A 94,570-nucleotide genomic window follows, 5' to 3' on the forward strand; every position below is an offset into this window, starting at 1 on the left:
CAATTGGGTAGTGAGCCAACAGAAGCTTTACCTTCAAGCACTTAAAGACATGGGAGTGAAAGGCTTTAGAATCGATGCCGTTAAACACATGAGCCAGTACCAGATTGACCAAATATTCACTCAAGAAATCACATCCGGCATGCATGTATTTGGAGAAGTCATCACCAGTGGTGGCAAAGGCGACTCGAGTTATGAATCATTCTTGGCGCCGTATCTGAATGCCACTAACCATTCCGCTTATGATTTCCCTCTGTTTGCTTCTATCCGTTCTGCATTTTCATACAGTGGGGGACTGAACCAATTACACGATCCGCTAGCGTACGGTCAGGCTTTGGACAACCATCGCGCGATCACTTTTACGATTACCCACGACATCCCAACCAATGATGGTTTTCGCTACCAAATCATGGATGAGAAGAGCGAAGAACTGGCCTACGCGTACATTCTAGGAAAAGACGGCGGAACACCACTCATATACAGTGATGAACTGCCTGATGATGAAGACAAAGACAATGGACGTTGGGCTAACGTTTGGAATGATTCCAAAATGGTAAACATGATCAAATTCCATAATCAGATGCAAGGGCAAGCCATGCAAGTCCTCTATAGCGATCAATGTATGTTGGTATTTAAACGAGGCAAACAAGGGTTAGTCGGAATCAACAAGTGTGGCGAAGAAAGAGCGTATACCATTGATACTTACCAGCATGAATTCAACTGGTATCAAGAATACAAAGACACGTTAAGCAACGCTTCTGTAGTAGTGAATTCTCGTTATCACACGCTTACTATTCCTGCTCAAACCGCTCGAATGTTCATGCTTTAAGCTTGTTAAGCGCAACCCATCCATACCTACAAAAATGCCCGCTTTATGCGGGCATTTCTTTATTGATTACATCATTATAGCAAGATAAAAATACCCGCCAAGCATGCACTCATTAGGTTTGCTAGCGTACCAGCCGCGACAGCTTTTAAGCCAAGGTTTGCGACTTCAGAACGGCGCTCTGGCGCAATCACACCGATAGAACCTAGCTGAATCGCGATCGAACCAATGTTCGCAAAGCCACATAATGCGAACGTGATGATCACTTGGCTATGTTCAGACAGTAACGCTTTATTTTCCACGAAGTCGATAAAGGCAACAAACTCGTTCATTACCACTTTCTGACCAATGTAAGAACCCGCCATCAGAACTTCATTACTTGGAATACCAATCAACCATGCCAATGGAGAAAACAAGTAACCAAAAATCGCTTGCAGCGTAATGCCTGTCATACCAAACATTTCGGCAACGTTTTCAAGGCCAGTATTGACCATCGCAATCACACTCACAAATGCAATCAGCATAGTACCTACCGCGACAGCGACTTTCATTCCGTTCATAGCGCCACTCGCGAGCGCATCGATCACATTGCTTTGATCTGCTTTGTCTAGTTCAATGTTGTCATAATCACTCGGAACACCACGTTCAGGAACAATGATCTTAGCCATCATCAAACTACCTGGCGCTGCCATAAAGCTTGCAGCAATAAGGTATTTCAATTCAACACCTAGCCCAGCGTAACCACCAAGCACACTCCCCGCAACAGAAGCCATACCACCAGCCATAACCGCAAACAGTTCAGAACGAGTCATGGTCGCAAGGAATGGGCGAATCAATAGTGGAGATTCACCTTGAGAGAGGAAGATGTTACCCGTTGCCACTAACGATTCCGCTTTACTCGTACCTAGGAGCTTCTGCACTGCGCCACCCAAGATTTGGATAACTTTCTGCATGATGCCTAAATAGTAAAGCGCTGAAATGAGTGCACTAAAGAAGATGATGATTGGTAGAACACGAATCGCAAAGATGAAACCTGTGCTCGCAAGATCACCAAATAAGAAAGCGATACCAGCATCAGCAAAACCAAGCAAGCTTGAAACGCCGTTACTTAGACTCGTTAACGCTAGCTGTCCCCAAGGGAAATAAAGCACAAGAGCAGCAAAGGAGACTTGAAGAAGTAAAGCTCTTAGTACCGTTTTCCACTTAATCGCAGAACGACTTTCAGATAGCAGGTACGCGCAAACGATCAGCGATACAACGCCGATTAAACCAAATAAAATATTCATGATATGTCCGTTAATCCCTTATAAAGAAAGCATCAGAAAAGCGAAAGACGCTAAAGGAACAGGACAAAGAACCGCGAGCAGAGCACTGCGCGATGTAGTCAATAACAACAAGTTGTTCATGTAAAATCACCTTATACAAGCATAGGAACGCAGCTGGTCCGGTCCGTGGGGTCATTCACATATCCATGTGACGGCTTGTATTGGCTAAGCACCGGCTTAAAACCGGAAGAGAAGTATAGATAAATAAATGAGAGTTTCATCACATTTATTTAAGCAAACGATCGCGCGGTCATTAATTCATCAAATCGTAGAATTTAAAGACGCTAATCACGATGTGAGTGATAAAAGGAAGTACCTAATCGGTAATAATAAAGACCAATTGATGGGCAATACCCGCTCATTTCTCCTTTATAAGTGCCTTTATTAGGAAGTTATCGATACTTAATGCCAGTTAAGAATGCCTCTATGGCCACCATTCAAGACTCATAAAGGCATTGAGTTTAAGTGCAATGTTTCTTTCAATGCACATTGCTGCGAATGCTGATGGCGTCAAAGACTCACTAGCAGACGCTTTAGCCATCACCAATTCAGCTTCCCAAAACCCATGATGTTACTTTCTAACACCAAGTATCGATTCAGATCGCTAAAAGTAAGTCGGCATCCAATGGGTGATACAATCATCTTCATCGACGACTCCAACATAACGCCACTTATCAAAGGTCAAACAAGGGTGTGAAGTCGACATCACCAGGATATCTCCGACCAATAACGGTTCATCAGTCATTTCGACAAACATGTGTTGGTCCATAACACTGGTTGCCGTCAGTCCTTTGGGTTGGATCTCTTCACCGTCTCGAATAATTCGTTCGATAATTGGCAACCCAGCATCAAACGCTACATCACGCTTTCCTAGCCCAACGACCGCTTTACCTTGCTCGGGCACAGAAATCACGTATGCCCAAACTTCCAATGAAGACAACAAATCACCAGATAGGTCGCACGCTACTCCACCGTTATTGCTGGCTCTATCTTGCACCTTTTGCTGCGCCTCTTGATAGATTCCCGTATCGTGAATAGCGTAACAGCCTGGTCTAATGATGGTCGTTAAGTCATCAAGTCTGTTGAATTCTTCAGCGACAACATCATACCAAGCCGAGCCCGCTCCCGAGATAATCGCCTGAGGCAACGAATATTCTTTCTTCAGCTCACGAAGAAGTGACGCCGCAAAGCCTAAGAATTTACGAATATCCTGCTCAGCATTATCACCGCCGATAACACCTTCGTACAACTCAATACCATGAAGCGCTAATTCCTTAGACTCATGAATCACTCTCGCAATTTGATGAACCTGATCACTCGTTCGACATCCACATCGTCCACGTTGCACGCCTAACTCGATAAACAAAGGAACGCTGACACCTTGATCTGCCGCTATCTTCTGCCAAGCCTGCACATTACTAATGCCATCGACGCATGAATAAACCTGCACATCGTTGTTCTTCAATAAATCGACGACTATCTGCATATTCACTTTGCCGACCACTTGGTTAGCAATGATTACTTGCTTCGCCCCCGCTAGCACCGCCACCTGAGCCTGAACCGTTGAAGCCACCGTCACTCCCCAAGCACCGGCGTCCAGTTGCTGCTTAAACAAGCTTGGCGTCATGGTAGTTTTACCGTGAGGGCATAGCTTCACATTGTTCTTACTCGCAAACGACTGCATCCACTCAATATTGTTTTTAATAGCAGACTGTCGCACTACAGCGCAGGGTAAGCTCACCTGTTCCTGCTTTAAAGAAAAATGACCGCTCGAAGATCGACAGTTCGACACGCCTTTGGTGCCAATAGGCAAGCGTTCAGAGTGACTTCCGTGAAAATTACTATCACAACTTTGCTTTTCTTGATACATCTTCAATTTCTCCTAACAAGGCACTAAACACCTGTAGTAACTGGGCTTACTGTAAGATAAGATATTCACTACGTTAGAAAGTATCAAACAAACAAATTCTAAATGTGCACTTTCTCACTTTTTTTATTCCGGTGTGTATTTAGTATTTGCTCTGCGAACAGGTAAGCCATATGACTATCGATATAGATATCATTTCATGTATTTCTGAGCGTTTTAACGCATTAAGAGATGCAGAGAAAAAAGTCGCTAAATTGATCATGGATGATTTAGCAATGTCCGCAAACGCCAGCATTACTCAGTTAGCTGAACAAGCAGGCGTCAGTGAAGCCACCATCACTCGCTTTGCAAAAGCAGTGGGCTGTAAGAACGTCCGAGATTTGAAAATTAAGTTGGCGCAATCACTGGCCGTTGGTCAGCGCTTTATTCACGAGCCAATGGACAACACGGGCGTACAAGGGATCTATGAATCCATTAAGCAATCTATGGACTTAAACCGAAAATTGCTAAATGAAGATGACATTAGAACTGCAGTTGAATGGCTTCATGGGGCACGCCAAATCATCAGTATCGGTATGGGTGGCGGCTCAACAATGGTCGCACAAGAATTTCAAAACCGGACATTTCGCTTGGGCTACGCCGTTGTGTCATACAGCGACGGCTTGCAAGCGAGAATGGTTGCCTCAACAGCCGATTCAAACGATGTACTTGTGGTGATGTCAGTCACTGGCTTTACCCCAACCATCATTGAAACCGCTGAAATAGCAAAGCAATACGGCGTAAAGATCATCTCAATCACTACCGCCGATTCGCCTCTTGCAAAAGTGAGTGACTTGGTTTTACCAATAGTAACGAAAGAAACAGATTTCATTTATAAACCGTCTGCTTCTCGATACGCCATGCTAGCCATGGTTGATGTTATCGCGATGGAGTTAGCTGTCAGCCACAAACGTCGTTCACGTGACCGACTACGTAGGCTAAAACTGGCGCTTGATTCACATCGAGGAGGAGTAGATAGACAACCGCTAGGTGACTAACGTCTTCAAAGGCTTAGTTCGTTAACAAGGAGCAGCACAGTTATGCAGTTTGATACCATCATTCGTAATGCGACAGTCATCGACGGAACGAACACGCCTTCATACTTAGCTGATGTCGGCGTTAAGCAAGACAGAATTACCGCGATTGGTGATTTAGCGTCGTACCAAGCCGCTAATGAAATCGACGCTCAAGGTAACGTTGTTGCCCCTGGTTTTATTGACGTTCATACCCACGACGATACAAACGTCATTCGTATGCCTGAATGTTTACCAAAAATCAGCCAAGGGATCACGACAACTATCGTCGGAAATTGCGGCATTAGTGCTTCTCCGGCAACGCTTAGCACTGCCCCACCCGATCCAATGAACTTGCTTGGCAAGCAGGAAGATTTTAAATACCCAACTTTTGCGGATTATGCGCAGGCGGTGACTAACGCTCAACCCGCGGTCAATGTAGCTGCATTAGTCGGACACACCACATTACGAAATAACGTCATGGACGATTTGTTCACTGGCGCAACCTCAGAGCAGATTCAAGCGATGCGTAAAACGTTGCGTGAAGCGATGGAGCAAGGAGCGTTAGGATTAAGCAGTGGCCTTGCCTATGCCAGTGCCAAATCTTCACCAGAAGAAGAGGTTCAGCAACTTGCGCTCGAGCTTGCTCAGTTTGGTGGTGTTTATACCACGCATATGCGTACTGAATTTGAAGGCATTTTAGACGCAATGGATGAGTCATTTCGAGTCGGACAGAAAGCCAAAGTGCCTGTGATCATTTCTCACCTGAAATGCGCCGGTGCGGGTAACTGGGGTAGAACCGTCGAGGTGTTAGACAAGCTCGATACCGCGCATCAGCATCAAGATGTCGCCTGTGACTGCTACCCATATTCGGCAAGCTCATCGACGCTCGACCTAAAACAAGTCACCGATGAGATAGATATCTTCATCACTTGGTCAGAAGCTTTACCTGAATATGCAGGCAAGATGTTGAAAGACATCGCCTCAGATTTACGCCTGCCACTGATGGACGCAGCTAAAGCACTGCAACCTGCAGGCGCCGTCTATCACTGTATGGACGAAGAAGACGTTGAGCGCGTACTCAAATACAAGCTAACGATGATTGGTTCAGACGGCTTACCGAACGATCCGCATCCGCACCCTCGTTTATGGGGTGCATTCCCAAGAGTGCTTGGGTACTACAGCCGAGAGCGTAAGATTTTTTCACTCGAAACGGCGGTTCACAAAATGACAGGGCTTTCCGCAAAACGATTCAAGCTCGGTGGTCGAGGCGAAATCAAGACGGGCAATTACGCGGACCTTGTCATATTCGATGCAAAGAACATTAGCGATGTCGCCGACTTTGATAACCCAATCGCAGCGGCAAAAGGCATCGATACCGTTATCGTCAACGGCAAAATTGCTTATCAAGAAACACAAGGCGTGACCGAGCGTGCAGGCAGATTCCTTGCTCGCCAGTCAAGCTAACCCTTATTTAACTCAAATTGGCTCGAAGACAAATTTCGAGCTCACGATTTTCAAGATAGAACGGAGAGAAGTTATGACAATTAAACGTTACGGTGTTGAAGGCGGTACAGGTACTGGTGGTCAACACCTTCCATTTGCACGAGCGACAGAAGCAGGTGGTTTCCTATACGTTTCGGGTCAAACTCCAATGACAGATGGCGAAGTGGTTGAAGGCGGTATCGTCGACCAATCTCGTCTTGCGATTCAAAACTGTGTCGACATCATGGAAGAAGCAGGTTACGGCTTAGAAGATGTTGTACACGTGAAAGTCGTCTTGACTGATTCTCGTTACTTCCAGTCATTCAACAAAGTATTCAAGGAATTCTTTGGCGCTCACCCACCAGCTCGTATCTGCATGGTATGTGACTTAGTGGTCGACGTGAAAGTCGAAGTAGACGTAACGTGTTTCCGCGCAGACCGCGCTTAATGGAACCACAGTTACCACGATAAGAATCAAATATCAGTAGTAGGAGTCGAGTTGATGGAAAATAAGAAAATCGCCTTTTTCGGCGAATGCATGATTGAATTAAGTGGCGCGCCACTCAATAGAACTTACGGTGGCGATACGCTCAATACCGCGTTATACCTAGCTCGACTCTTACAAGATCAACCTTTCGAGATCAGTTATGCAACAGGTCTTGGCCAAGACTCACTCAGCCAAGAAATGATGGATAACTGGCAAGCCGAAAGCATTGCATGTGACTTGGTTAAACGAATTGAAGGCAAAAACCCAGGGCTGTACATGGTCGAAACGGATCATTCTGGTGAGCGTTCATTTCATTACTGGCGCAGTGACAGTGCGGTAAAGCGCTACTTTGACCACGTTTCTCCACTAGAAGAAGCCATAGAAAAAGAAGACATTGATGCGCTCTACATCAGTGGCATCAGTTTAGCTATCTTAGATGACCAAGCGAAAGAAAGTTTGCTACTTTGCATCAAGCAGTTGAAAAGACAGAACAAACAAATCTTTTTCGACAACAACTACCGCCCTCAATTGTGGTCTACTGAAGAAGCGAAACACTGGTACAGCAAAGTATTAAGCTACACCGACGTTGCTTTAATTACTGAAGATGATGATGTACTTGTTTGGAGCAATGCGAATATCATTGACCGCTGCCAACACTTCGGCTGCCAACAAGTGGTCATCAAACGCGGTTGCGAGCCATGTATTGTGGTCGACAATCTACAAGGTCTACAAGGTAGTGCTGAACAAGTCGAAGTCTCAGCAACCAAAGTCGAGAAAGTTATCGATACTTGCGCGGCGGGAGATTCCTTTGCCGCAGGTTACCTAGCAGGTTACTTGAGTGGGAAAACACCGGCTCAAAGTGCAAAACTAGGTCATGCTTTAGCAGGTACCGTAATCCAATATTCTGGGGCAATTATCCCTAAATCAAAAACAGAACAATTCAAAATTTCAGGAGCCTAAGATGTCTCAAGAACTTATTTTTGCCCTACAAACGTTTAAAGTTATTCCTGTCATCCAAATTGATGATGCGGCTCAAGCTGTACCTTTAGCGAAAGCCCTAGTCGACAATGGTTTGCCTGTTGCTGAAGTTACCTTCCGAACTGAAGCCGCTGCAGAAGCAATTCGCCTAATGCGTGAAGCTTATCCGGAAATGTGTATCGGCGCTGGCACTGTATTAAACGCTGATCAAGTCGACAAAGCAAAAGCCGCAGGTGCAGAGTTTGTCGTTGCTCCGGGCCTAAACCCGACTACCGTTAAATACTGCCAACAGGTTGGCATGCCAATCGTACCGGGCGTAAACAATCCAAGCCAAATCGAGTTAGGTTTAGAGCTTGGCCTTACATTCATGAAGTTTTTTCCAGCGGAAGCGTCTGGCGGTATCGCAATGGTGAAATCACTACTCGCACCGTATGTCGATGTCTCGCTAATGCCAACTGGCGGTATTGGGAAAGGTAACGTATCTGATTACTTAGGTATTGATCGCGTAGTCTGCTGTGGTGGTACCTGGATGGTTGCGCCAAAACTGATTGCAGACGGGAATTGGGAAGAGATTGGTCGTTTAGTTCGCGAAGCCGTTGAACACGTCGCTTAATATTACTTTCACTCGCCCCCGTAAAGCTCCACAACAAATAAGCCTGTTCGAATCAACTCGAACAGGCTTATTTTTTACCACAATACTGGAGCCAACAATGGTACGGAAATGACGCTGACGGTTAACGTAAAAACAGACTCGATAACAGCGCTTTAATTGACTTTTTGTAGCGCAGTACCCACCTTGAACGCGGCATCCAAGCCGGGGTATCTAATACCGTTTTAGCATGAGAGAAAGTCTTAAACCCTTCCACTCCATGATACATCCCCATACCTGAGTCTCCTATCCCACCAAAAGGCGCATCTTCCGCGGCTATTTGTAAGAGCGTTTCATTGATGCCAATCGAGCCACTGTGCGTCTCATTAATGACTCTCTTTTTGGTCGCTTTGTCATTGGTCATCAAATATAGAGCCAGCGGGCGAGGCTTGCCATTAATGTACTCGATGACTTCGTCTAAGTTTTGATAGGACTTAATCGGTAAGATTGGGCCAAAGATCTCTTGTTGAAGGGCGGCTAACTCTTCTTTTGTTTCAGTGATTAAATGCGGCAGCATTTGCCTCTCAGAAAGTTCATAACCACTGATAGTATGAATCTTCGCGCCTTGTTGAGTGGCATCCTCAAGTAAGCGTTGCAACCTGTCGTATTGAGTTTGATTAATGATCTGGGTGATGTGCCCGTTCTTAGCGTTCTTTTTCTGACCTTTAAGATAAGCACGCTCGAAACGTTTCAAGTAAACCTCGACAAAAGCTTGCTCTTTCCCTTTTGGTAAATAAACATAATCTGGTGCTACACAGATTTGACCGGCATTGATCGATTTACCGAGCAGAATAGCGTCAGCCGCTGCCGTTAAGTCAGCGTCTGGTGCAATAATTGCTGGTGATTTACCGCCAAGTTCGAGAGTCACTGGTGTTAAGTTAGATGCCGCAGCTTGCGCCACTAGCTTACCCACAGGGGTAGAGCCCGTAAAAAGAATATGTTCAAACGGTAAAGCACTAAACCTCGATGCGATGTCAGCCTCTCCTTCAACACACACGACGTGATCGGAAAAACCAGAAAACACCTGCTTGAGTACTTGGTTTGTATTTGGAGTATGTTCGCTCAGTTTGATCATCGCACGATTCCCTGCAGCCAACGCGGTCACAACAGGGGCAATACTTAATACGATAGGAAAATTCCATGGCACAATCACACCGATGACGCCCAATGGTTGGTACTTCACCGAAACGCTAGATGGACTAAGCATCAATCCGGCATGACGTTTACTCGGTTTCACCCATTTAGGCAATTTCTTGATGGTGTAATTGATATGTTGCACCGCAGGCATTAAGTCACAAATAGCAGAGTCGAATTCGCTTCTAAAGCCATAGTCAGCAGACAAAGCTTCATTAAGCGTATCTTGCTTGGAGAGTAACTCCGACTTGATGTTACGTAACAGTTCCAAACGAGACTTCAATGGAAAATAAGGCTCAGTAGCATAAGCATTTTTTAAGACATGAAACTGTTCAGACAATTTCATTTCAGCTTGAGAGGCAATAAAACCGGTCACTGCATTCATAGAGGCACCATGGATAGAAAATGTTCACCTCATCTTACCAGTACTCGATAAACTGCCGCTACTTATTGCTAAAACATCAATCAAAATTTGCGGGCTTGCGAATTATTGGCCAAGGACTGAAGCCTTTAAATGCAGCGATACGGAATCAAAGTACGTTGGCTTACTCCCTTAGTTCAGCGCGGTTTAATAACTCCTCTGGGACATTAATGCGCCAGCGATCTAACTCATATTCGCTAAAGACCATCGCTCCTTTTTTGGGGGTACTGATCACCGGCATATTCCCGGATTCAACATATTGATTTACCAATACAGCGACTTCCGCCCCCTGCTCTAGTGCACTTATCGCAAGACCACCAATCGCTTTTCCTTTACCCACGGAATAGGTCCAAAAAGCGTAAAGTGGCACTCCTGTATATTGGCTTGTCCATCGACTCACATCCTCGAGTGGAATATGAGTACCTTGGTTATCTTTGAGCGCGGCATAGTTCGCTATGATCAGAGCGTCAAAGCCGTCGTCAGCGATGCTATGCACATGCTGATGCCACTCTTCGATCGTATTAACGAGGAAAGCAGTGACTTCAATACCATTGATAACCAATGACTTCTTATTGCCAAACGAGGTCAGTAAGATCGCATCAGACGTCGCGGCAGCATCCATCATCACCTTAATGCGTTTCACATCAGGCTGAAGCTTTTTGATCATATGAACGGAGCGTTTCAATAGAGGTCGCTCTAATACGCCAGAGATATTGCCAGTAATGTTGACATACTGACGAGGGTTAGCATTCACCCCAAGGAAGAAAGTGGGAATTCGGTGTTTCGTTAAACGCGGCCCTAAATACTTGAGAGCATTATCATCGGCGATTACGACTACGTCAGGTTTCTTTTCTTCAATGAACGCCCACGCTTGATCAGATATCCCTTCAAAGTCAGATTTAGGGCGACGTTTAGTGTCCATTTGAAAATCATGGATCACGAACTCCGTAATTTGAGAGTTAAAGCCTGAACGGTATTGTTGAACCCACGGATAACCGAAATGGTAACTATGAACAAACACCATTTCTCTCGGCTCATCTTGCGAGTAGGCAAACGGAGCTATCATCAACATTATCAAGGTATAAATTCGCTTCATCTTACCTCCTAAACCTTGCTTAAAGCTAAGTGTAGTCGGTAATCATCACCTCATTCCAGAAAGGGCTACAAATCATTATTCACGCCACCTCACTGGTTATCTGCGCCCCTAACAAGCTCAACATCACAAATTTAGGGTTATTTGATAATAATTAAATCAATAACTACCTTTAACACTAAATACGACTCTTTTAAATAAAGAGGCTCAAGTGAAAAGCATACGCGCAATATTTGTTATACAAGTAATTGTGATTGTCACTCTTGTGTTGATGGTCACCGCTTTCTTTCAGTATCAGTACTTTAGAGATAACCTTTATGCTGATTTAGAAACGAGTGTGCAAAATACTGCAAGTCGATTAGAAGTCAGTTTGCCAAGAGCAATCTGGGACTTTGATATTAATACCGCGACACTTGCGGCATCAGCAGAATTAAAATCACCGGAAATTTCGGCCATTAAAGTCGTGGATAACGAAAACAATAGCTTCTTATTCCTTGGCAAAAATCCGGACGCCACAAAATCGGAAGCCGTCGAAATTCAGATGGTAAGTAATAACCTTTTAGAAAACACCGTCGTTAAAAAACTCACGTTTGTCGAATACGAAGAAGAACATAATGTCGGGCAAGTGACGGTGTACTACGACACTCACGCCCTCAATTCAAAACTTACTGATTCCGTCGTACATACTTTCTATGAACTCGTCCTACTCGACATCGTAATTACCATTACCATCATTTCAGTATTAGCCTTTACTGTACTGAAGCCGCTTGAAAAACTCACATCAAGAATCAAAGATCTCGCGTCAGGTGAAGGTGACCTGACCAACAGAATACCTGAAGCCACATTAAAAGAATTCCATGAAATCACTGAAGGCATCAACGTATTTACGGGCTCACTAAGAAGTATTGTCCAAGACGTCTCCGCTTCTTCTGTCCACCTGCAAGAAATGGCCAGTGCCAATGGAGAAACCGCAAGAACCAACTCTGAAAAGCTTGAAACTCAAAAGCACCAACTGACGACTGTGGCTGCGGCGGCAACCCAACTTAATCAATCCGTCGTAACTGTCGCGGATACGGCTCAGAACACCGCTGAAGAAGCCAATCGCGCGACCACCTTAACCACGGATGTTCATCACACGATCGAAAGCTCAGCGAACGAAATCATTAACATGCGTGAAGAAATGAACCACGTGAACGCAGAAATGCACAAGCTCATTGAAGAAGGCGAAAAAATCACCGTGGTTTTGAATGTCATTAATGATATTTCAGGGCAAACCAACCTTCTCGCACTCAATGCCGCGATCGAAGCCGCCCGTGCCGGTGAACAAGGTCGGGGGTTCGCAGTAGTGGCTGATGAGGTACGAAATCTTGCGGTCAAAACCAGTCAATCCACTGAGCAAATTCAGACCAACATAACAGCGTTAGACAATGCCACTAAATCTGTGGAAGACGAAATTACCCGAATTTCCACCATGTTAGAGGTTACCGCTTCTAAAGTCGCCGAGTCTCAATCTTCGGTAAAAGAAGTGGAAGAACTCATCGCTCACATTTCAGACAAGAGCGGCCAGATATCTCAAGCCACTGAAGAACAAAGAATGGCGGTTGAAGAAATTAGCCAAGCCATTGTAGAAGCCTCAGAAGCGTCCAGTGATGTGTCGCATGGCGCAAGTACCAATGCAAAACGAACCGATGAAGTGCTGAGCCTAAGTAATAACATCGCTCAGCATATGACCAAGTTCCGCACGTAAGCCAATGCTCCTTATTCACACTTACGCAATCATGCTTAGCAAGGAAGAATTATGAAACGCTATCTATTATTACTCACTACTTTGATGTTCTCATTTTCAGCATTCAGTATGACGATTACCGCGGCGCAAGATCCGTGGCCGCCTTTTGTCAATAAAGGCAAAGGGGACGCTGGGATTTCTGTAGAAATTGTTACGGAAGCCTTGGCATCTCAAGGACATCAAGTCCAATTCAAAATCATGCCATGGACTCGCGCACTCAATGAAGTCAAAGGCGGTAAAGTCGATATATTGGTCGCGACTTGGTTTACAGAAGAACGCACTTCGTTCTTAAAATACAGCGACAGCTATTTAGAGAACTCCCTCAAATTCATTAAGCGATCAGGCGATGGTTTTGAATACAACGGTTTCGGTAGCTTGGACGGAAAGTCGGTCGGGATCATTAGAAACTACGGCTACGGTTCTGAATTTCTTGCCGCCACCAACTTCAAAAAGCCCGAGGCTAATGACTTGATCTCTAATGTTAAGAAGCTTAAAGCCAAAAGAATCGACCTAACCTTGGAAGATGAACTGGTAGCAAAAGCAACGATATCTGGAGCCGGAATGAACGTATCTGATTTTGCTTTCACCAATAGCGCGTTATCCGTAAACCCTATTCACGTCACGTCTGGGCTGGCGAACCCAAAACACGCCGAGATCATAGATGCCTTTAACAAAGGGCTTGCAGAGATCAAAGCCAACGGCACATTTGACAAAATCCTCGCCAAATACGGAATTAAGTAGTCCTATACCGCGTCGATTGGTTTTCTCCTAGCCATTCAGCGCACACAAAAAGCCCCTCTAATAACCTATTAGAGGGGCTTTATTCGGACTAGAGTTTGCTAATTTCTGCTTACAAAGAGCGGAATCGCGCAGTGAAATGACGCAGCACTTCTGGCTCGTACTCGAACTCTAAGCCAACGAGTTCATTTGCCCTGTCCCGTAACTCAATGATGGCGTCAGCGATGTAATCCATATGGTCGTTGGTGTACACGCGTCGAGGAATCGTTAAACGCATCAGCTCAAGTTCTGAGTCTTTTTGCTTACCCGTTTCAGGGTCTCGCCCAAGCAACAAAGAGCCAATTTCAACGGCTCGAATCCCGGCTTCTAGATACAGTGCGTTACACAATACTTGCGCAGGGAATTGCTCTGCTGGGATATGTGGCAGGATCTTAGCGGCATCGACAAAAACTGCGTGGCCTCCAGTTGGATATTGAATTGGAACCCCGGCTTCACGTAATCTTTCGCCTAAGTATTCCACTTGGCTAATACGGTAGTGTAAGAAATCCTCATCAGCGCCTTCGTATAAACCTCTCGCCAAGGCTTCCATATCACGCCCTGCCATACCACCGTATGTCACAAAGCCTTCCATCGGAACGCAACGCGTACGTACTGCTTGGAATAGCTCTTCGTGATCTCGAATACAACACAGACCGCCAATATTCACCATAGGATCTTTCTTCGCTGACATCGTCAGCATATCGCCGTATTGATACATCTCACGGATGATCTCTAGGATAGAGCTATCTTTATAAGCTTCTTCTCGCTGCTTAATGAAATACGCATTTTCACAGTAACGAGCGGAGTCAATCACAACCGGGATATCGTGTTTCGTGGCTATCTCATACACAGCACGCATGTTCGCCATGGAAACTGGCTGACCACCAGAGCTATTACAGGTCACTGTAGTAATGATTGCCGCAATATTATGAGAACCATGCTCTTCAATCGTCGCTTCCAGTTTGTTCAGGTCAAAATTACCTTTCCAATCATATGGCGTGGTCGTGTCGAATGCCTCTTGTGTCACGACATTGAGTGCTTTGCCTCCGTTGAGCTCGATATGGCCAGCCGTGGTGTCAAAGTGGTAGTTTGAAATGAAAACCGGCGTTTCACCGCCACGAACATTTCTCATTCGCTCAATCAAGCATGGGAAAAGGATCTGTTCAGCACCTCGTCCTTGGTGCGCAGGAACCGTTAAGTTGTAACCAAAGAAGTGCTTAACCGCATCACACAAGTTGTAGTAGTTACGACTGCCAGCATAAGACTCGTCACCCATCATGATACCGGCCCACTGATTATCACTCATCGCTCCTGTGCCCGAGTCGGTCAGCAAGTCAATATAGACATCATCACTTCTTAGCAAGAACGGGTTAAGCCCTGCTTCTGATAATGCCACTTCACGGTCTAGCAACGTGGTCATTTTAATGGGTTCTACCATTTTGATACGAAAAGGTTCTGGGATACGTTTCATGTTCTAATTTCCTAAAAATAGATTGATCCCGTCAGCAAAAAGATCGCAAGGATCTGCCTAGGGGAAAGTAAAAATTCAATGTATTGATTGAGTGCGCTTCGCATCGAAAAGAGCGAGCGAAATTGGCGTGAAACGCCTAGGAAATTAAAGAGAGGTTGCTTTACTTAACAGCGATAAGCAGTAATCAAGGTTATACCATGGCGACAACACTAACGTGCTGTCGAGCTGATGTAACTGGCTCATAGCGTTATCCTCCTTGATGATTGAGCGAAATGACACATTTCACATATAGTAAAAGTGTAGCCTATATCTCCACTATAAATGATTTAGTGAGTGGATGACTGTGAAAGGTGGCGCATTTTTGCGCAAAAGAAAAACCAACGTACTCTGTGTTAATTTTTGATTAATTTTCAGCATTTGTGCGGTATTACCATTGTCACTGCTTTGCAAAACAGGCAGTCTTGAAAGCCATTAAGTGTAAGCTGCTAGGATTTAAACCGTGAATATTATCAAGCCTTTGACATTCATTATGGCAATGAGCGCCTCTGCCATGTCATTCGCAGAAGTGACTCTTAACGTCCCGAGTGAAATTGAAGTTTTAGTGGCTAACGAAGCTAAAGCAAAACCAACAAGCTCTGGTTTCTTTTCGTCGGGCAAAACACTCACATTGCCCAACGGACAAAACCAAATTATTTTCCGCTATACGATTAATTTTGATCAGAGCACTGAACGCACCTCGATTGATAGCCAGCCTATTATCGCGACGTTCGACAGTAAAGATTCAACATTAGACTTTACTCTTCCCAACTACCGAAATGCGCGTGAAGCTCAGAAAAACGTGCGCTCGATTGAATGGACGCTAACAGACAGTAACGGAAATACAGTCCAACTTGCGCAAGAAGAGTTAATTAAAGATGGCATGCAAATCGGTCGTGACTTTGAACGCGAAAGTGTCGATTACAACCGCGCTGGTGGCATCGCAGCTCTTTCAAGCCGTCAAAACCTACCGGTAACGCTCCCAGCCATCTCGAAAAAAGACGCGCAGAACAACGCAGAAGAAATGCTGCATTTCTGGTATGAAAAAGCCGATGAGGAAACAAGAGAGCGCTTCAAGGCATTCTTAAATCAAAAGTAACCTCTAGCAATTCTCTATAAATAAAAAAAAGGCTTGTCGATGACAAGCCTTTTTTATTGGATTCCCTTTACGCTTCTAGCGCCATTTGTTCGGTAGATAGCTCATAACAATATTCGGCATGTTTGCTTAAACAGCTAAACACTTCCTTATCAAGTTTATGGGTATCCACCAACTCTTTCAAAATAGCGATGGTTTGCTCTAAGCTCATTCCAGCTCGATAAGGGCGAGACTGCGTCAAGGCTTGAAATACATCGACCACAGCAATAATTCGACTTGGCTGGTCTAGCTGCTCTGCCGTCTTCCCGAGCGGGTAACCCGAGCCATCCAGTCGCTCATGGTGGTTGGATGCCCATTCGCATATCTGATCCGACAAAAACAGCTCTTGCAGTGAAAAACGAGTATCGGTAGCGTGCCTTTTAATACAGCAGTATTCTTCTTCGGTCAGCGAGCCAGCTTTATGCAATACATCGCTAGGAGTTTGAAGCTTACCAATATCATGCACCAGCCCAGCTAAATACATCTTCCTTTGGGTTGGACTCGAATAGCCAAGTTGCTTCGCTAAATATTCAGAGAGTTGACCCACTTTAAGTGAATGCTGAAAAGTAAATGAGCTTTTGGCATCTACCACTTTCGCAATAAACTCTCCAAAAGAGATCGTTTCATCCAATGACATATGTTGAGAAAAGAACGGGATAGGGGCAAGTTTACTGCTCATGCTTTCAATGTAATTAATCTCCATTGAAAACCAGAAGTCGTCCGTATCAACAAGCTCACACATATGTTGAACCAAATTCGGTTCAAACAAGTCATCCATCGAAGCCGTTAAACACTGCACAATATACGACTTGCTATCCCTCGTCAGGTTGCCAAAACGGTCAGACGCAGTTTCACCGTATAAGTAGTCAACTCTGTCAGCCAACATCACAACTGCCGCCAGTTCTTTTTCGAGTAGGCTGATCGGCGTGTCCTTCAATTCACGCCATGGAGTATGGTGATACAATACTGGCTTGGAAAAAATAGATAGAGCCGGACATTCCTTTAAGATCTGGTAGCCCTTCTGGCAATGTTTATGAGTGCCATGAGGAACAAATTCGGACAGCAGCCCCATCAATTCGTCACCTTGAGTGACACCGCAGTCGTGGATCAAACCAAGGTAGAAAGCGAGTTGAGCTTGCTCTTCTTCCCAGCCAACACTTAACGCACATTTATACGCAATGTATCCAACTCGTTGGCCATGATTTTTTGTTTCAACACCAATATTATCCAGAGCTTTGGCAATGCCAAACAACGCGCGCCGCAAATCGACTGTCACGCCTTTGCTGTAAGACTTCATTAAATAACCTAGCTTTTATTGTTCTTATATATATTTGTGTCAATTCTAATTCAAAAGTAGTATCTATAGACACATAAAAATTATGGATTATGTTTTTTCGTGACCCTTATAACGTACTACAAAAATTTCGTGTCACAAAAGAAGCGACAAGTTTAAGGTATTGGGATAATCATCACATATGCATGTGATATAACATAAACAAATATCAATAATTCAAGGGTTTCAATGTTTAAAACGTCAATTGATTCAGAGCTTTCGTTAGCGCTTGTTCAAGAAAGCTTTGCGCCTATGTATGAAAAAATTGTGCAGAGCCAAACAGAATATCTCTCTCAATGGCTCGCTTGGCCACCACACTGCCAAAGCGAACAAGACTTCCGTATTTTTGTTCAACGCTGTCTGAATGAATACGCAGAAGGAAAAAGCATGACATGTGCCATTTGGTACCAAGAACGTTTAGTTGGTAACTGTAGTTTTAACTCTATTAATCACGATTTAGGGAAGGTCATTATAGGCTACTGGCTTTCACAGCCTGAACAGGGAAAAGGCATCATGTCGCGTGTTGTCACTAAATTAGCGGACATTGCATTTAATGAACTAGACATGCAAAAAATAGAAGCGCATGTTGCGGTCGATAACAAGCCGAGCCGTCAGCTCTGTGAACGTTTAGGATTCAAATATGAAGGAACGATCACTCGCGCAGAAAACCTTAATGGGCGCATCGTCGACCATGCGATTTATGGTTTGCAACGCTAGTTAGTTTGCCCGACTCATAACGATTTTACATAAGCCGCGATTTTATCGCTCTCCTCCTTGTCCATTTTAGGGAAAGTCGGCATCTTAGAGTCACTTTCTTTGTCCTGTGTAATCTTGTGCGATATCTGCTCTGAAGATAATGATGTCGCGCGGTTCGCAGGGATCCCTTTTAAGAACTTGCCCTGCCCACTACTTTGATGACAACTCGAACAATGGTATTCAAATAGCTCTTTCCCTGTGGTCAGCTCAGGGTGATCATGAACGTCCTTCTCACACCCAGAAAGCAGTGCAGCGACCGATAATGACGTGAACCATCGCATACCCTTTCTCCTTAGTTACATCCGCTTGCCCTTACATTCCACCTTAAACAGAAAAGGTGACTCTAACAACACAGACTGCATGCTCAAAATCACCTTTAGGACATTTCGTTCACTGAATCAATTCAGTCACTTAAAGAAACTTTTCTATAAGTACCTCATCGATATACTGCCCTTTTATTTTTGCGTGCTTTTTCGCAGTACCGACAACTTCAAACCCTTGGTTTATATACGTGGCTAAGGCTCTTTCGTTATCCGCTCTGACATAGGCAAATAGCTTTTCGTAGCCTTTCTCTTTTGCCCGCTCAAACGTGAGCTGGAATAGTTTTTTAGCCACCCCTTGTCTTCTAAACCTAGTATCCACAAAAGTGCCAATGATCCCTACATGATCAAAAGCTTTCGTATAACCCGCGAAAGGCTCTACGTTTTGAAAACCTGCGATCATCGAACTATCACTTTCTGCGACCGTAAAGACGCCATCCTTAGGAAACTGCTCGATAAATTCGGCTTCTTCTTCACAGGTAAAGGTTCTGTCTAAGATGGTATAAAGCCCCTCTTCGATAATTGGGTTTAATACCTCGGTGATGCCTTTCGCATCAGCCACCTGTACATCTCTAATTTTCATTAATCATTTGGCCTTAACAGTTAAGTACGTAGACAAAGCAGCCCGATACGCTTGCTTCGCCTGTATACTCAAAAACGAATCAATCGATTGAAACAACTCGGCTAATTCCTTGCCATACTTTCGCTTAAACGATTCACTTTCATACACGAGCTCTAATTCATTGGCGACGGTCAGATCGCAAAACAAACGACACCGCTCAGAGTCTAATTCAAAGGTTGAACCTGAAAAGCGGTCATGAAACCGTATTGGCTGATCACTTGGAAACTGGGCGAAAACCGCATCTCGATCGCAAGAGCAATATAAGTACACTAAGGCTTCTGCCTCTTCGCCAATGACTCGAGCAATCTCCTGCCTTTGCGCCAGCGATACCATAGTTTCATCAAAACCGGCGGTGCCATAAGCGGCATGGAATAATCCGGCAAGTCTAAGTACATCGCTCGCCCCCCAAGATTCCAAAATTGCTTCAGTCCCTTTTAGGTGAGATTCCAATGAACCGTTTAAGTGTTGAAAATCGCCCGCGCCCAATGCTTTAAGCTTTTCAAATTGTTCATACATGGTTATTCCTTTTCCAATCGTCGAGTTGCTCAATCACAAAATAATGCATCAAGTTGCAAACAGGGTATATGGATTAAATGAATAAAAGTCAAATAGTTAGATGATGAAGCAATCAATTATAGAGAGTTTGATGAAAATATCGCCGTTATTATGCCGGTGTGGTACGCATACAAAAAAGCCCCTCAAACTATTGAGGGGCTCATATAACGCAGTTTTCCATTGCTTATGGCGTGAGGTTTTCTTTCGGTATCACGATGGTGAACTTCGCACCACCATGCTTGCTATCGAAGATTGTGATACCCCAAGCTAATTTTTTTGCTGCTGCTTTGGCTATGGCTAACCCTAAACCAAAGCCAACGTGGTTTTGAATACTTCTACTCTCATCTAAGCGAGCGAAAGGCATCAACACTTCTTCACGTTTCTCAGCAGGAATACCCGGGCCATTGTCTTCAATAATCAATAGCCAGCTTTCTGCATTTTCATCCAACGTGACCCAGACTTTGCCATGAGAGTAATTGTTAGCGTTCTTCATGACATTATCGACAATCAGGCGCGCCATTGTGCAATCAAATTTACTTCTTACCCCAACGTCTAGCCGGTTATTAAACTCAACGTTTTCGAACTTCGCGTAACGAACTCTTTCTAGGCAATACTCGGCAACATCAACATTGATCTTCACCAGTTCAAAGAAGCTGTTATCCATCACATTCAGCTTCGACAACATCATAATTTGAGAAGTCAGTTCATTGATATCGTCAATATAAGTATCAATGTCTTCAAAAAGCATGTGTTGATCTTCCGGCGCTTTCCGCCTCAATAAATCCGCAGCCAGTTGAATCCGACTTAATGGAGTTCGCACTTCATGAGGGATCGCCTGAGAAAAGATGTGACTTTGTTTTACCTTACTTTCTATCTCCTCTGCCATTTCATTAAAGCTCTTAGCAAGCTCTGAAATCGGCTTAGGTAGGCTAGTGTTGGCGCGAGTATGCAGCTTACCAAGTCCAAACTTATTCTGCGTATCGATCAGATTCTGAATATGACGCTGTAAGCGGTAGACAGGTAAGTAAATACACAGCCCAATTGCGATAAATATTGCCAAAAGCAATGCGATTAAGAAGTTCTTTTCTGAATCTTCATACCACACGATTTCAGGGCTAAAGAAGTCTCGACTCTCGTTGAACACAAAACTATGGGAAGAGTTAGGCAGCGCAAAAACGGCGGTGTACAAGTCGTCACCACGCAGATAAACCGGTATGCCATTTAACGTATAGAGCAATTCACATGTATCGCATGGAGGAGAACCATCCCAATTATTTAGCAGTTCCAACTCAAAAATATAGAACTGCTGTCTGTGGTTCATGTCGAGATTTTTATAAAGGGACTGCGGGCTCCCACGCTGTTGAATATATTGATCGACAAAATAGGTCCCATCATTCAAAAAGGTTTCTATTTCGGTGCGGCGCATATAGCCATCACCAAGTGTCAAAAATATCCAAACCGTTGAGACCAAGCCAATAACGCTACCAATGTATAAGCGGACAAACATGGATGGTTTTAAGCGCCTAAGCAACAAGCATGTACCCCTTGTTTCGAATAGTTCGAATAAATTGTTTGTCTTTAGCATGCTCTCGCAGCTTACGTCTTAGGCCAGAAACTCGCATATCGATGGAGCGATCATTAAATGAGTAATCTATCCCTCGAAATAACTGACAACACTGTTCGCGAGTGACGACATCGCTTGTGTTAGCGACGAGTAAGTTGAGGATTTCAAATTCTGCAGAGGTTAAATTTAGACAGCGGCCATTAAGAGTCGCAGCTTGAGTTGCAGGGTCGATTTCGATGCCGTTACTTGTAGAAGTAATCGTAGGAGAAGGGGCAGCAGCGGCAGGTTTAGCACGTCTTAATAGCGCTTCAATTCTGGCAAGCAATACATGCCCACGAACTGGCTTAGTCACATAATCATCCGCGCCAAATTTAAATAAGCTGACTTCACTCATTTCATCATCGGTTGCGGTTTGCACCAAAATCATACCGTTATAAAACTCACGGGCCTGACGACAGATTTGAGATCCGCATAAGCCAGGAAGCATTAGGTCTAAAAGAATAAGATCTGGATTAAATGTTCGAATGGCGTCGATAGCTAAACTTCCATCATGAACCACTTCTAAATCGTACCCTTCAGCCTCTAGATACATTGTGGTTAATCGAGCAATTTCTGGGTCATCTTCAACAATTAGGACTTTTGCTTTATTCATCATCAAATACGCCTTATAGATTTGGGCGTAGTATATATATGCAAGTTATAGCTTCAACCTGAAATATTCAGCAGGATATTTACCGTACGTAAAACATTATTTTTACCAGTGTATATAAAACAATACAGATTTTACGAGTTGTTAAAATTAATATTTCATTAACAATTTATATTATGAATCTAGTTTTCTATTTATACACAAAAATAACCAGCAAATTTTCCCACCTTACATTGCATTTATAAACTTACACTGACTTACACGTATTTCATTTACTTTTAAATTACCACCAAATAAAAGAAAATATGAAAGATTATGAAATACATAGTCCGATTTTTAATTATGGTTTCAGCATAAAACACTAATTCCAACAGCGGAAGAACGCAATATAACCGATTACTTAAAGGATAAAGCAAACAAATACACCATAAAGTGACTGGTGCAAGTTTGGTAACGGTGATGTTGTCGATTAGCATAACTCCATAACTAATGTCTCGCTTTTTTATTTAATTATCAAAATTGAGAATTTCACATTGAAGGCATAATTAAGGAAAATTTATGTTCAGCCAAATTAAAAAAATGTTCACTTTATCTATTTTATTAACAACCCCTACATTAGTCATTGCTGATAATTCAAGTGACAGTGTAGAAAATAATATAAAAAGTCTAGTGTCATCCAGAATTAACATCGAGGTCGTTCCAAATAAAAGCATTATTCAAACGATGGTATTTAACTGTGAATTCTATACCGCCACCCCCTACTTCATGAGTGCTGACGGAGGGCAATCTAGCTCAGAGAGCTTCCTGTATTACCACCATAAAGACGCCCTTGGTTTAATGACGATTCCATACACCACGGAACCGCTTCCAGAACTAAGTTTTTGCTTAAAGCCAGACTTCCGTGTGAATAACAAAGAACAGGCACAACTCTTATTTGAAGCAATCGAAACCGTTTACCCAGCTGAATCCATGTTTGACGACAGATTCGAAAAACAGATCCTTAAAGTCGATAACGGTTGGATGTACATAAACGGTGAGTTCTTCGACGATAAAAAAGGCTACATCGCCGAAACCTCCGCTCAAGGCAAGGTCATCAAAATTACCCGTTCCTTAAATTTGTAATTGAAACCTCTAGAGTGGCTAACCATGAAAACATACGAAATACTCAACCACTTAACTAACCCAGTTTGGGTGTATGACATTGATAATAAGTGTATTTTTTGGGCAAACGATAGCTCCCTAGCACTGTGGGAAACCGAATCACTTTCGGAGCTTCAGCGACGCGATCTCAGTAAAGAGATGACCAAAGCCATTGAAGCCACTCTAGAAGACTACAAACGACGCTTTAACAACCAACAAACTATCCGCACATGGTGGCATTTCACTCCTAAAGATATCGCCAAAAAAGCATTGTGCTTATTCTCTGGGATCCCGTTACCAGATAATCGAATTGGCATGCTGGTACAGGTTCTGTCTGAAGAAAAAAAACTCAGATACGACCTTGCCTGCTCTGATGGCGCGAACCTATCTTTGCTATTTGATAAAGACGGACAGATCATCAGTTCGAACACCGCTTTTCAAATCAACTATGGAAAGCCGTTTCAATCTCTTGCTGATTTCCTATGTTGTGAAGAAACTGCGGCACAATGGCTATTACAAGCAAAAAAAGGGCATGAGGTTCTTGAAGAGATTGTTTGCCAAATATCCGGAGACACTCATTACTTTGATGTGCAAGGAAACTGGCGTTTTGATAAAGGGGAGCTTCTACTCAACCTTACCTGCATTACCAAACAAAAAGAGAAGCTACTTAAAGTCAAATACAACGCGGAGCATGACTACCTCACCAATCTCTATAACCGCCGAGGAATTACCAACCTATTAGCCAGCAGCTTAGAGCACCGCTCTGCTTTTGAGCTTCTCTTCATTGATTTAGATGGGTTTAAGCTCGTCAACGATACTTATGGACATTCCGTTGGTGATCAACTCTTGAAACAAGTGGGCGAACGTCTAACCAGTTTGGTCAATAACAAGTGCATGATAGGCCGCTTTGGTGGAGACGAATTTGTGGTGATCGCACACACTTGCCGTAATCCTAATATCCCTTTGCTTAGTTCTCGTATTATCGAACTGATGAACAAGAGTTTTCACATTGAAGGGATCGGTTCGATTTCAGTTGGCTGTAGTATAGGGACAACACATTATCCTGATAACTCGACCGACCAAGAAACGTTACTAAAGCAAGCTGGCGTCGCCATGCATCAAGCGAAAACCAATGGCCGTAATTGCACACAAACGTTCACCCCTGACCTTGCCAAAACCTTACATCGTAAATTAGAGATCCGCCAAAGGTTAGCCTACGCTCTCGAAAATGAAGGGCTATCTCTACATTATCAACCCATTATTGATAACAAAAACCCTCAAATCAGCCAGTTTGAAGTATTACTGCGTTGGAATGATCAAGAGCTTGGGTGCGTTAGGCCCGATGAAGTCATAAAACTTTCCGAAGAAACTGGGCAGATCGTTCCTCTCGGACTTTGGGTTCTCAACTCCGCATTACAGCAATTGTCTATTTGGCATCAAGAGTACCGCGGTAATATAAAACTCAACATCAATATTTCCGGCACTCAACTTAATACTTCATTTCCTGTCCAACTTGCGGCAATGCTGGATTACTATCAGATCCCAGCTCACTGCATTGCTCTAGAGATCACTGAGTCAGCAATGATCTTTAAACACGATGATGTAAAACAGACGCTGTCCTCGGTGTCGAAACTCGGGGTTGAGCTGTACTTAGACGATTTTGGTACGGGCTATTCTTCACTTTCAATGTTGCACGATTTACCGATCAGTACGGTAAAGCTCGACAAAAGCTTTGTCCAGCGTAGTCATTCCGGAGGCGAAGCGATCATTCAGGCAACTCTGGCCATTTGCGACACTCTAGGATTAAAGGTCGTGGCGGAAGGTGTAGAAACCGAAGAACAACATCAGCATCTTATCAAAAGTGGCTACCGCTACATGCAAGGCTTTCTGTTCAGCCGCCCAAAAGCACCGTCTGATATTGAAAAGGAATTTCTCTCCGATAGCCACGCATTGACCCAAACTTAATTATCAAAACCAACCATTAAACTTAATTATCAATCACGGATAGCTCACTCCTAGTCCAGTGAGCTACCGCGACCTCTTACATAGGCTTACAAAGCAGACTTAACAGCCTTAACACCTGTAAAGCCATGTTTTAAATAAGCTTATTGGTATATTTCTCACTTACATAGTGTCTACTGGCTCTATGGGTATTTTCACTCTCTATATTCATGTTTGAGTTTCAATTATTCTTCCCGAAAATTTGTTCCCCATTTATATTTACCAAGCGGATTCCAGCATGAAAAAACTACTTTCGGTTCTCATTCCTACTCTTGTATTAACAGCCTGTGGCAGCGTTGCCATTATGGAAAAATCGGATGCTGTTAGCGCCGAGCCAGAGCTTATCATCAAAACCGATGGTGACTTTTGGGGTTTAGGTGAGGAAGGTACGTTTGATTTAGCAGGACTGTATCAAGGACAATATAGCCGTGACTCATCAAACTCGACTTGGTTTAACACCGTTACCTTTAAAGATGGTGAACTTGCCGCTGAGATTACTCGTAACGACAACGGCGAAAAATGGCAACTCGTGTGTTCTGGTGGTGGCACATCCGTTAACTACATGGGTGTCGATTTTGGTGGTAACAAACCTTACCGTTGTGCGGTAAGCCAAGAAGAAAAAGAAATTGGTGAATTCATACTTGAACCACAAGCGGGAATGATCAAGCTAAGCCTAGAGAAAAAAGAAGCGGGCTTCATTCGTTTGGGCTCTACTCATTACAATGTTGAAACCGTTCATAGCAGCAAAGACTTAATGATGGCTGTAGAAAAACCATTAGGCTATAGCTTCAAACAAGGTTCACAAGAAGTCGCTGCAGCTCAAACTAATGGTATGTTGACCCTGCAAATGCTGCCTAACTTGTCTGACGCGCAACAAGACACACTGGTAATCGGTACGATTGCGAGCGCACTTAGCTGGCGTCCTGAAGACTAATGTCTAAAACAAAAGGTTTTACTTTACTTGAGCTTATCGCAAGTATTGTGATTATGGCGTTCGTCGCTTCGGGCGCCATGATGAAATTTTCACAAGTTCAAGCGGATGCAAGAGCAAGTAAAATTGGCGGTGTCGCAGGGAATCTACGTACTGGCATAGATATGGTGTTTGCCAAATCTGCGATTGCCGGAGTGGAAGACACCTGCACATCGGGGACAAAAGTAGAGGTGGAAGGGTACTTCGTTTGCTATGGCTATCCAATTGCCTTCATTAATGCAATTGAGCGGCTGATGAACATTGATACCAATGAAGAAACAGCCAAACTGTACGTTCGAAATAAAGCGGATGATGACGAACATCAAAACCCTGATGAACAAGAGCATTTAATTGCTGCGATCACGTTTTTTAAAGATCATTACACCTATAACACCGAAGGGAGTTTTTGCCAGGTTCTTTACCAACCACATAAAGAGCCACAAATAATCACTCTGCTCGACGGCTGCTAAGAAAGACGGTTGCTAAAAAAGGCTTTGCTAACTTATGGTTAGTAAAGCCTTTTCTTTTACACCCTGTTTTGAAGGTCATAAGCAGAAATGCTCTAAAACACTAGCTTTCCCAACTACTTATCCGGACAATACGCACGAGTTCACTTACTAGGATGCGTACATTGGAAATCTGCCGAATTTTTCAGATCAGTGACTGCCACTATAATACTTCTGACCCAAGCGCCAAAAAGCGCTTAATTTGGATCCTTGAACACATAGAGCAACAACGTGCCACTCATGCAAATACCAGTCAACAAGAGCACGATATTCTTTTGATCACGGGAGATTTAGTTTGCGCTCCAACTCAAACACTATACGTTGAGTTTAAGCAAATCATTGAATCATGCAGTACATTTTCAAAGATCTACGCCATTCCTGGTAACCATGACTGCCGAACGTTAATGACTCGCGCATTCACAGACAGTCGCCTTCACATCAAACCTAAAATAAGACTAAGTGAGCACTGCCAAGTCTTGTTATGTGATTCCAGTGACAAGCCTTTATCCGATATGGCCTTAGGCTCTAGCCGGCTATCAGAGCGGACGCTTCAATTTCTTAAAAAAGAAACTCGCAAGAAAAGCAGCCTAGTCGTTGTCCATCACCCTATCGACAATTTCGGTGCCGACTGGTTTCAAACCATCGGTATCGAGAATCATGCCAAAGTCAGGCAATCTATTCACCCCCAAACATTGGCGGTTATTAGCGGGCATGCACACCAATACTTCGATACAAACGTTCAAGTCGGTAGTCAGTTGAAAAGCATCCCTCAACTTGTATCACCCGCAACCTGCTACGGATTCAATCACCAAATTCCGGAATACCAACGTACTGCCACAATTGGCTACATGGTTTATGAAGTGAATCAGCTCAGAAGCTCCCCACAGTTCAGACATTGCTCTTTTGAGTTTGAAGCGGATGTGCCTAAACGTTAGGGATTCACTTTAAGGGGCACTTAGTTCATGCGCCCCTTAATGAATTACCCCTGTGCACGTCGCGTGGTGTTAGGCTTAATATAGCTTTGCATCAAGTCTTCAACATTTAAGGGCTTATCAAAGTAATAGCCTTGAAGAAGATCGCAGTGGTAGTTTTTTAAGGTTTGTCGCTGCTGATCGGTTTCCACGCCTTCTGCCACCACTTTCGTGCCACAAGATGCACCAATTTCAATAATGGCTTTAACTAAGGTTTCGCTATGTTGGCTAGTATTTAACTTACCAATAAAAGAACGGTCAATTTTGATTTCACTGATCGGCAGCGTGTTCAAATAGTTCAAGGAGGAAAAACCCGTTCCAAAATCATCCAACGACACGCCAAAGCCGTAGTCCCTTAACTTACGCAAAATCGGTTCTACTATATGAAGTTCTTTGATTAGAATGTTTTCTGTGATTTCGAGAGTAACACGGCTTGGGGCCAACCCAGTTTGCTCAACAAGCTCAATCGCTCGCTCCGCAAAGCCCGCATCAAGCACCTGCTTTGGCGACACGTTAACAGACACGCCCACGGCATTCGGCCCATTAGCCATCAGCTTTAAGGTATCTTCGCACGCCTTAGTCAGAACAAATTCACCGATAGATTGAATCTTCCCCGTACGTTCAGCCGCGGGAATAAAGTCGAGCGGAGATACAAACCCAAGTTCATCATTTTCCCAGCGACAAAGCGCCTCAATACCTTTTAGTTGCTGTGAATGTGAATCGACTTGAGGTTGATACATCACACTCAATTCACCTTTGGAAAGCGCACTGTTCAATTTTTCTTCAACCGCATAATCAAACTGAATTTGTTTGTTGATCACGTCATCATAAAAGACCACATCCCCTTTGCTACTTTCCTTTGCTTTGTACAGCACAATGTCCGCCTTCGCGATCAAGTCTTCGACCTCAGTACCATCGTATGGGTACATCGCGACACCGGCCGAGCAGCGTGTTTGTATCGATGTGCTTCCCAACTCAAACTCTTGCTGAAAGGTCGCTAATATCTGACGCACTTTTTGTTCGGCTTCATTCAAATCATTCAGCATTGGCAAACAAAATACGAACTCATCTCCACCAAAGCGAGACACAACATCACCACCACCTAGAATTTGGCGAAAGCGGAAGCTGATTTGCTTGAGCAACTCATCCCCCGAAGTATGGCCATACTGGTCGTTGATTCGTTTGAAATCATCAAGATCAACAAACACGATCGCGACTAAGCTACCGGATGCTTCAGCTCGTGTGATGTGTTGATTGATTTGTACTTCGAGTTGCGAACGATTTGGCAATGCCGTTAATGAGTCATGGCTAGCCATATGTGCAAGGCGACGACGACTCGTCTGCAACCGGCTAAAATCATCAGATATCCGACTCTCCATTTGTGTGAAGCGAGCAGAGACTCTACGACTGACTAATACACTAAAGAAAATACAAAGGAGGGTGACAATGACACTCACCAGCAGTACGAACTTAAACTCTTCACGAGATTCGGCTAAGAGTTCATCTTTACGTACCTCGATAGAAGCATTAACTTGGTCTAGGTACACGCCTGTCCCAACAATCCAATCCCAGTGATCTAACGCTTTCACGTAACTGCTTTTTGGTCCGATTAAGCCATGTTCATTATAAGTCTGATAATCAACGAAGCCGCCATCTTGGGAAGCTTCCAGAACGTCTTTCTTAAATTTGTCTCCAAGATCATTAAACACGTTCCGAGCATTCGCACCCATCACTTGATTAAAATAAAGCAGACTGGTTCCATCATTCTTAAACACAAACAAATAGCCATTTTCACCAAACTTAATCTTTGAAAGAATCGCTAAAATACGCTCCTGAGCGGTCAGTTCGATATCGACAACATATTCACCAGTACCCAAATACCAGTTAAACGGTTCAAAGCGTCGGTTATAGCTCAGCTTTTCGAATTCCTGACCATCCGAGCCAGGCTTGATAAACCAATAACGTGAATACGCACCGGTTCTGTTTTTTAAAGAATGAATCTGGCTTCGAATGATGGCGTTCCCTTTGGAGTCCATCATATTGATTTGATTGGTATTTTCGTTTTCAGGAAGGATTGGATGCATCAAACTGTTTCCCTCCATATCATAGAGGTAAATATAGCCTCGCCCTTCGTCGTATCTAAGTTTACGTAGCTCACTAATGATCAACGATTTAAGTTTATCTTCCGAAAGGTGCTGGTTTGAAGAGTAGATATTTTGCGCAACGGTGTACGCCCGGTCCATTCTCAACTTAAGCTTTTTCTTCACTTCTTGAGAAACTACTTCTTGAATGTGTTCGACCTGCTGAGAAACTTGTAATACCTGAGCTTCGACAATCGACTTTTGTGCGGAAATGTAATCAATTCTCACCAAATCAACCAAAGCTTTCACTTTATGATTGATGCCAACCATCATGACTGCATTGAGAAGAATTGCAGAGGCAACAATGATTGAGATTGGTAAATATTTTATAAACCAGACTAGTTTTCTGTCGTTGATATCCAGCATCTACTCAACTGCTAACAATTAATGGGACGAGATACCATATAGTCTCATCTTTTTTACTGAACAACCATCCCTATACTTAATAAATCCATAAATCTTTATAAAACCCTTGCATAATATCTGATTAAGTATAGTGTTATACATAAATATAACACCAAACATAATTGAGAATTCAGATGACAGATTGGAACGACAATCAGCCGATCTTTCGACAATTGGGTGAACAGATAAGCAGCCAAATATTGCAAGGTATTTGGCCAGAAGGTGAAGCGCTTCCTTCCATTCGGACAGTAGCTGCAGACTTGAAGATCAACCACTTAACCGTAATGAAAAGCTATCAGTTACTTGTAGACGACGGGCTAATTGAAAAGCGTCGCGGGCAAGGCATGTTTGTTGCGATAGGCGCTATTGCCAAACTCAAACAAGCGAAACGCACTCAATTTATTGATGAACAAGTCCCGCAAATTGCAGACACCTTACGTTATATAGATATGGACGTAGACGAGTTTATTGATCAACTTAGAATACAGATGAAAGGCGAATAATGACCACACTACTTTCCGCTCAGAATGTGACTAAAGCGTATTCGGACAAAATAGGCATTCAAAACCTGTCATTCGAACTAAAGGCAGGTCAAGTGCTAGGGCTTCTAGGGCACAACGGTGCAGGTAAATCGACATTGATTCAGTCGCTATTAGGGGCGCATCACTACCAAGGAGAAATCCGTGTAAATGGTTGCCACCCCATCCATGACCATACCGAAATGATGAACCACCTTTCATACATTTCAGACGTTAACGTGCTTCCTGACTGGATGACGGTGAAACAACTCCTGAAATACACGTCAGGGGTTCACCCGAGCTTCGATATTCACAAAGCTAATCAAACACTCGAAGCGACGGACATCAAGCCAAACACCAAAATAAAGCACTTATCGAAAGGCATGAAGGTTCAGCTCCACCTTGCGGTCATTATCGCGACAGACACGAAAGTGTTGATCTTAGACGAGCCAACGCTAGGCCTTGATCTGATTTACCGCGAAACCTTCTATCGCCATTTGCTTGAGTGGTTTCATGATGGAGAACGAGCACTGATCATCGCAAGTCATGAAGTGTCTGAAATCGAACACTTAATTACTGATGTGTTCATTCTCAAGCAAGGCCAATGCGTTCTTAATGAGTCAATGGAAAGTATTGAAGAAGGCTATTTTGTTATAGACGCGCCCAATACCTACCAAGCGCAAATTGAAGCGTTACAACCGCTATCGAAACAGGCTGGCCTTGGCAGCACAAAATGGCTACTGAAAAGCCATAATCGAGGCCAAATAGAATCCATGGGAACGATTTACCCAGTCAAACTTGCCGATCTATTTTTAGCCACTCAAATGGGGATGAACTAATGCACCCAAGTATTTTTATGCTAGAAAAAGAGCTACTAGAGCACAAAATTGTCACTCGCCTACCAGCCTTTATCGCACTGTGCGGGTTCATGCTATTCGTCGGGATATTCTTTAGTAGCAGCGCACAACATAATTTATTTTTCCAAATGGAATTTAGTGGCGATGTGAGTGATATACACATGGAGTTTGTTCGAGACCTCAACATGCTAATCACATTTGGTGCTGGGCTCGTTTCACTGATTCTTAGTACGCTCTATTTACCAAAAACACTGAGGAAAGAACGCCAAGAAGGAAGTTCAATGTTCTGGCGTAGCATGCCAGTTTCAAACCTGATGACACACGCTGTGAAGCTCTCGTTTGGCTTACTTGTCGTTCCAATCATCTGTTCATTACTGGTGCTATTTTCAGATTTGCTCTTGTGGATCATCAACCTGACGTCGGATAAGCAGCTTGCGCTTCTGGTTGAGCAAGAATCGTTGGTTTACGTTCTCACTAACTGGATTACCTTTCTTGGCAGAATGTTTATGGTCGCCCTCGCCTTGCTGCCTTTTGCTTGTGTCATGCTAATGGTGTCTCAAATCGTCAGCTCCCCGTTAATTGTGATTTTAGTTGTGGTGTATGCGAGTAAGTGGTTAGCAATCAGCTTGTTTGGTTTTTACGGAATCGATCAATTCCTCTCTGAGATGTTGATGTTGCCGGTAAACATTTTGTTTTCGCCAAACCCTTTTGCAGCGTTCGGGGGTGCAACAGGGCTATACCTGGTGACTTATTTCGTCTTGGGCTCGCTTGCACTTTGGGCTAGCTTAAATTTGAATAGAACTAATGAAGTCAGTTGGAAAAGTCTACTCAATCGCTAACTAGGGAATAGAATCACTTAGTACTTAAACTCCTGAATTATTCGGGAGTTTTTTTATTAGAAAAGACGAAAACGAAATTGCAATGCCAATGCCAATACGAGGATTAAAGTAAGTGGTTTGTAGTCAGTAAAGTAACTATGAGGATATTAGGGAGAGGGGATAGTGAGCTGACAAAGTAATGTCGTTGAATACGTGATGCCAGCTCGTTTGGGTATCGCCTAAGCGATTATTTTTTTGAAGCTTCTTTCGCGGTGTCTTTCCAGTATTGAATGCGAACGCGATGAAGCTGTGCTCTTCTCATTTTTTTCATAATGTGTTCCTTTTCTTAATCTGCTCTTCTTGAGCTTTATCTTTTTTCTTTGCCAACCACTCGAATCTATCGATGTTTACCGCGCATAACAGTGATAACAATCACAAAATATAAAGAGTTCTTAATACCATATACTTCTTTATATGATGTAAGTAACACATTTACTGCTAAGTAACCCCACCAATTTAGAATTGGCATGTGACAGATCGATTGCAAATAGACGACATTCTTATGATCCTTTTGCCGCCTATTACCCAGTCGCAGACTGCGTAAGGCTTTCACTAACTGCGTCGATAGCAAGTTTTACGCTTGCAGGTATCGCACCTTGATAAGGATGCAAAACGTATACCGAAGTTGGTGTTAACTGGTAGTCAGGAAGCCACTCAGTCAATGTATCATGGTATTTGGAAAAGACAAAATCCGGCAGTATCCCAACGCCACCTCCCTTTGTAATCAAAGAGATACAACTGTAAATGGTATTTGCTCGGTGTCTTACACTCGCTTTAAATGGTTTAATTTTGTTGCCATTTTTTGAATGCAATTCATGCTTAATATGTTTAGGCTGCCAATTATTTGCCACATAAGGCAATGTAGCTTGGTCAAGCAATGCCTCCTTATGGTGCACGGCACAGCACAATACATCTCGGATAGCGCCAATTCTTCTTTGTTTCAAATTACTGCTGCCTGACTCCCCTAAACGAATCGCTAAATCAATATCCTCTTGCATAAGATCTAGCTGCTCATCATGGCCAATCAGTTCCAACCGGACATCTGCGAACGTGCTAAATGCATCGACTAACGCAGGGGCTACAATCGAATCCATCAAGGCATGAGGAGCGGTAACCCTTAACTTTCCTCTAGGCACTGTTTGCTGCTCAGTAATTTCTTCCCATGCTTGCTCAGACACTTGATGAATGGTGCAACAATGCGTAAAAAATCGCTCTCCTTCATCCGTTAAGTTTTGCTTGCGAGTAGTTCGCTTAAGCAAAGTAACCCCTAACTCAGTTTCAAGCTGTTTAATGTGCTGACTAACCACCGATTTAGATAGGTCTAATTTATCAGCCGCCTTAGTGATAGACCCTGACTCCACCACCTTCATAAACACCATCATCTGCCTAAGCTTGTTCATTGTTCTATTTTCCTAAACAGTATTTTCAAATTACTTTGTTTTTCAAAATCAATAATACACCTAAAGTGACACCATCACGAACAAGGAGACACTTTATGAATCAGCAACACGTATTAGACGCTTGTAAAACAGGAATTTCTGCATGGCAAAAAGCATTTAACTCTCAAGATGCTGCAGGTTGCGCCGCGCAATATGCAGAAGGAACCATTATGGAAGCTCGACCATTTGGTACTTTTACCGGACGTGAAGAAATTCAATCTTTCTGGCAAAACATCATTGACCAAGGCTTCTCTGAAGTTGACTACAGTGACGTCCAATGGGAAGCGGAAGGCGAAGATGGTTTTATTCTTTCTGCCCAATGGACCATGAACAAAGCATTTGGCGTGGTGCATCGCGAACACTGGAGAATTCAAGAAGACGGTAAGGCTCGCTTGGTGTTTGATGATTTTGAAGTGCAAGGCGAAAGGTAAACCTATACTTTCACTCACCCACAATGACTAACGCTTGTTGCTGGCGCTCTACTCGAGGCATTAGCAACATGCGTAGCGAACTTCTGTTTTGACCGTCTGTATGAATTAGACTCGCATTACTTTGCCAATTAATTTATGATAATGATTATCAATTACATCCCATTCAAAAAACGATGATGAATCTAAACACGGTAGAAATCAAGTCATTCGTTCCCGCCAAGAGTTTTGAAAAGTCTAAACGCTTTTACCAAAAGTTAGGGTTTGACATGGCGTCTGAATTTGATGGCATCGCATATTTTAAGGCGGGATCTTGTTCCTTTTTACTTCAAGATTTCTATGAACCCCTACACTGCAAGAATTTTATGATGCACTTGTTAGTAGAGGACGTTCAGTCATGGCATGACCAGGCGCTCACCCAAAATCTTTCCACAGAATTTAATGTAAAAGTAACCGAAATTGTCGAGCAACCTTGGGGGATGCTGGAGTTTTGCGTAACAGACCCTAGCGGCGTCCTTTGGCGCATTGCGCAAAATTGTTAACTTGATTCTCTGATTACCTAAATATTCAGCAAGGAAAGCCAGTGTTCATTATTTCATTGAGTTACAAAGTGCCTCTAGAGCAAGTGGACCGTTTCATTCCAGAACATATTGAATACTTAGATACTCAATATGACCACGGGCACTTCATACTTTCTGGGCGCAAGGAGCCTAGAACGGGAGGGATTATTATTGCGACCCTATCGAATAGAGCCGAGCTAGATAAAATAATATCGCTCGACCCTTTTTATCGTGAAGGGCTCGCTAGCTATGAAATCACAGAGATAATTCCAACCAAAGCGACTGAAGCACTGCGATTCCTAATATGAGCCCCAATAAATGCGCACAGTGATTCCAAGCCACTTCAAATTCAACGGTCTCGCTAGCTTGGTTTCAACGCTAAAGTTCGGTTGATACCTAATTCCGACACAAAGTCTTTATCATGGCTGACCACCACAAAACTGCCTTTATATTTAAGTAGCGCACCGGCCAAAATCTGCTTGGATTCAATATCCAAATGGTTATCTGGCTCATCAAGTAACAATAATGGTTCGCCCTCAATATGACTCACCACCAGCATCGCCAACTTCATTTTTTCTCCCCCACTTAAGTCGTCTGCTTTTCGGTGAACCGTGTCTCTCCTAAACCCAATCCCAGCCAACAGGATACGTGCCTCACTTTCAGATAAAGTGATGCAGTATTTCATCAGGTTATCGAGTAAAGATAGGGATGGTTCTAATAAACCAAAGTACTGATCTAAATAGACCGTTTGAGTCATTCGTTTTAAATGCCCCCGGAAACACGGTTGCTGACCTTGAACGGCCTTCAGCAACGTTGATTTGCCAGAACCGTTGTCACCTTCAATGTGCCAGCGCTCCATATGTTTGATAGTCAGAGTGATTGGTTCAAGGTATCCAAACTCAAGTCTTACGTTATCCAAGCTAACTAACGTCCGCTTTTTTACTTGTTGGGCATTGTTCAAATATACGGTTTGCGGCTTAAGTACTTCTTGCTGCTTCTTTAACTCCGACAGCTTATTTTGATTTCGTATGAGTTGATTTTGCTGGTTCGTGATCGCCGCTGAGCGAGATTGTTCCGCTTTCCCTTTCATCGCATCCATCAAGATCTTTGGCTGGCTGCCTGAATGTCGCTTACGATTTCCTTGAGACTCCCTTTGCTGCGCTTTTTCCCGGTTAATCTGAGCTTGTTTCTCGATCTTTTTCTTTTCTGACGTTAGCTGATTAATTCTTTTATCTAGAGCTAATGACTGTTGAGATTGATGCTTTACGAACTCATCATAATTACCGCTAAAATTCGCCATACCTAGGGATGACAACTGGTAAATATTATCGACCTCCCTTAATAATCGACGATCATGACTCACTAACAAAATCGGGCGCGTCTCTTGGCGTAACTTTTCAATGAGCCAGGTTTTTCCTACACTATCCATATGGTTGCTTGGTTCATCAAACAGCAACATTTGCGCGTCAGATTTAAACAACTTATACAGTTGCAATAACGCGAGCTGACCACCACTTAACTGGCAGCATTTGGTGTCCAAATCGGCAGGTAAACGTAAGCTATGCAGGATGTCTAGAGTCTGATTCTCAAGATTCCAATCATCACCAACAATCTCAAATAAGCTCGGTTCACAACTTCCCTGGGTTATTGCCTCAAGCGCGGCTCTTTTTTGGTCTATTTCGAGAAATTGAGCGATCGTCATTTGGCTTTTTAATAGCTCTGAAGGCAACTGGGAATAGTGCCCTACAGAGCCCACTTTCGAGACCGAACCTTGCGTTGGCGTTAGCCCCCCAGTTAACAAAGACAAAAAAACAGACTTTCCGGATCCATTTCGGCCAATAAGCCCAGTGACTCCAACGGGCAAGCTAAAGTTGATGTCTTTAAATAACCATTCTCCAGTTTCTAACTGAAAGGAAAGTTGATGTGATATTAATGCAGGCATGAGATACCTCCTTTTACGATGTAAGCAAAAGGGGCCGCGCGTTAAAAAGAGTTTTAAGCTTCACCTCAAGAGGCAATGCTACAAAAACACATAAAATGCGCCGAGCGTTACATAATGGTTTGAGTCATATTATTACGCCAAGTAAGGGAAATACTGCGAACAAGCACGTAAGAATAATAAGGTAGATATGACGAAGCAACGCCCACTAACCCCGAGAGTCTAAATAATTGATTTAATGACTGTCAGGAAGTTAGTAATTCATTATGGCGCTGGCTCCTAAAGATATGATGGCGAGATTATAGACCGTAATAATATTATCGTTCAAGTCACCTTGATCACACCTCAGGCTAAATTAGGAGGTTGTCTTTCTGTAATAACAACCGTTATAGCGGCTGTATTGAGAAACCTATTCTTTCCGTGATTATGAAAGGAAGGTTTCTTCAAAACAGCGGACTAATAACGTTTACTTAGAAGGCCTTCATAGATATTTAGGCTTTCTTATCAATGTTCGATACTCTAATTAGAATGATGATAGGTAGCGTTGCTCGCGAACGACTTGACCATTTTCATCTGTAATTTCAAAGGTAAAAGAACGACCGTTGTCAAAAAGGTTTGCCGCCATAAATGTACCGTTCGAACCTGTCACATATGTCTTGGTTCCGTTACCAATAACTTTCACTGATACGTCTTTCGCTGGCTCACCTGCTTTTAATACAGTGACATCTGCGCGGTTGCGGTCTGCATTAACACGGATTGAATAATCACTAGCTGGCATTGCGTAAGCAATCGTTGAAGTTAGGGCGGTAAGTGCAATCGCTTTTAGTACTGTTTTCATAATGGTTCTCTCTATTTTGTTTAGATATTGTTTTCTAATATGGTCAGAGCTAAGTAAGTATGTCTTGCTCGATGGGGTCATTATTATACTGCACAACTGTGTAGTAAATGACTTTTATAACCATACATTATGGAATTTTTAGCACCAATAACGTGACTAGATTAACTAACCAATAGAAAAATTAATTTAAAACACCTAACTATCAGCAACTTACATTTTATGTGATTTTTATCACTAAAATCATATTAGGCACTTAATAGTGAGGAGAAAGAAAAGATTCTATTGATGAGATAAATGATTATCGGATTTAGGGGCCCCAAAACGCCTGAATGAGGTGGCTTGCTCTCAGTAGAATGAAAGCAAGCTATCAGGCAGATAGTAAAAAACGTCAGACACTAGGGGAGATAACTTTCCCAAATAGCAGGAGTCCCTATCGTTTCTTGCACCGTTTCAATAAAGCTTTTAACTAATGGCGGTTGGTTGCGATGCGAGTACAGTGCGTATAAGCAGCCCTCGTAAGGTATGTGATAGTCAGGGAACAGTTCCACTAGCCCTAAATTCTCTGTTGTATCCATAAGCATAAATTGGCTAACAATCGCATAACCTAACCCAGCGACTAAGCTTTCCATCACCAATTCAACTTCATTCACGGTATAGCGACTTTTAGCCAAAAAGCTGAAACTATTACTTTGATCCGTGTTGTGGACTAACTGAATTTTATTGGAGGAAAAGGCTTCGTTGGCGTAAGTGATCGCTGGTAACTCGGCTAACTCTTCCAATGTTTGGGGATAACCATGCTTTTCCAGAAACGTCTCTGAAGCCAACAAAACTAAACGGTTGTCCGCGAGTACTTTCGCAATAAGATTGGAATCTTGCGGTTTTCCTATCCGAAACACGACATCAAAACGGTCGCTAATGATATCGACTTTTCTATCATCTAAGTTGGTTTCAATGCTCACCAATGGGTGCTTCTCTAAAAATGCTTCGGTCGCTTTCTGTAAGTATTTTCGGCCAAACATAGTAGACGTCGAGATTCTTAGTCGCCCTTTGGGTTCATCATGGAAGGTATCTGCTAATTGACGAGTATCATCCAATAGATCTCTGACTTTCTGCGCTTGCTTTACGATTTCAACACCCGCGTTCGTTAAAGAAAGTGCACGCGTAGAACGGTTAAGCAACCTTAAGCCCAAGGAATCTTCTAATTTCTTTATTTGTTTAGAAAGAACGGATCTATCTAGTCCCCTTGCATCGGCTGCTTTGGCAAAAGAGCCATACTCTGAAACTTCCAATAACAACTCTAGCCTTGTAGCGAGATCCATACTAATTCTCCTAAGCCGCTAAAATAAGGTCGATCATGACAGTGAGATGATTCTAATCACAGGCCAGTGATGTTCCATGAATTGAGAGTAAACTCAACTGTCAGCTCCTATGAACTCTGCCTTCTTGCTTAACGGTAATCAACCTCTACCCATAGATTTGGCGAATTTAAAGCAGTGGACCTATATCTTTCGAATTACTTTGCATGGGTTACCAGCAGCCACCACATTGGCTGGAATGTCTTTAGTGACGACACTTCCTGCACCAATCACAGTATTTGCACCTATGGTAATACCCGGGCATACAATGACGCCGCCACCAAGCCACACATTGTCACCAATAGTAATCGGGTAACCAAACTCTATCCCTTCTTCAACCCTAGATTTAGCATCAATGGGGTGGCCTGCTGTGTAAATCTGTACGTTTGGTGCAAACATAACATTGTCACCAATCTCGACAGTATTCACATCCAAGATCACGCAATTAAAATTGGCGTAAAAGTTCTTACCTATCTTAATATTAGTTCCATAGTCACAACGAAATGGAGGTTCCAAATAGGTAGTGTCATCAGCACTGGGCACTAGCGCTTTGATTGCGGATTTCCACTCTTCGGTATCGGGGATGCTATTATTGAGTGTGCGCATCGATTTTCGACATGCAATCCGCGCGCTGTAAAGCTCTTCATCCCATGCATCATAAGGCTCTCCCGCCAACATCTTCTCTTTTTCAGTTAACATCTTTCACTACCCATTATTACGTTTTAGTCAGTGTAAAATCGCGATTCTTATTCCTATGTCAAAAGTGGGTAAATTTGTTTCATGCAAGCTGGAAACTCAGGGATTCGTCACTATCGGGGTAAACGAAATCAAAAGATGACGAATGCCATGCAAATCCGTAGAATCACGCCAATAGTAGAGAGGATCTCCTCTAGTTTGCTTTCCAACCTTTCAGTAAGTCGATATTTTATGCCATCTTCAGAACCTTGTTTTACCCCCTTTTCTCACTCTATTGATGGTTATTCGCTTCCTGAACGTTTTACCTTCCCCTTTTACTACGAACCACACCCACTGTGTGAGTTAGCTGCAGAACAGTTGCAGGCTCATCTCTTAGAACAAGCTCAATGGCACCATGACTTTGGGCTTGATGATTTGGATCAACCATCTCAATTAAAGGGGGACGGCTCAAAAGCCACTAAAGAAAGAGGCAAGATGTTTGGGGTCTTAGTTGTACAAAACCCTCAAGGAGAAATTGGTTTCTTGTCAGCCTTTTCAGGAAAGATTGCCGATCAAAACCTACTTCCAGGCTTCGTTCCACCTGTGTTCGATATGCTAGCGGAAGGCAGCTTCTACCGTGGTCAGTTAGCAGGAGTGACCAAAGTAAGCGATCAATACAAAGCGCTACTTGCACACCCGGAACTTGCTTGCTTAACTGAAGAGCTAAAGCAGAAAACCGCTCAGGCCGAACTTGAAATTGAAGCGCAACGCCAACGTATAATCGAAGGTCGTAAACGTCGTAAAATACAACGTGCTGAAGCTGAAAACACCTTAAATGGGGAAGCGTTAGAACAGCTCATTGCCGACTTAGGTAAAGAAAGCGTCGCGGAAAAAAATCAACAAAAATACCTAAAGCTAGATTGGGAGAATACCCTCGCTGAAGTGCAAGCTGAGATGGATGTTTACACAAACGAGCTTGAAGCACTCAAAGCAGAACGCGCTCGGCTTTCTAACGTGTTACAGCATAAGCTATTTGCTCACTACGCTTTTCTGAATGCTAACGGTGAACGAAAAGATCTTAACGACATTTTCCAAAACACCCCGAACCAAATCCCACCGGCGGGTTCTGGTGAATGCGCAGCGCCTAAGCTGCTTCAGTATGCGTTTTTGAATAACCTAACCCCGATTTGTATGGCCGAGTTTTGGTGGGGAGTGTCTCCGAAATCTGAAGTGAGAAAACACAAGAAGTTTTATGCCTCATGCCAAAGCAAATGTGAGCCTATCTTAGGACATATGCTAGGCGGCATGACCATCGATCCAAACCCTCTGCTTGAAAACCCCGCTGAAGGCAAAGAACTCGATATCATCTACCAAGATGAACACATCGTCGTGGTGAACAAACCTGCCGAGTTCTTATCCGTTCCTGGGCGAACAATTAAAGATTCTGCTGCGTATCGAATCGAACAAATGTTTACCGATGTTGAAGGCCCATTTGTCATTCATAGATTAGACATGTCGACATCTGGTATTTTAATTTTCGCCTTAACAAAACGTGCGAACAAAAGCCTACAAAAACAGTTCATGGCAAGGGAAGTACAAAAGCGATATGTTGCTTTAGTGGAAGGTGTTCTAGAGCAAGATGAAGGGATCATCACGCTGCCTTTACGTGGGGACATTAACGACCGACCAAGACAAATGGTTTGCTACGAGCATGGCAAACCCGCAGAAACCAAATGGCGAGTCATTGAGCGTCACGCCACCACAACCAAAGTCCATTTATACCCAAAAACAGGTCGTACGCATCAGTTACGAGTCCACTGTTCACACACCGAGGGTTTGCATATGCCGATCAAAGGGGATGACCTTTATGGGATCAAAGCGAACCGGTTACACTTACATGCCGAACAACTTGAGCTAGAACATCCAGTCACAAAAGAATGGCTCACCTTTCAAGTTGACGCCGATTTCTAGTTGAGCGAATAACCCAACCTAGGCTGTTGTGAATTTCACGACAGCCTACCCCTTTCGGATATAGAAACCATTTTCTTATCTTCGATCAACTTCGTTTTTCTATCATCTCATTTAACATCTGCAGTTCCAGCGAACACCGCCTTTACCCCGAGTGAAGAATCAGACTATGGCCAAACCAAACCTAGAAACGGCGATGCACCAACTGATCGCAGACGTGAAAGAACAATTCCCTTTAGAAGATCCAGAAACGTTTGTTTGCGGGCCGCAAGGTGAATGCGTGGGTTGCCCTAAAAAGCTGTTGGAACTCGTGGATACAGAGCTGACGTATTGGGAGCACAGCTTATCTCGAGGAATCGTTCCGAATTTTGAAGAGATCAGGCAGTTTGGAAAACTGTGCAAAAACGTACGCCGTGGGCTCAAGCGTAACGGCTTGGTTGATTAACGCTTTACTCGTTCTTCTTTTTACGTATACAGCGCAACAAACTAAACAACAAAGCCCCTAACCATACTCTTGATTAAGGGCTTACTATTTCAACCCGCTTCAGTCTCGCTATTTAGTAAACTTTACGGCGTCGTACTCGATACAGCCACTTCATGGCCATCGAGTATCCCTTTCCCTTCCATCAATTCTTTGAGTCGCGCATTGACCAGACCGTCCGAGCTTGTAAAGTTGACGGAGTAACCATCGGCATACTCTTGAACATACCCAGTCGAGAGTGCTTTGAGCTTCTCTATATAGACAACACCTTTATTAAACTCGCCTTGAGAGATCACTCCTAGCGTGGGGGTTAATAGCTGAATGAATTTATAAGGGTGGGCGACAAAACCACTCCCCATAACAATTGCGGCAATGATCGGTGTTGTGATCACCGCGGTTTGGAACCATTCAGAGAAACGTTTATGATCTTTGACTAAGCTTGAGTTTGAATCACGGTTTACCCACTCTTTTTTCGCTCGCTTCAGCACTTTCCCGACTAGAGAACGCTGCACCATATAGTCAACGAGCTTAACCACACGCTCAAACAAACCACTAATCGCACTCACTAAAACCCCAGCGCCAGCGAATGCGTCTCCGGCAGCTTCTAACCCGATTTTAGTCGCCCCAATAGCTGCACTTTTTAAGCCACCCATTACACCAACAGCGGAATGCCTAGCTAGGGCGTTTGCAATAATGCTCGGGTGACCACCTAATAACTCAACCCCACGCCCGGCGTACATTTGAGTAACTAAATCATACGACTTAAATGCCGCTTGCTTTACACCAGAATAAATATCGGCAGCGCTTTGAACGTAACCCCAACCAGGAATAAAACTAGAGAAGTTTCCGGCGAACTCAGCCGTTAGCCATGTGCCAAATTCAGCAAACCATTCGGCGCCACATAAAGCCTCGCCATAAACCATTTTCATTTTATTCACGAGCTTTCTGAAGAACTCAGAAATGATGGCTTTGATCTTTTGGATCACCGCTGACGTCGCCTCTCCCGCAACACTGGCGGCCTTAGCGACTTTTCCACCGACTTTGGTCTGTTTAAACTTCGCCATTGCGTCCGTTTTTTGCAATAACCCCATAGAAATCGACTTTAAGTCGCTCAATGGTTCAGCGCCTATCACAAAGTTTTCGAAAAAGTGACTATTTGAAAAAGACGACACTTTGTTGACTTCAGTATTCGCAAGCATATACATCGCACCCATTCGCGCATCCGCCATCTCGAGCAGCTGAACATCTAATGCGGTATTCGTGGTCTTGCCAAAAAAGGTGTCTTTTACTTTGCGCTTAAATACTTTTATACGCATCCGATTCCCCGTAAAAATGTCTGTCAAATAATTATTGTTATATGTAATAACGCTAGTTTCGAACTAATCATTCAAATTGTAAATGTGTTATTTACATTATTATCTCTAGACCGGGTTTTTTTATAAAAAATCCCACTAATTTTTGTTTAGTAAGAAGTCTGTTTGAGTCGGTTTTGGGAAGAAACTTGAACAGTTCTAAACGATTCTCAGGAAGTGCTGTACCAATTCGTTTCACTCTTACTACGTATTTTTGCATCATAAAGAAGCCCTGATGAAAACTCGCCTTTATCATACTTAGCCAATATAATAATTTCTGATTATCAATTCTTTGGAAAACTCGATGCTAAACCCACTCTGGCTTAACACTTTCAAAACCTTGGTCGAAGTTGGGCACTTCACTCAAACGGCAGAAAAGCTGTTTATGACACAGCCAGGAGTGAGCCAACACATTCGTAAATTAGAATCAGCCTGCGGACACGCGCTTATTACGCGAGAAAAGAAGAGCTTCGAGCTAACAGAGCAAGGCCGTCTGGTTTACCACTACGCTATTAAAGTCGCCCGAGAAGAAGCAGAGTTACTTGATAACTTAAAGTTTGATGACCCACATAGTGGTGACTGCACGATTGCTTGTTCTGGTTCGATGGCTTTGTATTTCTACCCCTTGTTGCTCAATCTTCAACAACATTACCCAGGGTTAAATATTCAAGTAGAAGCAGCCCCTAACCAAAAGATATTAAATGATATTCAAGCAGGCCAAGTGGATATCGGGATTGTCACCCATCAGCCTAATAACAGTTTGTTTGATAGTGAAGAAATTGGAGAGGAAGCCCTTTGCTTAGTGTTACCGAAAGCTTTTGAGAACCAGGACATCTCACTAGAATTGCTTCGAGAAACCGGCTTGGTAAAGCACCCAGACGCTGAGCACTATCTATCCCTTTATTTTGACCGATGCGGCGACGACAACCTAAAAAAAGCCAACATTGCAGAGCTTCCTCATTCAGGTTACATCAATCAAGTCGGGCAAATTTTATTACCCGTATCTAAAGGGCTCGGTTTTACCGTTCTGCCAAAAAGTGCCGTAAATAGCTTTGCCGGTGAAGACACGCTGCATATCGCGACACCAAGAATACCGGTTCAGGAAACCTTGTATTTGGTACGTAAAAAGAACCGTCAACTTCCCAATCGATATTTGATGATTGAGTCCTTGTTCGGAGACACGCTTAAAGCGTCGCACTCGTTGAATCAGTAGATAATAAAGCAGAAGGCCAAGAGTGACTTGGCCTTTTCTTGTAGCGATCTAACCTTTGTTCCACCACTTAGTTGCAGGCGCAGGATTCGCGATAACCAATCGTTCACCAATAATTGGGCTGGCTAACGTAACATTTCGCTCTTCACTTAATTGAAACGCTTTCTCTAACGGTTCTTGCCAATCGTGTAACGACAAATCGAACGTACTGTTATGAATGGGCATCATGACTTCGCCTTGTAAGTCGATATGGGCCTGAACGCTTTGCTCGGGAAACATATGAATGTCTGCCCACAATGAGTTGTAAGCTCCGGTTTCAATCATCGTGAGATCGAATGGCCCAAACTTGTCGCCAATCTCTTTAAAGCCGGAAAAGTAACCTGAATCACCACTAAAGAAGACGCTCACATCGTTGCTTTTTATAACCCAGCTTCCCCATAGAGTTTCGTCTCGGTCCATAACCCCACGACCAGAAAAATGCTGTGTCGGTGTCAGAGTGAAGGCCAAACTATTCACTTCGGTTGACTGCCACCAATCTAATTCGATGATTTTTTCTTCTTTAACACCCCATTTTTTCAAATACCCGCCAACCCTTAAAGGCACGATAAATGTGCTCACTTTCTCCGCCAACACTTTTACCGATGCTTTATCTAGATGGTCGTAATGATCATGACTAATGACAACCACATCGATATTTGGAAGCGCCTCCAAATCAATTGGCGTGGCATGAAAACGTTTTGGGCCAAACCATTGAACTGGAGAAGCTCTGTCACTAAAAACCGGATCCGCCATAACCAATTGACCATCTAACTTCATGATCACACTGGAATGACCTAATCGGTACAACACATCTTCTTTTTCATCGAGAAGTTGCGTTGCCGTCATCGCAGCCATTGGCAAATCAAACGTTGGTACCGGAGTCTCACGTTTTGTGGTCACGTAAGCTTTCAGAATTGACCAAATATCTGACATCCCAGATTTGTATTCCAATTCACTATTCACAAATTTTTTAGGTAACCCTGCATCTTCTTGTGCGCGGCTAGAACATGTCGTTACAGCGATAGTCATGGCAAATACTCCTACTATGGGCAATAAATATTTTTTCATTGAGCTTCTCTGTTCGTCATTCAAAATCAGATAGACCTTAAAAGTAAACTACACTGAGCAGTTTACTAACTTTAAAACAAAAGTAAACTATCAAGTGTAATTTTTATACAAACCGAATGCTGCTACATAAGCCCTGCTTCCCAAAAACTGGCACGAAACCTCTCTAGACTTCATGAGATTTATAAATTGGATACAAATTATAGAAAAATGATGTACAACATCTCATTTCACCTGCTTAATAATTGACCCAAAGGTCAGTTATTAATTAACATTATTTTTACATCCATACTGGGTAGTAATATTTTAGAAAGGAGTTCTGAGGTGAAATTAACTATTCGACTAAAAGCAATATTGGCAACCATTATTGCTGCCCTTGCGATAATTACCGTTATGGGTGTCTATTCCTTTCAATCTAGCCGGAGCATCTTGATCGAAAAGACTTTTCAAAGGGAGTTGCCCGCTGTATTAGGTGAAGTAAGCAATGACCTAAATAAGCAGTTAGAAACCCCGATTATTGCGTCGAAAATGATGACGCTTTCACCACTCATCACCCAATATCAAGGCAATCAAAATCAAGCAGAAATCCAACAATACCTCACCTCTGTAAAAAACGAATTTAATGCGATTACCGCGTATTTCGTCTCAGGCAAAGACAGTACTTACTACACACATGGCGGTATTCTTAAGAACATCAGCCAATCCGACAGTGGAGATCAATGGTTCTACCGTTTCATCAACTCCAACCAAGAATTCGAACTCTCTTTTGACACGGATAGCGCAACGGGTATTCCAACTATGTTCGTTAACTACGCGGTGATCAGCGAAGGAAAGCGCGTTGGTGTCGCAGGGATCGGGCTTACACTAGAGAGTATTACGCAACTAATTAGCCAATATCGAATCGGTGACAGCGGAATTGTATTTTTGGTCGACAGCTCAGGTTCAATCAAAGTCCATCCGAATAAATCAATGATAGGACAATCGCTTAGTTCGCTAGGCATGGATACCAACAATTTACTCGGCAGTGAAAGACCTCTCGTTCAAGAAGCCCAGCTTAATGGCGATTATCAAGTCATTGGTGCGAAATCTATGCCAGGCATTGGGTGGACTCTGGTTACACAAATCCCACGCGATGAGGTACTCGCCGACCTAGCAGGGTTTAGCCGAACCGTTATCCTTATGGCGTTGATCATCGCTGCGATCTACACACCAATCGCCGCTTGGGCAACCAATAAGCTTCTGTTTCCATTTGTACAAGTCGCAGAATTGCTTGAAGGGATCGGCAAAGGCGGTGGCGATCTTACACAGCGTTTAGACGATTCTCGCCACGACGAAGTCGGTCAAATTGCCAAAGGATATAACCAATTTGTGCAGTATCTCAGCACGCTGCTTCAAGATGTATCCAATACCGGAAAAGAGATCACCGCATCCATTCAAACGGTTGATCAAATGGCACAATCAATGGAGCAAGAGATCAAGCAACAAACAAGTCAAATCGAACAAGTTGCCACCGCGATCCACGAGATGGGCGCAAGCTCTGATGAAGTGGCGCAAAATGCCAATGGTGCCGCAGACAGTGCCTCTCAAGCCTCTGACGCCATTGATATCGGCCAAAAATCGGTCACCGCAACATCTGAAAGTGTTGAAACCATGAACCAACAACTGAGTGATACCACCGACGTAGTCACCCAATTGGCTCAAGACGCGAATTCCATTGATACCGTGCTTGATGTGATCAGCGGGGTCTCTGAACAAACCAATCTGTTGGCGCTAAACGCAGCCATCGAGGCGGCACGTGCGGGTGAACAAGGTCGAGGATTTGCGGTCGTTGCTGATGAGGTGAGAACGCTTGCCTCACGCAGCCAAGCTTCTACCGAAGAAATTCGTGCGATCATCGAGAAACTGCAGCGACGAACAGAAGAGGTCGTCCATGCCATAAGCACCAGTTCAGAACTTGGAAAAAACTGTCAAGTTGAAGCGTCGAATTCGGAAGAACAATTGTCGGCAATTTCAAACAACGTCAACGAAATGAATGCGATGAACATGCAAATTGCCTCGGCCACCAGCGAGCAATCTAACGTGATCAACGAAATTTCACCGCACGTCACAAGCATTTCTGAAATCGCTCGCGAGAGCGATGCCATGGTTGAACGCACTGCACAGGAATGTGAACAATTGCGGTTCAAAGCCCAACACCTTTCAGGTTTGGTCGCGCAGTTTAAGTTCTAATATCTCACCACCATTCGATAAAAAGGTCGCATCATGCGGCCTTTCCTTTCTCTGCCTCCCCATCAACAACTTGGCTTATAGTTATCGAACCCTGTCTATAAAGCCAATATCGATTCCGATTCACCTAATACATACTGATGACGTTTATGGAACGAGTAATTAAAAAGGAATCATTATGTCATCTGCCGTATCACGAATTTCAGCAGCGAGTAGCCAACGAGCCTTAGACCATTTCAGTGCATTATTAGAGTTTGAAACAGATTGCTGGGATGTACACCACGCTACTTCAAACCAAACACAGGACTTTGTCTTGCTCGATGTCAGAGGCGTTGAGCTCTTCAATGATGGACATGTTCAAGGGGCAATAAATATCCCCCATCCGAGACTCAATGAGAAAACGTTAAGCGAATTTCCTGCCGATACTCTGTTCGTTGTCTACTGTGCCGGGCCACATTGCAATGGAACAGAAAAAGCGGCGATTCGCCTTGCGAAGCTGGGCCGCCCTGTCAAGAAAATGATTGGTGGCATCACAGGCTGGATTGACGAAGGGTTTGAATTAGAAAGCTATGCCGAAGCGCAACGCTAAATCATCAGATGAACGTTTAGGCGATAACTTTTAAGCTTCCGGCTTAACTATTCAAGCCGGAAGCTCAACGGAATTGGTTTTTGCTTGCCGAGATTCTCCTCAATCCACCGACCAAACGTCTCTAAATTCCGGCCATCCCCAGTTTGTAATCGCGACATCTTTCAATATGCCTTGAAAACGTACGGTTTGAAGATGATGAAACATAGGTAACAGCCAGTATTCATTAATTAAGCTACTTCCGATCGGCTCTAACTCTTGGAAGTAGTCCGCAAGTTCGACACGCGCTTTATGCTGATTCAATTGCTGCTGTAGCCAATCACTGTGGCTCGCCCCGAGGCCAAAATGAAGTACCGGATTATTCATTAACCACGAGAACAGTGACGATTGAGCATTGTCGTCAAGGTTGATATTGCACAGCAAAATGTCTTCGGTCAGCGAGCCTTGTTCGCATTGGAGGGTCAATTCTCGGTAGCTGTACGTATTCACCACAACCTCGACACCATGCTGCTTTAAGATGTCTCCAATGCTAATCGCACAACGATACAAGGCATAGTAGTTATAAACGGCGATCGATAGCTTTTTCGGTAGCTTCGTCGGTTCTACTGGTGGCCTCAATAGCTTTTGCCAATTCGGTAGCAAGTTTCTAGCGTATTCGACGCTAAACGCCCCCGCATTTTTAACGAGCTGAGTTTGAATTGCTTCAGGGCTTAACAGTTGGCTAAGGTACTTTCTTTGGTCAGTTTGTAATAATTGCTCAGGCTGAGTTTGGTTAAATAACGTAAATAAACAACCATCTTCAATTCGGCTAGACTGTAAGTCGCTTTCTTGCTCTTTCGCATCGGATTTTCCGAGATGGTGGAAACAAGACATTTCCCCTTGCTCGGCCAATTGCATTTGGCTGTCGTCAAACCGAGCCGTTCCCGACATTTGCTCTTCAAACTGCCAAATCGTCACTTCATCGGTTAATGAACGGCAGCCGTAATATTGCTCAAATGCCACCAGCTTTAATCTGTCTTCTGTATGCTCGCCAATTTTGAACGCCCCACTCCCGACCACCTTACTCACGTCAATATTTTTGAGCTGATTAAGTGGCTGAATGGAATATTTGACACCCGATAATAAGCCTCCAAAGCCTTTATCAGCTTGCGACAAACGGAAACACACACGTAGCGGCTGGGGGGAATAGATTTCTTCCACATGAGCGAGCTCTGATTGATAGAAGGGCAAATTCTGCAATTCACTAAAAAGCACCACTAGCGTTTTGGCATCTATCGGTTGGTTATCATGGAAGGTCAACCCGGGGCGTAAATAAAACGTCCAAAGATTGGATTCTTCATCGTAATGCCAATGGTGGGCTAATTGCGGCTCTAATTGACCCGTTGGCGAGCAACTCACTAAGCAGCAAAACACCTGACGAAGCAAAAACCGTTCACTACTGCGTTGCACATGATGAGGAAAGAGCGCTTCAAACTTGCGTTTATAAGTCAGTTGAACATGCAAAAGCCCCTCACGCATGCTGACACCAGACGTTTGTTGAAGCAAAGAGCCAAACACTTCGCGATTATGCTCCAACACGTTAAGCGCTTTTTCATAATGCCCAATCTCTATCAATGACGCAGCCACATGCTGCTTCAAACCATCACTCGTGTATTGGAGCGTAATGCTCGATCTTTGATTTCTGCCGGGTTTTGGTTGCCAAATCACCCACCCCTCTGAATGCATCTTTCCTAATAAGGTTCTGGCATGCCTTAAGCTCGTGAATAACAGTTCTGATATTTCTGTGAGAGAGACGCTCACGGCACCATCATTCCCCAACGGTTCCAAGCGCAAGTAATAACGCATTAAGGTTAAGTCAGACAAATGTAGAACTCCTCTTGAAATATCAGTTCCGCTTTTCAGCGTATTTTCTTAAAAACACCAACAATTGTATCTAAAACCCATTAACAGGAACATTAACTTAAAAAACAATCTGTTTTTAGCTTCCTTATTTTAGACAAAAATAGCGACATCAACACGGAAATCGCAAAGGTCACTAACATGAAAGCCACCACCACAATGCTCGATTACTACCGCGTAAAGCTCAATAACTCTCGCCACCCTTTAGAACGATTTTCTTTGCAAATGCTCATCCAGCTTTATCTGCAATGCGAGTACTAATACTCCGTTCTTAATCGGTTCAAGGCAACCAGTATTAATTGCGTGTTACCCATAATTGAAGCGGGCTGAAAAGCATGTTTATGCTCCTCCCCCATGTATGAATGTTGTTATCAGTCCGCTTCATTTCTAACGTACAAGAGGCCAAGATGAAAATAGAACACATCGCGCTGTGGACACAAAATTTAGAGCTAATGAAGCACTTTTATCAACACTATTTCGACGCCAAGCCCAACGTGAAATACACCAACTCTAGTAAAGGGTTCTCTTCTTATTTTTTGAGTTTCGATGAAGGTGCCCGAATTGAACTCATGCAAATGGATAGCATCCCTCAATCAAAAAACGACATCTACTCACAAGCTCATGGGTTCATCCATGTAGCGTTTGACCTAGGTAGTGAAGCCCATGTCGACGCGCTCACCCAACGTTTAGCTCAAGATGGGTATGAGATTATTGACGGGCCGAGAAGAACCGGGGATGGGTATTACGAAAGTGTGGTTTTAGATCCTGAGGGTAACCGTTTAGAACTAACAGGCTGAATCTAAAGCGCCAAACGAATGACCGATATATGGATGAAAAATCAAAATATAATGTTTAACAAATAGCAGAGCTTACCGCTTGTTAGGGCTGCTATTTTTCGATAGTGTCAGTAACTTATTGCATAAACCACGAGCGAGTAATCATGGAAACTGTTGCTATAAAAAATGTTGTGTTCGATGTAGGTAATGTCATTGTTCGTTGGTCTCCGATTGAAATAGTTCGACTCACTTTCGGCAATGATATCGACGCTGAAAAGCAGGCAAAAAAACTCTTTCAAAGTGAAAACTGGCTGAACTTAAATAAAGGGTTACTCACCGAAGAACAATCCAAACAGCAATATCAAAGTGAATATGGGCTAACAGCTAATGAATGCGAACAACTTTTCTATTACGTAAAACATTCTCAATTACTCATTTTTGGCACAATTCAACTGATGAAACGTTTGAAAACATCAGGTTACCGTGTATATGCATTAACAGACAATGTCAGAGAAATCGTCGAACACTTGAAAGCCACATACGACTTTTGGCCATTATTTGATGGCGCGACGGTATCCGCCGAACTCGGTTTACTCAAACCCCAACCTGAAATTTACCAAGCGCTCCTTTCACAGCATTCTATACAAGCCGGTGAAACCGTTTTCCTTGATGACATGCCACATAATGTCACTGGCGCGCAGCAGCAAGGGATACACGCGATCCAGTTCATCAATGCCCAGCAATGTGAGCAAGATTTAAAGCAACTCGGCCTGAACTTTTAATTACCCCCCAATTCACCACATCAAGGACAATCGAATGAAAGCGTTAATCGCCCAATACACTGGCGCCAATGAAGACTCCCGATTAACCCGTCAGTGCATCACCCAAATGGAATTCGATACCACCATGCACACGTTGCAAGGTTTGATTACGTCAGGGACAAAGGTATGTGAATTAGGTGCTGCTACCGGCAGGTATTCGCTCACCTTCGCCAAGCAAGGGTGTGAGGTGACAGCAGTTGAACTGGTACCGGAACAAGTTGAATTACTCAAACAGAATGCTGAGTCTCAGTCGTTAACGCTCGATGTCTACCAAGGAAACGCCTGTGATGTTCCTTTCATCGCAAGTGAATCCCAAGACCTCTGCGTCGTGCTCGGCCCTTTGTATCACCTACAATCTTCGAAGGAAAGAGAACAAGCAATACGCGAAGCTAAACGGATCCTTAAACCAGGGGGAACACTCGCGGTTGCTTACATCTCTCGCTATTTTGTTGCTGGAATGTTCGCGCAAAAGTTTCCTGAACTGATGACTCCCAATGTTCTAAAAGAACTGAGAACGCAAGGAACGGTTTCTTCACCAAAGGCGGATTCATTTTTCAATGTCGGCTACTTCTCAACTCCTGAAGAAATGGAAAATCTGTTAACTGATCAAGAAATGGAGATTTCCAATCATGTCGCGACCGATGGGATCGGGCGTTATATTTCTGATGGCGTTAATCAATTTACTCCTTCACAATACCAAGCCTGGCTAAATTACCATTTGGCGACTTGCGAAGAGCCATCTGTACTTGGGTCGAGTAATCACGGACTGGTCTTGGCGAGAAAGTAAGTCCGCTACAAATCAAAAGTGATGATTCTGATCTCTTTCAGGATATCGTTCAAAGGAGTAAAACATGGATAAGTTACAAAAAGCGCGGCGTGGATTACTGGTGTTAATCCCTATTCAATTATTCTTCGGTGCGACTTTTTTTGCCAAAGGCGACAACGTTAGCGCGTTAACCTTCCTTGCAACTGCGGTGCTTTTTACCTTCATGTACTTCTTCCCTCGAAACAAACAAGATGTGCCTCAATTAAGGAAGTGGGTATCCTACATTGGCCTCACGATTGTGGCGCTTGTGATGGTGTTAGGCTGGATGTCATCGAGCGTAAGTTAGTTCGCACAACCTGATAACCGAAAGCTGCCCCCCTCCAGATTCAATAGAGATAATCAGCAATGAAACAATCCCTTATTCACATTGCTTTAGTTGTTCGAGATTACGACGAAGCCATCGATTTTTATGTCAACAAACTCAAATTTGAGCTGATAGAAGACACCTATCAACCGGAGCAAGACAAACGTTGGGTGGTTGTGTCACCGCCTGGTTCCAACGGAACAACCTTGCTACTCGCACGTGCTTCTAAGCCAGAGCAGCTTGATTTTATTGGAAACCAATCCGGTGGACGCGTATTTTTATTTTTGAATACCGACGATTTTTGGCGTGACTATCACCGTATGTGTGCTGACGGCATCGAGTTTGTAAGAGAGCCGCAGGAGCAAGACTATGGCACCGTCGCTGTCTTTAAGGATTTATACGGCAATCAATGGGATCTGCTGCAACTAAGCGAGACTCACCCACTCGCAGCAAGAGGCATCTAGCCCACACCGTATCGCTCGCTATTGCCAAAAAAAATCATACAAAGCGAGCGAGTTCCCTTACTCATATCTTCACAATAAAAATAATAGCTTAGCCAGCAACTAAGAATTACTCACAAAATGCTTATGGATTCGTCTGCCGAATTCTACTCCAGAAGCTAAACTGATAAATACATCAATAGCAACATTCCCGGGTCAGATTGCAGACTCAGGTTTTGCGATCGTGCTTCAAGGAGTTAGAAATGCGTATTCTGTCTTGCCTATGGGCTTATGTGAGTTCATCTCTCTTCGTTACCATTCTTGCACTTCATATCAGCGCTATACCTATGCTTGCTGCTGCGAATTCCCCCCAATTAAATCACCCCATTTTTGTATCTCACCCAGCTATCGCAAATCGAAGTGAATATGCGAGATCTTCCGTAATTGGTGCGATGAATTCGAAAAGCATTGAAAATGGCGTCACTCACTTATCCATTATCGTTCCCGATAACCGTGAACTTATCTTGGTTCGAGAGCATCTTGAGCGGAGAGCCAAAGGTGAAGTCGCCTGGTTTGGCGTGGTTAAAGACGAACCAGACAGCGAAGTAACGCTCACTCTTAAACACGGTATTGTGATTGGTCGCGTTCGGGTGAGTACTGACGTCTACGAATTGATGTCGACGCCCAATAAACAACTCACTGTTGAGTTACTCGATAACAACGCTTTCCCTGAACTTGATGCTGACTTTGTTGTGGTTGAAGAAGAACAACAAGACAGTGCGCCCACTTTAAACAATATAACGGCATCCGAAGCAATAACGATCATCGACCTGCTGATCGTTTATTCTAACGACGCATTAGCTGATGCAGGTAGCACGGCGCAAATGGAGGCAATTGCTCAAGCTGCCGTTGATGCATCGAATAACGCCTTTATCAACAGCGAAATGACTCTACGTTATCGGTTGGTTCATACTCAGCACGTCAATTACAACACTGCAGGAAATACGACAGACGATCTTTATTGGGTCGACAGTGATCAGGAGGTTGCAGACCTGAGGAATCAATATGGTGCCGATATGGTCTCTGTCATCGTTGACACCCCAGGATCTTGTGGGACAGGCTATGTGCAAAGAAACCCCGGTACGGGCTTTGCCCCATGGGCATTCCAAGCCACCGATATTGACTGCGCAGTGGGTAACCTGACATTTGGCCACGAGCATGGACACAATTTAGGGATGGAGCACAATCCAGAAAACAGCTCCGCAACGTCAAGTACCGCCTCTTTCCCTTGGTCATTTGCCCATTACGTCAACGGCTCATATCGCACCATGATGTCTTATTCCGCGCAATGTCCAAATGGATGCCCTAGAGCTCAACAAATCTCTAACCCCGACATCATATATAACGGCGTTGCCTCAGGGATTGCTGATCAAAGAGACAACGCAAGAACTGGCGAAGTCACAGGGCCAATTTCAGCCCTCTTCAGGGACACAGTGGTTCCCCTCGATAACAGCGTGACTTTCGCAATGTTAGGTGATTTTGGTGACGGAAGCACTGCTTCAGGAGATGTTGCCGCGCAAGTCGGTACATGGGATTTGGATTTCATTATTACTGCGGGAGATAACCGATACGGCGACAGAAGTTTTGATACCGTCATTGGTCAATTTTATTGTGACTTCGTTACCGATGTAACACCTGGGTCATTTTGCGCAGGTGGTAATAGTGAAACGAATGCGTTTTTTCCTTCCCCGGGCAACCACGACTATACCGATGGCCTAGGTATTGAGGAGTACCTTAGTTATTTCACATTGCCAGGAAGTGATATCACCACAAGCAACACATCCGGCAACGAACGTTATTACGATTTCATCCAAGGGCCAGTACACTTTTTCTCAATAGACAGCCACAATGCCCGTATTAGCAGTACCGATATGGCACAACAAAAGGCTTGGTTACAAGCGCAACTCGCCGCTTCCACTTCCCCTTGGCAGGTGGTGTTTTTCCATCATGCGGCCTTTTCATCTTCCTCTGGCCATGGATCGGATCCGAGTATGCAGTGGCCATTTTCGGAATGGGGCGCTGATGCCGTGTTTGCAGGGCACGACCACATATACGAGCGCATCATCCGCAACGGCATTCCCTATTTCGTGAATGGACTAGGCGGACGAAGTTTATATGGCCTCGGGGATCCTATCATCGGCAGTGAAATTCAATACAACGGTGATTATGGCGCCATGCGTATTTTTGCGAATAACAGCCAAATGCTATTCGAATTCATCACTCGAAATGGGGTACTCATCGACAGTTATGCCATTCCAACTTCCGAAACGAACTTTGTATCCCGTCAAATATCAAGTGGTAGTGATGATGTCGAAGAAACCCTTAGTGACGGCAGCATGTACATCAATAGTAGCGACATCGAACTGGTGGATGACCTATCTTCAAATGGCGAGCAAATCGTCGGACTACGGTTCAATAACATTACAATCCCTCAAGGTGCCACCATTGACTTAGCCTATTTGGAATTTTCAGTGGATGAAACGAGCTCAGCCGCCACCGATGTGCAGATTTCCATCCAAGCTTCCGATAATGCCCTAGCGTTTACTTCCAACGCCTTTGATGTGTCTTCTCGAGTACCGACAGCCGCGACTGTGAATTGGAACATTCCCGAGTGGAATTCTGTTGGTGATAGCCATACCTCTCCAGGCATTCACGGTCTAGTTCAGTCCGTCGTCAACCGTATCGGTTGGAACAGCGGTAACAGCTTGGTGTTTATGATAGAAGGGACAGGTACAAGAACGGCCGAAGCATACGAAGGTGTCAGTCACTTGTCCGCAAGGCTCTACATCGAATACAGTGACGCTCCGGAAAATACACCACCTACTTCAGATTTTGATTGGACACCAAACGAATTGACCATCAGCTTTAGCGATACGTCTAGTGATTCCGACGGCACTATCGCGGCGTGGCAATGGAACTTTGGTGATGGAGGAACCTCAACGAGCCAAAACCCAGACCGGACTTACTCCGCTTCAGGGGCTTACGATGTCACACTGATGGTCACCGACAACGACGGCGCAAGTAACACTGCAAGCCAAGAGGTCACCGTCACCGCTCCTAACAGTCCGCCAACCGCAGCCTTCACTGAAGCCATCAATGGGTTACAGGTTGATTTTACTGATCTTTCATCGGACTCAGACGGCAGTGTTGTATCGTGGGATTGGAGCTTTGGAGACGGTTCAAACTCAACAGATCAAAACCCAACCCACACGTTCGCTAACGCAGGCACTTACTCGGTCTCTCTACTGGTGAGCGACAACAGCAGCGAAACCGGTTCCACCAGCCGTTCGATAACCGTTTCAGACCCCGTCGAGGCGCCTCCTACTGCACCAACCAATTTGGTGGCCACTAAGCAAACCGAAGGGAAAGGGCGAAATAAAGTCGTCACTGGCGCGACATTAAGTTGGGACGACAACTCCAATAACGAGACCCAATTTGTTGTCGAACACTGCCTAGAGCAAGGAAAAGGAAGAAACAAGACTTGCCCATACTCTGTGCTTGCTACCGTACCGGAAAACACCACTCAGTATCATTTTACACCGTCAGACTCAGACCATAGATATCGAGTCAAAGCGACAAACAATAGCGGTGAATCTGCCTACTCCAACAATGTAAATCTATAGATTTAAAATAATTTTGCTCAGTTTTCATTCGTTATCTGCGCTTTCAAACTGCAGATAACGTTTGCTCTCCTTGCTGTACCAATAACTCACACCGTTAATAAATTTTTGTTGTCGACTCGACAAATTTAATTCGTTTTCTTAGTCACTCGAAAAGCCTTAAGGTTCGCCCCGAAGCAAGCCAACCGCTCAATCAATTGGGCTGTGAGCTTGGAAAAGAACTCTATTATTCGCAGTTACCATATCGGTATTTACTAAGGAAACGCCATGCGTATCGCAATTCTTTCTCGTAACGAAAATCTATACTCTACCCTTCGCTTAAAGCAGGCTGGAGAAGCTCGTGGGCACCAAGTCGATGTGATCGACACGTTGCACTGTGACATAGATATTACGAGCAACAATCCGAAGATTCGCTACATGGGTGAAGAGCTACCTCAATACGACGCAGTGATCCCACGTATTGGCGCTTCCATTACTTTCTATGGAACAGCAGTGGTTCGCCAATTTGAAATGATGGGCACATTCTGCGTGAATGAGTCGGTAGCGATCAGCCGCTCTCGCGATAAGCTTCGCTCACTGCAGTTGCTTTCACGTAAAGGTATCGGCTTACCGAAAACAGGATTTGCGAGCCGCCCTGATAAAATTCAAGACTTAATCAAAAATGTGGGCGGTGCGCCACTTGTGATTAAGCTATTAGAAGGCACTCAAGGTATTGGCGTTGTGCTCGCTGAAACCAACAAAGCGGCAGAAAGTGTCATCGAAGCATTCATGGGCTTAAAAGCGAACATTTTGGTTCAAGAATTCATCGAAGAAGCCAAAGGCGCTGACATTCGCTGCTTCGTGGTAGGCAACAAAGTGATTGCTGCAATGAAACGTCAAGCGGGTGAAGGTGAATTCCGTTCTAACTTGCACCGTGGCGGTAGCGCTCAGTTGGTTAAATTAAGCAAAGAAGAACGTGCAACGGCTATCAACGCGGCAAAAATCATGGGCTTGAACTTATGTGGTGTGGATATCCTACAATCAAAGAATGGCCCTGTAGTGATGGAAGTGAATTCCTCTCCGGGTTTAGAAGGCATTGAAAAAGCAACAGGAAAAGACGTTGCTGACATGATTTTCGAGTTTATTGAAAAAAACGCGAAGCCTAATGCGAACCGTACTCGTGGCAAAGGTTAAGCACGCATAAATATCGAAACAGAATCTGATTGGAAATGAACATGAATTCAAAAATGATCATTGGAAATACGGAAGCAGTTTGCTTACCAGAGTTAGGGATTACTCAGCTACAAACACGTGTCGATACTGGTGCAAAAACCTCGTCATTACACGTCGACAACTTGATTTGTTTTAAAAAAGACGGTGAAAAATACGTCGAGTTTGACTTACACCCAGATGCTTACGATCTTGAACACACAGTTCGTAGCCAAGCTAAGTTGAAAGCGAGCCGTAAGATCAAATCTTCAAACGGGGAAGTTGAGCACCGCTGTATGATTGAAACTTTGCTAAAGCTTGGTGGACAGCAATGGATGATCGACGTCACTTTAAGTAATCGTCAAGACATGACTTACATGATGCTACTCGGCAGACAAGGCATGAGTAACCGAGTGATTGTCGACCCGAGTGAATCTTTCCTGTTAGCTCACTAACAAGGTAAAACAAGGCCAGCTTATTACGCTGGCCTTTCTGCTTTCTACTTTCTACTTTCTACTTTATGAGCTTCACTTTTTAGCTTGTAGACCAAAGCGCCATATCGACCTGATTAAGCTTTTCAGCTTAATTTTAGTAACACGCCAATGAGTCACCGGGCTGCGCGGGGCACTTCTCAGCAAATGTTCAAAGGCTTCTTCATTCAAATCGACTTTCCCACCATGAGCAGCAAGCAAGGTCTCAACATCCATTTTGTAAATACGCTCAAGCGATTTTCGATATTGATTTGGGTGGAAAATCGGAAAAGGAGGAATAAGTTTTTGCTTCACTTCCACCATAAGATCCGCCACATACGCCAAACTTTGAGAAGGGCAATAAACGGAAAGATCTCGATCAGTATGACCCGGAGTTTCGAGTACCACCCAATCATCAAACTCAGGGATCGTATCACCATCAGACAGCTTATAATCCGGCTTGAGCTTTCGTGAGTACCATAAATTTGCTTTAGGTTTCCCTAAACGGTTTGCCATCCACCGAGCCAACGCTAAATCGGTCAGGTGCATCAGTATTCCATCCCAACCGTGATACCAATCTTTCGCCCGATCCGCCGCCACCAATTTACAGTTGGTTAATGATCTTAATTTATGCGCGGCACCGGCATGATCCGGGTGCATGTGAGTCACCACAACCGTGTGCAAATCATTAAAGTCACGATTCAAAGTGGTCTCAATAAAAGTTTGTAGGTTGGGTATATCCGCGCGACAAGCACCGTCCAGAAGTAATAACTTGTCAGAATACTCCACCAAGTACATGTTTTGGATATAACCCTTAATTGTGTGCAGTTGCAAAACCGATCCTTGTTTAGCCTAAATCAACGTGACCAGTCTTCACCCAACAACTGGTCAGACCTATAACATAGCAAACAAGTCTCTATTTCGATCATTTTGTTAACAATTCTAAGTTCACAAATTGATAGAGCTAACAAAAAGGCTGCCCAAATCGCTCATCTTTCCCCTAAATGAACAGAGTTACATTAGCAGTATTTCTCTAATGCTTTATTAAGTTCATCGCCATATCGTGCCCTTAACTTCCCCATTTATCGTCACGACAAAAGAGTCGAATTGCCGACTCATTGCACTTCCCTTATATAGACGCTCCGAACTTTTACTGAGCGCTACACATGAACCGACTAATAGAAGCAATTGCTACCCAAGGATATTTCGTCTGGGATGATTTTCTGTCCCCTATGGAAGTGTCAGCACTAAGAGAGAGCATTCCTGAAAACTGGAAACAAGCAAGGATTGGACGTAATGATCAAGTGACACGAAAGGCTGACATTCGTAGCGATAAGATCCAATGGCTTAACCGCGATTTGGGACAGCCCGTTTCATTATTTCTAGATAAAATGGAGCAAATTCGTTTAGCAGCGAACCAAGCGTTTTTCTTGGGGCTCTTCGAATATGAAGCGCACTTCGCCAAATATGAAAAAGGCGACTTTTATCAAAAGCATTTGGATTGTTTTCAAGGCAATGAAAACCGCCGGCTCACCACGGTGTTTTACATGAATGACGAATGGTCAGCAGAAGATGGTGGCGAGCTCGTAGTTTACGATTTAAATGATAAGAAAGTGACGACACTACCGCCAAAGGCTGGGCGACTATTTGTCTTTTTGTCCGAACAGTTTCCTCATGAAGTGTTACCAACCAACCGCGAAAGGTTCAGCATTGCAGGTTGGTTTCGCATTAACGGCGTCAAAAATAACCAACTCGATATTGCTCACTGATTTAACCGCCACGTACTCTACGTGGCGAAGCCCTCCCCTTTAAAGAATCAGACATACCTTGAAACCTGTCCCGCTCAAAAGTGTGATAACACATATGTGATACATAAATCCTTCATCTATTTGAAGCTTTAGAGTAACAACTCTGAAACAAACCTCCGCCAAGATAGCATCAAACGAAACACCTGTGGTCTCGTACGAAAGTTTAGCCACCTCAATGTCACTGACTAGATTGATTGGCCAATAACATTCGATGCAGCCCGTTTCGTTCGAAACCAGATTCAATTAATACGTAATCAACCAGTAACGATCTTCATCCACAAGGAAACTATGATGAATAAGCTATGGCTCGCAGGCGTACTTTCTGCAACCGTTTCAGTACCCTCTTTAGCAGCAACTGAAGTAACGTGGTGGCATGCTATGGGTGGTCAACTTGGCGAAACCGTTAATCAAATCGCAACGGACTTCAACGCTTCTCAAGATGATTACAAAATCACACCAATCTACAAAGGTTCGTACACCGAAACACTGACCGCAGGTATCGCCGCATACCGAGCGGGCGAAGCGCCGAATATTCTGCAAGTGTTTGACGCTGGCGCTGCAACGATCATGAATGCGAAAGGCGTCGCGAAACCAGTTCAAGATATTCTTGTTGAGTCAGGCTACAGCTTTAATTCAAACGACTACCTGGCGGGCGTTCGCAACTTCTACGCAGATAGCGAAGGTAAAATGGTAGGCATGCCATTTAACAGCTCGACACCTGTGCTGTACTACAACAAAGACATTCTTAACAAAGTCGGTGTAGACGCGCCAAAAACCTATGAACAGCTTGAAGCTGCGGCTAAAAAACTTAAATCCCAAGGCTACATCACTTTTTCACAATCCCTCACTCCTTGGATTATGTTCGAGAACTTTAAGTCTCGCCACAACCTACCGGTTTCAGACCAAAACAATGGTTACGACGGGCTATCGACCAAAATCATGTTCAACACTAAAGACATGATGATGCACGTAAGCAAAATGAAAGAGTGGTCTGACTTAGGCTACTACAAGTATTACGGCAGTGACTGGGATGCGAACCAAACCCCATTTGAGCGCCAAGAAGTGGCAATGTGGATGGGCTCTTCTGGCTCATTTGGCGGCCTACGTAACCGAGTGAAATTCGACCTAGGTACGACTTACTTACCTTACTGGGAATCAGTAAACCCAGATGCGGGCTTAACCTTTATTGGTGGCGCAGCACTGTTCGCACTGAATGGTCATGAAAAAGCCCAAGATAAAGGCGTAGCAGCGTTCTTCGATTACTTAACGAAGCCTGCGACTCAGGTTTACTGGCATAAAACCACTGGCTATGTACCAGTCACCAATGCCGCTTACGATTTGGCTAAACAGTCTGGCTACTATCAAGAACAACCCGATGCTGAGGTTGGCGTTAAGCAGCTAAGCCTTAAGTCAGGTGAGTGGACCAAAGGCTACCGTCTAGGATACTACCCTCAAATCCGCGAAGTGATGCATCGTGAATTCGACAACATTTTTGCAGGACGCTCGAGTGTCGAGAAGAGCTTAGACAAAGTAGAAAACGAAAGCGGCAAGTTACTGAAACGTTTCGCACGTACGATGAACTAGCCTCAAACACATCGGCTTACTTGGTGAGGCAACACCCCGCTGAGTAAGCCGACAGCGAACGCTAACCCTGATTTCTCTTAACCGTTGTCACATCTCTTTGTGCGTTGAAGTCACTTTTACTTACTCATCAATTTTTGGAATTACTTCGTGGAACGTCGTCAGCAATTTTTTCACTCGCCGCTGCCTTATGTGTTTTTAGCACCACAGATCCTGATCATTGCGGTCTTTTTTGTTTATCCCGCAGCAAAAGCGGTTTATCTCTCTTTCATGCTTGAGGATCCATGGGGTACCTCATCGCTGTTTGTGTGGTTTGAGAACTACCAAATTCTATTCGAGTCGGCGGAATATCTATCATCGATTGGCTTCACACTGATGTTTGCCGTAGTCGTTTCATTCCTATCTTTAGGATTAGCGTTACTGCTCGCCGTTAAAGCAGACAACATTATTCATGGTCAGGGAGCCTACAAAGTCACCTTAACTTGGGTTTATGCGGTTGCTCCCGCGATTGCTGGCGTGATTGGAGGCTTTCTTTTCAACCCTCATATCGGAATATTCACCGAGCTGTTTGCCACGATAGGTTGGGAGTTTAGCTTCCAAACCGATCCGGTAGATGCCACCGTCGCGTTGGTCATTGTTTCAGTTTGGAAGCAAGTCTCGGTCAACTTTATCTATTTCTTGGCGGGCTTACAGTCTATCTCTTATGCAGTCAAAGAAGCGGCCACCTTAGACTGCATCAGCGACTCCAAACGATTTTGGACCATCACCTTCCCGCTGCTTGCCCCAACAGGCTTTTTCTTACTCGTGATCAACCTAACTTACTCATTTTTCGAGACCTTCGGGGTGATAGATACCATGACAAACGGTGGTCCGGGCGGAGGCACGACTTCACTTGTGTACAAAGTGTACCGTGATGGTTTTGTTGGCGCGGATTTGGGGGGAAGCTCGGCGCAATCTGTCGTGTTACTTCTGCTTGTCCTCACTCTCACATTTATCCAGTTCCGCGTTGTTGAAAAGCGCGTGCATTACTAACGAACTCTAGCTTTAGGAAGTGATACCGATGAAGAGTAATAAGATCACCGATCATCTGATTTTAATCGTGGGAGCATTATTCATGTTAATCCCAATTTGGCTGATTTTTGCAAGCTCCACACACAACCCAAACACCATCGTCAGCGATGGCTTGCAATGGTTGCCTGGCGACAATATGGCAGCGATTTACGATGAAGCTTGGAATAAGAGCCTAGGCTTTAGTGACGCCGTGACCGCGAAAAGTATGATCATCAACTCCATGATCATGGGATTAGGGTTTGCGATAGGAAAGATCGTCATTTCAATGATGGCAGCCTTTGCTTTGGTTTACTTTAGACTTCCATACGCGACGGCTTGGTTTTGGCTGATTTTTGTCACCCTTCTGCTACCGCTTGAAGTCCGCATCATCCCTTCATATGAAGTGGTGGCGGGGTTGGGGCTGCTGAACAGCTACACTGGGTTAATTTTGCCACTCATTGCCTCTGCCACGGCCACGTTCTTCTTCCGACAGTTTTTCAAAACCATCCCCGATGAGTTACTCGAAGCGGCACAACTCGATAATGCTGGGCCATTTCGATTTCTCATCGACATACTTCTGCCACTGTCGAAAACGATGATCGCCGCTATTTTCATCATCATGTTTGTGGTGGGTTGGAACCAATATTTATGGCCAATCATGATGACGACAGACGAAAGTTACAACACGATTGTGATGGGAATTAAGCAAGTCCTCAACAATATCAATGAGACCAGTTTACCGCGTTATGACTACGCATTTGCCATGGTCATTCTCGCGATGCTACCGCCAATTCTAGTCGTCGTACTATTCCAACGATGGTTCGTAAAAGGGTTAGTCGAAAGTGAAAAATAAACAAGATACGCCATCGATGGCTACCACCAACAACTCGAAACAAAACACATCGTCACACAACGTAATTGAAATCAGAAAGGAACCAACCATGCTAGGTATTAAGCAACTAGTCAAAACTTATGAAAACGGGCACAAAGCGGTCAAAGGCGTTAGCCTAGACATTCATAAGGGCGAATTTCTGGTTCTCGTTGGCCCATCAGGTTGCGGCAAGTCTTCCATTTTACGTTCAATTGCCGGCCTAGAAAGTATCTCTAGTGGTGAAATCCATCTTGGTGGGCGCAGAGTCGATACAGAAAAACCAGCGCTAAGAGACATCGCGATGGTCTTTCAAAACTATGCGCTTTACCCACATATGAGTGTTTACGACAATCTTGCGTATGGACTGAAAAACCGAGGAGTCGGTAAGTCAGAGATTCAATCAAAAATTGAGAAAGTTGCCAAAACTCTAAAGATTGAAGAATACCTCGACCGAAAACCTGCGAAGCTGTCTGGTGGTCAGCGTCAACGAGTCGCAATGGGCAGAGCCATCGTGCGTGATCCGCAGTTGTTTCTATTTGATGAACCACTTTCCAACCTAGATGCTGCGCTTCGCGCCCACATGCGTTTAGAAATCAAAAAGCTGCAACGAGAGCTAGGCGTAACAAGTGTCTATGTAACCCATGACCAAGTAGAAGCCATGACCCTTGCCGACCGCATCGTGGTGCTGAACCAAGGTGAAATTGAGCAAGTCGGTACACCTGCCGAGGTCTACCACCAGCCAGCGAGTACATTTGTAGCAAGCTTTATCGGAAGCCCGGCAATGAACTTCATCCCAGCGGTCATCGATGAGGGTTACTTAACGGTTGGCGAACAGCAACTTTACTTGTCGAACTATGCGCATCTAAAAAATGAAACGGTGACGCTTGGCATCAGGCCAGAACACGCCGAGATTCAGTCTCTTTCTAATAAAACCGAGAGCTTGAATCACAGCCCATTAAGCCTTAACTTGCGGATTTCGGTTGTCGAGCCTCTGGGGCCAAATCAACTGGTACACGGCAAAGTCGATCAAACGTCGTTCATTGCGGTGACTCCCGAAATGGAACTCGATCAGTCCGTCGACTTATCGCTAGTGATTAATAAAGACAATCTGCACATATTTGGTCAAGACAGTAAACGTATTTCCCCATTACAACAGACGATTTCAGAGCCACTTTCTTCTCTAAATACCAATGAAGAGGTCACTCAAACACTGTCTTCAGCTATTGCATAAGTGGTCGCGCCGTGGGTTTATCATCGAGACAAAAAGACATTCTCACTTATCTTCAGCAATCACACGGCGTACTATCCAGTGCGCTGTTGTCTGAACGTTTCACTGTCTCTGTTCAAACGATCAGAAAAGACATGAATGAGTTGAGTGATAAAGGGTTAGTCCGCCGTGTTCATGGCGGGATCTCGCTCCCTAGTGCTAATGACAATTTATCATTCAGTAATAGAGAGCTCCTTAATCTCTCAGCGAAACAGAGCATTGCTCAAGAAGTGGTGAAAGCGCTCCCTGAAGGCACAAGTATCTTCCTAGGAATCGGCACTACACCTAAACACGTTGCTCAAGCATTGCTTGATCACCCTGGGCTAACGGTGGTCACCAACAACATTAATGCCGCACTAACCTTAAGCAGCAATCCTAATATCTCGGTTTTCCTAGCGGGAGGGGCGGTACGTTCGTCGGATGAAGACACTATTGGCGAATCGGCCACTAACTTCTACCGTCAATTCAATATCAAAATCGGTATTTTTGGTGTGGGCGGCTTAGGGGAAAATGGGCAACTTCTCGATTTTACACCAGAAGAAGCCAACCTGACCCGAGCCATCATTGAACAGAGCGAACAATGCTGGTTAGTGGCTGATCAAACAAAATTAGGGCGATACGCGCCAATCGTGAGTGGGCAGTTGTCAGAAATGCAAAGAATGTTTGTAGACGAAGCACCCGATAATATTCAACAATTATGTCGAAGAAACCAAGTAGAGTTTGTGGTTGCCCAGTCGGCAATATTTTAAAAGGAAATATCATGTCACCAATTATCGTCGGCCACCGTGGAGTCGCAGGGACCCATCCAGAGAACACTCGTTCAAGTATCGAGCAAGCTATTGCTCTTGGATTAACTTGGGTTGAAGTGGACGTTCAACCGACCAAGGACAATATTCTTGTTGTGTGCCACGACCATACGCTAGAACGCTGCAGTAATGGGCAAGGTCGTGTCGATAGCCACACCTTAGCCGAACTTAAAGCTCTGGATTTTGGAAGCTGGAAAAAGCCGGACTTTAACGGTGAACCGATCATGACATTGCATGAGCTGTTAGACCTAGCGAAAGAAACCAAACTGAACCTCAACTTAGAGGTCAAGGTCGACAAACATGACACTCAGCATGTCGTTATCTTGCTAAAAGAAGCGTTGATCACCTCTCAGATTTCCAAAGATCAGGTTTTACTGTCTAGCTTCAGCCACCAAGTCGTGACCGCTATTTCTCAAGAAATTCCAGATTATCGTTTAGGTTTGATCTCCGAGAAACTATCAGAGCAAGAGCTTCAAATGCTCCACACTGTCAACGCGTTTAGTTGCCACCTTAACCATGAAAACACCACCGATGAAGATATCGATAACCTCATTAAATCGGGCCTTCAAGTGTGGTGTTATACCGTTAACGAACCGAGTGAATTCCCATTGCTCAATAAAGTAAATGCCGTGTTTACTGATTACCCAACACGCTTTTGTTAAATCCCTGAAAGTTTTGCCAAAACCTGTGCATTTTTTGTAGCAGATTAGAAATATTAGGAGTACATTCGCGCCTAATATTTCTAAGGTAGAATGCTCCCATGGAACTGATTTTCAGCCCAATCTTCCCTGCTCTTTTCGCTATTTTTATCTTCGCAGCAATCGTTCGCGGATTTTCCGGCTTTGGCTTCACCTTAGTTGCCCTACCATTAAGCGCACTCTTCATGCCTGTGATTGAACTGGTGCCAGTATTCATGTTGATCGACCTACTGGGTAATGTTCAGTTATTACCTAAGGTGCGACATTACGTAAACTGGCGCTGGGTTGGAAAAGTCTTTATCCCATGCTTGCTGTTTACACCGATTGGCTTATTAGTTCTTAAAAGCGTCAGCCAAGATACGATCATTCTTATCATCAGCGGGTTTATCTTTGCTTCCGCATTAATGATCAAACAAGGCTTTCAGTATCAAACCGAGCCTAAGTTCGCGCCATATTTATTGGGTGGCCTCGCAGGGTTAATGAATGGAGCAGCTTCAATGTCTGGGCCACCTATTGGCGCTCACGCATTGGCAAGTCCCATTGCGCCTCATGTGGCTAGGGCGTGCTTAATCGCCTTTTTTGTATTGGCAGATTCCAGTGCCTTTGCGGCGGCTTCCGTCAGTGGTATCGTAAATTGGACGGTCATCGTTCTGACCATCGCTTTACTGCCAGCCAGCATGTTCGGGGGCTATATAGGTGCAAAACTTTTCGATAGGTTTGGGGGAGAAAAATTCAAACCCGTCACAATTGTACTGCTGCTTGTGATTGCTTCGGTGAGTGCCGCGCGAGTTCTACTTTAAGGTGAATATTCTTGTGGGGTTATCGTCACTTGGAAGGTTTTAGGCGTTCGACAGCCCTCAAGATAACAATCACCATTCAATATGAATTGGCGTACCCATTTCGACAAGCGCGATGAATTCGTCAATTTCTTGGTTGGTTAGCGCAATGCATCCGTTTGTCCAATCGAAGCTTTGGATAAATTGGGGCGAGCGAGTTTCATCATTTTTTAGACCATGAATTTTGATGTTCCCGCCAGGGGATAGACCAAATTCTCCAGCTCTAATTACATCCTGCAAGTGAGGATAACTGATATGAATGGAACGGTAGAAATTGGATTCTTCGGTCACATAATCCAGTCGATATTGGCCTTCAGGTGTACGGTTGTCGCCCTCATGAAGCTTATGCCCTTTGGGGTACTTCCCTAACGCAACGCGATATTCTCGAATCACGCGGTCTCCACTCATTAGGTACAATCGTCGTTTCGATTTATCGACTTTGACTAATGTGATGGTGGGTTCTGTGGCGTGGTCGGTCTGCTGCGTCTCAGCGTGGGCAAAACTGGTGACAATCACAGCGACAACAGCGAAACAACGAGCAAAGCTAAAATACATCATTCTAAGGCTCTAAAGGCATCGCCATGATTCTAGATTGGGTTTGCATCCCCAAAGACTCATAAAACCCTAACGCTCTTTCATTGAACGCCATCACTTCCAACCGCATTTCCGTCGCTTGTTGTGCAGTTGCCCACTGGGTGACTTTTGCCATTAAGGCTTTACCTACACCTTGTGCTTGAATTGAATCATCGACCACTATGGTATTAACACGACACACTTTATGATCTTGAATAAAGCTAATATCAAGGTTTTGAGTAATTCTCGCGACGACAAAACCGATAATTCGTTCTTCTAATTCAGCCACAATAAATGTGCCGTTAGGTTCAAGCATCAACCCTAGCCAGTATTCCTCATTTCCTTCATGTGAAGCTTGTGGATCAGCAAACACACTGGGAGCCCCTTCAAAGTGTTGCTGGTTAATTTGGTCGGCGAGGACAAGAATGGCTTGGATATCGTGAACTTGAGCAGAGCGAATGAGCATAGACAGGCTTTCCTTAGGTAACATTCGAACCATAGCAAAGAAAATACAGAATATCTTTAATCGGTGAATGGATTTTCACGAATTATTCACGGTGAACGTGGGATTATTTCCGTACCCAAGATGAAAAGGTAATCTCATGAAATCAACGATCCTCACTTTACTTATCAGCAGTGCAACGATATTGCCTATCGCGACACAAGCAGCAGACCTAAGCAATGGTGAAACACAGTTCAAAACACTTTGTGTATCTTGCCACGGTGATCTCGGCCACGGTGACGGCATTGCTGGGCGCGCTCTGCCAGAACAGCCATCCAATATTTACGATGGGCTAACGTCTTTTTGGGAGTCCGAAAGCGAGCTCATGGATACCGTGATGAATGGCAATGAAGGTATGCCTGCGTGGGGACAGATCTTGACTGAATCCGATGTGAGCGACATTTTTGCTTACATCAGAAAAGTAAATCAATAAAAAAGAAGGCTAAGGTAGCCTTCTTTTTTTCATGACTCAAAAGGGATTAATCTAATTCGAGTAAACTGGATATCTCACTGATTTTGTCTCGCCACTCTAGCTGCATTGCTGGCTTTTGGTGCTTCACCTTTCGGTTAAGATCATCATCTAGAAGCTGCTCTAATTTTAATAGTTCAGCTAGCAAAGACTCTTCATCCAAAACGCTCGAAGACTCGAGCTGAGATCCGGCAGACTTAACAACAAGGCCACCTTCCCTCTGATCCGTTTTCGTATCGACGCTTAGGCGGCAATATACTTCTGAAACATCGTGGTGCTCCTCAAATACTCCGTCGCTAACCAGCCAAAATCGATTACAACAAGTCTCGATCAACTCTCTATCGTGGCTCACCACCATCAAGCCGCCTTCAAAACAACTTAATGTGTCAAAAAGTTCCTGCTTACCTTCTAAGTCAAGATGGTTAGTCGGCTCATCAAGAAACAGTAAGTGGTAGTTAGCGAGCGTGAGCCCAACAAATAGTAGCCTTGCTCTTTCACCGCCACTTAACTCTTTTACCTTCTGAGTATGTCTGTCATAAGAAAAGCCGGAGCTGATCAGCGCCATTTTTCTCTGCTCATCGGCTAAATCAGCAAACGGTCGGAGCGCCTCCAGCAACATTTCGTCATCTTGTAGCTGCTGCAAACTCTGGTCGTAATAACCCAACCGACATTGAGGGTGGAACACAAAGTCATCTCCAGAAAGGTGGTTCCCATCAAGCTGATTAAACCGCTGAAACAGCATTCTCAGCAATGATGATTTACCGCAACCATTTCGCCCAACAATCGCGACTCGGTCACCGCTTTTCACCTGTTTATCTAACACCTGAAATAAAGAAGATGCGTTTGGAGCAGGTGTAACCATGACCTGTTTGAAATCAATCAGGCGGTTTGCTGGCAATGCTTGCCCTTTTAAAGACAATGTCCAAGGTGTTCCTTCCCCTAACTGGGTTTGGCTTTCCTCTAACTTCTGTTTGCGCTTCTCCATATGTTTGGCTTTACGCGCTAAATCCTCGTTGTCATAAACCTTGCCCCACTCAGCTAAACGCTTCGCACTTTTGGCAATTCGGTCAATTTCTTTCTGTTCGATGTTGCGCCTTTGCTCATCCGAAGAATCTTTTTCGGCTAATGCTTCTCTCGCGTCAGAGCAAGCAAGATCAAAGTGGTACAAAGTTTTATCACGCATGATCCAAGTCGTGTTCGTCACCTTATTCAATAAGGTTTGATCATGTGACACCAAAACGAAACTGCCTTTCCAGTTAAGTAAAAACTTTTCTAGCCATAACAGGGTAGGCAAATCCAAATGGTTACTCGGCTCATCGAGGAGCAATAGATCAGGCTGTTGGATTAAGGCTCGAGCCAACAATAAACGCATGTGTTGGCCGCCACTCAATTGCCCTGCAAGTTGCCCCCATTGGTGTTGTTCAAAACCCATTTCAACTAATAAGGTTTCGGCACGCCATTGCTCCTCCTCTTTTATCGAGGTTGGCAGTTGGTCACAAAGCGCATCCAATAAACTGACGCTTTCGAGGTGATAAGGCAGGTGCTGTTCTATATATGCAACGACACAACGCTTAGCTTGGGACAGTTGCCCTATGTAGTCGTCGTTTTGGTGGCTTAAGATTTTAAGTAAGGTGCTTTTTCCACAACCATTGTGGCCAATAAGGCCAACACGATTCCCTTTTTGCAAGGTAAACGAAATCCCTTCAAACAAAGTGCCCGAAGTAAGGTCAATAGAAATAGATTGTGCTGAAAGTAAAGTACTCATAAAAAACTCAAGAATTATGGGCATAAAAAACCCTTGTCAAACTAGTGCTGACAACAATCCTAGAGCTCGAGTGAAGAGAACTCTTTGTAGAACGTGTCCCTGACGGGATGAATGCTTTTCTAAGTTTCGCTCAAGCTCGGACTATCGCAGCGCGATAACGATATTTCTTGAGCGAGTCTCTATAGCAAAATGACGCGCGTTAAAAAAACGGCATACAAACATATCAAATCCTCCTTTTCTCTAGCGAGTAACTCATCAATTAAGTACTCTGATGATTCGATAATTCAATGATATCTAGCATAATAAGTTGAGCGCAAACTTTCATGCGCAGATTTAGATATTGGTCATATCCAATGAACGGAAGGTAAAGGATACATGATTAGACTCGCTGTAATCGGCACGAACTGGATAACGAGTAAATTTGTGCAAGGAGCGCTAGACACTCAACAGATAGCTTTGGCGGCGGTGTATTCCCGAACACTACAAAGCGCAAAGCGGTTCGCAGATGAATTCAACACCGCAGAACTATTTGATGACATCACCGAACTAGCAAAATCTCCCAACATAGATGCTGTGTATATTGCCTCGCCTAACTCATTGCACGCCGAGCAAGCGATGTTAATGCTCAATCATGGTAAACACGTTATTTGTGAAAAACCTATCGCTTCAAACTTCTCTCAAGCCCTAGAGGTGGTGCAGATTGCCGAAGAACGTGGATTGGTATTTTTCGAAGCGTATAAATCAGAGTTCTTACCGAATTTTGGTCAGATTAAGCATGGGATGTCGAAAATCGGAAAGATCCATAAAGCCCACCTAAGCTACTGTCAATATTCTTCCCGCTATCAAAAGTATCTCGATGGAGAAAACCCGAATACATTCAATCCTGAATTTTCCAATGGTTCGCTGATGGATATCGGTTTTTATTGTGTATCGGCTGCCATCGCGTTATTCGGCAAACCAGAAAAAGCGTTGGCTACTGGGCAGTTATTAGATTCAGGTGTCGATGGTCATGGTGAGGCGATTTTTTGCTACCGCGATTACAATGTATTGCTGTCTCACTCCAAGGTCACCGACTCTCACTTACCAAGTGAAATACAAGGTGAAAACGGTTCTATTATCATCGACCATATCGCTGAATGCACAAAGGTGACCATTGAATACCGAGACGGTACCGTGGAAGATTTGAGCTTACCTCAAGCGGAAAACTCCATGTATTATGAAGCCCAAGCGTTTGTAGACAGGATCGTGAACAATCAAACTCAGCGCGATACACGAGCGTTAATGACATCCGAAATCACCACTGAGATGCGCCAACAAGTGAGTATTCGTTTTCCTGCGGATAGCTCAGATGGCTAAAAGATTTTAGGGTTTACCGAGCTTGCTCAGACAAATATTGAGTAAGCTCTTCATGGCAATATTCAATTATTTGTCGAGTAAAAGGCTGCCTATCGTGAATACGTTGGCTAATAAAAATATGCCTGACAAAGCTCAGAATCGTATAGATTTTCACACTCTGTCGACTATCCCTCCCAATTAATTTTTGATAAGTCTCTAAGAAAACCTCTATTTGATCATGTGCGTAATCTAAATCTCCTTTCAAGCGTAGGCATTGCTCTTGAATATGCGCGACAAAGTTTCCAATGTCTAAAGCAGGATCACCTAACGAACAAAGGTCGAGATCCAGCATGTATAACTTCTTGCCATCGATCAGTAATTGATCATGGTAGAAGTCACGATGAATACAAGAAGCATGGGTAAACGGTAGCTTTTTCGAAATAGAGCGACTCATTTGCATAATTTTTGTCAGTTCAGGTTTCCATTCAGAATGCTTAGCGGCGACCCTATCTAAGTTAGATTCGAGTATAAACAGCTCATCTTCAATCGTGTGACGCCTGACGATTTCGGTATCCATAGTGTGCAGCTTATAAATCGCACATGCTGCTTTAACCGCCACCGACTTCCCTTGCCGACTGCAAAAAGGTTCAAAAATCGTCTCACCAGCGACTTTTTCTTGCAGCCACATGTGGTAGGGACGAATACATCCTAAAGGTCTAGGGACTTGAATACCGTCTTCACTATCTGGGGTGAACCGATTGTGATAAAGGAAATGGTTTAACTGATAGGTTCTTTTATCTAACCCCTTAGCGCGCGCTTTTCCTATCATGACTATTCGGTCTCCCGAAAGACGGTTTTCAATATTCAATTCAAACAAAATTCGTTTACCGACTTTATGGCGAATCACGTTACTGCCTGTTAGCACATAGCTTTCGGCATGGTGAATGGTGTCAGATAGCGATGCTAGCAACCGCGGTGCAAGCCGTGAACAATCCGCAATATCTTTTAAAAAAGGCATCGCCTCATCCACTAATTGAGGGGGAGCGGTAAACGTATTATGCGTTTTTTGTTGATGGTAACGTTTTAATCGGCTTTGAGCGGCCGCCATAATCCGCCTCACTTCCTTTTCCCAGTTATCAGAGCCGTTTCTAAAAGGGTGGTGAGCCAATTGGAATAGTGCCACCGCGGTAAAAAGTTCAACTTGCTCCGCTTCCAGGTATCGAACACTGGTATACCCATCAAGCAATAATTTGAAATACTGAATAAGAATTGTTTCAGGTAGCAAGCCAAGCAGATAGTCGCGTTCTAGATGAGCGATAAAAACACCAATATCATACGCACTGTGCCATACCGATACGTCATCAAGATCGATGAACTTAACGCCCTCCTCTGTGATGAGGACTTGCTTAGAATAAAAGTCTCCATGGATGACTGAGTGAGGAGAAGCCAATGACTGAACCGCTAAGTTAAGTTCGCTCGCAAGTGCTTGAGCTTGTTCGCCCAGCGCCGGAATAAGATAGCTAATACCGTTCGCGAGTTCTTCAAGCGAGCGGGCAAACTCATTATCATTCTTCGCTTGGACATATTTGCCTTTTGTTTGGTGAAGGTTCCCTAGCTCCTTTCCACAATCAAATATATTTTCCATATCAAAAGAGCTGTCTTGATAGACCTTAGTTAGGCTCTCCCCTTCAACCCACTCATACAAGAGAATGCGTTGCTTTTGACTTCGACCAATCAATGAAATCAAGTGTTCGCCTCTTAGACGATGGCGATTAGATAACATGGCGGTTTGAAAGCGTTCATGCGTATACATTTTCAACACCGCTTTAGTCCCATCGGATAATTTCAGCTTCGCGACAAATCGGCGTTCAGGTTTGTATTGCAGCGTTTCAATGCTTTCTACATCAACCCAATCATTTCTGAACAAGGCACGATTGATAATGGTAGCTTGGACATTCTTATCAAATAAAAGAGGCAGGGGTTTAAGCTTTCCATCGTATGGGAATCGAAATAGCGCTAAATGCGCAGCCTCTAAGACTTCTACATTTTGAACATTCTCAGCCCTGCCCAACGCCGTCACTTTTGCTAACTTGTCTTCATCTTGCTCTCGGTACGCTTTGGCGTAGTAGTCGCGGCTTTGTTCCGCGGCTACACAGTGATATTTCACAATACAATTAGTGCCTTTTTTGTAACGGATGTATTGCTTTTGAGCCGATTGAAATTTGTCTTCAGGACGCAAGCTTTTTAAAGTTTCTAACATTAGCGCTTCATCCAAAATGATTGGCAAACCATCAATCACTCCATCTCTTTGAATCAAAGCTCGCTCAAATTCTTGCATACCTTCAGCCCGCATTTAGTTGTGAATGAAAAGAGGCAAAGTGCTTAGAGAATTCAGAATCCTCTTTGCCCAACTCAGAAACCTGACCTTGCTCAGCAATTCGCCCATTACGAATAAAAATCACCGAATCACACTGCAGCGTGAGGTCTTTACGATGGGTAACGATCAAGGTGGTGCGCGATTGCGCTAACTTCATTAAAGCCAAATTGATCGATTGCTCTGTGGCCGGGTCTAAGCCTGTTGTCGGCTCATCTAAGATCAGGATGGGTGCATCTCTCAGGGCGGCTCTTGCAATCGCAATTCTCTGTCTCTGCCCTGCCGATAGTGTTACCCCCCGTTCGCCCACTTCAGTATCGTAACCATTTGGCAGCCCTTGAATAAAATCATGCATATCAGCGAGTTTTGCGGCTTGCATCATACGCTCTTCGGTGACATCGCTTTGGCCAATAGTAATGTTGTCTGCAATGCTGGTCGCAAATAAAGCCGTATCCTGCATGACCACTGCTATCTGCTTACGATAGCTAGAGAGCCGGTAATCCCGAATGTCCACATCATCCACACGCACGCTTCCACTTTGAGGGTCATGTAACCGCATCAGCAAGCTAATTAGCGTGGATTTTCCGCTACCAGAAGGGCCAACAATCGCCACTTTCTGCCCAGCTCCGACCTTGAAATTAATATCTATCAGATTAGCGTATTTGTCTTCTAAGTAAGAAAAATGCACCGACGAGAATTGGATATCGCCGTCCAACGTCCCCGCTTCCTTTGCGTTTCTGTCTTCTTTGATATCCACTTCTTGATCTAAGACTTTTAATACTCGTTCACCTGCTGCCGAAGCTTTGGCCAGCCTTGCAGTATATTTGGAAAAATCTCTCACAGGTCTAAATACTCGTCTTAAATAGTAAACAAACACTATGAGTTCCCCTGGAGTTAATACCCCTTCCACTACTTTTAATGCACCAAACCAAAGCACTAAGGCCGTTGAAACTGCCGTTAAAATTTCCACACTTCTTTGCAAACTGGCGGCAAGTCGCTTTCCTTGCACCCCTTCTTTCAAACTTTTTTTGTTAGCGTCACTGAATATGTTTGAAAAACGATCTTCAAGCGTCAGGGCTTGAACCGATTTGATTGCATTGATCGATTCAGATGCAGTGGCCGCCATCACCCCTTCTCTCTGACGGTTTTTCTTGGCTACTTTGTGAATGCGTTTGCTTTTCTTTAAGGTAATTATCCAAAGTAAAGGGAGGGTTGATAATGCGATGAGTGCTAACTGCCAATTCAACCACAGCATCACCCCAATGATGCCGACGAAAATAAACGCGTTACCAATAAGCGGTACTGCAGCGGTAATTGCGATATCTTTAATAAGGCCAATGTCACTAATGATTCTGACCACCAAGTCACCGCTTCGCTGCTTTTGGTGATAGATAGAAGATAACTCTTGAAGATGCTTGAATAGCTTCTCGCGCAGGCTGATGATGACGTGGTTGCCTGCCAGAGCCATGCATATCGTAGTGGCGTACGTCAGCAAAGCACGAGCAATGGTAATACTGACAAGTGCGATCGCCATAAACATGAAAAATGTCGAACTATCGACTTGGTTAAGTGATTCTAATAGTCCCGTTTCGATTTGTTCAGGGGTGACCAATTTGTCGATAATGAATTTAATGGGCCATGGTTCTAGCAATCTCACCAAAGTTTGTCCAAATAACCCTGCAAACGCGCCAACGATCAGCCACTTCCTTTGCTTAACGAAAGGTGCAATGTATCTACCAAACTGAAACAGAGCGGGTAAACTTTGTGAAAGCCCCTTAGGTCTCGCCATTTAGCTCCCCTCTCTTAAGTCAGCCCAATCGAGAATCGTCTCTACTCGTTTTGCCCAACTGTGGTATTCGGTGGCTATCTGTCTCGCTTGTGCACCACAATGTTGCCTCGCCTCTGGGTGAGTTAGATAAAATTCAAGGAAGTGGGTCAGTTGCCCAATATCACCTGCCGAGTACAAGCTTCCGGAAACATCCTGCTCCACGACCTCTTTAATCTGTCCTATATCACTGGCAATAACAGGCAAACCTGCGGCCATATATTCATAGACTTTTAATGGTGAGAAATAGAAATGTTTGCTTTCTGGATAAGGCGCAACTCCTACATCCATGAGTTCATAATATTTCGCGACTTGGTCAGTTGGGACGGCTCCCACAAGATCCACGACCTGCTCTAACTGATGAGCGTTAATGTAGTCTTGGATAACTTCTCTTTGAGGTCCATCACCCACAATCAGTAAACGCGCTTTAGGGAAGTCTCGATGTAGATGACAAAACGACTCCAGTAAGCCTTCGACTCCGTGCCAAGGTTTGAGTGTGCCCACAAAACCAATCGTAAAATCATGATCCGATGGGTGGATACCAGAGTGAACAGACGAAAATCTTTCTGTATTTACGCCATTAGGAAGCACATGCACTTTTCCTTGGGCTTCTTTGTATGATTGAACATAGCGGCCAACTTCATCGGATACTGCGAGAATAACGCTAGCAGACTGAAAACATTGCCTGGTTACCTTCTCTGCGGCAACTTCATCTATCAAACCTCGATATTGTCTTTGTTCTTCAATAAGTGGCGCGTTCACTTCCAAAATCGCTGGAATACCACTTTCATGAGCAAAGCTCATACCTGCATGGCTCCATAGTGAATAACGTTCATACACAAAATCAAAAGGCCCAGAATGTTCCAGCTCTCGAATAGTTTTGTCGTTATCTCTTATATCTGATTGCTCTCTTAACTGACGATCTTTTAACTTGGCATGCTTCACTTTATGAACATCAATCGCGGCTAAATCAGGTGGGCAACTATCTCCTATCGCTGACGCAAATAAACTGATATCGATACCGCACTGAGTAAAGGCTCGCGTGACTTCTTGGACATGTAATGAACAGCCTTTTGAGCCAAAAACAGGTACTCCTCTATCTGAACAAACGTATGCTCCTCTCATTGATGGCTCCTCGTTGCTGATGAGCCCGAGGCTACGGCCTGGGAAAAACACCCTCTAATCTCTCGAGTATTCGCGACAATATCGAAATGCTCTTCAATCAAGCGGCGAGCGTTACTTGCGAGCGTGACTCTAAGTTCACCATTGGTCAGTAACCTCTTTAAGGCGTAAGCCAAAGAGACAGAATTATTTTGCTCAACCATTAGCCCTGTTTGTTTATCAATGATGACCTCTGGAATACCAGTCACATCCGTCGAGACACATGGCGTTCCTAACGCCATCGACTCAAGCAGCACCGTCGGTAGACCATCCCGATTACCATCTTCCCCGACCACGCAAGGCGCCGCAAACACAGCCGACTGCTTTAAATATTCCTTCACTTCATTTTGAGGCAGAGAACCTCGCATCGTCACGACATCGGCAACATCGAGCTCAGATATTAGTGCTTGTAAAGCCTCTTCTTCTTCTCCTTGGCCAATCAATTCACAGCGAAAATCGACTTGTTGAGTTTTCAGTATTCGGCACGCCTCGAGCAAATAGCTGAAGCCTTTTTTCTCCACCAGCCGGCCAACCGCACAAATCAACGGAGCGCGCTCGACGGGCTCATGGTAGTGGAACTGATTTAAGTCTAATCCGTTATAAATACGGACAAACTCACTAGGAGAGATCCCTAAATCATCTTTCAAATATTGAGTATTAAAATCACTCACAGTAATCGCACACGCGGCGTCATGAAACTTTCCTTTCAACGCAATGAAGTCATTATCTTCATGAAAAATATCTTTGGCGTGAGCGGTAAAAGTGAAAGTAATTCCTGTTATGGCTGAGGTGATTTGTGCAACGGTAGTTGAAGTGGTGGCGAAGTGAGCATGAAGATGGTCAATTCTCTTTTTAACCACATATAAACTCAGCTCTAAAGACTGCAAAATTTCTCGGGCACTCGCATGTGGGAATTGCCCTAGCACTTGCCAATATTCTGGGAACAACTGAGCGACTTTTTTCTGAGCCTCCCAAAATGCAGACGCGCGTTCTGCTTTTGACGACAAGTATTTAATAGGTGCTCTAACTTTGGAAATGATGTCTTGAAAATGAGCATCCTGCGGCGGTAACAATGCAAAAATGAACACATGAGCACCAGCTTGCTCGTGTGCCAATATCTCGTTAACGATAAATGTCTCAGAATAGCGTGGGTAACGTTTCACTATATAGGCAACACGCATAGGCCTAACTCCCTGTTATGGCGTTATAATTCGTTAGCCTAGCCTGCTGTTTTTATACGTTATTATTCGACTATATATGCAATAGTCTTTGCTCTAATACTTCCATCCCGTGCATATTGAGTTCTCTCGAGAATCCGTCAGAAGTGTCTTTATCGAGCATGTGACTTACTTTGCTCATTAACACTTTACTGGTTAACACGTCGGGATGAATGTAATCCACAATGCCCTTTTCATAAAAACATTGTGCACGAATAAGTTGTTCTGAAACCGGTGCGACGCGAGGAATAATAATCATAGGTTTGTGATACGACAGCACCTCACAAACGGTATTATATCCTCCCATCGAAATAACCAAATCAGAGTGTTCCAGATAACGCTCAAATTCGTTGGTAAACTCTTTCAATTCGATGTTTTCTTTGCTTTGAGCCAACTCTGCCAAATGAGTATAGTCACGTTGATCCATCTCTGGTCCGTAAAACAAGATACTTTTGACATCACCATGCCAAGCAACATCAGTTAAGCCATTTATGTATGACTCCAGTACTTTTCGCCCATCATCGCCCCCACCAACGGCTACAATGATGAGTTTTTGGTCTTGTTCACTCAGTTCTAAGCCTTGTGAAGGGCCATACTTTCTCGTTCGATCTAAATACCCACAATACGTCACTTTCTTGCGGTTACTCGCAGGGAACTGATACTGCTCTGAAACATCAAAAATCGCTTGTTCTCCCACCACGAGTACCTCGTCGTACCACTCGTCGATCAATTTGAAATACCGATTTTTGGACCAAATGGAATGCGTGACATGCGGGTCATCTAAGATGTCTCTCAGCAATAAAACCTGTCTTGGTTTTTTAGTTTGGTTCTCTAAACTATCAATCGTTTCTCTTAGCTCGCCACTTAATCCCTCGGGCTTCTTATCGACTAAGATCACATCAGGCTGAAACCCTTCAATGGAAGATCGAATAAGCGCTGAACGCATCTGAATTAACGAGTCGATGTTAAAACACTCAAGCTTTGCGCTATAAGCAGCGTCTTGTGAGCGTTGTAGGCAGGGTAACTTTATGTAATCTATTTGAGGGTGAGTTCGAAAGGCATGAAGCATAGGCGAGCCGGTGAGTAACAGAATATAGACATCTTGATTGTGGTTAACCAGATACTCCGCAATGGCGACCATCCGTCGAATGTTACCTAAACCATAACTATCATGAGAGTAAAACAGTAACTTCTTCATCGAGCCCACCTAGCTAGTTCTTTAGAATTATTATTGATCTCGTCACTTCATGCTTAAGTTTTAGATCGCACTCAATAACTATAGATAAAAACATCAATAAACGAAGCTGGGAATTCGGGCAAATAAATCAAAGAAATGGTATTTACAACTAAGTAGTTAAAACTTATAGAAAATAAAACAGAAAAAAGAAACAGAAAAACAAATGAAATGCACGAGGGTAGCGGTAAGGCAGGAAGCTCTGCCTTACCAATTTAGAACGAGGGAAACGTCAATCGAGTAACGCCCTACCGTTATCTCCTTGCTCGTAGATACACAAGCTTACGCGAGACAAGGTTTTGATCTCTTTCAAACTCACGACTAACGAGTTTTTGCCCGTCGCCATATTATTTTTTAAACGATCGACGAGCGCTTGAACTTCGATTATATCGGCTTTCGCTTTTGGAACACGGGAGCTAATAAAGTTGAACCACTTTTCACTCATATTCCGACTGACTTTCGCTAAGACTTCTGAGTTAGTTATCGTAAATGGCTTATCCAGTAAGCCACCATCACGAAGAATGTCATAGATAATATGGCCATTTTTCTTGGCAACCATCATGTTCTTAGTATTCAATTGCAGCTCGCCAATATGACCATTAGCCATCTTCAAGAAGAACTTAATGTCTTTATAGCCGGCTTCGGTCGCACCGCAATTAAATTTCGCATTATCACCTTGGCTAGTACCATAACGGTCTTTCATTGCGCTTTGGTGATGCTGCAACTTTACAAATTCTTCCGTCAGAGCAATCATCGCTTTAGCTGCGATCATATCTTCCATATTTTCGAAGACAATCGTCATGCGCGCCGCATCTTTCAAATCACCAATATCGTAATGACGTTTACGGTTAGTGATCTTATCCAGCGCTCCATGAAAATCTTTGACCCCAAAGTACGCACCCGGCGGTTGTTTTAACGTGCCATTACAAACGGAAGCGACTTTCACTGCGTACTCTTTCAAGGCTTCTTGCGCTTCCACTGTTTCCATAAACATCATGAACAACTGCTTTTTCTTCAAGTTCGCATTCGCGACCTGATTTCTTGAGCCAAAATCAAGATTACCGTCAGCTAGCTTGGCACTTGATGATGCATCTAAGTAGTTATGGATTTTTTCCTTCTGCGTCATAATATCAAGAATAACTTGGTCTTGATTTCTATTCGCTTCATTAAGGTACTCGAAGTTCTCTACTTTATGTTTCAATGCCTGTAATCGATGATTGTAGTCTTCCACATTGACCAAACGAAACCCCTGCGACATGATCCCTTGTTGGTTTATCTTCGCCAAAACTTTTGCTTTGTTTTTTCTTACTTGCTCTTGGCTGATCTGAATCTCTTCCGTGGTCGGCATATCCTTGCTCCCTAAAACAACTGCTACGACAAAATTGCGCTTCCCTATACCTATAAGCACAGATATCAGTTTAGAAATTAAATAATCACATAATGAATTACTGATAAGTAAATAAAATAACGCGGGTTTGAGAGGTACTACCATAATCTAGCCAATAAACGATTAGAAACGCTAAGCTCAGTTAGAGGGTAACTAAAAGGTGAGTTTGATTGAGGCATGCGTGCAACTAATGAAGGGGTTAACCAGGAGCCCTTTTAGGTTACTGTATATAGGGCTCTTCTTATTCTGACAATGATCATCACTCCAGCGGGAGTTGAAACGTATTTTTTATTTCTTTAACGGAGACATTGGACTGAATGGCACTGACCCCTTTAACGCGTCTCATCGAACTAATACGCTCAAAGTATTCATCTAAATCCTTGGCGACGACCTGGACAATATAATCCGCGCCACCAGCAATGCAGTGACACATCAAGATCCAGTTCGCGCCCTCAACAAAATCCTCAAACGGCTCTGTATTTTCGACTTCATGACTTCCAAGAGTCACTAAAGTGAACCCCGATACTTGAAAGCCCAATTTTTTGCGGTTTAGCTTCGCGGCATACCCTTCGATGTAACCTTCTTCTTCCATCTTTTTCCAACGTCGCCAACAGGGTGTTTCACTCAAGTTGACTTGTTCGGCCAACTTACTGTTACTCATGCGTCCATCTTCTTGAATGTGCCCAAGAATACTGATGTCGGTGTCATCTAAAAGGAAATTAGTGGATTCTTTCTTTTTCATATCTAATTTGGAAATTACTTGCTCAATTTAACTCTAATACTAACTCAGATAGCAACGTTATTCCTACATGGATAGGTAAACTATCTCCCATATTAACCTTTAGTTTAAATGGGAGTGAGCCAATGAGCGCTCAACTAATGACAGCTTTATTACTGTTTGCTGTCACAATTTCAATGACACCAGGTGCCGGCAATGTCGCGCTAATTGGCTTATCTAGCCGATATGGTTTTACGGCAACATTGCCTTTCGTCTCAGGGTGCGCGGTAGGAGTGATTGCTATATTGGCAGGGTCCAGCATCGGGCTTGTTGGGTTATTTAGCCTATACCCAGATTTATACATTATCTTGAAATGGCTAGGCGCCGCTTACTTGTTGTATATGGCGTGGGGCATCGCTAACACCAAGCTTGATGATTCTAGCGAAGTAAAAAGATCTGGATTCATTTCAGGAGTACTCGTGCAGATCCTCAACCCGAAAAGTTGGGTCGCATCTTTAACGGTATTTTCGCAGTTCATCTCACCCACTTACCACTACCTTACTCAAGTGGTAATCATTATTAGCGTAATGGTCATCACCGGCGTGCTGGGCATGTTAGCTTGGGCATACTTTGGAACCATGCTTAACCGATTGATTCAATCTCCTAGAAAGTTAGTTTGGGTCAACCGTGGGTTTGGAGGCAGTCTCGCATTAGTCGCTCTATTTGTATTAGTACAACCGGCTACCTTGAATTAACACGCAGTACTTGGTCTAACTGTTGTTCAGTCTTCCCTCCTCGCCAAAGACGATACTGCCAACAAATAAAAAAAAGCCTGCTTATTTCTAAGCAGGCTTTCTAATCATTAATTCTATCTAACACTTTAAGGCTTACATACTTCGATCAGAATATCTTCGTTTTGAAGATTTTGCGCCAGCACGCTAGGCAGTGGCTTATCGGTAAACAAAGTCGTCGCTTCACGAATATGGCACAGTGCAATTGAGCCTTTTGGAACGAACTTTGTCGAATCTAACCCTACGTAGATATGACGCGCAGATTTCATCACCGCTTGCACTAGCTCAGTTTCATTCAGGTCATATTCTAATAGCGTACCATCAGCATCTAAAGACCCTGCACTTGTCAGCAAGTAGTCGAATCGAAACTTTGAAATGAAATCCATTGCTTCAGTGCCCACAATCCCGCCGTTTGAAGCTTTCACTTTACCGCTTGGGATCAACACATCAAATGTGCTGTTCGCATGAAGTATATTGGCAACTCGTAAACTATTAGTGATTACTTGAAGGTTATTCTTCGATAACAAGTGATTAGCAATCGTCTCGGCTGTCGTACCAATTGTAATAAACACCGTCGAGTTATCTGGCACTAATTCAACAATCGCCTTGGCTATCGCACCTTTCTCATGAGTCTCTGCACTTTTTCGAATCTCATAATCAAGGTTCGTTTTCGTTGCCGGAGAGCTGGCACCACCATGGTGACGAATGAGGAGCTTTTCATCACTGAGCTTCTTGATATCACGGCGGATAGTTTGCGTAGAGACATCTAGCTCTTCAGCGAGCTCCTCTACGGTATAATATCCTTCATCAATTACTAACTTTAAGAGCTTGTCTTGTCTAGGGTTAGTCATGCTAAACCTTCTTATTGAGTGATATATTGGTCCACTGCTTCACGAGTTGGGATCCCCTCTCGGCCCCCTAACTTAGTACATTTAATAGCAGCGACACTATTTGAAAACTTAATCGCCTGTCGGCTTTCCATCTTTTCTGCCACAGCAACGGTTAGCGCACCGTGAAAAGTATCTCCCGCACCAGTTGTATCGACAACATCGATCACTGGAGCAGGTTCATGGAACAATTCGCCATCTACTAGCCAATAACAGCCGTGCTTACCGACAGTGACGTAAACTTTTCCGTCCGTTTTTTCTTGTGCAAGGCGAAGTCCGCGCTCTATTTCTGTCGTATTGACAAAATTGGACAAGCCTTCTTCGGCAAAAGCGACATGATCCGCTAACGCAACCAACTCATCGATAGGTTCTGGGGAGATATCCGCATCTAGAACAGACGGTATGTTGTACTCTTTTGCCTTTTGTAATAAGTACTTAGCGCCTTCAGGCCAACGTACATCGCATAAGATAGCATCAAACTGACGGAAATCAACAGACTCCAACGCTGAGATATCACGGCTTAGACGCGGGTCTTGATGATTTATGATCATACGCTCACCCTCATCATCAACCAAGACACTAGAAAAAGAAGAAGACGCTTGCTCAACCGTCACGATGTGATTGGTGTTGACGCCATAGCTATTCAACTCATCTATCATTGTGGTCGCGACACTGTCTCCCCCGACTCGGCCGATAAACTCAACCTTGTGTCCCATCTTCGCCACGGCAACCGACGCCGTTGCAGCTGGGCCTCCGCCAATTTCAAAGTAATCTTTAGATACGAATTTTCCGCCAGTGGTTGGCAATTGATTAACCAGTTGGACTCGATCTAAAACCGTAATTCCTAAACATGCAATTGTCATGATGACTCTCTTAATTCTTCACATTATTGGATTGCTAACTAGCAAGATTCTGATTTCAGTATATCTATTTTTTACTTTTTGGTTGGGATTACAATCACAAAACAACCAAAACAGACACAAAACAACAAAATGTGACACTTATTACAGTTAAAATGTTTATTAGTGATTATATTAGTCACAACTCAAGCAAACACTGAAGGAAATACGAATGTCGACGATTGGATTTATTGGTTTAGGTCAAATGGGCACACCAATGGCGCTAAACCTCATTAAGGGTGGTCACTCAGTCAAAGTTTATGACATCAACGAAACTGCAGTTCAATCACTGGTAAGCCAAGGCGCGGTTGCAGCTTCTTCACCAGCGGACGCTACTTTAGATTCAGAATTTGTCGTCACTATGCTGCCAAACGGCAATTTGGTTAAGAACGTGATATTTGGTGAGAACGGTATTGCCTCAACATTAGATAAGAACGCATTACTGATTGATATGTCGACTATTCACCCGTTCGAAACCGACGCGTTAATTAGTCAAATGAGTGAACAGGGCTTTTCTATGATGGAAGCCCCTGTTGGTCGTACTTCCGATCATGCTGTGAAAGGAGAGCTACTCATTTTAGCTGGCGGTACCAACGAACAAATCGCTCGAGCTCAACCTCTTTTTGATTGTATGGGTTCTGAAACCGTCAACGCAGGTGGTGCGGGTAAAGGAATACGCGTAAAAATCATCAACAACTATATGAGTATTGCCCTAAATGCGCTTTCAGCGGAAGCCGCTACTTTATCTGAAGCGATCGGTCTTGAGTTTGAAACGGCGCTTCAAGTTATGAGTGGCACGCCAGCAGGAAAAGGCCACTTCACAACAACTTGGCCAGGTAAAGTACTAGCCGGGGATTTATCTCCAGCATTCATGCTAGACCTTGCCCATAAAGATCTCGGCCTTGCGCTTGATCTAGCAAATCAAGTGAACGTTCCAATGCCGTGTGGCGCAGCATCCCGCGAGTTATACAGCATCGCAAGAGCTGCAGGACGAGGCCGCCAAGACTGGACATCTGTCTTTGAGCAACTGCGCGTAACCTCAGGTCTAGAAGCAAAGATTAAATAACGATTTATAAAAACGAGACGATAACGTGAAACTAAGTGTTGAAGACTGGGGCGAAGTCGAAGGGCAAACGCTGCCTGTAAAACGGTTTACTCTTGAGAATAGCCAAGGCATAAAGCTGCAGATCACTAACTATGGCTGCATTGTTACTTCGTTGGAAGCCCCAGATCGCTCTGGTAACAACGCCGATGTGGTGTTGGGTTATGACAGTCTAGAGAAATACTTAAATGGGCATCCATTTTTCGGTGCGATCGCAGGCCGATTTGCTAACCGTATCAGAAATGGTCGCTATCAACTTGATGGTGAAACGTACCAGCTCGAAACCAACGAAATCCCCACGGGGCAGCACCTACATGGTGGTGCCAAAGGTTTCGACAAATACGTATGGGACTTTGAAATAGAACAGCAACAACATGCTATTTTTATTCACTTAAGCCGGACTTCTCCCGATGGTGAATCTGGATACGGTGGCACTTTGAATGTCACGCACTCAATTGGCTTAGACGAGCAGAATCAAGTGCATTACAACTTCAAAGCGACCACTGATAAACCAACCGTCATCAATTTGGTTAACCATAGCTACTACAACCTTGCGGGGCATGACTCAGGCTCTGTCGACGCCCATGAACTCAAGTTATTTTCTCGTTTTTATACGCCCGTTACCCAAGATTCGATTCCAACTGGAGAGATTCGTTCTGTGTTGGGTACAGGGTTGGACTTCACCAATACTTCAATTATTGGTGAAAACAAAGCAACGCTCACAGGTGGTATGTTTGACCATAATTTCATCCTTGAACGCGAACAACGTCAAGGTGAATACCACTACGCAGCAGAACTTTACGACCCTAGTAGCGGCCGGTTTATGACTGTTTTAACCACTCAACCGGCCGTTCAATTTTACAACGGTGCAAAGCTATCGAATAAACCATGGATTGGCCGAAAGGGATACAAGTATGAATCCTTTTCAGGACTGTGTTTAGAGACTCAACACTATCCAGATAGCCCAAATCATGCTCATTTTCCTAGCACACGTTTAAACCCCGGTGAGTTATTTGAAGAGAAAACTATCCATCGTTTCTCCGTGAAATAACCTCACACACAATTACATGAGTGGGCGAATCCAAGCCCTTCATTAGGACTTAGTTATGGACATCACCGTCATTCTAGTCGCACTAATCATTGCATTAGGTGGCTTTACTCAAGGGTTAACTGGATTCGGTTTAGCTCTCGTATCAGTACCCTTACTGTCACTCGTTGTCGATGCAAAGATGGCTGTGCCCATTGCCGGTATTTTTGGCTGGTTAGTCACCTTTCCTATCGTATGGAAAATGCGTCATTCCATTCAATATAAGGCCGGGCTTATCTTAGTTGCAGGGTCATTACCCGCTTCTTTTGTGGGCGCCAAACTACTGGCAAGCCTGCCATCGCAGTACATTCTAATTTCAATGGGCTTCGTGCTTGTTCTTTCTAGTTTGCACTCAATGCGTTCTTCTAAGCCATTATTTCAACAAACATCTGTCCCGATCACTGTCGGTGCGGGCTTTACTTCAGGCGTATTAGGGGCAAGCGTTGGGGAAGCTGGGCCGCCAGTTATCGCCTATACCTCGATGCAGCCTTGGACGGCCGATCAATCTAAATCCACACTGGCCTTCTTTTTTATGCTGCAAATGATTGGAGCAATCATCAGCTTTTGGAGTGAAGGGCTAATCACAGAGGAAGTCACCGCTTTAGTCACAAGCTCTATGCCAACCTTCTTGATTGGCATGACCGGTGGCATGGTCGGCTATCACTTCTTACAAAAATACAAAATTAACTATCATCACATCGTGCATAGTCTTCTTTTAGTCATTGGTTGTGTCTTAATTATCAAAAATGTCCATTTTTGATTGAAATTGTAACAAACACTACATCGCTAACAGATTTGAAATCCACTGACTGATAATTTCAGCAGTAATAAAATAATAACGAGGAAACTCCCTATGAAATGGATCAATACTAAATCCCATAATGCTTGGTTAGACACAGAGACCGACCGCATCTTTGAATTCGGTCGTAATGCTGTCGTACCGAATGGATTTGGCTGGGTTGGTAACAATGGCAACGTTCGCGAAGAAATGGGAACGCGCCTTTGGATCACCGCTCGCATGCTGCATTGCTACTCACTTGCAGCTCTGATGGGACGCCCTGGTGCATACGACCTTGTAGAGCATGGCATCACTGCTCTTGAAGGCCCGCTAAAAGATGAAAAACATGGCGGTTGGTACGCCACCATTGACAATGAAGGGCAAGGAATCGTTGATGCATCTAAGCAAGGTTATCAGCATGCTTTCGTTTTATTAGGTGCAGCAAGCGCTGCAACTACGGGCCACCCACGCGCTCAAGCTCTACTTGATGAAGCAATTAACGTGTATGAAAACCACTTCTGGTGCGAAGAAAAACAGATGTGCTTTGAATCATGGGATGAATCATTTACAGAAACAGAAGACTACCGTGGTGGTAACGCTGCAATGCACTCTGTAGAAGCCTTCCTGATCGTCTATGACGTAACGAAAGACAAGAAATGGTTAGACCGTGCACTCAACATTACTGAGTTCATGATTAACAAGACAGCCAAAAGCTTGAGCTATCGTGTCAATGAACATTTTGATTCAGAGTGGAATCCACTTCCTGACTACAACAAAGAAACACCTGCGAGCCACTTCCGCGCTTATGGAGGCACACCTGGGCACTGGATTGAGTGGGGCCGCCTAATTTGCCACTTACGTGCAACGCTTCTGGAAATCGGTGCCGATTGCCCTGATTGGCTATTAGAAGATGCTATCGGCCTGTTCGACGCAACTGTGCGTGATGCTTGGTCAGTTGATGGTGCTCCTGGTTTTGTGTATTCCGTAGATTGGGATGGCAAGCCTGTCGTTCGCGAACGTATCCGCTGGGCGCCTGTTGAAGCTATCGGTACAGCCTACGCTCTATATACGGTGACAGGAGATAAGAAGTACGAAGACTTCTATCGCATTTGGTGGGACTACTGCCGCACTTATTTGATTGACTATGAAGGCTGCTCTTGGTGGCAAGAGCTAGATGTAAACAATCAAGCTGGTACCAGTAAAGTATGGGATGGAAAACAAGACATCTATCACCTGATGCACTGCTTAGTTATCCCAAGACTCCCGTTAACACCTGGCCTAGCGCCTGCGCTGGCAGCAGGCCTTCTAGACCAAGGTGTAAACTAAAGAAGTTCACTCGCAAATACCAATCTAGATATCAATTCAATGGCAGCCAATATGGCTGCCATTTTCATTCTCTTTTCTCTTCGTTTCAAAATTGTCCATTTCATTGTGTGCGCCAGCACTCAATTTGTCTATTTATGTCCGCTTTTGTCACAAAGTGATATGCAAATAACAGTTTTGTAAGTTATCGACTGGTAATTTACACATAACAACAACGAACAACAAAACTATAGAGGAAACTTACATGCCTTACGTGTCTGGTAAAACAATGATTAACGAAGCGTGGAACAATGGTTACGCGATCGGCGCATTCACAGCTCATAACCTAGAGACAATTAAAGCAGTCCTACTTGCCGCTCAAGAAGAGCAATCTCCAATCATGCTTCAAATCGGCCAAAAGGCGATCAATGAAATCGGCATGGCACCATTACGAAATGCAGTAGATTCCCTGATCCAACATCATGAAATTTCTGTTCCAATTTGTATCCACTTAGATCACAGCCGCAAATTTGAGCAGTGCATCGAAGCCGCGACACGTGATTTTCAATCATTGATGTTTGATGGCTCTGCACTTCCATTCGAAGAGAACATTCGCATTACTAAAGCAGTAGTAGAAGTTGCAAATGCGCTTGGTTTAGGTGCCGAAGGAGAAATAGGCAAGATTGGCGGTACAGAAGATGACATCACTGTTGATGAAAAAGACGCGATGATCACCACAGTAGAAGAAGCACTCGACTTCTCTGAGCGTACAGGTGTTGATTACCTTGCGGTATCCATCGGTACGGCTCACGGTGTCTACAAAACAACGCCAGAACTAAAATTCGAACGCCTATCTGAAATCAAAGAAGCAGTGAAGAAGCCTATCGTACTGCACGGTGGCTCTGGTGTTCCTGATGACCAAGTTGTTGAAGCTGTGAAACGTGGCGTAGCCAAAATCAACGTAGACACAGAATTACGCCAAGGCTTTATTCATGGTGTACAAGCACACTGGAAAGAAAACGAGTCAGATTACATCCTTGCAGATGTCATGAACACAGGTATAGCTTCAATGAAAGAAGTCGTACAGCACAAGATTCGTCTATTCGGTTCTAACGGCAAAGCGTAACTCGCCCTAGGTTCGAACTAACCCTACAAAAAGCGACACACAGCTTTCATACCAAAGGCAGCGACTGTGACCAATACAATGAGCAGCCAACAGACCAGTAAGGCAGTGTGTCGTTTTAATAATTATATAAATACTAGTTTTATGGTGATTCTATGTTAAGAGCCATTGAAAAAACACTGAATGCAATCACAACACCTCTTTCTAAGGTTTTACGTCATATCGCGGGGCTTTTACTGCTGACGATGACGGTCATTGTCGTTGCCCAAGTTCTATTCCGATACGTACTGAATATCCCATTAAGTTGGACGGATGAGTCTTCGAGATTTTTAATGATCTATATGACTTATCTTTGTCTGCCTTTCGTCTATCTAACCGACAAAAACATCGCAATGACATTCGTCACCGAGATCATTGAAAAGAAAGCCCCAAGAGCCTATTCCGCTTTCTGTCTGATCGGACATATTTCAGCCATGTTGGTGTTTTATATCTGGATTACTTTCGGTTGGAACTTCTTTAAAACAGGCTCTGTAATGGCAGATAGTTTGCCAATACCGATGTACTTCGTCTACATCGCACCTCCCGTCATGATGGCCGTCACCATGCTTTATGCCGTTCAAAAATCCCTTGCTTCTATCCGAGGAGTCCTAGGAGATTTTAAAGACATTTCTAACACTTCGAAAACAGCAGAGCTATACGAAGGTTGTCAGCCCAATGAAGAAACAAGCACACCTCTTGTCGAAGAGCCGCTTGAATTGAAAACAGAGTCTTAGGAAGGTCAGCATGGTTTCTCCAATATTTTTAGTCTATTTCCTAGTTTTACTTATCGTTGGTGTTCCAGTTTTATTTACTCTGGGGCTATCACCAATCATTACTCTATTCCAAAACGATCAAATGCTTTTCGCTAACATGCTGTATCAGCGTTTGTATTCAGGTTTAGATAGTTTCTTACTTCTCGCGCTACCGTTTTTTATGTTGGCTGGCGAGTGCATGACAGCGGGCGGTATCACCCCTCGAATCATCGCTTTTGCACAAACTATGGTACAGCACCTACGTGGTGGCCTTGGCCATGTTGTTATTCTTGCAGCGACAATTTTTGGTGCTTTAACAGGTTCAGCAGTCGCAGCTACATCAGCGATTGGCGGAATGCTGATCCCTGAGATGAAAAAATACAATTACGATACCGGTTACTCAGCAGCATTAACGGCTGCGGCGACAGTACTTGGTAACATCATACCGCCTTCAGGGATCATGTTGATTTATGCGTTCGTCATGAACACATCAGTAGCGGCGATGTTCCTAGCAGGTGTCACTCCAGGCATTATCTTTTGTATCGGTTTGATGGTGATGAATCGCTATCAAATTCGTAAATACCCGCAAGTCCAACCTATGGAAAGAGCTCCCGCGATGGAACGCCACCAAGCATTCAAGCTGGCGATTCTACCACTGATGACGCCTGTCATTATTCTTGGTGGTATTTATGGCGGTATCTTTACACCAACAGAAGCGGCAGCCGTCGCCGTTGCCTACGCGATTTGTGTTTCTCTTTTCATTATTAGAGTTACAAATGTCAAAGCAACATACGCACTATTTGCAAAAGTAGCGGTAAATGCTGCATCTATTCTGATCATCGTCGCTGCGGCTAGCGGATTCGCATCTCTTATCAGCTTATCCGGTGTCTCAAACATGGTCGCAGACTTCATGAACGGAATTACCGATAACCCGTACTTACTGTTTGCCATCATCAATGTTCTGCTTTTCGCTATCGGAATGTTCTTAGATGCAGGCCCAGCAATTCTGATATTTGCTCCAATATTTGCGCCAATCATGATCAATGCTGGTATCGATCCAGTTCACTTTGGGGTGGTCATGTGCGCCAACCTTTCTATTGGTTTAGCAACGCCACCGATGGGGCTGGTTCTATTCGTAGCATCAGGCGTATCGAAAGTATCAGTTTCTGAAATATCGAAAAAAATCATTCCTTTCTTATTGGTAGAAGTCGCATTGATCTTCGTGATCTCTTGCTTCCCTCAACTAGTAATTGGCTTACCACAGCTATTCGGAATCATGTAAACACAACATTAATACAATAAATACGGAGCGTCATTGCATGGCGCCACCAATAACTCTCTACACGGTAATGAACAATGAAAAAGACAATCTTAGGTTTAGCAACCACTGCAGCGCTAATGTTTTCTGGTGCATCACTAGCCGCGACAGAATTTAACGTAGTACACCTTACTTCACCTGACAGCTACAACCACCAGTCGCTGTTGGTATTTAAAAATCACCTAGAGACCCGTTCAAATGGAGAGCTCACGGTAAAAATCTACGGCTCAGGCCAACTATGTGGCTCAGGCAAAGAGTGTATCGCAGGGGTTCAGGCGGGAATGTTTGACTACTTCCCAACAACGGTTTCAGAAATTGCTTACTACTGGAAGCCTGCTGAATCTTTCGATCTACCTTACCTATTACCAAATGACCGTATCGCAGAATGTGTCTATGGCAATGATGAATTCATCTCTGATGTTCGCGGGAACGTACTGAAAAAAGCGCCAAACGTCCGATTAATGATGGTCGCAAACTCTGGTGGCTGGCGTAACTTTGCTACGACGAAAAAGCCGGTTAAATCTCCAGAAGATGTCGAAGGCATGAAGATCCGTACCGTACCGGCAAAAGTACAACAAGACCTAGTTAAAGAACTCGATGGTTCGCCGACTCCAATTGCTTGGCCAGAAGTATACACAGCGCTATCGACAGGGGTGGTTGAAGGAACAAAAAATGGCATCGTTGATATCATCCAAAGCCGTTTCCACGAAAGCTTGGACTACCTAACGCTAGACGGACACGCCTACATGGGAGGCGCTTGGCTCATGTCTGACATGAAGTTTAAGTCGCTTTCACCAGAACTAAAACGAGTTGTATTAGATGCGATTGAAGCACAGCAGCAATACCTAATGTCTTATCCAAAACATAATGAATACGCTTCTTATGAAGCCTTCAAAAAAGCTAACGGTAAGATTTACAACCCAACTGCAAAAGAGAAAGAAGCCTTTAAAAAAGCCACCCAGCCTGTTGTGGACAGTTGGGCAAACACGGCTGATGCCGAAGGTAAGAAATGGTTAGACCGCTTCCAAACAGAAATAGCGACGTGTGAGACCAAGATCAACGCATCTTACAAAGTCTCAATGAACTAACGATCCGAAAGCACCACTGTAAAGTGGTGCTTTGCCATTCTACAGAGATAAAAACGATCATGATAAAAGACAAAGGCGATCTAACTGCAAAAGCGAATAAGATCATTTTAGGGCTAGGTGGTAAGGAAAACATTGTCGAAGGAAATATAGACAATTGTGCAACTCGATTGCGCATCCAAGTCCATAATACAGAGCTAGTCAACGAACGACTATTACGAAGACAAGGTGCCCTTGGCTTCATCAACCTACCAGATAACCATATTCAAGTGGTTTTCTTAAACGTTCACCCACTTGCACACGAAATTAGACAAGCACAAAGCGTTCACTAAACACTTCCTAGCCTTTTCGCACAGACCTAATTAATAAGTTACCCGTTAAACAAATGTAAAAAAGCCCGCTGATTTCTCAGCGGGCTTTTCAATGTGGTGGAGGGATAGGGATTTGAACCCTAGAACCGCTATTAACGGTTGCCGGTTTTCAAGACCGGTGCTTTCGACCACTCAGCCATCCCTCCAACAAATTGTCATCAACAGATTAGTACACTGTTGAGGTTGTTACTTGTTAAACAAGTAACTAAATCAAAGCCTGGCGATGTCCTACTCTCACATGGGGAAGCCCCACACTACCATCGGCGCTATTGTGTTTCACTTCTGAGTT

87 protein-coding genes, 1 tRNA gene and 1 rRNA gene (1 of these 89 only partly in view) are annotated in these 94,570 nt (G+C 44.0%); 54 read left to right on the forward strand and 35 right to left on the reverse strand.

Features of this window, described 5'->3' with window-relative positions:
- Positions 1–826 carry the 3' portion of an alpha-amylase family protein gene (locus ACHUFI_RS13740; protein WP_394250013.1) on the forward strand. It extends 572 nt beyond the left edge of the window, so the window shows 826 of its 1,398 coding nt (coding positions 573–1,398); the start codon falls outside the window, past its left edge; the stop codon is at positions 824–826.
- Positions 827–900: 74 nt separating this feature from the next.
- Here ACHUFI_RS13740 and ACHUFI_RS13745 read toward each other — a convergent pair whose 3' ends face one another.
- On the reverse strand, positions 901–2,109 hold the full coding sequence (locus tag ACHUFI_RS13745) for a NupC/NupG family nucleoside CNT transporter (RefSeq protein ID WP_394250015.1): 1,209 nt from the start codon (positions 2,107–2,109) through the stop codon (positions 901–903).
- A gap of 643 nt (positions 2,110–2,752) precedes the next feature.
- Entirely contained in the window at positions 2,753–4,018 is a 1,266-nt protein-coding gene (locus ACHUFI_RS13750; RefSeq protein ID WP_394250017.1) for an amino acid deaminase, read from the reverse strand.
- 170 nt (positions 4,019–4,188) lie between these two features.
- On the opposite strand from ACHUFI_RS13750, the gene ACHUFI_RS13755 reads away from it, so the two are divergent.
- From ACHUFI_RS13755 to ACHUFI_RS13775, 5 genes are all read left to right on the forward strand, one after another.
- Positions 4,189–5,052: a MurR/RpiR family transcriptional regulator gene (locus ACHUFI_RS13755; protein ID WP_394250019.1), complete on the forward strand. Its 864-nt coding sequence runs from the start codon at positions 4,189–4,191 to the stop codon at positions 5,050–5,052.
- 42 nt (positions 5,053–5,094) lie between these two features.
- Positions 5,095–6,534 carry an N-acyl-D-amino-acid deacylase family protein gene (locus tag ACHUFI_RS13760; protein ID WP_394250021.1) on the forward strand — a complete coding sequence of 480 codons (1,440 nt, stop codon included), beginning with the start codon at positions 5,095–5,097 and terminating at the stop codon, positions 6,532–6,534.
- A 73-nt stretch (positions 6,535–6,607) separates the two neighbouring features.
- Positions 6,608–7,000: a RidA family protein gene (locus tag ACHUFI_RS13765; RefSeq protein ID WP_394250023.1), complete on the forward strand. Its 393-nt coding sequence runs from the start codon at positions 6,608–6,610 to the stop codon at positions 6,998–7,000.
- 54 nt (positions 7,001–7,054) lie between these two features.
- Positions 7,055–7,999, forward strand: coding sequence for a sugar kinase (locus ACHUFI_RS13770; RefSeq protein ID WP_394250025.1), 945 nt, complete (start codon positions 7,055–7,057; stop codon positions 7,997–7,999).
- 1 nt (position 8,000) lies between these two features.
- A complete protein-coding gene (locus ACHUFI_RS13775) occupies positions 8,001–8,630 on the forward strand; it encodes a bifunctional 4-hydroxy-2-oxoglutarate aldolase/2-dehydro-3-deoxy-phosphogluconate aldolase (RefSeq protein ID WP_394250027.1) in 630 nt (209 codons plus the stop codon).
- 121 nt (positions 8,631–8,751) lie between these two features.
- Here the strand turns inward: ACHUFI_RS13775 and ACHUFI_RS13780 are convergent, their stop codons facing one another.
- The gene (locus ACHUFI_RS13780; protein ID WP_394250029.1) at positions 8,752–10,185 is read right to left on the reverse strand and encodes a coniferyl aldehyde dehydrogenase; all 1,434 of its coding nucleotides are present in this window, start codon (positions 10,183–10,185) and stop codon (positions 8,752–8,754) included.
- 160 nt (positions 10,186–10,345) lie between these two features.
- Positions 10,346–11,317 (reverse strand): ABC transporter substrate-binding protein, encoded by a 972-nt coding sequence (locus ACHUFI_RS13785; protein ID WP_394250031.1) that lies wholly within the window; start codon positions 11,315–11,317, stop codon positions 10,346–10,348.
- A gap of 208 nt (positions 11,318–11,525) precedes the next feature.
- On the opposite strand from ACHUFI_RS13785, the gene ACHUFI_RS13790 reads away from it, so the two are divergent.
- Together ACHUFI_RS13790 and ACHUFI_RS13795 are read left to right on the forward strand one after the other, a co-directional pair.
- Positions 11,526–13,061, forward strand: coding sequence for a methyl-accepting chemotaxis protein (locus ACHUFI_RS13790; protein WP_394250033.1), 1,536 nt, complete (start codon positions 11,526–11,528; stop codon positions 13,059–13,061).
- Positions 13,062–13,112: 51 nt separating this feature from the next.
- Positions 13,113–13,841, forward strand: coding sequence for a transporter substrate-binding domain-containing protein (locus ACHUFI_RS13795; protein WP_394250035.1), 729 nt, complete (start codon positions 13,113–13,115; stop codon positions 13,839–13,841).
- 109 nt (positions 13,842–13,950) lie between these two features.
- Here ACHUFI_RS13795 and ACHUFI_RS13800 read toward each other — a convergent pair whose 3' ends face one another.
- Positions 13,951–15,348, reverse strand: a complete 1,398-nt coding sequence (locus tag ACHUFI_RS13800; protein ID WP_394250037.1) for a tryptophanase — start codon at positions 15,346–15,348, stop codon at positions 13,951–13,953.
- Between the two features lie 499 nt (positions 15,349–15,847).
- Here ACHUFI_RS13800 and ACHUFI_RS13805 point away from each other — a divergent pair, with 499 nt between their 5' ends.
- Complete coding sequence (locus ACHUFI_RS13805) at positions 15,848–16,483, forward strand: DUF2057 family protein (protein WP_394250039.1); 636 nt, start codon at positions 15,848–15,850, stop codon at positions 16,481–16,483.
- A gap of 67 nt (positions 16,484–16,550) precedes the next feature.
- Here the strand turns inward: ACHUFI_RS13805 and ACHUFI_RS13810 are convergent, their stop codons facing one another.
- Positions 16,551–17,816, reverse strand: a complete 1,266-nt coding sequence (locus ACHUFI_RS13810) for an HD-GYP domain-containing protein (RefSeq protein ID WP_394250040.1) — start codon at positions 17,814–17,816, stop codon at positions 16,551–16,553.
- Between the two features lie 225 nt (positions 17,817–18,041).
- Between ACHUFI_RS13810 and ACHUFI_RS13815 the strand changes: the two genes are divergently transcribed.
- Positions 18,042–18,569 (forward strand): GNAT family N-acetyltransferase, encoded by a 528-nt coding sequence (locus tag ACHUFI_RS13815; protein WP_394250042.1) that lies wholly within the window; start codon positions 18,042–18,044, stop codon positions 18,567–18,569.
- 14 nt (positions 18,570–18,583) lie between these two features.
- Here the strand turns inward: ACHUFI_RS13815 and ACHUFI_RS13820 are convergent, their stop codons facing one another.
- From ACHUFI_RS13820 to ACHUFI_RS13840, 5 genes are all read right to left on the reverse strand, one after another.
- Positions 18,584–18,889 (reverse strand): c-type cytochrome, encoded by a 306-nt coding sequence (locus tag ACHUFI_RS13820; RefSeq protein WP_394250044.1) that lies wholly within the window; start codon positions 18,887–18,889, stop codon positions 18,584–18,586.
- A gap of 130 nt (positions 18,890–19,019) precedes the next feature.
- Complete coding sequence (locus tag ACHUFI_RS13825) at positions 19,020–19,511, reverse strand: GNAT family N-acetyltransferase (protein ID WP_394250046.1); 492 nt, start codon at positions 19,509–19,511, stop codon at positions 19,020–19,022.
- Between the two features lie 3 nt (positions 19,512–19,514).
- The gene (locus ACHUFI_RS13830) at positions 19,515–20,066 is read right to left on the reverse strand and encodes a DUF6817 domain-containing protein (protein ID WP_394250048.1); all 552 of its coding nucleotides are present in this window, start codon (positions 20,064–20,066) and stop codon (positions 19,515–19,517) included.
- Between the two features lie 223 nt (positions 20,067–20,289).
- Positions 20,290–21,612 (reverse strand): sensor histidine kinase, encoded by a 1,323-nt coding sequence (locus ACHUFI_RS13835; RefSeq protein ID WP_394250050.1) that lies wholly within the window; start codon positions 21,610–21,612, stop codon positions 20,290–20,292.
- Positions 21,613–21,628: 16 nt separating this feature from the next.
- Positions 21,629–22,321: a response regulator transcription factor gene (locus tag ACHUFI_RS13840; protein WP_394250185.1), complete on the reverse strand. Its 693-nt coding sequence runs from the start codon at positions 22,319–22,321 to the stop codon at positions 21,629–21,631.
- Positions 22,322–22,876: 555 nt separating this feature from the next.
- On the opposite strand from ACHUFI_RS13840, the gene ACHUFI_RS13845 reads away from it, so the two are divergent.
- From ACHUFI_RS13845 to ACHUFI_RS13865, 5 genes are all read left to right on the forward strand, one after another.
- A complete protein-coding gene (locus ACHUFI_RS13845; RefSeq protein ID WP_394250052.1) occupies positions 22,877–23,440 on the forward strand; it encodes a hypothetical protein in 564 nt (187 codons plus the stop codon).
- A gap of 24 nt (positions 23,441–23,464) precedes the next feature.
- On the forward strand, positions 23,465–25,423 hold the full coding sequence (locus ACHUFI_RS13850; RefSeq protein WP_394250054.1) for a putative bifunctional diguanylate cyclase/phosphodiesterase: 1,959 nt from the start codon (positions 23,465–23,467) through the stop codon (positions 25,421–25,423).
- A 274-nt stretch (positions 25,424–25,697) separates the two neighbouring features.
- The gene (locus tag ACHUFI_RS13855) at positions 25,698–26,393 is read left to right on the forward strand and encodes a VV20781 family protein (RefSeq protein WP_394250056.1); all 696 of its coding nucleotides are present in this window, start codon (positions 25,698–25,700) and stop codon (positions 26,391–26,393) included.
- Positions 26,393–26,899 (forward strand): type II secretion system protein, encoded by a 507-nt coding sequence (locus tag ACHUFI_RS13860; protein ID WP_394250058.1) that lies wholly within the window; start codon positions 26,393–26,395, stop codon positions 26,897–26,899. The genes ACHUFI_RS13855 and ACHUFI_RS13860 overlap by 1 nt, the downstream gene beginning before the upstream one ends.
- A gap of 161 nt (positions 26,900–27,060) precedes the next feature.
- On the forward strand, positions 27,061–27,870 hold the full coding sequence (locus tag ACHUFI_RS13865; protein ID WP_394250060.1) for a metallophosphoesterase family protein: 810 nt from the start codon (positions 27,061–27,063) through the stop codon (positions 27,868–27,870).
- Positions 27,871–27,914: 44 nt separating this feature from the next.
- Here ACHUFI_RS13865 and ACHUFI_RS13870 read toward each other — a convergent pair whose 3' ends face one another.
- On the reverse strand, positions 27,915–30,413 hold the full coding sequence (locus tag ACHUFI_RS13870; protein ID WP_394250062.1) for a bifunctional diguanylate cyclase/phosphodiesterase: 2,499 nt from the start codon (positions 30,411–30,413) through the stop codon (positions 27,915–27,917).
- A gap of 173 nt (positions 30,414–30,586) precedes the next feature.
- On the opposite strand from ACHUFI_RS13870, the gene ACHUFI_RS13875 reads away from it, so the two are divergent.
- The 3 genes from ACHUFI_RS13875 to ACHUFI_RS13885 are packed head-to-tail and all read left to right on the forward strand — an operon-like array spanning position 30,587 to position 32,666.
- Entirely contained in the window at positions 30,587–30,955 is a 369-nt protein-coding gene (locus ACHUFI_RS13875) for a GntR family transcriptional regulator (RefSeq protein WP_394250064.1), read from the forward strand.
- A complete protein-coding gene (locus ACHUFI_RS13880; protein WP_394250066.1) occupies positions 30,955–31,809 on the forward strand; it encodes an ABC transporter ATP-binding protein in 855 nt (284 codons plus the stop codon). Before ACHUFI_RS13875 ends, ACHUFI_RS13880 begins: the two co-directional genes overlap by 1 nt.
- Positions 31,809–32,666, forward strand: coding sequence for a hypothetical protein (locus ACHUFI_RS13885; protein WP_394250068.1), 858 nt, complete (start codon positions 31,809–31,811; stop codon positions 32,664–32,666). Before ACHUFI_RS13880 ends, ACHUFI_RS13885 begins: the two co-directional genes overlap by 1 nt.
- 560 nt (positions 32,667–33,226) lie before the next feature.
- Here ACHUFI_RS13885 and ACHUFI_RS13890 read toward each other — a convergent pair.
- The gene (locus ACHUFI_RS13890; protein WP_394250070.1) at positions 33,227–34,105 is read right to left on the reverse strand and encodes a LysR family transcriptional regulator; all 879 of its coding nucleotides are present in this window, start codon (positions 34,103–34,105) and stop codon (positions 33,227–33,229) included.
- Between the two features lie 95 nt (positions 34,106–34,200).
- Between ACHUFI_RS13890 and ACHUFI_RS13895 the strand changes: the two genes are divergently transcribed.
- The 3 genes from ACHUFI_RS13895 to ACHUFI_RS13905 all read left to right on the forward strand — a co-directional run bounded on the left by ACHUFI_RS13895 (position 34,201) and on the right by ACHUFI_RS13905 (position 35,440).
- Positions 34,201–34,575, forward strand: coding sequence for a YybH family protein (locus tag ACHUFI_RS13895; RefSeq protein ID WP_394250072.1), 375 nt, complete (start codon positions 34,201–34,203; stop codon positions 34,573–34,575).
- Between the two features lie 173 nt (positions 34,576–34,748).
- Positions 34,749–35,114, forward strand: coding sequence for a VOC family protein (locus ACHUFI_RS13900; RefSeq protein WP_394250074.1), 366 nt, complete (start codon positions 34,749–34,751; stop codon positions 35,112–35,114).
- A 41-nt stretch (positions 35,115–35,155) separates the two neighbouring features.
- Positions 35,156–35,440 (forward strand): YciI family protein, encoded by a 285-nt coding sequence (locus ACHUFI_RS13905; RefSeq protein ID WP_394250076.1) that lies wholly within the window; start codon positions 35,156–35,158, stop codon positions 35,438–35,440.
- A gap of 53 nt (positions 35,441–35,493) precedes the next feature.
- Here ACHUFI_RS13905 and ACHUFI_RS13910 read toward each other — a convergent pair whose 3' ends face one another.
- The 4 genes from ACHUFI_RS13910 to ACHUFI_RS13925 all read right to left on the reverse strand — a co-directional run bounded on the left by ACHUFI_RS13910 (position 35,494) and on the right by ACHUFI_RS13925 (position 39,963).
- Complete coding sequence (locus tag ACHUFI_RS13910) at positions 35,494–37,074, reverse strand: ATP-binding cassette domain-containing protein (RefSeq protein ID WP_394250078.1); 1,581 nt, start codon at positions 37,072–37,074, stop codon at positions 35,494–35,496.
- A 520-nt stretch (positions 37,075–37,594) separates the two neighbouring features.
- Positions 37,595–37,909 (reverse strand): hypothetical protein, encoded by a 315-nt coding sequence (locus ACHUFI_RS13915; RefSeq protein ID WP_394250080.1) that lies wholly within the window; start codon positions 37,907–37,909, stop codon positions 37,595–37,597.
- 395 nt (positions 37,910–38,304) lie between these two features.
- Complete coding sequence (locus tag ACHUFI_RS13920) at positions 38,305–39,228, reverse strand: LysR family transcriptional regulator (protein ID WP_394250082.1); 924 nt, start codon at positions 39,226–39,228, stop codon at positions 38,305–38,307.
- Between the two features lie 180 nt (positions 39,229–39,408).
- The gene (locus ACHUFI_RS13925; RefSeq protein ID WP_394250084.1) at positions 39,409–39,963 is read right to left on the reverse strand and encodes a sugar O-acetyltransferase; all 555 of its coding nucleotides are present in this window, start codon (positions 39,961–39,963) and stop codon (positions 39,409–39,411) included.
- A 228-nt stretch (positions 39,964–40,191) separates the two neighbouring features.
- Between ACHUFI_RS13925 and ACHUFI_RS13930 the strand changes: the two genes are divergently transcribed.
- Together ACHUFI_RS13930 and ACHUFI_RS13935 are read left to right on the forward strand one after the other, a co-directional pair.
- Positions 40,192–41,910 (forward strand): RluA family pseudouridine synthase, encoded by a 1,719-nt coding sequence (locus tag ACHUFI_RS13930; RefSeq protein WP_394250187.1) that lies wholly within the window; start codon positions 40,192–40,194, stop codon positions 41,908–41,910.
- 166 nt (positions 41,911–42,076) lie between these two features.
- Complete coding sequence (locus tag ACHUFI_RS13935) at positions 42,077–42,352, forward strand: hypothetical protein (protein ID WP_394250086.1); 276 nt, start codon at positions 42,077–42,079, stop codon at positions 42,350–42,352.
- Between the two features lie 122 nt (positions 42,353–42,474).
- Here ACHUFI_RS13935 and ACHUFI_RS13940 read toward each other — a convergent pair whose 3' ends face one another.
- Positions 42,475–43,704: a hypothetical protein gene (locus tag ACHUFI_RS13940; protein WP_394250088.1), complete on the reverse strand. Its 1,230-nt coding sequence runs from the start codon at positions 43,702–43,704 to the stop codon at positions 42,475–42,477.
- Positions 43,705–44,044: 340 nt separating this feature from the next.
- Here ACHUFI_RS13940 and ACHUFI_RS13945 point away from each other — a divergent pair, with 340 nt between their 5' ends.
- Positions 44,045–44,953 carry a LysR family transcriptional regulator gene (locus ACHUFI_RS13945; RefSeq protein ID WP_394250090.1) on the forward strand — a complete coding sequence of 303 codons (909 nt, stop codon included), beginning with the start codon at positions 44,045–44,047 and terminating at the stop codon, positions 44,951–44,953.
- A gap of 48 nt (positions 44,954–45,001) precedes the next feature.
- Here ACHUFI_RS13945 and ACHUFI_RS13950 read toward each other — a convergent pair whose 3' ends face one another.
- Positions 45,002–46,057, reverse strand: a complete 1,056-nt coding sequence (locus ACHUFI_RS13950; protein WP_394250092.1) for an MBL fold metallo-hydrolase — start codon at positions 46,055–46,057, stop codon at positions 45,002–45,004.
- 321 nt (positions 46,058–46,378) lie between these two features.
- On the opposite strand from ACHUFI_RS13950, the gene ACHUFI_RS13955 reads away from it, so the two are divergent.
- Together ACHUFI_RS13955 and ACHUFI_RS13960 are read left to right on the forward strand one after the other, a co-directional pair.
- Entirely contained in the window at positions 46,379–48,283 is a 1,905-nt protein-coding gene (locus ACHUFI_RS13955) for a methyl-accepting chemotaxis protein (protein ID WP_394250094.1), read from the forward strand.
- 175 nt (positions 48,284–48,458) lie between these two features.
- Positions 48,459–48,869, forward strand: coding sequence for a rhodanese-like domain-containing protein (locus tag ACHUFI_RS13960; protein ID WP_394250096.1), 411 nt, complete (start codon positions 48,459–48,461; stop codon positions 48,867–48,869).
- 99 nt (positions 48,870–48,968) lie between these two features.
- Here ACHUFI_RS13960 and ACHUFI_RS13965 read toward each other — a convergent pair whose 3' ends face one another.
- The gene (locus ACHUFI_RS13965) at positions 48,969–50,729 is read right to left on the reverse strand and encodes an SgrR family transcriptional regulator (RefSeq protein ID WP_394250098.1); all 1,761 of its coding nucleotides are present in this window, start codon (positions 50,727–50,729) and stop codon (positions 48,969–48,971) included.
- A gap of 443 nt (positions 50,730–51,172) precedes the next feature.
- On the opposite strand from ACHUFI_RS13965, the gene ACHUFI_RS13970 reads away from it, so the two are divergent.
- The 8 genes from ACHUFI_RS13970 to ACHUFI_RS14005 all read left to right on the forward strand — a co-directional run bounded on the left by ACHUFI_RS13970 (position 51,173) and on the right by ACHUFI_RS14005 (position 59,255).
- On the forward strand, positions 51,173–51,562 hold the full coding sequence (locus tag ACHUFI_RS13970) for a VOC family protein (protein ID WP_394250102.1): 390 nt from the start codon (positions 51,173–51,175) through the stop codon (positions 51,560–51,562).
- A 143-nt stretch (positions 51,563–51,705) separates the two neighbouring features.
- A complete protein-coding gene (locus tag ACHUFI_RS13975) occupies positions 51,706–52,323 on the forward strand; it encodes an HAD family hydrolase (RefSeq protein ID WP_394250104.1) in 618 nt (205 codons plus the stop codon).
- Positions 52,324–52,357: 34 nt separating this feature from the next.
- On the forward strand, positions 52,358–53,149 hold the full coding sequence (locus ACHUFI_RS13980; protein WP_394250106.1) for a class I SAM-dependent methyltransferase: 792 nt from the start codon (positions 52,358–52,360) through the stop codon (positions 53,147–53,149).
- 64 nt (positions 53,150–53,213) lie between these two features.
- Positions 53,214–53,474, forward strand: a complete 261-nt coding sequence (locus tag ACHUFI_RS13985; protein ID WP_394250108.1) for a hypothetical protein — start codon at positions 53,214–53,216, stop codon at positions 53,472–53,474.
- Positions 53,475–53,533: 59 nt separating this feature from the next.
- Complete coding sequence (locus tag ACHUFI_RS13990) at positions 53,534–53,956, forward strand: VOC family protein (protein WP_394250110.1); 423 nt, start codon at positions 53,534–53,536, stop codon at positions 53,954–53,956.
- Positions 53,957–54,195: 239 nt separating this feature from the next.
- On the forward strand, positions 54,196–57,615 hold the full coding sequence (locus ACHUFI_RS13995; protein ID WP_394250112.1) for a PKD domain-containing protein: 3,420 nt from the start codon (positions 54,196–54,198) through the stop codon (positions 57,613–57,615).
- A gap of 264 nt (positions 57,616–57,879) precedes the next feature.
- Positions 57,880–58,785 carry a 30S ribosomal protein S6--L-glutamate ligase gene (gene rimK / locus ACHUFI_RS14000; RefSeq protein WP_394250114.1) on the forward strand — a complete coding sequence of 302 codons (906 nt, stop codon included), beginning with the start codon at positions 57,880–57,882 and terminating at the stop codon, positions 58,783–58,785.
- A gap of 41 nt (positions 58,786–58,826) precedes the next feature.
- Complete coding sequence (locus tag ACHUFI_RS14005) at positions 58,827–59,255, forward strand: ATP-dependent zinc protease family protein (protein WP_394250116.1); 429 nt, start codon at positions 58,827–58,829, stop codon at positions 59,253–59,255.
- Between the two features lie 72 nt (positions 59,256–59,327).
- Here ACHUFI_RS14005 and ACHUFI_RS14010 read toward each other — a convergent pair whose 3' ends face one another.
- Positions 59,328–60,104, reverse strand: a complete 777-nt coding sequence (locus ACHUFI_RS14010; protein ID WP_394250118.1) for an MBL fold metallo-hydrolase — start codon at positions 60,102–60,104, stop codon at positions 59,328–59,330.
- 332 nt (positions 60,105–60,436) lie between these two features.
- Here ACHUFI_RS14010 and ACHUFI_RS14015 point away from each other — a divergent pair, with 332 nt between their 5' ends.
- The 8 genes from ACHUFI_RS14015 (at position 60,437) to ACHUFI_RS14050 (ending at position 68,151) form a co-directional block, all read left to right on the forward strand.
- Positions 60,437–61,039, forward strand: a complete 603-nt coding sequence (locus ACHUFI_RS14015) for a 2OG-Fe(II) oxygenase (protein WP_394250120.1) — start codon at positions 60,437–60,439, stop codon at positions 61,037–61,039.
- A gap of 330 nt (positions 61,040–61,369) precedes the next feature.
- Entirely contained in the window at positions 61,370–62,662 is a 1,293-nt protein-coding gene (locus tag ACHUFI_RS14020) for an extracellular solute-binding protein (RefSeq protein ID WP_394250189.1), read from the forward strand.
- 147 nt (positions 62,663–62,809) lie between these two features.
- Positions 62,810–63,691 (forward strand): ABC transporter permease subunit, encoded by an 882-nt coding sequence (locus ACHUFI_RS14025; protein WP_394250122.1) that lies wholly within the window; start codon positions 62,810–62,812, stop codon positions 63,689–63,691.
- Positions 63,692–63,719: 28 nt separating this feature from the next.
- The gene (gene ugpE / locus ACHUFI_RS14030; RefSeq protein WP_394250124.1) at positions 63,720–64,562 is read left to right on the forward strand and encodes a sn-glycerol-3-phosphate ABC transporter permease UgpE; all 843 of its coding nucleotides are present in this window, start codon (positions 63,720–63,722) and stop codon (positions 64,560–64,562) included.
- 16 nt (positions 64,563–64,578) lie between these two features.
- A complete protein-coding gene (gene ugpC / locus ACHUFI_RS14035; protein ID WP_394250191.1) occupies positions 64,579–65,811 on the forward strand; it encodes a sn-glycerol-3-phosphate ABC transporter ATP-binding protein UgpC in 1,233 nt (410 codons plus the stop codon).
- Positions 65,812–65,822: 11 nt separating this feature from the next.
- Positions 65,823–66,596 carry a DeoR/GlpR family DNA-binding transcription regulator gene (locus ACHUFI_RS14040; RefSeq protein WP_394250126.1) on the forward strand — a complete coding sequence of 258 codons (774 nt, stop codon included), beginning with the start codon at positions 65,823–65,825 and terminating at the stop codon, positions 66,594–66,596.
- Between the two features lie 11 nt (positions 66,597–66,607).
- The gene (locus ACHUFI_RS14045; protein ID WP_394250128.1) at positions 66,608–67,315 is read left to right on the forward strand and encodes a glycerophosphodiester phosphodiesterase family protein; all 708 of its coding nucleotides are present in this window, start codon (positions 66,608–66,610) and stop codon (positions 67,313–67,315) included.
- 98 nt (positions 67,316–67,413) lie between these two features.
- Positions 67,414–68,151 carry a sulfite exporter TauE/SafE family protein gene (locus tag ACHUFI_RS14050; RefSeq protein ID WP_394250130.1) on the forward strand — a complete coding sequence of 246 codons (738 nt, stop codon included), beginning with the start codon at positions 67,414–67,416 and terminating at the stop codon, positions 68,149–68,151.
- Between the two features lie 69 nt (positions 68,152–68,220).
- Here ACHUFI_RS14050 and ACHUFI_RS14055 read toward each other — a convergent pair whose 3' ends face one another.
- Positions 68,221–68,742 carry a L,D-transpeptidase family protein gene (locus tag ACHUFI_RS14055; protein WP_394250193.1) on the reverse strand — a complete coding sequence of 174 codons (522 nt, stop codon included), beginning with the start codon at positions 68,740–68,742 and terminating at the stop codon, positions 68,221–68,223.
- Between the two features lie 4 nt (positions 68,743–68,746).
- On the reverse strand, positions 68,747–69,226 hold the full coding sequence (locus ACHUFI_RS14060; RefSeq protein ID WP_394250132.1) for a GNAT family N-acetyltransferase: 480 nt from the start codon (positions 69,224–69,226) through the stop codon (positions 68,747–68,749).
- A 136-nt stretch (positions 69,227–69,362) separates the two neighbouring features.
- On the opposite strand from ACHUFI_RS14060, the gene ACHUFI_RS14065 reads away from it, so the two are divergent.
- A complete protein-coding gene (locus ACHUFI_RS14065) occupies positions 69,363–69,695 on the forward strand; it encodes a c-type cytochrome (protein WP_394250134.1) in 333 nt (110 codons plus the stop codon).
- A 46-nt stretch (positions 69,696–69,741) separates the two neighbouring features.
- Here ACHUFI_RS14065 and ACHUFI_RS14070 read toward each other — a convergent pair whose 3' ends face one another.
- Positions 69,742–71,496, reverse strand: coding sequence for an ABC-F family ATP-binding cassette domain-containing protein (locus tag ACHUFI_RS14070; RefSeq protein WP_394250136.1), 1,755 nt, complete (start codon positions 71,494–71,496; stop codon positions 69,742–69,744).
- Positions 71,497–71,871: 375 nt separating this feature from the next.
- On the opposite strand from ACHUFI_RS14070, the gene ACHUFI_RS14075 reads away from it, so the two are divergent.
- Positions 71,872–72,852, forward strand: a complete 981-nt coding sequence (locus tag ACHUFI_RS14075; RefSeq protein WP_394250138.1) for a Gfo/Idh/MocA family protein — start codon at positions 71,872–71,874, stop codon at positions 72,850–72,852.
- Positions 72,853–72,865: 13 nt separating this feature from the next.
- On the opposite strand, the gene ACHUFI_RS14080 is transcribed toward ACHUFI_RS14075, so the two are convergent.
- From ACHUFI_RS14080 to ACHUFI_RS14110, 7 genes are all read right to left on the reverse strand, one after another.
- Positions 72,866–75,169, reverse strand: coding sequence for a phosphotransferase (locus ACHUFI_RS14080; protein ID WP_394250140.1), 2,304 nt, complete (start codon positions 75,167–75,169; stop codon positions 72,866–72,868).
- A gap of 4 nt (positions 75,170–75,173) precedes the next feature.
- A complete protein-coding gene (locus ACHUFI_RS14085) occupies positions 75,174–76,994 on the reverse strand; it encodes an ABC transporter ATP-binding protein (protein ID WP_394250142.1) in 1,821 nt (606 codons plus the stop codon).
- On the reverse strand, positions 76,995–78,155 hold the full coding sequence (locus tag ACHUFI_RS14090; protein WP_394250144.1) for a glycosyltransferase family 4 protein: 1,161 nt from the start codon (positions 78,153–78,155) through the stop codon (positions 76,995–76,997). It abuts the gene before it with no gap.
- Entirely contained in the window at positions 78,152–79,372 is a 1,221-nt protein-coding gene (locus ACHUFI_RS14095; RefSeq protein WP_394250146.1) for a glycosyltransferase family 4 protein, read from the reverse strand. The genes ACHUFI_RS14090 and ACHUFI_RS14095 overlap by 4 nt, the downstream gene beginning before the upstream one ends.
- A gap of 70 nt (positions 79,373–79,442) precedes the next feature.
- Entirely contained in the window at positions 79,443–80,606 is a 1,164-nt protein-coding gene (locus ACHUFI_RS14100; RefSeq protein WP_394250148.1) for a glycosyltransferase family protein, read from the reverse strand.
- Positions 80,607–80,874: 268 nt separating this feature from the next.
- Entirely contained in the window at positions 80,875–81,990 is a 1,116-nt protein-coding gene (locus tag ACHUFI_RS14105; RefSeq protein WP_394250150.1) for a hypothetical protein, read from the reverse strand.
- 298 nt (positions 81,991–82,288) lie between these two features.
- Entirely contained in the window at positions 82,289–82,771 is a 483-nt protein-coding gene (locus ACHUFI_RS14110) for an Lrp/AsnC family transcriptional regulator (RefSeq protein ID WP_394250152.1), read from the reverse strand.
- 122 nt (positions 82,772–82,893) lie between these two features.
- Between ACHUFI_RS14110 and ACHUFI_RS14115 the strand changes: the two genes are divergently transcribed.
- Positions 82,894–83,502, forward strand: coding sequence for a LysE family translocator (locus ACHUFI_RS14115; protein ID WP_394250154.1), 609 nt, complete (start codon positions 82,894–82,896; stop codon positions 83,500–83,502).
- A gap of 125 nt (positions 83,503–83,627) precedes the next feature.
- Here ACHUFI_RS14115 and ACHUFI_RS14120 read toward each other — a convergent pair whose 3' ends face one another.
- On the reverse strand, positions 83,628–84,389 hold the full coding sequence (locus ACHUFI_RS14120) for a DeoR/GlpR family DNA-binding transcription regulator (protein ID WP_394250156.1): 762 nt from the start codon (positions 84,387–84,389) through the stop codon (positions 83,628–83,630).
- A gap of 11 nt (positions 84,390–84,400) precedes the next feature.
- A complete protein-coding gene (locus ACHUFI_RS14125) occupies positions 84,401–85,288 on the reverse strand; it encodes a sugar kinase (RefSeq protein WP_394250158.1) in 888 nt (295 codons plus the stop codon).
- Between the two features lie 193 nt (positions 85,289–85,481).
- Here ACHUFI_RS14125 and yihU point away from each other — a divergent pair, with 193 nt between their 5' ends.
- The 9 genes from yihU (at position 85,482) to ACHUFI_RS14170 (ending at position 94,242) form a co-directional block, all read left to right on the forward strand.
- A complete protein-coding gene (gene yihU, locus ACHUFI_RS14130; protein ID WP_394250195.1) occupies positions 85,482–86,390 on the forward strand; it encodes a sulfolactaldehyde 3-reductase in 909 nt (302 codons plus the stop codon).
- A gap of 25 nt (positions 86,391–86,415) precedes the next feature.
- Entirely contained in the window at positions 86,416–87,477 is a 1,062-nt protein-coding gene (locus ACHUFI_RS14135; protein WP_394250160.1) for an aldose epimerase family protein, read from the forward strand.
- A gap of 55 nt (positions 87,478–87,532) precedes the next feature.
- Positions 87,533–88,273, forward strand: coding sequence for a sulfite exporter TauE/SafE family protein (locus tag ACHUFI_RS14140; RefSeq protein ID WP_394250162.1), 741 nt, complete (start codon positions 87,533–87,535; stop codon positions 88,271–88,273).
- Between the two features lie 93 nt (positions 88,274–88,366).
- Complete coding sequence (locus tag ACHUFI_RS14145) at positions 88,367–89,617, forward strand: AGE family epimerase/isomerase (protein WP_394250164.1); 1,251 nt, start codon at positions 88,367–88,369, stop codon at positions 89,615–89,617.
- 241 nt (positions 89,618–89,858) lie between these two features.
- A complete protein-coding gene (locus tag ACHUFI_RS14150) occupies positions 89,859–90,719 on the forward strand; it encodes a class II fructose-bisphosphate aldolase (RefSeq protein WP_394250166.1) in 861 nt (286 codons plus the stop codon).
- A gap of 152 nt (positions 90,720–90,871) precedes the next feature.
- On the forward strand, positions 90,872–91,489 hold the full coding sequence (locus tag ACHUFI_RS14155; RefSeq protein ID WP_394250168.1) for a TRAP transporter small permease: 618 nt from the start codon (positions 90,872–90,874) through the stop codon (positions 91,487–91,489).
- A 10-nt stretch (positions 91,490–91,499) separates the two neighbouring features.
- A complete protein-coding gene (locus ACHUFI_RS14160; protein ID WP_394250170.1) occupies positions 91,500–92,789 on the forward strand; it encodes a TRAP transporter large permease in 1,290 nt (429 codons plus the stop codon).
- A gap of 74 nt (positions 92,790–92,863) precedes the next feature.
- The gene (locus ACHUFI_RS14165) at positions 92,864–93,913 is read left to right on the forward strand and encodes a TRAP transporter substrate-binding protein (protein WP_394250172.1); all 1,050 of its coding nucleotides are present in this window, start codon (positions 92,864–92,866) and stop codon (positions 93,911–93,913) included.
- A 59-nt stretch (positions 93,914–93,972) separates the two neighbouring features.
- Entirely contained in the window at positions 93,973–94,242 is a 270-nt protein-coding gene (locus ACHUFI_RS14170) for a PTS transporter subunit EIIB (RefSeq protein ID WP_394250174.1), read from the forward strand.
- A 94-nt stretch (positions 94,243–94,336) separates the two neighbouring features.
- On the opposite strand, the gene ACHUFI_RS14175 is transcribed toward ACHUFI_RS14170, so the two are convergent.
- Positions 94,337–94,427 (reverse strand) — tRNA-Ser (locus ACHUFI_RS14175).
- Positions 94,428–94,496: 69 nt separating this feature from the next.
- Positions 94,497–94,570, reverse strand: a 5S ribosomal RNA gene (gene rrf, locus ACHUFI_RS22480); the annotation flags it as partial.

It is taken from the genome of Vibrio profundi, assembly GCF_043642225.1.
GTDB lineage: Bacteria > Pseudomonadota > Gammaproteobacteria > Enterobacterales > Vibrionaceae > Vibrio > Vibrio profundi_A.

Bases quoted from the DNA above. Each gene is read 5' to 3' on its own strand.
- ACHUFI_RS13780 (WP_394250029.1), bottom strand. From the start codon at position 10,185: ATGAATGCAGTGACCGGTTTTATTGCCTCTCAAGCTGAAATGAAATTG.
- ACHUFI_RS13770 (WP_394250025.1), top strand. From the start codon at position 7,055: ATGGAAAATAAGAAAATCGCCTTTTTCGGCGAATGCATGATTGAATTA.
- ACHUFI_RS13820 (WP_394250044.1), bottom strand. From the start codon at position 18,889: ATGCGATGGTTCACGTCATTATCGGTCGCTGCACTGCTTTCTGGGTGT.
- ACHUFI_RS14015 (WP_394250120.1), top strand. From the start codon at position 60,437: ATGAACCGACTAATAGAAGCAATTGCTACCCAAGGATATTTCGTCTGG.
- ACHUFI_RS14140 (WP_394250162.1), top strand. From the start codon at position 87,533: ATGGACATCACCGTCATTCTAGTCGCACTAATCATTGCATTAGGTGGC.
- ACHUFI_RS13800 (WP_394250037.1), bottom strand. From the start codon at position 15,348: ATGAAACGTATCCCAGAACCTTTTCGTATCAAAATGGTAGAACCCATT.
- ACHUFI_RS13885 (WP_394250068.1), top strand. From the start codon at position 31,809: ATGCACCCAAGTATTTTTATGCTAGAAAAAGAGCTACTAGAGCACAAA.
- ACHUFI_RS13980 (WP_394250106.1), top strand. From the start codon at position 52,358: ATGAAAGCGTTAATCGCCCAATACACTGGCGCCAATGAAGACTCCCGA.
- ACHUFI_RS13815 (WP_394250042.1), top strand. From the start codon at position 18,042: ATGTTTAAAACGTCAATTGATTCAGAGCTTTCGTTAGCGCTTGTTCAA.
- ACHUFI_RS13970 (WP_394250102.1), top strand. From the start codon at position 51,173: ATGAAAATAGAACACATCGCGCTGTGGACACAAAATTTAGAGCTAATG.
- ACHUFI_RS14115 (WP_394250154.1), top strand. From the start codon at position 82,894: ATGAGCGCTCAACTAATGACAGCTTTATTACTGTTTGCTGTCACAATT.
- ACHUFI_RS13940 (WP_394250088.1), bottom strand. From the start codon at position 43,704: ATGCGTATAAAAGTATTTAAGCGCAAAGTAAAAGACACCTTTTTTGGC.
- ACHUFI_RS14105 (WP_394250150.1), bottom strand. From the start codon at position 81,990: ATGCCGACCACGGAAGAGATTCAGATCAGCCAAGAGCAAGTAAGAAAA.
- ACHUFI_RS13960 (WP_394250096.1), top strand. From the start codon at position 48,459: ATGTCATCTGCCGTATCACGAATTTCAGCAGCGAGTAGCCAACGAGCC.
- ACHUFI_RS13975 (WP_394250104.1), top strand. From the start codon at position 51,706: ATGGAAACTGTTGCTATAAAAAATGTTGTGTTCGATGTAGGTAATGTC.
- ACHUFI_RS13830 (WP_394250048.1), bottom strand. From the start codon at position 20,066: ATGTATGAACAATTTGAAAAGCTTAAAGCATTGGGCGCGGGCGATTTT.
- ACHUFI_RS14150 (WP_394250166.1), top strand. From the start codon at position 89,859: ATGCCTTACGTGTCTGGTAAAACAATGATTAACGAAGCGTGGAACAAT.
- ACHUFI_RS13945 (WP_394250090.1), top strand. From the start codon at position 44,045: ATGCTAAACCCACTCTGGCTTAACACTTTCAAAACCTTGGTCGAAGTT.
- ACHUFI_RS13795 (WP_394250035.1), top strand. From the start codon at position 13,113: ATGAAACGCTATCTATTATTACTCACTACTTTGATGTTCTCATTTTCA.
- ACHUFI_RS13860 (WP_394250058.1), top strand. From the start codon at position 26,393: ATGTCTAAAACAAAAGGTTTTACTTTACTTGAGCTTATCGCAAGTATT.
- ACHUFI_RS14060 (WP_394250132.1), bottom strand. From the start codon at position 69,226: ATGCTCATTCGCTCTGCTCAAGTTCACGATATCCAAGCCATTCTTGTC.
- ACHUFI_RS13835 (WP_394250050.1), bottom strand. From the start codon at position 21,612: ATGTTTGTCCGCTTATACATTGGTAGCGTTATTGGCTTGGTCTCAACG.
- ACHUFI_RS13810 (WP_394250040.1), bottom strand. From the start codon at position 17,816: ATGAAGTCTTACAGCAAAGGCGTGACAGTCGATTTGCGGCGCGCGTTG.
- ACHUFI_RS13850 (WP_394250054.1), top strand. From the start codon at position 23,465: ATGAAAACATACGAAATACTCAACCACTTAACTAACCCAGTTTGGGTG.
- ACHUFI_RS13840 (WP_394250185.1), bottom strand. From the start codon at position 22,321: ATGAATAAAGCAAAAGTCCTAATTGTTGAAGATGACCCAGAAATTGCT.
- ACHUFI_RS13775 (WP_394250027.1), top strand. From the start codon at position 8,001: ATGTCTCAAGAACTTATTTTTGCCCTACAAACGTTTAAAGTTATTCCT.
- ACHUFI_RS14065 (WP_394250134.1), top strand. From the start codon at position 69,363: ATGAAATCAACGATCCTCACTTTACTTATCAGCAGTGCAACGATATTG.
- ACHUFI_RS14085 (WP_394250142.1), bottom strand. From the start codon at position 76,994: ATGGCGAGACCTAAGGGGCTTTCACAAAGTTTACCCGCTCTGTTTCAG.
- ACHUFI_RS14045 (WP_394250128.1), top strand. From the start codon at position 66,608: ATGTCACCAATTATCGTCGGCCACCGTGGAGTCGCAGGGACCCATCCA.
- ACHUFI_RS13760 (WP_394250021.1), top strand. From the start codon at position 5,095: ATGCAGTTTGATACCATCATTCGTAATGCGACAGTCATCGACGGAACG.
- ACHUFI_RS14165 (WP_394250172.1), top strand. From the start codon at position 92,864: ATGAAAAAGACAATCTTAGGTTTAGCAACCACTGCAGCGCTAATGTTT.
- ACHUFI_RS14080 (WP_394250140.1), bottom strand. From the start codon at position 75,169: ATGCAAGAATTTGAGCGAGCTTTGATTCAAAGAGATGGAGTGATTGAT.
- ACHUFI_RS13755 (WP_394250019.1), top strand. From the start codon at position 4,189: ATGACTATCGATATAGATATCATTTCATGTATTTCTGAGCGTTTTAAC.
- ugpC (WP_394250191.1), top strand. From the start codon at position 64,579: ATGGCTACCACCAACAACTCGAAACAAAACACATCGTCACACAACGTA.
- ACHUFI_RS14050 (WP_394250130.1), top strand. From the start codon at position 67,414: ATGGAACTGATTTTCAGCCCAATCTTCCCTGCTCTTTTCGCTATTTTT.
- ACHUFI_RS14125 (WP_394250158.1), bottom strand. From the start codon at position 85,288: ATGACAATTGCATGTTTAGGAATTACGGTTTTAGATCGAGTCCAACTG.
- ACHUFI_RS14160 (WP_394250170.1), top strand. From the start codon at position 91,500: ATGGTTTCTCCAATATTTTTAGTCTATTTCCTAGTTTTACTTATCGTT.
- ACHUFI_RS13935 (WP_394250086.1), top strand. From the start codon at position 42,077: ATGGCCAAACCAAACCTAGAAACGGCGATGCACCAACTGATCGCAGAC.
- ACHUFI_RS13765 (WP_394250023.1), top strand. From the start codon at position 6,608: ATGACAATTAAACGTTACGGTGTTGAAGGCGGTACAGGTACTGGTGGT.
- ACHUFI_RS13785 (WP_394250031.1), bottom strand. From the start codon at position 11,317: ATGAAGCGAATTTATACCTTGATAATGTTGATGATAGCTCCGTTTGCC.
- ACHUFI_RS13915 (WP_394250080.1), bottom strand. From the start codon at position 37,909: ATGAAAACAGTACTAAAAGCGATTGCACTTACCGCCCTAACTTCAACG.
- ACHUFI_RS13870 (WP_394250062.1), bottom strand. From the start codon at position 30,413: ATGCTGGATATCAACGACAGAAAACTAGTCTGGTTTATAAAATATTTA.
- ACHUFI_RS14020 (WP_394250189.1), top strand. From the start codon at position 61,370: ATGAATAAGCTATGGCTCGCAGGCGTACTTTCTGCAACCGTTTCAGTA.
- ACHUFI_RS13910 (WP_394250078.1), bottom strand. From the start codon at position 37,074: ATGCCTGCATTAATATCACATCAACTTTCCTTTCAGTTAGAAACTGGA.
- rimK (WP_394250114.1), top strand. From the start codon at position 57,880: ATGCGTATCGCAATTCTTTCTCGTAACGAAAATCTATACTCTACCCTT.
- ACHUFI_RS13855 (WP_394250056.1), top strand. From the start codon at position 25,698: ATGAAAAAACTACTTTCGGTTCTCATTCCTACTCTTGTATTAACAGCC.
- ACHUFI_RS13930 (WP_394250187.1), top strand. From the start codon at position 40,192: ATGCCATCTTCAGAACCTTGTTTTACCCCCTTTTCTCACTCTATTGAT.
- ACHUFI_RS13750 (WP_394250017.1), bottom strand. From the start codon at position 4,018: ATGTATCAAGAAAAGCAAAGTTGTGATAGTAATTTTCACGGAAGTCAC.
- ACHUFI_RS13925 (WP_394250084.1), bottom strand. From the start codon at position 39,963: ATGTTAACTGAAAAAGAGAAGATGTTGGCGGGAGAGCCTTATGATGCA.
- ACHUFI_RS13745 (WP_394250015.1), bottom strand. From the start codon at position 2,109: ATGAATATTTTATTTGGTTTAATCGGCGTTGTATCGCTGATCGTTTGC.
- ACHUFI_RS13825 (WP_394250046.1), bottom strand. From the start codon at position 19,511: ATGAAAATTAGAGATGTACAGGTGGCTGATGCGAAAGGCATCACCGAG.
- ACHUFI_RS13920 (WP_394250082.1), bottom strand. From the start codon at position 39,228: ATGGATCTCGCTACAAGGCTAGAGTTGTTATTGGAAGTTTCAGAGTAT.
- ugpE (WP_394250124.1), top strand. From the start codon at position 63,720: ATGAAGAGTAATAAGATCACCGATCATCTGATTTTAATCGTGGGAGCA.
- ACHUFI_RS13880 (WP_394250066.1), top strand. From the start codon at position 30,955: ATGACCACACTACTTTCCGCTCAGAATGTGACTAAAGCGTATTCGGAC.
- ACHUFI_RS14090 (WP_394250144.1), bottom strand. From the start codon at position 78,155: ATGAGAGGAGCATACGTTTGTTCAGATAGAGGAGTACCTGTTTTTGGC.
- ACHUFI_RS14070 (WP_394250136.1), bottom strand. From the start codon at position 71,496: ATGAGTACTTTACTTTCAGCACAATCTATTTCTATTGACCTTACTTCG.
- ACHUFI_RS13990 (WP_394250110.1), top strand. From the start codon at position 53,534: ATGAAACAATCCCTTATTCACATTGCTTTAGTTGTTCGAGATTACGAC.
- ACHUFI_RS14005 (WP_394250116.1), top strand. From the start codon at position 58,827: ATGAATTCAAAAATGATCATTGGAAATACGGAAGCAGTTTGCTTACCA.
- ACHUFI_RS13845 (WP_394250052.1), top strand. From the start codon at position 22,877: ATGTTCAGCCAAATTAAAAAAATGTTCACTTTATCTATTTTATTAACA.
- ACHUFI_RS14075 (WP_394250138.1), top strand. From the start codon at position 71,872: ATGATTAGACTCGCTGTAATCGGCACGAACTGGATAACGAGTAAATTT.
- ACHUFI_RS13890 (WP_394250070.1), bottom strand. From the start codon at position 34,105: ATGAACAAGCTTAGGCAGATGATGGTGTTTATGAAGGTGGTGGAGTCA.
- ACHUFI_RS13950 (WP_394250092.1), bottom strand. From the start codon at position 46,057: ATGAAAAAATATTTATTGCCCATAGTAGGAGTATTTGCCATGACTATC.
- ACHUFI_RS13995 (WP_394250112.1), top strand. From the start codon at position 54,196: ATGCGTATTCTGTCTTGCCTATGGGCTTATGTGAGTTCATCTCTCTTC.
- ACHUFI_RS14100 (WP_394250148.1), bottom strand. From the start codon at position 80,606: ATGAAGAAGTTACTGTTTTACTCTCATGATAGTTATGGTTTAGGTAAC.
- ACHUFI_RS14170 (WP_394250174.1), top strand. From the start codon at position 93,973: ATGATAAAAGACAAAGGCGATCTAACTGCAAAAGCGAATAAGATCATT.
- ACHUFI_RS13875 (WP_394250064.1), top strand. From the start codon at position 30,587: ATGACAGATTGGAACGACAATCAGCCGATCTTTCGACAATTGGGTGAA.
- ACHUFI_RS14095 (WP_394250146.1), bottom strand. From the start codon at position 79,372: ATGCGTGTTGCCTATATAGTGAAACGTTACCCACGCTATTCTGAGACA.
- ACHUFI_RS13900 (WP_394250074.1), top strand. From the start codon at position 34,749: ATGATGAATCTAAACACGGTAGAAATCAAGTCATTCGTTCCCGCCAAG.
- ACHUFI_RS14110 (WP_394250152.1), bottom strand. From the start codon at position 82,771: ATGAAAAAGAAAGAATCCACTAATTTCCTTTTAGATGACACCGACATC.
- ACHUFI_RS13985 (WP_394250108.1), top strand. From the start codon at position 53,214: ATGGATAAGTTACAAAAAGCGCGGCGTGGATTACTGGTGTTAATCCCT.
- ACHUFI_RS14155 (WP_394250168.1), top strand. From the start codon at position 90,872: ATGTTAAGAGCCATTGAAAAAACACTGAATGCAATCACAACACCTCTT.
- ACHUFI_RS14120 (WP_394250156.1), bottom strand. From the start codon at position 84,389: ATGACTAACCCTAGACAAGACAAGCTCTTAAAGTTAGTAATTGATGAA.
- ACHUFI_RS13895 (WP_394250072.1), top strand. From the start codon at position 34,201: ATGAATCAGCAACACGTATTAGACGCTTGTAAAACAGGAATTTCTGCA.
- ACHUFI_RS14145 (WP_394250164.1), top strand. From the start codon at position 88,367: ATGAAATGGATCAATACTAAATCCCATAATGCTTGGTTAGACACAGAG.
- ACHUFI_RS14055 (WP_394250193.1), bottom strand. From the start codon at position 68,742: ATGTATTTTAGCTTTGCTCGTTGTTTCGCTGTTGTCGCTGTGATTGTC.